Consider the following 114,439-nt stretch of genomic DNA (forward strand, 5'->3'; position numbering starts at 1 on the left):
GCTCATGAGGTCGTCCTCGACCGAGGCGTAGTCCCCGGTGCGGATCTTCACGGTGATGCCGGCCTCGGCCAGCTGCGCCTGGATCACCTGGGCGAGGTCGGCGAACTCGGGCCGGTCGGAGTAGGCGATGAGCTCGAAGCCGAGGGAGGCGGGGTCGATTCCGGCGGCGGCCATGGCGGCCTTGGCCGCCGCGGCGTCTCCCTGCACCGGCTTCAGTTCGGCCGGTGTCCAGGGCTCGTCGGGGGTGAACGGTCCGGCCGCCGGGGTGGCGGTGCCCTCGTAGACCCCCTTGACGATGGCGTCGAGTCCGATGGCCTTCTGGATCGCGCGGCGGGCCTCGACATTGTCGAAGGGGGCTTTGCGGGTGTTGAGGTAGAGGCCGGTGGTGCGGGGCAGTGAAGTCTGCTGAAGGGTGATCTTGTTGTCGCCCTTCAGGGTCGTGAGGGTGGTGACGGGGAGGTTGGCGGCCACCGAGACCTCACCGGTACGCAGCTGTGTGGCGCGGGTGGAGCCGCTCTCGGCGTAGCGGATTTCGGCGCTGCCGAGGGCGACGTCCCCGCCCCAGTAGTCGGCGTTGGCGGTCAGTGCCAGCGACTGTCCCGTTCCGGTGCTGGTGATCTTGAACGGCCCGGTGCAGGTGCCGACCGGGTTGGTGGTGGTGCCGGAGAACGCCTCGGGGGCGAGGATCCCGGTGTTGGGCACGCTGACCCGTAGCGGCAGGAAGTGGTCCTCTTCCGGTGTTTCGATCCGTACGGTCCGGTCGTCGACGGCGGTGACCGCGGAGATGACGCTGGGAGAGAAGCTGCGCGGCGGTGCCGTGGCCTTCAGCAGCCGGTTGAGATCGTCGGCGACGACCTTGGCGGTGAGCGCGGTGCCGTTCTGGAACTTGGTCTCACGGATGGTGAACGTCCAGGACGTGGGCGCCGCCTGCTTCCATTCCGTCGCCAGAGCGGGCTGGGCCTGGTTGTCCTTGTCCACGGCCACCAGGGTCTCCAGGCAGCCGGCGCGGGTGAGGGTGAAGGCGTCGTCGGTCTCCAGGGCGTACCCGGAGTCGGGCGCCCACAGGTCGGCGATCACCAGTTTGGAGGTGCCGCTCGTGGTGGCGTCGGGGCTTCCCGAGTCGAACGAACAGCCGGCGAGCAGGACGAGGCCTGTCGACAATCCGGCGAGGGCATTGAAGGTGCGGGCCATGCTGGTGTTCCTCCGGAACGTCGTTGGGGGGAGAGCAAGGGGAAATAGGCACCACGACATGACCCGGTGAGGGCTGTTCGTCCCGGTCGGGCTGGCAGAGCCGATGGGTGTTCGTCGGTGAGTGGACTCAGCTGATGGAGGTCAACCGGGCCGCGATGACCTTGGGTGCGGTCATCGCCACGACGGCGCTGGTGACGCCTTCCCGGCCGATGCCGCTGCGGTGGAAACCGCCGAACGGCATGGCGTCGATGCGGAAGTCGGACGTGTCGTTGATCATTACCGCGCCGGCTCGTAGCAGGCGGGCCGTGCGCAGGGCCGCGGTGGTGTCGCGGGTGAAGACCCCGGCCTGCAGACCGGTGGCCGCGCGGTTGGCCTGGTTCACGGCGTCGTCGAGATCGGCCACGGGCAGCACGCTGACCACGGGGCCGAAGATTTCGTCGGTGATGATGGGATCGTCGGGGGCGAGGTCGGTGAGGATGGTCGGCTGGTAGGTGGCTTCCTGGCGGACCGCTCCCGCGCGTACGACCGCGCCGCGGGCGACGGCCTCCTCGACCCGGCGCTCCACACGCCGCGCGGCCGCCGTGTCGATCAGCGGCCCGACGTCGGTGCTCTCGTCGTGCTTGCTGCCGACGCTCAGGTGAGCGGTCATCTGGGTCAGGTGGCTGAGCAGTTCGTCGTAGTGCTCGGCGACCACGTAGACCCGCTGCACCGACAGGCAGTTCTGCCCCGCGCACCCGAACGCCCCTTCGGCTATGGCTTGCGCGGCTGCCGCCAGGTCCACGCCATGGTCGACGATGACCGGGTTGGATCCGCCCAGCTCCATCAGCAGGGTCCGGGCGCCGGCCAGCCGGGCCACCTCGTCGGCGGTGCGGACCCCGCCGGTGAAGGAGACGACGTCGATGCCGGGGTGCGACACCAGCTCCCGCCCGGCGGCCGGGCCGCCCGGCAGCACGGCGATCCGGTCGCCGGGAACGCCGGCCTCAAGGAGCAACTCGGCGAGGGCGAGCGCGGACAGCGGCGTCGCCTCGTGCGGCTTGACCGCGATGACGTTGCCGGCCAGCAGCGCCGGGCCGACCTTGTGCGCCACGAGGTTCAGCGGGTCGTTGAACGGGGTGATGGCGGCGACGACCCCGAGCGGTTCCCTGCTGCTCCACCCGAGCCGGTCCGCGCCACGGGAGGTGTCCTCGAACGGCACGCTGGTGCCCTGCAGGGCGTGTCCCGCACCGGCGGAAAGCTGCAAGGTCTCCGCTGCCCTGGCCACCTCCCGGCGGGCATCTCTGATGGTCTTGCATCCCTCGGAGCTCACGATGGCGGTGAACCGCCCGGCGTGCTGCCTCAGTAGTTCGGCTGCGCGGTGCAGGGCCTCCCGGCGTTGCCACAGCGGCCAGCCGTTACGGTCGGCGGTGCCGGCCCGAAAGGTGTCCACCAGCGCGTCGACGGCCTCGCGTACCTCCGCGGCGGTGCTGTCGGCGACCTCGCCGAGGAACTCGCCGGTTTCGGGGTCGGTGATGGCGGTGTGCCGTTCCGTTTCCTGCCAGCGTCCGCCGGCGTACGCCTTGCCGGGCGGGCTCCAGCAAGTGGCCGCCGTGGCGGCGCGTCCGGTCATGAGGCTCATACGGGGAGCTCCTCAACTGTCAGCCGGCTCCGGGTCTCCGCCGAGCGGTGACAGCGGACCTGGTGGCCGTCTCCGATGTCGACGAGGTCGGGTGGCTCGGTGCGGCAATGGTCGGTGGCCAGCGGACAGCGGGTGTTGAAGCGGCAGCCGGAAGGCGGGGAGACGGGGCTGGGTGGTTCGCCCTTCAGCTGGTCCGCCGCACCGGCGTCGACGCGGTGTCCACGACCGGAATGCAGCAGTGCCAGGGTGTAGGGGTGCAGGGCGCCGGTGAAGATGCCTTCGTGCGTGGCTGTCTCCACGACCTGCCCGAGATACAGAACCGCCACCCGGTCGGCGAGGAACTTGACCACCTTCAGGTCGTGGGAGATGAACAGCATGCTCAGCCCTCGCGAGCGACGCAGATCGACCAGCAGGTTCAGGATGGTCGCCTGCACCGAGGCGTCCAGGGCCGACACGGGCTCGTCGCAGACGAGCAGCTTGGGTTCCAGCAGGAGAGCTCTGGCGATGACCACCCGCTGCAGCTGCCCACCGGAGCAGTCGCCCGGCCGGCGCTCCAGGAAACCGTCGTCGAGGCCCACCTCCGCCAGCGCTGTGGCGACTCGCCGCAGGCGCTCCGGCGGCGTACCGATGCGGTGTTGTTGCAAGGGAGCGAGCAGCGATTCCCGCAGCGTCATGCGCGGGTCCAGCGCGGAGTGCGGGTCCTGGAAGACCAGCTGCGCCGACCGGCGCAGCTGCCGCAGTTGGGCGCCGCGCAGCTTGCCGACCCTCAGCCGATCGACGTCGATCCGTCCGCAGTCGGCTGGTACGAGGCCGAGCAGGAGCCGAGCCAGAGTGCTCTTGCCCGAGCCGGACTCACCGACCAGCCCCAGCACCTCCCCCTCCCGGATGCGCAGGGACACGTCGTCGACGGAGTGCACGTGCGGCCGACGGCCGAAACCGGTCCGCGACAACGGATAGTGCTTGCTGACATGGTCGATGACGGCGATGTCGGAGTTCTGGGCGAGGTCGTTCATGCCGGAACCTGTCGTCGGGTGTCGATGGTGACCCAGCAGCGTGAGTTGCGATGGGTGCCGCAGCAGGTGAGGTCGGGTTCCTCGCTGTCACAGTGGGAGCCCAGTTTCGCGTCGCCGTCCGCGACGGCGCAGCGTGGGCGGAATCGGCAGCCGTTACTGGCGGCGCGGGCCGAGGTGGCGTTGCCGGGGATGACGTGCAGATGTCCGGTGTCGTCGGTCTGCAGAGTGGAGCAGCGCAACAAGGCCTGGGTATAAGGGTGCTCGGCGGCGGTGATGACCTCGTCGGCCGGTCCGTCCTCGACGATGCGGCCCGCGTACATGACGGCGATGCGGTCGGCGATGGAGGCGACGGTGGTGACGTCGTGGGAGATGAACAGGACCGACATTCCGGTCTCGGCCTGCAGGGTGGCGATAAGACGAAGAATCTGCGCTTGGACGGTGACGTCCAGGGCGGTGGTGGGTTCGTCGGCGATGAGGACATCCGGCTGGGTGGCCAGCGCCATGGCGATCATGACGCGCTGGGCCATGCCGCCGGACATCTGGTGCGGATGGTCACCGGCGCGGCGTTCGGGATCGGGGATCCCGACGTCGGCGAGCAACTCCACGACCCGGCGGCGGGCGGCCTGCCGGCTCATGCCGAGATGCCTGCGCAGTGGCTCGGCGACCTGGCTGCCGATCGTCGCGGTCGGGTCGAGCATGCGCTTGGGCTGCTGGTAGAGCATGGAGATGCGCTGGCCGCGGATGCCGTCCAACGCCCGTGATGAGGCGGCGAGCAGGTCCAGATCGCCCAGCCGCAGCGCCTCGGCGTGCATGTGCAACCCGGTCGGCAGCATGCGCAGCATCGAGTGGGCGGCCATGCTCTTGCCCGACCCTGATTCACCGACCAGGGCCAGCACCTCGCCGGGGTCCAGGGTCAGGCTGACACGGTCGAGGATGGGCGGGGCTTGTCCAGGCCGACCAGCGTGAACGGTCAGGTCACGGACCTCCAGGCGTGCGCTCATGGCTGCTCCCGGGGTTGCGGTGGGGCTTTGTGGTCGTCTCCGTGGCGGTAGCCGTCGGCGTGTTCGTGAAAGATCTGTTCATGCGCCAACGGATCCTGGTGGTGATGCGGTTGCGGTCGAAGGTGGTGCTTGTGCGGCTTGCCCGATGTCGCCGCCTGGAGTTCGCCGACCTCGGCGAAGTGCCGGTCCAGAAGTGCCAGGGCGGCGGACTTGTCACCGCTGGCGATGACGTGCAGCAGTTGCTCGTGCTCGGCCGGCAACTCGGAACGATCGCTGTAGCTGTCGACGATCAACCGGAAGCACAGCTGCATCTCGTTGGAGATGAGTCCGTACAGCCGATCCAGCCGGGTGCTGCCGGCACCGCTGACCAGCCGGCGGTGAAAGGCGAGGTCCAGGGCGGCCAGTGCGCTCCTGTCCGCGCCGCCGGCGGCGTCCTTCATCCGCGCGACGATCACTTCGAGGTCGGCGACCAGGCCCGCGGAGACCCCTCGGGCGGTGACCCGGCGCAGCGCCTCCCGCTCGATCGCTTGGCGGGCGACGAAGATGTCCTCCAGGTCCTCCCTGGTCAAGGTGGGGACGAAGACCCCGTGACGGGGGTAGCTGACCAGCAGACCTTCCTGCACCAGACGCTGCATCGCCTCGCGCAACGGGCCGCGGGAGACCTCGAAGGAGGCCGCGAGTTCGACTTCGTTCATCTGGGTTCCGGGCGGGAACTCCCCGCTGAGAATGCGGTTACGCAGCAGCCCGGTGACCACCTCCGTCAGCGTGCGCTTCGAGGTCTTGGCCGCCGGGGCCGGGGTCTGAGCGCTCATGGGTGTGCTTCTCCGGGTTTGTGTGCCGTTTCCGCCACTCACAGTCCGCAGGCGCAGGAGGGCGTGAGCGTTTCCAGTCTGATCGCCGCGCGGGTGCAGCGGAGCTCCGCACGTCATGAGGACCCGCCTGTCCTGGCCCGGCGCGTCTCCAGGCCGCGGCCGGCGAGTGTGACGCTGAGGGCGGCCAGGAAGATCGCGGCACCGGGTGCCAGGACCAGCAGCGGCAGGCGGTCGAGGTACGGGGTGGCCTCGGACAGCATCGAACCCCAGTCGGAGGACGGCGGCTGGACGCCGAGTCCCAGGAAGGACAGGGCGCCGACGGTGATGAGCTTGTGGCCGAAGCGCAGTGCCGTGTGGGCCAGCAACGGGGGCATGGCGTTGGGAAGCAGGTGGCGGCGGATGATGAACCACCCCGAGCACCCCAGGGCCTGAGCCGCTTCGATGAAGTCGCGGCCGTTGAGTTCCAGGGCGACACCACGGGCCAGCCGGCAGAACGGGGTCCACCCGCCGATGGTCAGGGCGAGCAGCAGCGTCAGGTTGCCGGTGCCAAGGACCGCGACGAGGAAGAGCGCGACCACCATCTCGGGAAAGGCCAGCAGGATGTCGGTGACGCGCATGACGAGGGTGTCGAGCAGGCCACCCCGCCGTGCGGCGAGGAACCCCACGAGAGTGCCGGTGACGGCGCAGATCACCAGCGTGACCGAGGCGACGGCAAGAGAGAACCGGCCTCCGTCCAGCAGCCTGCTGAGCACGTCACGGCCCAGGTGGTCGGTGCCCAGCAGGTGGGCGGCGGAGATGCCTTCCAGACGGGCGGCGAGGTTCTGCTGAGCCGGCGGATAGGGCGACAACCACGGTGCCAGCAGCAGAAGCAGGGCGATCACACCGAACATGATGGACCCGGCCAGCAACGCCGGTGGCCAGCTTCCGCGCCCCCGGCGGGCCGGGGCGGTGGTGGTTCCGGCCAGTGACGGCGGATGCTCAGCGCCGGAATTGTCGCGACGGGTGTTGTCGCCGAAGACGTTAAGCACGGACACGGCTCGCCCTCGCAGTCGGGTTGATGACGGTGTAAAGCACATCGGTGAGGGTGGTGATGATCACGGCCAGGCCGACGACCGCCACGACCCCACCCTGGATGAGCGGGACGTCGTTGTTGATGACCGCGTCGTACATCTGCCGCCCCACCCCGGGCACAGCGAAGATCACCTCGACGACGACGGACCCGCCGAGCAGGCCGGCCAGCCAGACCGCGAACAGGGTCAGGACCGGCAGGACGGAATTGCGCAGCCCGTGACGCAGCATGGTCTGGGCGAAGCTCAGCCCGCGACCGCGGGCGGCGGTGATGTAGGGCGCCTCGATTACCTCGACCATCGACGAGCGGGCGACCTGGGTGAAGTAGCTCATCGGCCGCAGCGCCAGGGTCAGGCAGGGAAGCACCAGCGACGACGGCCCCTGCCAGCCGGAGGAGGGCAGCACGCCGAGTTGAAGGGCGAACACCAGCACCAGGACCGGGGCAAGCCAGTACTCCGGGACGGCCACGAATGCCTGCGTGATGCCGGTGATCGCCCCGTCGAGCTTGGTCCCACGCCGTATCGCGCAGAGGGCTCCCAGCGGAACCGCGACCAACAGGGCGAGCAGGAGCGCGAGAACGGCGATCGAGGCGGTGACCGACAACGCCCGCATCAGCTGAGGAAGAACCTCCGTGCCGTTGGTGAACGACCGGCCGAGATCACCCTGCAGTGCCGAACCCAGCCAGGACAGGTACTGCTGGAGCAGCGGCCGGTCCAGCCCGTACTCGAGCCGGAGGCGGGCCAGCGTCGCAGGGTCCTGGACCAGGTCGCCCACCCGGGCGCGCAGGATCCGCGCGGCCGGATCCCCGGAGGTGACGTAGGGGATGAGGAACACCAGGAAAGAGGCGACCAGCAGGGTCGTCACGAGGACGGCGAACCGCCTCAGCATGTACAACACTCGGGATACCTCCGGGTCGTCACACGTTCTCGGATCGATCAGCGCACGGCGTCGAGTGCGCGGTAGAACGCCCCGGCGGCCGGCAGGAACCACGGCGGCCCGAAGTGACCGGGAACCGGCGGGAACGCCAGACCCTGCCACGGGTTGGCCGTGGAGTCGCCGCCGATGACCTCAGCCATGACCTTGCCCATGTGGGTGGCCATCTGGACCCCGTGGCCGCTGTAGCCGACGGAGTAGTGCATCCCGTCGCGTACGCCGGCGTGCACCATATGATCCATCGTCATGTCGACCAGCCCGCCCCAGCAGTAGTCCAGCCGGACGTCCCGCAGTTGCGGGAACACCTCGGTGATGGCCTTGCGCAGGATCTCCCCGCTTTTGAGGTCCGACTGCGCGTCCGACAGGGCGAACCGGGCGCGCCCGCCGAACAGCAGCCGGTTGTCCGGCGTGGGACGGAAGTAGTACAGCAGGTTCTTGGTGTCCGACGCCATCCGCCGGTGCGGCATGAGCTGGGCGACGAGGTCGTCCGGCAAGGGTTCGGTGACGACGATGAAACTGCCCACCGGCACGATGCGGCGGCGCAGCCACGGGGTCAGTTTCCCCGTGTAGCCGCTGGTGGCGATGAGCACGTCGGAGGCGGTCAGGGCGCCACGCGTGGTCTGCACCTGGTGCCCCCGTCCGCCGCGGCGGACGCCGGTTACCGCGGCGTTCTCCGCTATCAGGGCCCCGTGACCGACCGCGGCACGGGCCAGCCCCATGACCAGCTTCCCGACGTGGGCGCCCGCCCCGTTCGGGTCGACCTGCGCACCGTAGTAGCGGTCGCTACCCAGCTCGTCCCGCATGCGGCCGCGGGGGACCAACTGAACCGTGCGGCCGACGAGTTTCTCGATCACCCGCGCCGAACGCTCCAGAGCGGCGTAGTGCGCCGGTTTGGCGGCCAGGGTGAGCTTGCCGGAGCGCTCGAAGTGGCAGTCGATCTGCTCCTCGGTGACGATCTTCTCGACGGTGTCGATCGCGTTGTCGTAGGCGGTGAACATCATGGCCGCACGCTCGGGGCCGTAGCGCTTGACCGCGGCGGGGAGGGAGATGGCCAGGCCGGTCGTGGCCATGCCGCCGTTGCGACCGGAGGCCCCCCAGCCCACGGTGTGGGACTCCAGCACGGCGACACTGGCACCGCTGCGAGCGAGATGCAGCGCGGCGGACAGCCCGGTCAACCCGGCACCGATGACCGCGACATCGACGTTCTCCGGGAGCTCGGTGCGGCGGAAGTCGCCGGCCGGTTCGGCGGTGTCGAGCCAGTAGCTGGTCAGCTTCACGACTTCCTCCTCTTCATCGGCATCCTCCTCGCGGCCTTCACAGACCCAGCACGGCGGGGACGCCGGACAGGTCGGCGGTTTCGGCGTACTGGTAGAAGGGCGTGGAGGGGTCGTAGCCGCGATTGACGTAGATCTTGTGCGGGATCCGCAGCTCGTGGGCGGGGATCAGGTCGTACCAGATGTGCGAGGAGACGTGGACGATCTCGTCGCGTTCGCAGCCCAGCTGGTCGAGCATGTACTCGAAGGCCTGGTAGCGCGGTTTGTACGCCCTGGCCTGCTCGGCGGTGAACACCTTGTGAAAGGGGGCGCCGAGCTGCTCGACGTTGTGCCGCAACAGCTCGTCGACAGCGTTGGAGAAGATCACCAGAGGGTAGGCGTCGGCGAGCTTGGCCAGGCTCGCGGGAACGTCCGCGTGGGGACCCCAGGTCGGTACGCAGGCCACGATGGCCTCGCCGTCGGAGGGGCGGTAGCCGATGCCCCAGCGTTCGCAGGTGCGCTTGAAGGAGTCCTTGAGCACGTCGGGGTAGAGCTTGAACTCGCCGAGCACCTCGTCCATCCGGTACGCGCGGTAGTCCTTGAGGAAGACCGGCATGTCCTCCTCGGAGATCCGGTCGGCGACCAGCGGCTTGACGGTGAGGTTGAGGTCGAAGCTGGTCAGCGTCCCGTAGCAATCGAAAGTGATGTATTTGGGGCGCACACTGGTCAGGTCCACGAGCAGTTCCTCCGGTGGTGGTATGTCCGGTGGGGGCAGGAGCGTCGGTGGTCGGTCCGGTGAGGGCCGGAGCCCGTCGGTGCGACTGGGCAGGCGGCGAAGCGGCGAGATATCACGCCCGGTGCGAGCCGTCCGAGGCGGGCAGCCAGCGTGGTGTCTGGAACGCTAAGGACCCGATTCTCTGTTGTCAACAATTTCGAGTTGCCCACTTGTAACGAGTACGTTTCCCGGACTTTCTTTGATCTTCATAAGCCGGTTGAACGACTATTTCCAGGTCGTGGCGCTGACTTTCGCTGCCGGAGTTTCCCTTCAGGTCACCGGAAGATTGTTGACAACAGTTGACCGCCGCTGGCGGTTGTGCACAAGATGTGGTGACGCGGCAGGCGCCACTCGGCAGCCGGCCGACTCTCTCCCGGCCCCGCGACTCCCCCCTCCGCCGGCACGAACGGACTCCCGATGCGAGCTTCCACGACCCCAGACGATCACGGACACGGCCATGGCCACGGTCACGGCCACCCCCACGACGACGCGCCCGCCACCGTGAACGACCACGGGCACGACCACTCCGATCACGCCCACGATGACCACGCGCCCGGTCACCACGCGACCGGTCACCACGCGGCCGGTCACCACGCGGCCGAGGCGTCGGCCACCACCGGTCACGGGCACGGGCACGGTCACGGGCACGGCCATGGGCACGGCCACGACGAGGGCCACGACCACGGGAACGGCCTGTGGGCGCGGATCAAGCACACGGTGGTCCCCCACGCCCACGACGCCAACGAAGCGATCCAGACCGCCGAGGAGTCGGCCAACCACGGGATCCGCACGGCCTGGATCGGGCTGGCCGGGATGATGGCCACCGCGATCGGGCAGATGGTCATCGTCGCGATGTCCGGGTCGATCGCCCTGCTGGCCGACACCATCCACAACCTGGGACACGCGGCGACCACGATCCCGCTGATCATCGCCTTCCGGCTGGGCCGGCGCGCGGCGACGAAGAAGTACTCCTACGGTTACCGGCGCGCCGAGGACCTGGTCGGGTTGTTCATCTCCCTGGTCATCGTCGCCTCGATCGGGCTGATCATCTGGGAGTCGATCGACGCGCTGCTCAACCCGCACCCGCCGACCAACCTGTGGTGGGTCTTCGCCGCCGGGGTCGTCGGCTTCCTCGGAAACGAGGTGGTGGCCGTGTACCGCATCCGGGCCGGCCGTCGCATCGGATCCGCGGCGCTGATCGCCGAGGGCCAGCACGCCCGCGCCGATGGCTACACCTCGATCGCCGTCGTCGCCGGCGTGATCGGCGTGTGGCTCGGGTTCGACCGCGCCGACGCCATCGTCGGCCTGCTCATCGCCCTGGCGATCACCGGCATCCTGATCAACTCCCTGGTCATCATCGTCCGCCGTCTCATGGACGGTGTGGAGCCGGCGACGATCGACCGGATGCGCACGACCATCGCCGGCGTCGTCGGCGTTGAGACCGTCGGCGGCGTGCGCGCCCGCTGGTCCGGTCACCGCATGGAGGGAGACGCCGAGATCGGCGTCGACGCCCGGCTGAGCATCATCGAGGCCCACCGCGTGGCCGAGGACGTGCAGCACTCCCTGATGCACGCGGTCGGCAACCTCGACCGGGTCACCGTCCACGTCCACCCCGCCTTCGACGGCGTGGTGCCCGACGACCTCCACGAGCTGTCCGACCACCACGCCTCGAAGGAGGCCCGGGAGGCGTACCGGGCCAAGCTCGCCGCGCAGGGCGCGCGGTGACACCCGTGAACGGCTCGACGGGATGGTCGATCCACCCGCTGAGTGAGCGCACCCTGCCCGGCGCGCAGTCGGTGATGCGACGCAGCATCGCCGAGGACTTCGGCGACGCCTACGACCCGCTGATCCACGCCGACGTCGACGACCCGCTGACCCACTACGCCCCCGGAGCCGGCCCCTTCCTCCTGGTGGTGACCGACGACAGCACGGATGAGGTCCTGGCCACGGGCGGGATCCGCAGCGGACGGCTGAAGCCCGGCCTCACCCCGCAACACGTCGTCGACCGGTACGAGGACGGCCGGCACGGCCAGCTCGTACGCGTCTACGTCCGCAAGGAAGCCCGCCGCCGCGGCATCGCCAGAGCCCTGGTCCACGCGGTTCTCGACCGCGCGGACCGGGAGGGACACTACGAGGCCATCGCTCTGCACACCTACCAGCACTCCCCGGGCGCCGTCGCCTTCTGGGAGTCCTTCGGCGCCCTGCTCATCCACGACGACTCGAACGGAGCCACCGGCGCGGTCTTCTACGACCTGCCGCGCTCCTCGCAGTGACTGCCGCGCAGTCCCCATGCCATCCCCACCACACTGGCGAGACAGGAGAACACCATGTCCAAGCGTCGTGACGTCTTCATCTTCGTTGCCGAGCCCACCAAGGTCGACCAGGCCCGCACCAGCCTCATCGACTGGCTGCGCGGCCTGGAGGGCCATCCCGGATACCTCGGGGGTTCGGTTCTGCGCGAGTGCGCGGGGGAGCTCATCTCGAACACGCTGGTGATGACGCTGGAGTTCGAGAGCACCGAGGCCGCCCGAGCCCTGTGGCCGAAGATCGAGAACACGATCAACCCGCTCTACCCCGATGACAAGTCCGACAAGTCGATGGACCAGGGTGCCGCGTTCTTCACCGGCGCGGACGACGCCGTGGCGCCGGAGGACCTGAAGTTCACCCGCGGCAACGGCCTGGTGGCCCGGATGCTGCACATCCACGCCGAGGTCGTCGAGGACGTCGTGGCCGCCGCCTGACCCACGCCGTTCCCGCCACCACCGGCAGCACTCCCCCCGACGTGATGAGGAGCCTTTCTTGACCAGCACCAGCCTGTGGCATCCGCAGACCGCGATGTCCACCATCGAGGAAACCCGCACCGTCATCGCGTCGGGGCAGGGAGCCTGGGTACGTACCGAGGACGGCCAGGACCTGCTCGACCTGCCGGCCGGCCTGTGGCACGCCAACATCGGACACGGCCGAGCCCGCATCGCCGACGCCGTGCGTCAGCAGCTGACCGACCTGGAGACCTACCACCTGTTCCAGGGCATGGCCAACCGCCCCGCCATCCGGCTCGCCGAGCGCCTCGCCGCGCTGAGTCCCATCCCCGACGCGAAGGTCTTCCTCACCAGCGGCGGCTCCGACTCCGTCGACACCGCCTGCAAGCTCGCGCGCCGGCACTGGCAGGTGGCCGGGCGGCCCGGCAAGCGCATCATCGTCTCTCGCGAACACGCCTACCACGGCCTGCACGGGTTCGGTACCAGCATCACGGGCATCCAGAGCAACCGCGACGGGTACGGCAGCGACTCGCTGATCCCCGAGACCGCCCGCGTGCCATGGAACGACCTGGCCGCCACCGAGGCGGAGCTCCTCCGGCTCGGACCCGACAACATCGCCGCCGTCATCGCCGAACCGATCATCGGCACCGGAGGAGTGCTGCTGCCCGCGCCCGGCTACCTCACCGGGCTGGCCGAGCTGTGCCGCCGCCTGGACATCCTGCTCATCGCCGACGAGGTCATCACCGGCTTCGGACGGGTCGGGCAGTGGTTCGCCTGTCAGCGCTTCGGCATCGAGCCGGACCTCCTCACCATGGCCAAGGGCATCACCTCCGGCTACCTGCCGCTGGGCGGCGTGCTGGTGGCCCGGCGCGTCTGGGAGCCCTTCTTCGCCGAAACCTCCGACGCCCCGACCTTCCGCCACGGCCTGACGTACTCGGGCCACGCCGCGGCCTGCGTCGCCGCCGAGGCGAACCTGAGCATCCTTGAGGAGGAAGGTCTGCTGGAGCGCGTCCTGGACCTCGAACCCGTCCTGGCCCAGGCCCTCGCCCCGCTGGTCGACCACGGAGCCGTCGTCGACGTCCGGGCCGGGGTCGGCCTGCTCGCGGCCGTCCAGCTCGCCCCCGACGTCGACGCCCGCCCCGTGCTGCGCGCCGCGCGGGAGCAGGGCGTACTGACCCGGCTGCTGGCCGACAACTCCCTGCACGTCAGTCCCCCGTTCGTCATCACCGCCGAGGAGATCTCCCGTGCCGCTGACGTCCTCAAGTCCGCTCTCGACCGTGCCCGTGCCCTCGAATCCGCCTGAGCCCACGCCGGCGTCGGCGGACCTCGCCCGGCACCGCGAACTCACGGAGACCGCGGCCGCGTCGCTGCCCAGTGGCTTCCTGAGCACCGAGTGGACGGCGCCGCGCTCCGGGCGGACCTTCGCCGTCGCCGATCCCGCGCTCGGCCGGCCGGTCGCCTCCGTCGCCGACTGCGAACCGGCTGACGGCCTGCTCGCGCTCACCGCGGCGAGCGAGGCGTTCCCCGCCTGGGCGGCCACCCCAACCCGGCGGCGGGCCGACATTCTGCACCGGCTCTACCAGGCGATGCTCGCCGACGAGGACCGCCTGGCGGCCCTCATCACCCTGGAGGTCGGCAAGACCCTCGCCGAGTCCCGCGGCGAGGTCCGCTACGCCGCCGAGTACATCCGCTGGTACGCCGAGGAGGCGGTCCGCAGCTCCGGCCGGAGCACCCCGACCCCCGACGGCGGCTGGCACATCGTCACCGTCCCGCGCCCGGTCGGCCCCTGCCTGCTCATCACTCCGTGGAACGTGCCGCTGGCGATGGCCACCCGCAAGGTCGCGCCCGCCCTGGCCGCCGGCTGCACGGTCGTGCTGAAACCGGCGGAGCTCACCCCGCTGACCTCGCTGGCCTTCGCGCGACTCGCCCAGGACGCGGGGGTTCCGGCAGGGGTCCTCACCGTGGTCACCACCACGGATCCAGGGGCGGTCTGCGGCGCCCTCATCGCCGACCCACGACTGCGGAAGGTGTCCTTCACCGGGTCCACCCCCGTCGGGAAGCTGCTGCTGCGGCAGGCCGGCGCGCACGTGCTGCGTACGTCGATGGAACTCGGCGGCAACGCCCCGTTCCTGGTCTTCGACGACGCCGACCTCGACCTCGCGGTCCGTGAGGCGGTCATCGCCAAGATGCGCCTGGGGGGTCAGTCGTGCGTGGCGGCCAACCGGTTCCTCGTCCAGGAACCGGTGGCCGACGAGTTCGCGGCCCGTCTTACCGAGGCCCTCACCGCGATCAGGGTCGGGCTGGGCACCTCGGACGTCGACCTCGGTCCGCTCATCGATGACCGTGCGGTGGCCAAGGCCGACCGGCTGGTCGACGACGCCGTCTCGAAGGGGGCGACTGTTCTGGGGCGTTCCGGCGTACCCGACGGACCCGGCAGCTGGTTCGCCCCGGTGGTGCTCGACCATCTCAGCGCCGGCGCTCTCCTGCAGCAGGAGGAGGTCTTCGCCCCGGTCGCGGGCATCCGCCGGTTCCGGACGGAGGACGAGGGGGTGGCGCTGGCCAACGACACCCCGTTCGGGCTCGCGGCATACCTGGTGGCCCGCGACAGCGACCGGATCGCGCGAGTCGCGGGCCGGTTGGACAGCGGCATGGTCGGCATCAACCGGGGGCTGCTGTCCCACGTGGCCGCGCCGTTCGGCGGGATCAAGGAGTCCGGGCTCGGCCGGGAGGGCGGCGCCGAAGGGCTCACCGAGTACCAGAACCTCAAGTACCTCGCCGCCCCGGCGCTGGCCTCATGAGGACGGTCGGAACCGCTCGAAGGAAGGCCGCGGTCATCGGAGCCGGAGCGGTGGGGAGCATGGCCGCCTGGCAACTGGCCGAGCGCGGCCTGGACGTGCATGCCTTCGATCGCTGGGGCGTCCCGCACCACCGCGGGGCCTCCGGCGGGCAGAGCCGCCGGTTCGCGGTCATCAGCATGGGAGATCCGGACCTGCCGCCGCTGGTTCTCCGGGCCGAGCGGCTGTGGCGTCGGCTGGAGGAAGCGACCGGACGACATCTGCTTGAGCAGACCGGAGGACTGATCCTCGGTCCCGCGGACCGTACCTCCGTCCGGCAGGCCGTGGCCAGCTGCGAGAAGTGGGGGCTGGCGCACCGCGTTTTCGACGCAGAGGATCTGCGGCAGCGCTTCCCCCAGCACGCCGTCGACGACGAGGACATCGCCGTTCATGACTCCGCGACCGGCTTTCTCCGTCCTGAGCCGGCCATCCTCGCCGCGATCGAACAGGCCACGACGCTAGGGGCGACGGTGCACCATGACACCGAGATCCTCGACATCGACGTACGGCCCGACACGGTCGAGCTGACCTACCGTGGTACGGGAGGAAGCGCTCGCAGCGAGACGTTCGACGTGGTGGTCCTGGCCCCCGGCGCCTGGGCGGCCACGCTGCTGCCGGATGGGCTGCGGGAGGCAATCGGGGTGGCCGGGCTGACCGCCCGCCGGCTGGCGCAGACCTGGTTCGTACCGGACGACCCGTCGCTGTACAGCGCGGAACGCTTTCCGGTCTTCGAACGGGCCGGCCTGCCGGACGGCGCCTCCGTCTACGGCTTTCCCAGCCTGGACGGCGCCACGGTCAAGATCGGCGTGAAGACCCGCCCGCACCCGGAGGTGGCCGACCCGGCGCGACCGGATCCCCACCTCACCGCCGAGCACATGGCGGAGGTCCGCGAGGTCGTCGAGCGCTGGCTGCCCCGGCTCAACCCGCGTCCTGTGCAGACCTCGGTGCACGTGGAGTCGTACACGGGGGACGGCCGGCCCGTCGTCGGGCTGCTCCCGGGCGCCGCGCACGTCGCGGTCGCCGTCGGATTCTCCGGCGGCGGATTCAAGTACGCGCCGGCGGTCGGCGAGGCTCTGGGCGATCTCCTCGCTGACGGTGTCACCGAGGCCAATATCCGGCAATTCGCACCTGGCCGCTCCGCGACGGTGTGAGCGGATCGCCACCGCGCTGGGCCCTCAGTGAGGGGTACGGCCGGACCGCACCCCTCACGCGCGGCCGCCGCCCCTCACACGAGGCCACGCCCCTCACGCGCGGGCGCGCGCCTCATGCGCGGTCAGCCGCGATGCGCGGTCAGCCGCAGCCGTACCCCGACGGCGTCTGGGTGTTCCCGTTGGGCCGGCTCGCCTGGAAGCCGAACGTGGTGCTGCCGCCGGGCGCCAGGGTGCCGTTGTGCGACAGGTTCCTGGCCGTCACGGTCTGCCCGCTGACCGTGAGGGTCGCGTTCCAGGAACCCGTGACGGTGTGGCCGGCGGGCAGCGTGAAGGTGACCGTCCAGCCGTTCTTGGCGGCGGTGCCGGTGTTGGTCACGGTCACGGGCTGCACGACGTAGCCGTTGCTCCAGGCGTTCTGTACGGTTCCGACGGCCGAGCAGCCGCCGCCCCCGCCGCCGGTCGAGGTGGTCACGCTGACCGTGTTCGACACCGGTGACTGGTTGTTCGCGCCGTCCCGGGCCCGTACCTGGTAGCGGTAGGTGGTGGCGGCGCTCAGGCCGCTGTCGGCGTACGAGGTGGTGGTGCTCGTGCCGACCTGGGCGAAGGCGCCGGCGCCTGTCGCGCGCAGGATGTCGTACCCGGCCAGCCCGCTGCCACCTGAGTCGGTGGAGGCGGTCCACGACAGGTTCGTGCCGCTCGACGTGGTGCCCGAGGCCGTCAGGCCGGACGGCGTGGTCGGCGGCGTCGTGTCGGTGCCGCCTCCCGAGGTGGTGTACGAGAACGCGTTGACGGCCAGCCCCGTCCCGCCGACCCAGGGCTCGAACCCGGCCTGCACGCTGGTGAGGTACCACGACCGCTGGGCGTACCCGCGGCTGATCGCGTCGGCGAGGAAGGTGTCGATGGCGAAGTCCAGCGAGGACGTGGCCGAGGTGCGGACGTAGGAGATCACGTTCCAGCCGGTGTTGCCGAACCAGACCTGCCAGGTGCCGCCCGCCAGGCTCACCGTGCCGACGGGCGAGCCGACCGGCTGGATGGAGCCCTGCTTGTTGAGCCAGACCATGATCTCGGCGCCGGTGTTCTGCCCGTCGGTGCGCGGGGTCGGATCGAACCAGATGTCATAGGCCGCGTCCCAGACGCCCGCGCTCGGGTAGCTCATCCTGACGCTGGTGCGCAGGTTGCCGAAGCCGCTCGCGTCGGCCCGCATGGGCAGGCCGCTGCCGGTCGTACAGAGGGCGTAGTGGCAGCCCGCGAAGACCGACGGGTAGGAGGCGGGTGCGCCGTTGGTCGGCTTGTTGTGCGCCGCCTGGGTGATCGTGAAGCCGGCGGCGGCCTGGTCGACGTCGATGCACTGCGCCGTGTCGGCTCCCCAGATGTTGTTCTGGACGATGTACTTGTTGCCCTGGATGCTGGTGGAATCTATCTTCCCGCAGATCACCGGGGCGGCCTGGGCCGGAACGGCGAACAGTCCCGCGGCGAGGATCGAGCCGATCGCCGCGATGATCAGGTTGATGTGCACGCGCCTCATGGCATGTTGCTCCCGCTTCTCTGACAAGGAGGTTTGGGAGCGCTCCCACAACGCAGCATCACGGCCGACGTGGTCCCCGGCAAGCGTGCGTCCGTGCCACCACCCGCAGTGAGGCGAGCGACCAGGCAAACCCTGACCGGGACGGGGTGAAAGTTTCACGCCGCGTTGTCGGCCGGGTCAGCGCGTGGTTCAATCCGTCTAGCTGCCGGGCGGGCAGGTCGTGGGCGGGATCTCTGTCGCACGAACAAGGGAATCCCCATGAGATTCATCCGGTCGGTGGCCTTCGCCGCCGCGCTGGTGGCGACATTGCTCGCCTCCGCCCTGGTGGCTCCCCAGGCGCAGGCGCATGGCGTCACGATGTTCCCCGGTGCCCGTACCTACCTGTGCTGGAAGGACGGTCTGCGGGACAACGGGCAGATCATCCCCTACAACCCGGCCTGCGCTGCGGCCGTCGCGCAGAGCGGCGCCACGCCGCTGTACAACTGGTTCGCCGTGCTGCGCTCCGACGCCGGCGGCCGTACCAGCGGCTACATCCCCGACGGGCAGCTCTGCAGCGGCGGAACCGGCGGCCCGTACGACTTCACCGCCTACAACGCCGTCCGCTCCGACTGGCCGCAGACCCACCTGACCTCGGGCGCGAGCATCCAGATGTGGCACAGCAACTGGGCCCAGCACCCCGGCACGTTCGTCTACTACGTCACCAAGAACGGCTGGAACCCGAACGCCCCGCTCAAGTGGTCCGACCTGGAGTCATTCGGCAGCGTCACCAACCCGCCGGCCACCGGTGGGCCCGGCGCGCTCAACTACTACTACTGGAACGTCCAGCTCCCGTCCGGCAAGAGCGGGCGGCACATGATCTACGTCGACTGGATCCGCTCCGACAGCGCCGAGAACTTCTTCAGCTGCTCCGACGTCGTCTTCGACGGCGGCCACGGCGAAGTCACCGGCGTCGGACCCAACGGCGGCAGCACGCCCGACCCCACTGTCACACCGACTCCCCCAGCACCCGGCGCCTGCTCCGCCACCTGGCACGCGACCGACAACCCCGGCTGGCCCGGACACTTCCAGGCCGACGTGACGGTCAAGAACAACGGCACCACCGCGCTCAACGGCTGGACGGTCAAGTGGACCTTCAGCGGCGGGCAGGGCCTCGACGGATCGCCATGGAACGGCGTGCTGAGCGCACAGCCGCCCAACGTCTCGGTCAAGAACGCCACCTACAACGGGCAGCTCGCGCCGAACGCGACCACCTCGTTCGGATTCAACGCCACGGGCACCGCCCCCAGCCCCGCACCCACGCTGACCTGCACCAGCCCGTAGGTCATGCGCATTCCGGAAGAGGTGAGGACCAGAAGGGCCGCGGCGATCGCCGTCGTGGCCCTGATCCCCGTCGCCGGTGCGGCGCTGTTCGCGGGCCTGCACCAGGCGGGGCGATCGGACCTGCGCGATCAGCTCGCCGCCCAGGTCACGGACATCCTTGAGAGATCCACGCCGGCCGAGCACCACGACCACGGGCACGAGTTCGGCGAGCAGGCCGGCCGGGTCGTGTGCGCGGTGGACCCGTTCGGCTTCGACCCGCCGACCGCGACCACGATGGCCCAGGTGAAGTGGGTCTATGCCCGCCACATGTGCGCCATCACCGGTCCGGGCGCCGGATGGGCCGTCTCGGTGCGCGCCTCGGGCCCGATCGCCGTCCGGCTCGGCGATCCACCTCTGGTACGGGTGCCCACGCCGGGCGCCGGTTACCCCGAGCGGGTCCGGCAGCTGATACCCCAGCGCTATCAGGAGGAGGCGTTCGGCGAGTTCGCCGACGAGGACGCGATCGAGGCGGCCCGCCAGAGGTTCGCCCTGGTGACGGCCCGATGACCTGGTGGCGCCCGATGAGTGGCGCTCGGCCGAGTGGCGCTCGAAGCGAGCGGCGCTCAACCCGAGGGGCGCCGCCTGGCATGCGGACGCGGCCGGCAGGAGGTCTCGCGGCCGGCCGCGTCCACGCCATCCGGGCGGGATGGTGTCATGGAACGGTTGCACCAGTGACGGTTGTCGGCACCACCTCCTCATCGACCGGCCGACTAGACCGGTCAAGCTCATCGACCGGCCGGATCGACCGATCCGGCCGGGTTCGCGGCGTTGACCGGCCGGTGTGGGCGCGGCTCGCCACACCGGCCGGTCCGGGGTTCAGTTCGCGCAGGTGTAGCCGGACGGCACGGTGGTCTGGCCGTTCGGCCGGCTGGCCTGGAAGCCGAAGGCGGTGCTCGCGTTCGGCCCGAGCGCGCCGTTGTAGCTCAGATTCTTGGCCGTCACGGTCTGCCCGCTCACCGTCACCGCGGCGTTCCAGGAGCCGGTGAGCACGTGCCCGGCGGGCAGCGTGAACGTCACCGTCCAGCTGGACTTGGCCGTGCCACTGGTGTTGGTCACGGTCACGGGCTGCACGACGTACCCGCTGCTCCACTGGGTCTGTACGGTCGCGACGGCCGTGCAGCCCCCGCCGCCACCACCGCTGAGGGTGGTGAAGGTGACCTGGCCCGACTGCCCCGAGACGTTGCCCGCCGCGTCCCTGGCCTTCACGTAGACCTGGTAGGCGGTCGCGGGGGTCAGCCCGCTCAGCGTGATCGAGTTGGTCGCCGCCTGGCCGAGCAGCGTGCTCGGCGCCCGGTAGACGTCATACCCGGTCACGCGCACGTTGTCGGTGGAGGCGGTCCAGCTCAGCGTGGCCCCCGTCGAGGTGACGCCGGAGGCGACCGGGGTGCCGGGCACGCTGGGCGGGGTTGGGTCGGGGGTGCCGCCGCCGTATACCGACGCCTCACGCGAGGTGGCGGCGATGCCGTTGGCGCCGTTGAAGAGCCGCTGACCCCATGAGGTGAGCTGGTTGACGTCGAAGTTGGTGACCTGGTCGAGGTACTCGACGCCGCCGCCGTTGCCGCTCCACGACCAGCCCAGGTAGCCGAGGCCCCGGCTCACGGACTGGGCCATGATCGTGTCCTCGTCCGGGTCGCCGTCGGAGTGGTTGAAGCCGAACTCGCCGATCACCAGCGGCAGCCCGGCGGTCCTGAACGCGTCCAGGTAGGTGGTGATCTCCGCGGCCGTGTCGTACACGCCGTACATGTGCACCGAGAAGATTGTGTTCTTGGCGGGGTCGGCGTCGAAGACGGTCCGCGCGGTGTTGCGCATGACGTTCTGCCAGTCCTGGCCCCAGTTGGGCGCGTCCACCATGAGCGCGTGCTCGAAGCCGTTGGCGCGCAGCTTCTTGACCGCGTTCGCGGTGGCGGTGGTCCAGTCAGGGGTGACGGCGTTGTTGCCGACCGGCTCGTTGCCGATGTTGACGATGACGTAGTTCTCCTGGCCGACCAGGGCGCTCTTGACGCTGATCCAGTAGTCGGCCGCCTGGTCGAGGGTGTAGGCGCCGCTCTGCTCGCCGTACCCGGTGGTGTCGTGATTCTCCAGGACGCAGATCAGCCGGTTGGCCTTGCAGCGGGAGACGACGTCGGCCACGTCGGAGACGCTGTTGGCGGTCCAGCGCCCACCGCTGAGCACCACCCGGACGGTGTTCGCGCCCAGCGACTTGATGTCGGCGAACGCCTTGGTCTGGGTGGGATACCAGGTGTGCGCGTGGCTGGTGCCGCGCATGACGAACTCCTGGCCGTTCGCTTCGAGGATCTTCGTACCGCTGACATGGATGCCGGTGGCGGCGTGCGCGGGCGACGTTCGGGAAAAAGCTGAGAGGAAGAGCAGCGGGAGCAACAGCGCGGCGAGCGCCGCGAGTCGGGTTCTCATGGGCGGCCTTTCGATGGAGACCCGCCCCGCCGACGTGGCAGGACGCGGCGGGGCGGGGCGATCATGCGGGACGGATCAGGGGAAGAGCCGTCCGTACTCGGCCAGGGCGACGGCTACGTCCACCTGCGCCCAGAACCGGTGATAGTTGAAGACCGGCGCCGGGCCCGTGCCCTTGAGGAAGGCGTCGACCCTCGCGTAGTCGGGGTCGTTCTTGTAGAAGGACCTGATCGACAGGAACGTCGAGCTGGAGTTGATCGGGTCGCCGTTCGGCATGGTGCCGCTCCAGCCCGGCGGGACGTACACCGGGTCGCCGACGCGCTTGTAGTCCGTCTTGGTCTCCGGCACCGACACGCCCTTGGCGTCGCGGTACTTCCAGACGCCGTCGAGCAGCGCCTTGACCGTGGTCCTGGCCGCCGTGTGGTTGGCCTTGGCGGCGTAGTACATCAGGGCCTTGGCGTAGGCGCCGGTGACGCCGACGTCCTGTGTGTAGTCCACGATCGACACGTGCAGGCCGGGGTTGGCGGCGGGCATGCCGCTCGTGGAGCTGAAGTCGCTCGCGGGCTGGCCGGTCCAGTGCAGCGTGGACGGGATCTGGTAGCTGCCGTCCGCGTTGACCGTGGTGTTGGCCAGCGCCCAGGTGACCCACTTGTCGAGCAGCGTCTTGGCGCTGGCGTTGCCGGTGGCGTAGTAGTACTCGGCCACCCGCTCCATCGTCCACGCCTGGAAGCCGAACCACTGGTTGGACGGCGGGTCGTGGTAGACGGGCTGCCAGTCATAGGTCATGCCGAAGAACTTGGGCAGACCGGCCGGCGGCGTCCCGTAGTGGCCTTCCCAGCTGTTGGTCGCGCCACCGGCGATCGCGCCTTCGGCCGACTGCAGCCAGGTGTAGAACTGCAGTTGCCGGGTCAGGCTGGTGCTCCAGTCGGTGGCGCCGGTCGAGCTCTTGGGCTTGAGCTCGGCGACGTTCGCCAGGGCCCAGGCGGCCAGCGGGTTCTGGTAGCCGGAGTGGTTGTGGCTGGAGCCGATCCGCCAGGCCCAGCCGGCGTTGGCGTCGGTCGCGCCGCCCCAGGCGTAATACCAGGACAGCAGGTAGTTGGAGGCGTCCTTGCCGGTGCCCGCCGCGCAGGACGGGCTGGTGCAGCCGGGCTTCTTGAAGTACTTGTCGTACATCGCGTACCGCAGGTAGTCGCCCATCTTCGCGGCCTTGGCGACCGACCCCGAGATCTGCGACTCCTTGCCCTGTGCCTTGGCCCAGGTCTGCGCCCAGTACGCCGCCTGCACGGCTCGCGCGTCGGCGTCGGGGGCGTTGGTGTACTTCCACTGCTTGGCGTACGAACTGTCCTTGACGAACAGGTCGAGATAGCCATTGGGCCCGCCGTGCTTGAACTGGTCGCAGGACGGCTGCGGGATCGTCTCGAAGACCGACTCCTCGGGGCCGCGCTGGTAGGTGTTGATGTAGGCGGGCTTGGTGGTGCCGTCGCCGCAGCGACCGAAGCCGTAGGTGTTGTCGACGTCCAGCAGCCAGTGCATGCCGTAGATGTCGCTGGTGCCGTACGCGCTCTTCAGCTCGTTGGCGATCGGGTCGCTGCCCACGCTCACGCTGGTGTCCAGCGGTGACGGGTAGTTGTTGATCGAGGTGGACTCGGGGATGTACGTGGCCGGCTTCGACGGGGTGTAGAAGGAGTTGGTCGGCTGGTCGGCCGTGGCCGGGATGATGTACTTCTCCATCGTCGCCCAGGCGGTGTTGAACTTGGCCCAGTCACCGGTGATCTGCCCGTAGACCGCCTCCAGCCACAGGTAGTAGCTGAACGCCTCCGACGTGGTCTCGTGCCCCTGGTCGGGCGCCTCGACCATGAAGGTCTCCAGCGAGTGGTAGGGCACGCCCTCGGGCGAGAAGTAGCCGTTGGCGGGGTCGTGCAGCTCGTTGTAGAGCTCGGTGAACCGCCTGACGTACTCGTTGTCGCCACCCGGCAGGTCGTCGTCGGCCTCGGTGGCGGTGACCGCGATCGGGCTGTAGCCGCTGGCGCTCACCGTGAAGGTCGCCGAGCCGGCGGTCGTGTCGGTGTCGTCGGCGGCGGCCAGGGTGACGTTCTGCGCGGTGTTCCAGTTGGCGGTGGTGAAGGTCAGGCTGCCGCCCGAGCTGACCGTGAGGTCGGTGTCACCGCTGGTCCGCGCGGTGGCGACGGTCACATTGCCGGTGGGTGCCCGCGACAGCCGGACGCCGAACGCCGCGGTGCCCTTCTCCGGCACGGCCAGGCTCGTCGGGCTCACCACGAGCGCCGGCGTGTTGTCGGCCGTCACGGTGATCCCGACGGGCGAGGAGGTGGTGGTGGCGCCGAGGTTGTCGGTGGCCCTGGCGGTGATCGAGTAGCTGCCCGCGGGCACGTTCGGCCAGCTGTAGGCGTACGGGGCGACGGTGTCGCTGTTCAGCAGCGTGGTGCCCTGGTAGAAGTCGACCTTGGCGATCGTGCCGTCGGAGTCCGCCGCGGTCGCGGCGATCGGCACCGTGGCGGGCGCCGCGAACGTCTGCCCGGCGCTCGGCGAGGTCAGCGCCACGGTCGGCGGCTTGTTGACGCCGGCGCCCCCGCAGGTGACGCCGTTGACGGTGAAGGCGGTGGGCTTCGGATTGCTGCCGGTGAAGGTGCCGTTGAAGCCGATGTTGGTGGAGGCGCCGGTGGCCAGGTTGCCGTTCCAGTCGAGACTCTTGGCGGTGACGGCCTGGTTGTTCTGCGCCCAGGTGGCGCTCCAGCCCTGGCTGAGCTTCTGCGTGGTCGTGGGGAAGCTGAAGCCGAGCGTCCAGCCGTTGATCGGGTCGCCGGTGTTCTTGATGGTGACGCTGGCGGTGAAGCCACCGCTCCAGTCATTGGTGGTGTACGTCACCTCGCAGGCGACGGCCGCGCTGGCGGGCGTGGCCGTCAGCGCGGTGGTCGCCCCGGCTATGAGGACAAGCGCAAAAGCCGGGGCGAGCCGCCTTCTCAGGCGCGCGAGCATTGTGTACGACACGAGGTCTCCATGGGAGTAGTGGGTGGGAGCGCTCCCAAAATGGATTGTGGGTGGCCATATGGAGATGTCAACGGAATGCCGTCCCGGTAACCCGCATATTTCCTCTCACCTGGCTGCGTGGCATGAAAGTTTCATGGACGTTCCGCGACATTCGGCGAGCATGCCGGGTCGGCGGCGCAGCCGCTCTTCACCGCACCCTGTACACACCCGTGAGCACGGCTCAGTATGGGAGCGCTCCCACACGTCAGCTCTAGCTCCTGGAGATGATTGCTCGTGAAACTCCACCGCGGCCTGCGCAGATGGGCCGTGACCGCGACCGCCGCCTGCCTGGCGACCTTAGGGCTCGTCGCCGGCCAGACCACGGCCGCACAGGCCGCGGTCGCCTGTGACGTCTCCTACACCCCCAACACGTGGACGACGAGTCCAGGGCAGGGCGGCTTCACCGCGAACATCACACTCAAGAACCTCGGTGACCCCCTCACCGCATGGACGCTGGCCTTCGACTTCCCCACAGCCGGACAGAAGTACGTCCCTAGCGGCTGGGGCGCCAACTGGAGCCAGACCGCGACTCGCGTCACCGGGCAGAACCTGTCGTACAACGGCAACCTGGCCACCGGCGCCTCGACCAACATCGGCTTCAACGGCACGTGGAGCGGCAGCAACCCGAACCCCGCCTCCTTCTCCGTCAACAACGTGACCTGTGGCGGCGGCAATCCGACGACGCCCTCGGTCGTCACCTCCGCGAGCTCGGTGTCCGTCAACGAGGGCGGCACGGCGACCTTCACCGCCAAGCTGTCGGCCGCGCCCACCGCCAACGTGACCGTCGCCACCACCCGGACCAGCGGCGACACGGACCTGACCGTGAGCTCCGGCGGCTCGCTCACCTTCACCCCGAGCAACTGGAACACCGCCCAGACCGTGACCCTCGCGGCGGCCCAGGACTCCGACACCACCAACGGCGCGGCGGCCTTCAGCGTCGGCGGAACCGGCGTCACCGCCGCCACCGTCAACGCCACCGAGGTCGACGACGACACCACGCAGACGCAGTCGCTGGTCGTGACCCCGACCGCGGTGACCGTGCCCGAAGGCGGCAGTGCCACCTACACGGTCAAGCCGGCCATCCAGCCGTCGGCGAACCTGACCGTCACCTCCACGGCCGGCAGCGGCGACGCCGACCTCACCGTGACATCGGGCGGCTCGCTCACCTTCACCTCCGCCAACTGGAACACCGCCCAGACCGTGACCGTGGGCGCGGCCCAGGACTCCGACACCACCAACGGCACGCGTACCTTCACCGTCGCCTCCAGCGGTCTGACCAGCCGGACGGTCACCGCCACCGAGGCCGATGACGACGGCACACCGCCCGCCGGGCACGTCGACAACCCGTACGCGGGCGCCACCGGCTACGTCAACCCCAACTGGAAGGCCAAGGCCGCGGCCGAGCCGGGCGGTGCCGCGGTGGCCAACACCTCCACCGCCGTGTGGCTGGACCGCATCGCCGCCATCGCCGGCACCTCGTCGGTCATGGGCCTGCGGGCGCACCTGGACGCGGCCGTCACGCAGGACGCCGCCAACGGCTCCGCGCCGCTGACCGTCCAGTTCGTCATCTACGACCTGCCCAACCGCGACTGCTCGGCGTTGGCCTCCAACGGCGAACTGCTCATCGCGGAGAACGGGCTCAACCGCTACAAGACCGAGTACATCGACCCGATCGCCGCCATCATGAGCGACTCGAAGTACGCGAACCTGCGCATCGTCACGATCATCGAGCCCGACTCGCTGCCCAACCTGATCACCAACCTGAACTTCCCCAAGTGCGCCGAGGCCAACTCCACCGGCGCCTACGTCCAGGGCGTCCAGTACGCGCTGAACAAGCTGCACGTGATGTCGAACGTCTACACCTACATCGACGCCGCCCACCACGCGTGGCTCGGCTGGGACTCGAACTTCAACCCGTCGGTCAACCTCTTCTACTCCACCGCCGCCGGTGCCGCCGCCGGAGTGGACAGCGTGGACGGATTCATCGTCAACACCGCGAACACCTCCGCGACCAAGGAGCTGTACTTCACCATCAACTCCACGGTGAACGGCACCTCGGTCCGGCAGTCCAAGTGGGTCGACTGGAATTGGTACGTGGACGAGACGTCCTTCGCCCAGGCCCTGCGTACCGCGCTGATCGGCAAGGGCTTCAAGTCGGGGCTCGGCATGCTGATCGACACCTCGCGCAACGGCTGGGGCGGCAGCGCCCGGCCGAGCGGCCCGAGCACCTCGACGGACCTCAACACCTTCGTCGACCAGTCACGCATCGACCGGCGCATCCACGCCGGCAACTGGTGCAACCAGAGCGGCGCAGGCCTTGGCGCGCGGCCGACCGCCAACCCCGAGTCCGGGCTGGACGCCTACGTGTGGGTCAAGCCGCCCGGCGAGTCGGACGGCGCCAGCACGGATATCCCGAACGACGAGGGCAAGAAGTTCGACCGGATGTGCGACCCCACCTACACCGGTAACGACCTCAACGGCCACAACCTGACGGGCGCGCTGCCCAACGCGCCACTGTCCGGCCAGTGGTTCTCCGCCCAGTTCCGCCAACTGCTCCAGAACGCCTACCCGCCCGTCTCCTGACGAGCACCTGCCCGAACGCCAACCTGTCCGTCTCCTGACGAGCACCTGCCCGAACGCCAACCTGTCCGTCTCTTGACGGCCGCTCGTCCGCCGGTCCCCTGACGAACGCCTGCCCGTCCGTCGCCCGGCGGCCATGACGAAGGCCCAGGCCGATTCTTCGGCCTGGGCCTTCGCTCAACCTCCCGCTCAACCGCCCGCTCACTGTGCGGCTGTCGCCTTGGTGCGCTTTCGCCCGCGTCACCGTCAGGGGGGCGGAACGTCCTCGTCCTGCTCGTTCGTGTAGTCGCCGCTGTCGAGCGGCATGCGATCCGGCTCACGCCGCTCCGCCTCGAACCGCTCACCGCGGTTCTGGCCGACCGCCTCCGGCCGCTTCTTCCCGCGGAGGCTGCGCAGGTAGTCGACGGGGCTCGTCGCCGTCTGGTCCCCTTCGAGCGGCACGTTCTCCTCGGCGACCTCGACCTCCACGTACTTGTAGATGTGTACGTGGGGCGTCTCCTCGCCCTCGTCGCGCGTCTCGTGACCACCGAACCCCGTGCCGGGCTCGGCCGTGCGCTGCGACGGCACGCCCGTGGGCCGGATGCCGTAGTGCCGGTAGAGCCTGGCCTCTTCCTCCAGCGAGAGGCGGCCGTCGACGTCGATGTTGGGCGCGTCCTTGATGGTGTCCTTGTCGAAGGGAACGCGGATCTCCTCTCCCGACCGGCGGGCGTTCATCAACGGGACGAATGTCTGCCTCATCCCGAAAAGCCCCGTGCGCACGGTCACCCACTCGGGCTCGCCCGTGCTGTCGTTGAGATAGACCTGCCCCACCTTTCCGATCTCCTCGCCGTCCGCACCGATGACGCGGCTGCCGAGCAGGCTGCGGATCTCTGTTTGCATGGCCACGGCGATCCCCCCGAGTCTCGTCCGTCTGCCCGGCGGGCGCACCGACCGGGCTCAAAGTGAACGAATACCCCCAAAACTCGCAAAACCACACCTTCTACGCGAGGTTTGGGTCCACCTTGGGTACTGCTTTGGACGGATAAATAGCTAAACAGCGGGCGAATTACTGTTCGGAGAAAGGGCGGCATTCAGTCGTCAGTAAGGCGATATCCCGCCACGAAACGACTATCGTGCAGGCATGGCGAGCTATCCCCCTATGCAGCCGGGTCTGGTCGCTGCCATGCATGGCCAGTGGACCGCCCCATGTCCTGGCTGACCTACGCCTGCCAGCACCTGCCCGGCGCGACGGTGATCGCCGTCGGCGGCGAGCTGGACGCCACGAACGAGGGCAGGCTCGACGCCTTCATCCGGGAGTGCCGCCAGCGGCCCGGCGACCACCTCGTGTTCGACCTCGCGGAGGTGCACTTCATGGACAGCGCGGGGCTCCGGCTGCTGCTCAGCACCTATACCTTCTCCCGGCAGCACGGTGGCAGCGTCCGTCTGGCGGCGCTGCAACCCATGCCGGCCCGGATCGTCGAGGTGACCCGGATAGGCGAGCACCTGCCGGTCCACAGCACGCTCCAGGACGCTCTCACCGCGGCCCTCACGGGCAACGGCGGCTCCGGGGCGGCCTGAAGCCTGCCCCGGCGGCCGGATGGGTCAGCTCTTCTTGGGCTTGGCCGCCTCCTCGTCCTTGACCAGGTTCCCGCAGGTGTAGCCCGGCTCCCGCTCGGGATCGAGGCGGATGTCCCCCAGGTTCGTCGACTCGGCCGGCCGCCGGAAGGTGGTCATGTAGTCGCAGTCGTAGAAGACGTACGTGCCGTCGCTCTCGCCGAGCAGCATGAGGTCGCGCCCGTCGTACAGCGGCTTGTCGTCACCGTCCTTCACCACCACCCACTGGTCCTGGAACCCCACCATGTTCAGCAGGTCATTGGCCTGCCCGGTGTTACGCACGTCCCCCGCGCCCATGACCAGCCCGACGAGCAGGACCATGCCCAGCCCGATGCCGGTGAGAGCGCCCACGAGCACCTTCATCCCGGCCCGCCCGACCGGCTTGCGGCGTAGCAGCCGGAACGGCACCACGAACGCCAGGATCCCGAGCACCAGGGCGCCCAGCACGTGCAACGGCGAGATCTCCAGGGTGAACAGATAGGAGGTGCTGAGATAGGTCACCCCGCACCAGGCGGCGGCGATGACCGCCGCGATCCATGGCCGCCGCCTGACGGCCTGGACGAGCCGGTTGACCGCGCCGCGCGTCACCTTGTCGAGCAGCCACCCCACCGCCACCAAGGCCCCGATAACGGGCAGCAGGATGAGCAGGAGCATGATCAGCGTGCCCATGAGCCGCCCGAGCAGGACGGACTGGTCGATCCCCGCCTGTTCGGGATTGATGTCGAAGACCCAGTACATCTGCTGAATGCCCAGGTACAGCATCGCGTACAACCCGACGCCCACCGGGACCACCACGGAGCCGATGAGCTCCAGCATCCCCACGACACTGCCGGACGCCTCCTCCTCCGGCGGGAGAGGAGGGATATCAGTTTGCTCCTGAGAGAGCTGTTGCGTAGTCACAGAGGATGACCATGCAGTGACATGGTTGAATTTTGGTTGATATCGGATAAACAGTTACGCCCGAAAACCGTGGTGCTGCTTCTTCCCGTTCCCGGCCGCCACCCTGATCCGCCTGATCGGCGCGCGCTGCAGCGCGACGTGGGCCAGGCGCGGCAGCCACATCGTGAGCCGGACCGTGGTGCCCTTGGGGCCGGTGTGGAAGCTGGCGCCGTCGCACAGGGTGCGGATGAGGTAGATGCCCCGGCCGGTGGGCGCGATGTCGGGCGGCCGCCGGTGCTCGTCGACGTACTCGTCGGGGATGCCCGAGCCCTCGTCGATGGTCTCCGAGCGGAGCATCCGGTCGCCCGTCCACAGCGTGAAGTGCCCGCGCCCGCCGCCGTGCTCCACGGCGTTGATGATGCTCTCGTGCACGGCGAGGATGTAGTCCTCCAGCCGCGCGCCGCTCAGCCCACAGCCCGCCGCCCGCTCCGCCACGGACTGGCGTAGCCCGGTCACTTCATCGAGGGTGAAGGACTGGGCCAGCAGGGTGCGCATGACAGGCTCCTCATCTCCGCCGGGCGTATGACCACGTCGAATGACAACCCTTCGCCCTGCCCGCCACTGCGCGCGTTACACCGTCAACAGGCATTCGTCCAGGAAACAACCCCGGTTACCCCGTGGCGAGCATCAGCGGCGATCTTGGTTTCCGGGGTCGGCAAATCCACCCGATGAGTGGGCGGATCGGGCACCTCCCGTCGTTCCGAGAGCCAGCAAAAAGGCACTTTACACTCTCCGTATTGGATGAGTAACTATTGGTGGCGGACGCTTTACAGAAGGAGCCCTGCAGCATGGCGGTCGGCGGATGGCAAGACCCCGTGGGACCTCGCATCGACAAGCGCCTCAATGTATTCCTGGACGACTGGCGCGCGCCTGTGTCCGATCCGGACGTGGCGGCGGCGTACGAGCTGCTGACGAGCTTCATCCTCAGCGGCGGCAAGCGGATCCGCCCGCAGCTGTGCTACTGGGGGTGGCGGGGAGCCGGCGGCGACGACTGCGACGAGATCATCAGTGCGGCGGCGGCGCTTGAGCTCTGCCACGCCGGGCTGCTCATCCACGACGACATCATGGACGGCAGCGACATGCGGCGGGGCCGCTCGACGATCCACCGCAGCCTGGCCGACCTGCACGAGGGGCCGGGCGCCGAGGCGTTCGGCCAGGCGGGCGGGATCCTGCTCGGCGCGCTCAGCCTGGCCTGGTCGGACGCGCTGTTGTCGTCGTGCGGTGTGGAGCCGGCCCGGCTGCACGGCGCCCACCACGTGTTCGACGCCATGCGTACCGAGGTCATCAGCGGCCAATATCTCGACGTCCTCGGCCAGCTGCGAGCGGGGGCCACGGTGTCTGCGGCGCTGACGGTGATCCGCTACAAGACCGCCAAGTACACCGTCGAGCGCCCCCTGCAGATCGGCGGCGCCCTGGCCGGCGCGGATCCCGCCCTGCTCGACTCCTACTCGCGCTTCGGCGTGCCGATCGGCGAGGCGTTCCAGCTGCGCGACGACGTGCTCGGCACGTTCGGCTCCTCGGCCGACACCGGCAAGTCGGCACTCGACGACATGCGCGAGGGCAAGAACACCGTCCTGATCGCGCACGCCCTAAGACGGGCGACGCCCGCGCAGCTGTCCCACCTGCGCAGTTGGCACGGCAACCAGGAGCTGACGGAGGAGCGGGCGGCGGAGCTGCGCGGGATCCTGCTCGACACCGGCGCGCTGGCCGAGGTCGAGGGCATGATCGACCAGCGGGTGCGCGAGGCCGCCAAGGCGCTGGAGGCGGCGCCCATCACTTCCGAGGCACGCGACGCGCTGACCGTGCTGGCCGGCCAGCTCGCGCACCGGGACCGGTAGGAGCGAACATCATGGGACGAGTACTTCTGGCGGCTCCGCGCGGCTATTGCGCGGGTGTGGAACGTGCCATCGACACCGTCGAGGAGACCCTCAGACGCTACGGACCGCCCGTCTACGTGCGCAAACAGATCGTGCACAACACCTACGTGGTCGACGACCTCAGCGGCCGGGGCGCGATCTTCGTCGACGACCTCGACGAGGTCCCTGAGGGCGCCCTGGTCGTCTTCTCGGCCCACGGCGTCTCGCCCGCGATCAAGCACGAGGCGGCCGGTCGAGGTCTGCGCACGATCGACGCGACCTGCCCGCTTGTCACCAAGGTGCACAGAGAGGCCGTACGCCTGGCCGAGTCGGGCTACGAGATCGTGCTCATCGGCCACGCGGAGCACGAGGAGGTGGAGGGCACCGTCGGCGAGGCGCCCGACCGCATCCACGTGGTCGATCCGGCCCGGCCCGACGAGCTGACGGGCGCCGGCTCGGCCAGGATGAGCTGGCTGTCGCAGACCACGCTGGCGGTCGAGGAGACCATGGACGCCGTCGCCCGGCTGCGCGAGCGCTTCCCCCAGCTCATCGACCCGCCGAGCGACGACATCTGCTACGCCAGCCAGAACCGCCAGGAGGCGATCACCAGGATCGCCGCCCAGTGCGACCTGGTCATCGTCGTCGGCTCCGCCAACTCCTCCAACTCGCGGCGCCTCGTCGAGGTGGCCGTGAACGCCGGCGCGCGGGCGGCCCACCTGGTCGACCGGGCCGGCGACGCCGACGAGCGCTGGCTCGACGGCGTACGGACCGTCGGCGTGACCTCGGGCGCCTCGGTCCCAGAAGAGCTGGTCAGCCAATTGCTGGCCTGGCTCGCCGCCCGCGGCTACGCCGACGTGGAGCCGGTGACGCTGACCGAGGAGACCCTCAAGTTCTCCCTTCCACCCGAACTCCGAGCCACTCAAAACCCCGGCTAGCAAACCCTCTAAAGATTGGTGGTGCACGATGACCGAAACGACCGAGTCGACCGAGGCCAACGGCCAGCAGCTCAGCCTCAGCACCGATGCCGCCAAGAACCTGGCGACGACCACGAAGACCGCCCCGCAGATGCAGGAGATCACCTCCCGCTGGCTGCTCAAGCTGTTGCCGTGGGTGCAGACCTCCGGTGGCGTCTTCCGGGTCAACCGCCGGCTGACCTACACCCTGGGCGACGGTCGCATCACGTTCACCACCAGTGGCGCGGACGTGCGCGTCATCCCGGCGGAGCTCACCGAGCTGCATCAGCTGCGCGGCTTCAGCGATGGCGAGGTCCTGCAGTCGCTCGCCGACGGGTTCAGCCAGCGCGAGTACGAGTCGGGCGAGGAGATCGTCCGTGAGGGCACTCCCCTCGACCAGCTGGTCCTGATCGCCCATGGCCGGGTGGCCAAGACCGGCCGTGGCGCGTACGACGACGAGCAGAACCTCGGGGTACTGGCCGACGGCGACCATTTCGGCGAGGAGTTGCTGGGCGACCCGGGCCAGTGGGCGTTCTCGGCGACGGCCAAGACCGCCTGTACCGTGCTCACGCTCTCGCGGCAGAACCTGCAGGCGGTCCTCGACCGGTCCCCCGCGCTCCGCGCCCACCTGCGTAGCACTCGGGACGCCGAAGGACGGTCCCAGAACGCCTACGGCGAGGCGGCGATCGAGCTGGCCGCCGGCCACAACGGCGAGCCTGTGCTGCCTGGCACGTTCGTCGACTACGAACTCAGCCCGCGGGAGTACGAACTGAGCGTCGCCCAGACCGTCCTACGGGTGCACAGCAGGGTCTCCGACCTGTACAACCAGCCGATGAACCAGCTCGACCAGCAGCTCCGGCTGACCGTCGAGGCACTACGCGAACGCCAGGAACACGAGCTGATCAACAGCCGCGAGTTCGGGCTGCTGCACAACGCCGATTTCAGCCAGCGCATCCGCACCCGCGGCGGCGCTCCCACGCCCGACGATCTCGACGACCTGCTGTCCACGGTCTGGAAGGAGCCCGCCTTCTTCCTCGCGCACCCGCAGGCCATCGCGGCCATCGGCAGGGAGTGCAGCAAGCGCGGCATTTACCCGCAGGCCAGTGAGGTCAATGGGCACCGCATCCCGGCCTGGCGCGGGGTGCCGATCTTCCCGTGCAACAAGATCCCGATCACCGGCGCCCGGACGACCTCCATCCTGCTCATGCGCACCGGGCACGAGAACCAGGGCGTTGTCGGCCTGCACCAGACCGGCATCCCCGACGAATACCAGCCCAGCTTGTCGGTGCGTTTCATGAACATCAATGAGAAAGCCGTCATCTCCTACCTGGTCACTGCCTACTTCTCCGCTGCCGTACTCGTTCCCGACGCACTCGGCATTCTCGAAGACGTCGCACTCGGCAGCTGAGCGCGGATCGGTTCACCCGGCCCAATGATTGGCGGTGTTTCGGTTGACGGAATTGGATCAGCGGGACTCAAGGCAGAGCCTGGGCACGGAGGCGGCACGCCGGCTCGCCACCACGACCAAGACTGCCCCGCAGATGCGGGAGATCTCTTCACGCTGGCTGCTGCGGGCGCTTCCGTGGGTACAAACCGCAGCCGGCACCTACCGGGTGAACCGCCGGCTCACCTATCAGGTCGGCGGCGGCCGGGTCAGCTTCGCCCGCGCGGGCGCTGTGACGCGGGTGATCCCGCCCAGCCTGACCGAGCTGCCGCTGCTGCACGGGTTCGACGGCGACCCGCTGCTCGACACCCTGGCCGGGGAGTTCGAGCAGCGGGAATACGCGCGGGGCGAGACGATCGTGCAGGAGGGCCGCCCGGCCGACGCCCTCCTGCTCCTCGCGCACGGCAAAGCCGACAAGCTGCAGACCGGCCCGTACGGCACCAGCGTCCTGCGGGAGACGCTCGCGGACGGCGATCACACGGGCCACGACCTCCCCGAGCGGGAGGATCGGTGGGCGTACACACTCAGGGCCGCCACCACCTGCACGGTGCTGGTCCTGCCCTGGGCGGTGTTCCGCGCGCTGACGGCGGTCTCGCCGACGTTGCGGGCGCAGATCGAGGCGCATCGGGACCGGCGGGCCCGGCCGCAGAACAAGCACGGCGAGGCGGCGATCGAGCTGGCCGCCGGACACACCGGCGAGCCCGTACTGCCCGGCACGTTCGTCGACTACGAACTCAGCCCCCGCGAGTACGAACTGAGCCTCGCCCAGACCGTCCTACGGGTGCACAGCAGGGTCTCCGACCTGTACAACCAGCCGATGAACCAGCTCGACCAGCAACTCCGGCTGAGCATCGAGGCACTACGCGAACGCCAGGAGTACGAGCTGGTCACCAACCGGGACTTCGGGCTGCTGCACAACGTCGATGCCCGGCAGCGGATCTCCACGTATGGCGGCCCGCCTACGCCCGACGATCTCGACGAACTGCTCAGCCGCAGGAAGAAGACCCGTTATTACCTGGCCCATCCCCGCGCCATCGCCGCCTTCGGCCGGCAGTGCAACACGCGCGGGGTCTACCCCGACACCGTCCAGCTCGACGGCAGCAGGCTGACGGCCTGGCGCGGGGTGCCGATCCTGCCCTGCGACAAGATCCCGATCAGCCCGGAGGGCACCACCTCGATCTTCGCGTTCAGGACCGGCGAGGAGGACTCGGGCGTCGTCGGCCTGCACCAGACCGGCATTCCGGATGAGTACCAGCCGGGGCTCAGCGTCCGCCTGGCCGGCATCGACGGGAAGGGGATCATGTCGTACCTGGTCAGTGCCTATTACTCGGCCGCGGTCCTGCTGCCCGACGCGCTGGGCATGCTCGAGAACGTCGAGGTGATGGGCTGATGACGCGTTCCGTGGATGGGGAGGCGGCCCAGCCATTCGAGCTGCCGGACTTCTATCTTCCGTATCCGGCCCGCCTCAACCCGCACGTCGAGGAGGCGCGGGCGCAGTCCAGGCAGTGGGCGCGCGGCATGGGCATGCTGGAGGGCTCGGGCATCTGGGACCAGGCCGACCTCGACGCCCACGACTACGCCCTGCTGTGCGGCTACACCCATCCCGACTGCGACGGCGCCGAGCTCTCGCTGATCACCGACTGGTACGTCTGGGTCTTCTTCTTCGACGACCACTTCCTGGAGGCCTTCAAGCGCGGCCACGACCGTGAGGGCGGCAAGCGCTACCTGGACCGGCTGCCCGCCTTCATGCCGATGGACCTGTCGTGCGCGACGCCGGAGCCGACCAACCCGGTCGAGGCGGGGCTGGCCGACCTGTGGGCCCGTACGGTCCCCGCCAGATCGCTCGCCTGGCGGGAGCGCTTCGCCGAGAGCACCCGCAACCTCCTGAACGAGTCGCTCTGGGAGCTGTCCAACATCAACGCGGGCCGGGTGCCCAATCCGATCGAGTACATCGAGATGCGGCGCAAGGTCGGCGGAGCGCCATGGTCGGCCGGGCTGGTCGAACACGCCGTGGGTGCCGAGGCCCCGGCGCGCGTCGCCGGCTCCCGGCCGATGCGGGTGCTGCGCGACGCCTTCGCCGACGCGGTGCACCTGCGTAACGACCTGTTCTCCTACCAGCGGGAGACCCAGGACGAGGGCGAGCTGAGCAACGGCGTCCTCGTGCTGGAGAAGTTCCTCGGCTGCACCACGCAGGAGGCCGCCGACGCGGTCAACGACCTGCTCACCTCGCGGCTGCAGCAGTTCGAGCACACCGTGTTCACCGAGCTGGGCCCGCTCTTCGTCGAGCAGGGCCTGGACCCGCTCTCCTGCGCGGGCGTGCTGGCCTACGTCAAGGGGCTGCAGGACTGGCAGTCGGGCGGCCACGAATGGCACATGGCCTCCAGCCGCTACATGAACGAGCGCGCGACCCGCAGACCGCTGGGCACGACCTCGATCGTCGACCTGCTCGGCGCGAAGCGGATCCGCAGCTTCACCCACGTCCCGCACACGCCCGTCGGCCCGTCGCGGATCCCCGACCTCTACATGCCGTTCGAGGTCAACGGCTCGCCCCACCTGGAGGCCGCCCGCCTGAACCTGGTCGCCTGGGCACGCGCGATGGGGATACTCGAAGCGCAGCCGGGCGTCACCGGCTCGGCCGTCTGGGACGAGCAGAAGCTCGTCGACTACGACCTGGCGCTGTGCGCCTCCGGGCTCCATCCCGACGGGACCCTGGAGGAGCTGGACCTGGCCTCGGCCTGGCTCGCGTGGGGGACGTACGGTGACGACTACTTCCCCGTCGTCTTCGGCCGATCCCGCAACCTGGCCGCCGCCCGCGCCACCGTCGACCGGTTCGGCGCCTTCATGCCGCTCGACGGCTCGGCTCCCCCGGCTCCGATTACCGCTCTGGAGCGGGGCCTGTCCGATCTCTGGATCCGTACGGCGGGGCCGATGAGCACGAACGCGCGGCGCAGGTTCCGCGCGGCCATCGAGGACATGTGCGCGTCCTGGCTCTGGGAGCTGGACAACCAGCTGCTGAACCGGGTGCCCGACCCCGTCGATTACATCGAGATGCGGCGGCTGACCTTCGGCTCCGACCTGACCATGACCTTGTGCCGCCTGGCCCGCGAGAAGGAGATCCCGGAGCAGGTCCATCGGGCCGGGCCGATGATCTCGCTGATGAACGCGGCCTCCGACTACGCAACCCTGCTCAACGATGTCTTCTCGTACCAGAAGGAGATCGAGTTCGAGGGTGAGCTGCACAACGGCGTGCTGGTCGTCCAGAACTTCTTCGACTGTGACTACCCGGTGGCGCTCGGCATCGTCTCCGATCTGATGACGTCCCGGATGAAGGAGTTCGAGCATGTCTTCGCGTACGAGTTCCCGGTCATGTACGACGACCTCCGGCTGGACGGGGAGGCCCGCGCGACCGTCGACGGCTACGTGGCGGAGCTGCGCGACTGGATGGCGGGCATCCTCAGGTGGCATCGCGACTGCCATCGCTATGACGAGGCGTCGCTACGGCGCCACCACCGGCCGCCCGAGTGGCGGCTGGGCGGGCCGACGGGTCTGGGCACCTCGGCGGCGATGATCGTCTGACGCGGGCTTGGGCCGTGTGGGCGGCGTGTTTCGTGTGTGCCGTGCGGGTGTCAGTACCATCCCAGCAGGTTCAGGAGATGTCGCTGGAACGGCGTGAGATTACGCAGGCGTATCCAGCGCTCGGCGGGGTCGAGCATCGGCATGGCCAGCACACGCAGACCCGACAGATCGATGAATGTGAGCTCGCCGATGTCGACGATGATGTGCGTCTCGCCCTCGCGAGCGGCGGCGAGGGTCCGGGCGAGGGCGCAGCTGTTGGTGATGTCGATCTCGCCACGCAGCGCCAGCGCCGGAACCTCGCACCTGGCCCGCTGGGAGATGCGTAGCTGGTCGTCCTCGTACAGCAGGCGCTCCGACGTTTCGGCCGCCTCGCCGTTCACGGTCATCGCACCCCCCCCAATCAGACCTCACGCATGGGGGTTGTCGTCGACACGAACCCGGTCTCACATTACACGAAGTATGTTTCACCACCTGATATGCACGAAAATATGGTCGTATTACAGCGAAGTCATGAACTATCCGGCAGCCGGATCTTCCGCCGCCCGAGACTCGCACCAGCGACCGCGCGACCCGCTGGATCCTCGGGTGGAAGGTCGCGCAGTCGGTCGCGGCCGATCTAGAAGCGCCCGGCGACACAATCACCACGGCGTTGGACCGCCCACCGGGTAAATTGATCAGCCTGTTCGGGCAGCCGAAGAATTGCCGAGAGAATGGCATTTATCAACGCGCTGAACAAATAACCCGCCGACTAATTTCCACCCACCTGCGACTAGCCCTGAAGCGAGCCCCCTATTCAAATTCTTTAGCACTTGATCACCATTCGCACCAAATGTCCGACCAGTCACGATTTATCGACATATCACCGCGTGGACAAACTTCAGCTTATAGCCATATGTAGGCCCCTCCTGGCTAAAGGGCGTTTTATTCCTAAAGGGGATGAGGAACGCTCCTGGAGTGAACGTGAAACGGGCCCTTCTGCTGACGCTCCTGGCATGCGGCTCACTCGCGACGCCGGACTCCGGCACCGCGACGGCCGGCGTCCGGCAGACGTGCGAAAAGGGCGCCGGGCGTTGCCCGCAGGCGGCAGGGACCGACCGCGCGGCAACTGGCGGCGCAGCGACCGGACGCGCGGCAACTGGCGGCGTGGCAGCCGTCGGTGCGGCAGCTGGGGGCGTCGCCGTGCGGGCCGCGCTGGGGATGCTCGGCGTCCCCTATTCGTGGGGCGGCGGCGGGCCCCAGGGCCCCGGCTACGGCATCGGACACGGCAAGAAGACCAAGGGCTTCGACTGCTCGGGCCTCACGGAGTACGCCTGGGCGAGTGCGGGCGTGTCGATCGGCACGACGACGCACGAGCAGTGGCGGTCAGGGGCCAGGGTGCCCAAGGAGCAGGTCGCGCCAGGGGACCTCGTCTTCTACGACAGCAAACCGCGACGCCAGGGACCAGAGCACGTGGGGCTGGCCGTGGACGGCACGCGGATCGTCGACGCTCCGTTCACCGGGGAGGTCGTCCGCCTCGACCCGCTGAACAAGCCGCATTTCATGGGGGTGATCCGTCCCGGAACCGTCCGTCCCGAGACCGCCCGTCCCGACAGCGCACTTCCCAGCAGCGCGCGCTCCACCAGCGGGCCTTACAAGGGCGCACGTTCCGCTAGGCGCGGGCATTCCGGCGGCAGGCGCGGGCACTCCGCCGGGCGCAGGCACTCCGCTAGGGGCGGGCATTCCAGCAACCGGCGGAAGGGGAGTACCTCGCGGCCCGGGTCGTGATCGCGATCGTGACCCGGGCCGCTCGGCGTTCCGTCTCGGTGCGCATCCGAGCGGATTCCGTGGCCTCGCGAGTATCCACGGAGATGGCTCAGGCGGATCGCGCAAGCGTCGATCCGGTGGAAGGTGCGGCCGGCAGCCCTACGGCATGTGCCCGTGGAGCCCTACGGCATGCCGGGCGGCATGTGCCCATTGAGCCGGGCGGCATGTGCCCGTGGAGCCGGGAGCGGACCTTCCCGCCTATGCGGCGATGGTGTCAGCGGTTGTTGTTCAGCAGGTGAAGGTTGACGTCCTGCAGGTTCGCGGTCGTCGGAATGTTGGTGTACTTGGCCGCGTCGCTCACCCCGGTGAGGTTGTCCAGGGTGCTGAGCTGGCTCAGCAAGGACGGGGCGCCGATGTAGGGGTTCGGGCCGACGTCGGCCGAAGCCGCAGAGACGCAGAAGCCGAGAGCGGCGCCCGCGATGGCTGCACCAGCGAGAATGCGACGGATCATGTTTGTTTCCTCCGTTTGATGGGCGCGGAAATTCCCGGCGCCTTAGTCGTTTTGTGCAGGGCTGTGAAGGTGCCGCCAATAACAATCGCGGCAGCCGATCGATGTCGCAACCCAAAAACGCCTGCTCGCGGTCAAGGAGGCGCCTCGTTTTCTTGGCATTCGACTTTCCGAGCCCACCGGCCGGCTAACTGCATATGCGCTTGCGTCGTACACGGCTAAACGAGTTTCATTTATCCGCGCATCGAGAATGATTGGCTTATCGCGCGGGCCGGTTTAGCAAGGATCACCCCGGGCTTGGCACCACTACACCGAACGATGTAGCGCGAGCGCCGCCCGTTGGGGGACGTCCGGGACGAATCCACCGATCAGGATGGGCCGGAGTCCGCGAATCCGGAGGTCGAACCGTGGTCGGGATAGCAAATCGGGCCATACGGCCGCGCGTACGCAAGGGCGTGCTCGTCGTTCACGTCATCGCCTCGGTCGCGCTGCTCGGCGAGGTGTGGGGGCTCGTCGTGCTGAACACCGTGGCCACGGTGACGGACGATCTCGGGCTCGCCCACGCGGCCTACCGGCTGATGCCGAGCCTGGTGTTCGCGGGCGGCATCCCGCTCAGCCTCACCGCGCTGACCACCGGCATCACACTTGGCCTGACCAGTCACTGGGGACTGGTCCGCCACTACTGGGTGCTGGCCAAGCTGGTGCTTCTGGTGTCGGTCATCTGCCTGGGGATGTTCCTGTTCGACCCCGAGGGGATGGCCGCCGCGACCGAGGGCGCGACGCGGCCTGTCGAGGGCCGTCAGTGGGGGCAGGTCGCGGTACTGGGCGGCCAGCTGGTCATGCTGCTAACCGTTACCACGCTGTCTGTGCTCAAGCCGCGGGGACGAATGCGATAAGGCCGCGCCCACAGCGGCAGGACAGGTCCGATAAGTCCGCGCCAAAGCTGCGGTAGCGGGTGCATACGTCCGTGCCAAAGCCGCGGTGGCAGGTGCGATAGGAAATGGCCATGAATGATGATCTGCCGGAACTCGTGCGGGCGGCCCATGAGCGGGTGCTGGCCGGGCTGGGCGCCTTCGACCTGATCTTCGCCGACGCGGGTGCGGGCAAGCAGGTGGGGCTCGAACGGACGATCGCCGCGCTCAACCCCCGTGGCGTGCTGCTGGTGGACGACATGGTGCCCTACCCCGGGGTGACCTGGGAGGAGGAGTTCGTCCGCAGGCAGGAGGGTGTGCGGCAGACTCTGCTGAACCACGATCGGCTGGTCGCGGTCGAGCTGGCGCACGGCTCCGGCGTCATCCTTGCGACGGCCCGCTGAACCATCCCAGAACGGCGGTTCGCTCAGTCGCTCCAGGGAGGAACTCGCGAGCCTTGCGGGCGAACGGCTCGAGGTCGCCGCCCAGGTCCTACAGGTCGGCGCCGGGCAGGACGAACGTGGGAGGATTAGCCCATGGCAGAGATCGTCGGAGGGGGACGTCCGGTCAACGACGCCGAGCGTCGGGTGATCTCATTCCTGCGCGACCACGCACCCGCCGACTGGCTGTTGCTGCACAACGTCGAGCTCCCGCGCGGCGACGACGTCTTCGAGGTGGACCTGCTCGTGCTGACCGGCCACTCGCTGGTCGTCGTCGATGTCAAGGGCACCCGTGGCCGGATCGAGGTGTCGGGCACGCGCTGGTTCCCGCCGCGCCGGGAGGCGTTCGGCTCTCCCGTGACGAAGCTGCGGGGCATCGCGAAGGCGCTGAAGGGGCTGCTGGTCTCCAAGGACACGCGGCTGGAGCGCGTCTACGTCGACAGCCTCGTGGTCCTCACCTCGCCCGACGCCGAGCTCGTCGACCCGGCCGGGCGCGACGCGGTCAACGTCACCACCCTCGACGGGCTGCTGGCCACGCTGAGCGACGTCTCGCGGGTCAGGCGCGGGTGCAGTCACCGCATCAAGCCGTACCTGACCGGGATTCTCGACTCGCTCAACCAGACCGTACGCCGCAGCACCGCGCCGCCCAGGTTCGGCAACTGGGAGGTCGAGGAGCAGCTCGGCGGCGACGCGAAGGTGACCGAATACCGGGCCTTCAACGCGACACTCCCGGGCAGCGAGACCGTGCTGCTCCGGGTCTACCAGGCCGACCCGCTGGCCGACCAGGCGTCGCGGGCGGCCGAGCGGCAACGGATCGCCAACGCCTATCAGACGCTGGCCCGCATCCCGCCGCACCCGTGCGTGGTGCGCTCGCGGGATTTCTTCGCCATCGACGACGAGAGCCGGTTCGTGCTGGTGCTCGACGACGTGCACGGCGAGGCGCTGCACCTGCGCCTGGGCACCGGCGTACGACTCGGCGTGATCCAGGACATGCTGCGCGGCCTGGCCCACGCGCACGCCCACGGCGTCATCCACCGGGCGCTGACCCCGGCCTGCGTGCTGGTGACCGACGGGCACGCGGTGCTGACAGGGTTCGACTACGCCAAGCCGGGGGCGCGCAACTACACGGTCGCCCATGAGCTGGGCAACGTGCTCGACGCCCACTACGTGGCCCCGGAGTGCCACGAGCGGCCCGAGATGATGACGGCCGCCTCCGACGTCTACGCGGCCGGAGTGATCGCCTACCAGCTGCTCACCGGCGAGCTGCCGACCAGCGCCGACACCCAGGGTCCCGACGTTCCCGACGTGGTGCGCCGGATGCTGGACCACTCTCCCGCCAAGCGCCCGAGCGCGGCCGAGTCTCTTGAGGCGCTGGCTGGAATGCCCCAGCGATCCCGTCTCAAACGATTTGTCCGTCGCATAGTGTCTGGATCATGACGAGTGAGCTTCATCCTGTGACCGAGGACGATCTGCCCTTTCTCAACCGGCTGTACAACGATCCGGAGAGCACGGGCCTCCATCAGTGGTACGGCTGGCAGGATCCCCACCGCCTCCGCAGGCGTTGGGAGGACAATGGGATGCTCAGTGGCGACGGCGGCACGCTGCTGATCGCCGAGGGCGACGACCGCGTGGGCTTGGTGTCCTGGAGCAAGCAGATGACCTCCAGCATCTCCTACTGCTGGGATATGGGGCTCATCGTGGCGCCCGAGTTTCGCGGCATGGGTCACGGCACCCGGGCGCAGCGACTCCTGGTGCGCTACCTGTTCGACCATTCGACGGTCAACCGGGTCCAGGCGTCGACCGAGGTGAGCAACCTGGCCGAGCAGCGCGCCCTGGAGAAGGTCGGATTCACCAGGGAGGGCATCCTGCGCGGATGCGCCTTCCGCGCAGGCGAGTGGCACGACGGTGTGCTGTACAGCGTGATCCGCGCGGACCTCGACCCGCGGGGCTAGGCGGGCAGGCTGCGGCGCAGCACGGTGGCGTGGTTGAGATAGTCGAGTGCCAGCCCGGTGCGCCCGGCCGAGTGGTGCACCTCGCCCAGCATCTGCGTGCTCGACGCCTCCCCGCTCCGGTCTCCGAGTGCCTGGAAGATCTCCAGTGACCGCTCAAGCCCCGCGGAGGCCGGTGCCCACTCCCCACGGGCCGCCTGCAGCCCGGCGAGGCTCTGGAGGGCGTACGCGCCGCAGTGCCGGTCTCCGAGCGACTCGAAGATGTCGAGCGCGTGCCGGTGGAAGGACATGGCCTTGTGCAGGTTGCCCATCTGCAGGCAGACGCAGCCCTCGCGGTGGGCGTCGCCGAGCTCCTGAGCCAGCCGCATGGCCTGGCCCAGGGACTCCGACGCCAGGGCCAGGTCGCCCGACTTGAGGCAGACCCGGCCGATAGCCTGCCTGGCGAACGCCTCGCCGTGCGGGTCGTCCGCCGCCAGGAACATGGCCAGGGCGCGCTTGAAATGCCCGAGCGACTGGGCGTGCCGGCCCCTGAACTGGCTCACCGCGCCGAGCCCGCAGATCGAGGTCGCCTCCGCCCGCAGGTCGCCGATGTCGTGGAAGAGCCGCCGGGATCGGGTGAAGTCCTCGACGGCCTCCTCGTACCGGTCCTGGTACAGGGAGACCTGGGCCAGGCCGCGCAGCATGGCGGCCTCTCCGTAGGTGTCGCCGGACGCGCGGGCGGCACCGAGGGCGACGGTGTGGGTACGCTCCCACGTGTCGAGATGGCAGTGCAGGTCCAAGTAGGGGACCATCGCGGCGGCCAGCCCCCAGGCCGACTCGGCCAGCCCGGCCTCCGCGGCGACGCTCACGGCCCCGACCAGCGTCTCGTGCTCGGCCTCGAACCACCCCAGCGGGTCGGAGGTCAGGCGGTCGAGCGTCTGCTCGGGCAGCCGCCAGCGCGGCGCCCTGGCGGCGGTGAGGCTGAAGACGGTGGTGGGCAGCCGGGCCATGGCGTGCTCGGTGGTCGCGGTCCAGGCGGCGAGCACCCTGGTCAGGCCGGTACGGTCGGAGCCGCGTTCGAGCGCGTGGCGGCGGATCAGATCGGGCACCCGGTAGCGCGGCTGGCCCACCGGGTCGGTGCCGACCAGTTCCAGCAGGTTGACGTCCACCAGCAGGTCGGTGACGTCGTCGGCGCGGTGCCTGTCGAGTGCGGCGTCGATCACCCAGCCGGGCTGGGCCACGGCGCCCAGGAGGCCGAGCGTGCCCAGCGTACGGGCGGCATCGTCAGGTAGGTGGCGGAAACTGCGGTCGAGGCAGACCCGCACCTCTTTCAGCTCGCTCAGCCGGTCGTCGTCCAGCCGCTGCCTGAGCACCGAGAGTGACCAGCCCGGTCGGCCCGCCAGGCGCGATCCGGCGCTGCGCACGGCCACCGGCAGGCGCCCGCACGCCTCCACGATCGCCAGGGCCGCCTCATGCTCGCGGGACACCCTATCCATGCCGATGATCCTGCCGAGTAGCGTCAGCGCGTCGTGCGCGGACAGCTCTCCGAGGTCGACCTGGATCGAGCCGGGTAACTCCGTGATCCGGCGCCGACTGGTCACGATGACGGCGCAGTCGTTCCCGGGCAGCAGCGGCCGTACCTGGGCGGCGTCGAGCGCGTCGTCGAGCAGTACGAGCATCGGCCGCTTGGACAGCAGCGACCGGAACAGCGCCGAACGCTCGTGGATCGTCGGCGGCGTCTCCACGCCGAGCGCTCGAAGCGCCTCAGCCAGCAGGTCGGCCGGCTCCCTGCCGTCGAGTTCGAGGTAGAGCTGCCCGCCGGGGTAGGCGTCGCGCAGGCCGTGGGCGGCGTGTACGGCCAGCGCCGACTTCCCGGCCCCCGGCGAACCGGAGACGACCGCGATGGAGAAGGGCCTGGCCAGGAGGGCCAGCTCGTCGGCCCGGCCGGTGAAGTCGGGCAGATCCGGCGGCAGCTGCCGGGGCGCGACCGGCGGGGCCTCGTCGGCCAGGATCGACTCGTGGGCGCGCCGCAGGTCCGCGCCCGGCTCCACGCCGAGCTCGTCCACCAGCTGGGCGCGGATCGTGGCGTAGGCCCGCAGCGCCTCGGCCTTGCGGCCGGCCCGGTTCAGTGCCAGGACGAGACGGCTCCACAGGTCTTCCCGGTAGGGGTGCTCCACCAGCAGTCCGCGCAGCTGGGTGATCGCCCCGGCGTGGTCGCCCCTCTCGATCCGCTGGCCGATCAGCTCTTCGGCGGCGCGCAGCCGTACCTCGTTGAGCGGTTCGAGGCGGCGGTCCCAGAGCGGGCTGCCCGGCAGGTCGGCCAGCGGCGCCCCGCGCCAGAGCGCGAGCGCGTCGGCGAACCGCGCCTGCGCGACCAGCTCCTCGAACGCCAGCAGGTCAAGGGCGCCGTCCGGTACGTCGATGGCGTAGCCGGAGCCGTCGCCGCGCAGGTACTCGGCACCGAGGTCCGTCCGTAAGGAGCTGACATACGTGCGTAAGTTCGCCTGTGCGGAGCGTGGCGGGCGATCGGGCCAGAGCACCTCGACCAGCTGGTCGGCGCCGACGATACGGCCGCTGTCCAGCAACAACGTGGCTAGCAGGATCCTCGGCTTCTTGCCGGAGATCCGTACGGACCGTCCCGACGATCGGACTTCCAACGGCCCAAGAACATGAAAGGTGACCGACATGGTGCATCAGCTCCTCTTTAGAGGCCTGACCACCTTTTGTATCGGTTCTGGACGATTCTTGTGCGGCGAATGCCGACCCTAGTCCCACAGATCCCATTCGAAAGGATCACAACTCCGGCAACTTCGCCTCCTACGCGGGCCCGGTGACCGCCGCGGCGGCCGGCGAGTGCGTCAAGTGGGGCGGCAAAGCCGGCGTCAGCGCATAGAACAGTCCCTCCGAGCATTGCGGGTCCTGATCATGATGAAGAAGCTCCTGTTGGCCGGTGTGCTCATCGTGGGCGCCCAGCAGGCGGCCCTGGTAGGCACCGCCCAGGCGACCTCCGCGCAGGCGACCGCCGTCACCCTCTCGGCCGCCTTCGACAAGGCCGCCGCCACCTACGAGGTGCCGCGTGACCTGCTGGTCGCGCTCGGCTACGCCGAGACGCACCTCGACGGCCACGACGGCGAGCCCAGCGCCAGCGGCGGCTACGGCGTGATGCACCTGGTCAGCAACCCCACCACGAAGGCGCTGGAGGACGCGGCCAAGATCACGTCCCAGACCGCGGCGAAGCTCAAGACCGACGACGCGGCCAACGTGCTCGGTGGCGCCGCCGTACTGCGCGCCAAGGCCGACAAGCTCGGCCTGACCGCGGCCGAGCGCAAGGACCCCGCCAAGTGGTACGAGGCGGTCGCCGCGTACGGCGGCGCGGCCAACGCGAGCACCGCCCGGATCTACGCCGACGCCGTCTACGAGGTGCTGGCCAACGGCGTCAACACCGCCGGCGTGAAGGCCACCGCGAAGGTCGTGGAGCCGGACCGCGGCAAGTACGACAACGCGGACCCGCGCACGCTCGCGGCCACCACCGACTATCCAGGGGCTCTCTGGGCCGCCGCCAGTTCGTCGAACTACGCCGTGTCCAACCGGCCGACCGACGAGAAGATCGACCGGATCATCATCCACGTGACCCAGGGCTCGTACGCGGGCACGATCTCGTGGTTCCAGAACTCCGCCGCCAAGGTGTCGGCCCACTACGTGGTGCGCTCCTCCGACGGGCAGATCACGCAGATGGTGCGTGAGAAGAACCGCGCCTTCCACGCCGGTGTCAGCTCCTACAACCACCGCTCGGTCGGCATCGAGCACGAGGGCTTCATCAACGACGCCTCGTGGTTCACCGACCAGATGTATCGCTCGTCGGCCGCGCTGACCAGGAACATCGCCGACCGGTACGGCATTCCGAAGGACCGCAGCCACATCATCGGCCACGTCGAGGTGCCCGGCTCGGACCACACCGACCCCGGTTCGCACTGGGACTGGAACAAGTACATGAGCTACGTCGGCGGCGGCTCCGGCGGCGGCACCAACCCGTACACGGCGGAGAAGGTCTGCGGCACCGGCTACAAGGTGATCGACTCGCAGGCCCTCGGCACCTCGGGCACGGTCTACCTGCTCTACAACAGCACCAACGCCAACAACTGCGTCGCCACGCTGAAGAAGACCTCGCTCGGCAAGGCCAGCGCGACCAGCGCGTTCCTTCAGGTGACCGGCAAGGCGAAGGTCAGCGACTCGGGCAGCTTCACCTACTACGCGGGTCCCGTCAGGGCGGCCGCGGAGGACAAGTGCGTGAAGTGGGGCGGCTCGGTCGGCACGGCGACCTACGAAAGCCCTTCCGAGCACTGCGGCTGATCCCCCTCGGCTGAAGTGCGACGGCCCTGACATCCCCTCCGGTGTCAGGGCCGTTTTATTTGGTTTCGAGCACGTCAAGGATGTCGACGACGTACAGCAAGGAACGGCCCGCCTCGGCGGGGAAGGCAACACGGGCGCCCACGCGCTGACCGGCCAGACCCGCCACCCAGCCGGGCGGCGCCGCCTCCGGCCCGAGCGTGAAGGCGCTGGGGCCGCCGCGCAGGTACGACGAGTCCACGACTCGGCGGCCCGGCCACTCCACCGCGACGTACTGGACGATGACCATCGCGCCCGCCCGCACCGGAGGGCCGGAGCCCCCGATGAGGACGCGGGGCGCGCGGTCGTCCGGCACGTCCGGCACGGCCCGCCCGACGAGGCGGGCGTCCGGTGGGTAACCGCCCAGGATGTCGAAGACCAGCACCAGCGTCTCGGCCGGGCGCGTCCCGCCGAGCGGCGGCCCGGGGCCGTAGGAGAGGGCCGCGGGGCCGACGAGCATGACCCGGCTGCCCGCCGGCCGGCCGATGAGCGCCTCGCGCCAGGAGTCCGGCACGTGCCGCCCGTCGAAGACGACCCTGGCGGGCTGATGGTCGTCGTACGTGTTCGCGTACGGCAGGTTGCCCGACCACCGGCGGACCTCGACGTCCGCCAGCACCACGTCGCCCGGCATGGTCGGCCGCCCGCTGCCCGCCGAAAGCACCGTCACCCGCGGCAGGGGGTCCGGCACGCCGTCCGGGATCGTGATGACCGGCCTGACGCCGAAGGCCCCCGTCACGACCGGCAGCGGGCCCTGCCCGATCGGCCCGCAGGCGGCGAGGAGCACGAACACGAGCACGCCGAGCCAGAGCAAGCGCACCGATTCCCCCCATATCCTGATCCGCCTGACTACTTACCTGGACCGGCACGAGGAATGCGTCCGACCGGGCCATCTCCCGGCAAAGGCGCGGGAGACTGGAGCGATGAGCAAGCCGAATCTGGCCCGCAGGGTCGCGGACGCCGCCGAGATCGCGCTGGCCAGCCGCAAATACGTGACGTTCATCGACGTCGTGACGGGCCTGCGCTGGGTGCACTCGCGGCACGTCGACACCTGGCGGCAGGGCCGCGCGGCCACGCTGGCCGAGCTGGCGCCCGTTGACGACGACCGGCTGCTCACGGCCGCCGCGCTGCTGAAGGACTGGGCGACCGCCAAGGGGCTGCGGCCGGTGGAGACTCCCTATGTCTCCGGCAGCCGCGACCGCCGCGAGCTGCGCTTCATCGCCGACCACGGGCAGGAGGCGTTCCGCGTCCACTGGCTCTCCCCCGACCTCAGCGAGGCTCGGGTGCGGCAGCTCACCGAGCGGCAGAGCAAGGCGCCCGACCTGGTGGTGGTGGCCCCGCTCAACGCCTGGACGTGCGGGACCTGCGGCGACACGGGCCCTTATCTGATCATGGAAGAGGACGAGCCCCACTGCCTGACCTGCGCGGACATGGACCATCTGGTCTTCCTGCCGTCGGGCAACGCGGCCCTCAGCCGCCGCGCGAAGCAGGAGAGCGGCCTGACGGCGGTGGTCGTCCAGTACAACCGGCGGCGCAAGGTCTACCAGCGCCAGGGGCTGCTGGTCGAGGAGCAGGCGAGGGCGGCGGCGGAGGAGCGGTGCCTGGCCGACGAGGAGGTGCGGCTGCGCCGCCGCGAGCGCGACCGGGAACGCCGGGCGGACCAGGACGTCGAATACCAGGCGCGGATGGCGGCCGAGATCGCCCGGCTCTTCCCCGGCTGCCCGCCCGCGCGGGCCCAGGAGGTGGCCGCCCACGCCGGTCAGCGCGGCAGCGGCCGGGTCGGGCGCACGGCGGCGGCCAAGGTGCTCGACGAGAACGCGATCACGCTCGCCCTGGTGGCCTCGATCCGCCACCTCGACACCGACTACGACCAGTTGCTCATGTCGGGCGTGCCGCGCATGGAGGCCCGCGAGCTGATCAGGGACCGGATCGACGCCAAGCTGGCCGAGTTCCGGCGCGCTGGGTAGCGTCCGTAGGCATGGACGACTGGCAACCTGATCACCCGCGCCTGGCTCACTTGGCGAAGGCGGCCAGGGCGATGGCGAGGGCGCGCTGGTTCTGGCCGGAGCTCTTGGCGTCGGTGGAGTTGACCGAGTAGACGAGCGTGCGGCTCAGGTCGCGGGTGGCGCCGATGCCGGCCGCGCTGCCCCACCTGGCGCCGGTCTTGCCGTACGCCACGAGGCCGCCGGGCAGCTCCATCCTGGCCAGGCCCGAGGTGTAGACCGCGTCGCCCTTGCCGCCGTACGCCTTCACCGGCGGCACCGTGAACATCGGCTCCAGCTGCGCGGCGGGCACGACCTTGCCGCCGAACAGCGCCTTGACGAACTTCTCCAGGTCCGCGGTGGTGGAGATGAGATCGCCCGAGGCCCAGGTCGAGGTGACGCTGGTGGTGGTCATGTTCACCACGTAGCCCGCGCCGTACTTGATCGCGTCGGGGAAGCCCTGGGGAACGGTCTGGTAGCCCTGGTTGTGCCTGCCTCGGATGCGGACCGAGGTGCCCGGCAGGTAGCTGTCGGTCATGCCGACGGGGCGCAGGATCCTGGTCGTCACCTCGTGCTCGTAGGAGCGCCCGGTGATCTTCTCGATGAGCAGGCCGGCGACGAAGGTGTTGGTGTTCAGGTAGTGCTGCTGACTGCCGGGCGTGAACTCGATCGGGTTCTCCACCGCCTTGGCGACGTACTCCTCGGGCGTCCACTTCTCGAACCGGGTGGCGTAGATGTCGGCGAAGTCATCGCTCACCTTGGGCGCGGGCAGCCCGCTGGTGTGGTTGAGCAGCTGGCCGACCTTGACCGCCGGGTAGTCGGCGGGCAGCAGACCGGGCAGGTACTCCTGGACCGTGCCGTCGAGCGACAGCTTGCCCTCGGCGACGAGCTGGAGCACTACCGACACGGTGAAGGTCTTGGTGACGCTGCCCGCCCGGAACCGGGCCCCGGCCTTGGCGGGCTGCTTCGTCCGCAGGTCCGTCACGCCGGACACGCCCCGCCACGAGCCCGCCGAGCCGCTCACCCGCACGTCCGCCGCAGTGGCGTCGGCGGCGGGCAGGCCCTCGATGCTCTTTTGCAGCGCCGCCGCGTTGATGGGCGGCACCCCCACCTCAGCCGCGGCCTGTGTACCCATGAAGGCCCCGGCTGTGAGGGCGGCCGAGAGGACGAGAGCGGCGGCGTGGGTGCGTTTCATGGGATATCTCCAGGTGAGAGGCGGTATTTCGACTGCCTCAATCCTGTCGATCACGCCCTCCGGCCGGATCGCCGACGCAGGCGATCTTCTGCCTCACTCCCGAGAGGGAGGCACTCGGCCGCTCAGGTGACTCGCTCAGGTGACCGCCAGCCGCTGGGCGTACTTCTCCTCCCGCCAGAGCTCCTTGCCCAGCACCTCGGCCAGGACGGCGGCGGCGTCGTACACGTCCACGAACCGGGTGTACAGCGGCGCGAAGCCGAAGCGGAGGATGTCCGGCGCGCGGAAGTCGCCGTGCACGCCCCGGTCGATGAGCGCGCGCATCACCGGGTAGCCGTCGGGGTGGTAGAGGCTGACCTGGCTGCCCCGCTCGGCGGCCGCGCGCGGCGAGGCCAGCTCCAGGGCGTCGCCCACCAGGTCGATGAAGAGCGAGGTCAGCGCGACGCTCTTGGCCCGGACCTGGCGCATCGGCACCCGCTCCCACACGTCGAGCGCCGCCTCCAGCGCCGCGAACGACAGCACGTGCGGGGTGCCGACCGCGAACCTCCTGATCCCCTCGGCCGGCCGGAAGTCCCGCTCGAACGCGAACGGCTCCGCGTGGCCGTGCCAGCCGGACAGGACGTTCTCGGCGGCGGCCTGGTGGCGCGGGTTCACGTAGAGGAAGGCGGGCGCGCCCGGACCGGCGTTGAGGTACTTGTACGTGCAGCCCACCGCGAAGTCGGCCATCGAGACGTCCACCTCCATGGCGCCGACGCTGTGGCACACGTCCCACACCATCAGCGCCCCCGCCGCGTGCACCCGCTCGGTCACCGCGGCCACGTCGTGGCGGGCGCCGGTGCGGTAGTCGACCTCGGACAGCAGCACCACGGCCGCGTCGTCGAACCGTCCCTCGGCGAAGTCGCGGACCTCGTAGCCGCCCAGCGTCCTGGCCAGCCCTTGGACCATGTAGTGGTCGGTGGGGAAGTTCCGTACGTCGGAGACGATCACCCGCCGGTCGGGCCGGAGCCGCGTCGCGGCCGCGACCGCCTGGTAGATGGCGATCGAGGTGGTGTTGCCCACCACGACCTGGCCGGGGCCCGCGCCGATGAGCGGGGCCAGCCGGTCGCCCGTGGTGAGCGGCTGGGCGTACCATCCCGCGTGGTTCCATCCGCCGACGAGGTGCCCGCCCCACTCGTCCTCGACGGCCTGCCGGACCCGTTCGGAGGTACGGCGGGGCAGCGCGCCGAGCGAGTTGCCCACCAGGTAGACGACGCCCTCGGGCAGCACGAACTCGTCCCTGAAGTCCCGCAGCGGATCCTCGGCGTCCAGGGCGAGGCAGCGGTCGCGATCCAGCACGCGATTACTTCCTTTCTGGGGGAATCGTGGCGATTACCCGGTTGATGCCATTTTCATACTTACGCACGTACCAGTTCTGCACCGGATTGTGCGTCGTGGGGTCGAGCCGGAACGTGCCACGCGGGCTCGCCAGGTCGCCCACCCGGCCGAGCGCCGTGGACAGGTCGCCGCCCAGCGCGGCCGCCCGGTCGATGAGCTGCATGGCGTCCCAGCTCTGCAGCGCCACGGCCGATGGGTTCCGGCCCGTCTTGGCTTTCCAGGTGGCCACGAACGCGGCGTTCTCGGGGGTGGTGAGCGCCGGTGAGTAGAGTCCGACGCTGGTCATCCCCTCGGCGTCGGCCCCGATGGCTTCGAGCACGTCCTCGTCGGCGAGGTTCTGGCAGGCCAACAGGTCGATCTTGGTGTCGTAGCCGAGCTGCTTGAAAGCCTTGGCGAACGTGACCGCCTCGCCGCCCGCGTAGAAGGCGTACAGGAGCTTGGCGTCCGGCGGGATGCGCTTGAAGTAGGGCGTCAGGTCCTCACTCTTGCCGTACTGGGTGAGGATGCGCTTGAGCGGCTTGACCCCGTAGCCCTCGGTGAAACCGTCGAGCGTCTCGGTGCCCCCCGAGTAGTCGGAGGCCATCAGCACGACCCCCGCCTTGCCGTACCGCTCGGCGGCGTACCTGCCCGCCGCGTAGCCGTGCGCGTGGTTGGTGAACGACACCCGGAAGACGCCGGGCCCGCCCAGCTCGTCGGCGCCGGCGTTCGCGATCACCACCGGCGTGCCGGCCGCCTCCTTGACCACCGACACCGCGACCGGCGAGGCGAGCAGACCGGTGATCACGCTCACCCGATCGCGCGCGATGAGCGACCTGGCCTGCTGCTGCCCCTGCTCCGGGTTGCCCGCGTCGTCGGCGACGACCAGCGCGGCCGGTCTGCCGCCCAGCTTGCCACCGTGCTGCTCCAGGTAGAGGCGCATGGCCGCCTCCATGTCGTCGCCGAGCACGGCGTAGACCCCGGTCTGCGAGATGATCGCGCCGACCTTGAGCGTGGGATCCGGCTCCGACTCCAGCGTGGGCGAGACACCGCAGCCCGCCGCCATCAGCACCACCAGTCCGAGGAGTGGCCCGCGCACCGGCGCTCCCCTCAGGCCCCGGGCCGGGAAGGACTCGGCAGCGCCCCCGGCTTCAAGACGCCGCGCGGCTTCATGAGGAGAACACCGCGCGGACCGACCCCAGGCCGTCGACGTGCGCCTCGAAGTCGTCGCCCGGCCCGACCGGCACGATGGGCCCGAGCGAGCCGGTCAGCACCACGTCTCCGGCCCGCAGCGCGTGGTCGGTACGGCCGAGCCGACCGGCCAGCCATACGGCTGCGTTGAGCGGATGGCCCAGGCAGGCGGCGCCCGAGCCGGTCGAGACCTCCTGGCCGCCGCGCGTCATCGTCATCGCGGCCCCGCGCAGATCCAGGCCCATCAGGGAGACCGGCGTGTTGCCCAGCACGTACGCGCCCGCGGAGGCGTTGTCGGCGATCGTGTCGGCCAGCGTGATGTCCCAGTCGGCGATGCGGGAGTCCGCGATCTCGATGGCCACCAGCGCGAACTCCACCGCCCTGATCACCTCAGCCGCTGTGAAAGGCCCGCCGACCAGGTCACGGCCGAACACCAGCGCGACCTCCGCCTCGGCCCGCGGCTGCAGGAACCGCTCCACCGGGATGGGAAGCCCATCGAGGTAGGCCATGTCCGCGAAGAGCATGCCGAAGTCTGGCTCGTCGATGCCGAACTGCTTCTGCATCAGCGGGTTGGTGACACCCACCTTCCTGCCGACCACCCGCCGCCCCGCCTCCAGCGCCCGCCGCGTGTTGATCTCCTGTACGGCGTAGCCCTCGGCCGCGGTGCTGACCATGTCCCTGACGGAAGCGCACGGCTTGCCCGAGCGCACGGCCTCGGCCAACCGGTCGGCCGCGTGGGCACGGGCGTCTACCGCCGCTGACCATTCGTCCTGCATCAGGCTGCTCCTTGGATAGGCCGTGGAATGTCTTTAGCATCGTCTCCTCCGGCGGCTCCAGGCGCCATGCCGTACATAGCCGATCTGTGCCGCACCGGCCCGTCTTGCTGCACAACCACCCGAGGATCGCCATCCTTGACTCCATGCAGAAGCGCACAGAACGCATCACGGCCCACGACGGCTCCTTCGACGTCCACGTCTGGCTGCCCGACAGCGGCAGCGGGCCCGGCATCCTGCTCATCCAGGAGATCTACGGCGTCGGGCCGTACATCGCGAAGGTGGCGGAGGAGCTGGCCGGCCTCGGCTACGTGGTGGCCGCGCCCGACCTGTTCTGGCGGCTCCAGCCCAACTGGATCGGCGAGCACACCCCCGAGGGCACGGCCGCCTCGATCGAGCTGGCCGGGCGCTTCGACGTCCCGCAGGCCGTGGCCGACTGCGCGCTCACCCTCACCCGGCTGCGCGAGCTGCCCGAGGTGAGCGGCGGCTGCGGGGCGCTCGGGTTCTGCCTGGGCGGCTCGCTCGCGTTCATGCTGGCCACCCAGACCGAGCTCGACGCCGTACTGTCCTTCTACGGCTCGGCCGTGCCCGAGGCGGCCGGGTTGATGGAGCGCATCGGCTCGCCTCTGCTGCTGGTGTTCGGCGGCAGCGATCCGTACATCCCGCGCGACCAGGTGGCCACGGTCGAGCAGGCCGCGGCGGGCCGGGCCAATGTGCTCATGCACGTCGAGGAGGAGGCGGGGCACGCCTTCCACAACAGCGAATCGCCGATGTTCCACCAGCCGGAGCCCGCCGCACGGGCCTGGCAGGTCGCGCTCGCCTTCCTCGCCGACCACCTACCCGCGCGCCCGTAAGAGCCTCCCGGCGCGCCCGTAAGGGCCTCCCCGCGCGGCCGTCGGCACCTATCCGGAAGGACAGCTTCCTGTACCACCGGACGGCCGCCATCATGGTCCGATGGCTCGGACGTGGGATTTGTGGGGAACCGTCATTATTGCTGGTACCTTTGCGCTGCCATTGGCCGTACTGGCAATCTTGCTCCTCGCCCGTCACCGCGCCCGAGCGGGCCACCCGGCGCCCATGCGCACCGCCCTGGCTGACATCGGAATCGCCGTCGGAACGGCCCCCTGGGTGTGGATGATCCTCACCCCGGCAAGCGGTCAGAGCGGAGTCAGTCTCGTGCCGTTCATGGACCTCGCCGACGTGCTCAGTGCCCCTTGGGCGACCGTGTTGGTGCAGGTGGGAGGCAACCTGCTGGTTTTCGCGGCGCTCGGCGCGCTGCTGCCCGTACGCACCGCGCGAATGGCGTCGACGGCCCGCGTCGCCGCCATCGCGGCCGTCGCGTCGATCACCGTGGAGGCCCTCCAGTACGGCCTGCGGCTGGGCCGCCTCTCCTCCATCGACGACGTGATCGTCAACACTGCGGGAGCCGTGCTCGCCGCGCTGATTACTCGCCGCTGGTGGGCGAGCCGGGTAGTGGCCGGGACCGTTCCAAGATAACGGTCCGCTGAAACCCCACCGACTTCACCACACGGGCATGATTCGCTCAAAAGAAGCTCGCGACCATCCCCCTTATCTGTGCGATCGTGGACAAGACGGGGCAAGTTCTCTGGAGACGCCATACGGGTTGGTGACAGAGGGTGGTCGAACGTGTCTGAAGTCCCGGTATCCCACGAACCCCCGATCTATCGACGCATCGCCGACGGTCTCCGCTCCCGGATCCTGTCCGGCGAACTGCGCGACGGGGATCGGCTACCGGGCGAGAACACGCTCATGGCCGAATACGGGATCGCCCGCGCCACCGCCAGGCAGGCGCTCGCCGTACTGATCAACGAGGGGCTGGCGGTACCGAAGCGAGGCTCGGGGGTCTACGTGCGACTGTTCAAACCGATACGCCGGCATGGGTCACGCCGGCTCTCCCGTGAGCAATGGGGTCAGGGCCGCACCATCTGGGACGCCGACACCCGCGGCCGGCCCTTCACCGTGGACGAGGTGGAGGTGGCGCGCGAGCGGGCGCGCGAGGAGGTCGCGGGCGTCCTAGAAAGCGGCGAGGTGTGGGTACGGCGGCGCCGCTACTCGGTCGACGCCCGGCCCGTGCAGCTGGCCACCTCGTACTTCCCCGCCGGTCTGGTCGAGGGCAGCGCCATCACCGCCCCCGACACGGGACCGGGCGGCGTGTACGCGCGGCTGCGCGATCTCGGCCTGCCACCCGCCCACTTCACCGAGGAAGTGCGCGCCAGGATGCCGGGACCGCGCGAGACCGGGCTGCTCGACCTGCCCGGCGGCACTCCGGTGATCGTGATCACCCGGACCGCCTACAGCGCGAACGGCCAGCCCGTCGAGCTCAACGAGATGGTGCTGGACTCGGCGGCGTACGTACTTCAGTACGACTTCGACGCCTAGGTCAAGCAGAAATGTCAAGCGATAGGTTGACCTGTCCCTTGCGATCATTGTCTTCTCTAGAGATGTGACGCAGTCTTCAAGGAGATGGAACCTGCGCGGGTCCCGGAGGGATGATCAGATGTCCTTTGATCGGCATCTAGCCGACATCGCCCGGGAGTTCGCGCTGTGGACCATCTGGCGGAGCGACGCCGGCCGTTGGTGGGCCACGCGACATCACCCGCTCAGCGCCGCGCAGCGCGAGGCCGGGTGTGCGATGACCATCGACGCCGACGACCCGGAGAGCCTGCGCGAGCAACTCCGGGACCAGGAGAGCAGGGCCGACGAGCACGTGCCGCGAGCCGGTCCCGCGCCTCCATGACCGCGTCGCGACGGACCGCTCCAGCGGTGCGCCGCGGACGCTCGCGAGCAGCCCGGTGCCGGGTCCAGCGACTCGGCGGCCCCGGCACCGGGCCCCCATAGGGGCCACGATCGCGGAAGCCTCCGACCCGATCGGGGGCGGGGGCTTCCGCCCGTGGGACGTGAAAAGGGCCCCACCACATCTCGGGTTCATGTGGTCGTCGCAACACCTCGATCTGAGGAGTTGCGACGACCATGTCGTTGTCGGAGGGGGCATCGCGTGAGTGCGATGAGTTGTTGAGGCTGGTCGATGCCGGGGTTTCGGTGTGGTCGGGTACTCCGCTCCCCGAAGGGGGATCCCCTCGGTCAGCGGCGGACGTCCGAGAGGCGGCCGATGATGTCGACGTCCGTGTCGTCCGAGACGGGCCGCTCGACCTCCGCCGTCCGCTCGGCCGGGTTGTCCTCGACGATGACCCGCACCTCATCCTGCGGCGTCGGAACGTGCTCCGGCTCGTGGACCTCCTGGAACTCCTGGACCTGGGCAACCTGGTCGACCTGCTGGGTCTCCTGGTCCTCCTGCGGAGCGGCCTCCAGAGCGGCGGGCTCGGGCGCGGTGGGCGGCTCGAGGACGAGCGGACCCGCCTTGTCCTCGGTCTGCATGAGGTCGCCGAGCACGGAGCTGATCTCGGTCAGCCTCCGTACGACCTCCGTGTGCGTGTTGCTCAGGTATTCGACGCGACGCCCCGCGTGCTCGTCGAGCGACTCGGCCCGCTGCTGGGCCGCCGCCAGCGTCGACTCGGCCTCGGCGTGAGCGTTAGCGAGCGTCCGCTCGGCCTCCGCGCTCGCGGACCCGACGAGCTGCTCGGCCTCCTGCTTGGCGGAGGTGAGCACGCTGTCGGCCTCGGCCCGCGCCTCGCGCAGGGTGTCCTCGGCTTCTGTGCGGGCGCTGGTCAGCTTCTCCTCGGCGTCGGCACCCGCCTGGGCCAGCATGCGCTCGGCGGCCGCCGTCGCCTCGCCCACGCGCCGCTCCGCCTCCGACTGGGCGGAGGTGAGCATGTTGTCCGACGTCTCACGTGCCGAAGAGACCAGCCGGTCGGCCTCCGACTTGGCGGCGTCACGCACGCTGACGGCCTCGGCCTCCGCGTCCTCCTTCTTGGCGGCGGCCTCCTCCTCTCCCAGCCGGAGGATCTGCGCCAGCCTGGGGCTGAGGTCCTCGTAGCTCTGCGGCGCCTCCACCATGCGCCGCCTGGCCTCCGCCAGCTCGACACGGCCCTGTTCGGCCTGGTCGATCGCCCGCGCCAGCCGCTCTTCCAGATCTCGGACTTGGTTACGGGTACGGATCATGTAGTCGTGCACCTGACGGCGGTTGTAGCCGCGCATCACGACTTCGAAGGTGTCCTCTTGCATCAGATCGGGAATGCTCTCGTGCTGGTTTGTCATGGGGGTTACCTAAGGGTTTGCGTGAGGCGGGGGAAACCGGCAACTTGTAAGGGTCTGGCGTCGAGACGTCAGGAATCGACTTTCCTGCCATCTGCCCACGTCCGCAACCGGAACACCAGACCTGGGGCGGGAATTACGATGTGACGGGTGTACATCGCAGCATTGGACAACGGAGCAGTCCCGGACATTCATCCCGAGGCGTACATCGCGCCAGGCGCCGTCGTGGTGGGCAGGGTTCGGGTGGGCCGGGCGTCCAGCATCTGGTACGGCTCCGTTCTCCGGGGTGACGACGAGCGGATAGAGATCGGCGAGGAGTGCAACGTACAGGATCTGTGTTGCCTCCATTCTGACCCAGGCGAGCCGGCGGTCCTGGAGCACCGGGTCAGTCTCGGCCATAAGGCCATGGTGCACGGCGCCCATGTCGAAGCCGGTGCGCTGATCGGCATCGGCGCCATCGTGCTCGGCGGCGCCCGCGTCGGCGCGGGCACCCTGGTCGCGGCCGGCGCCCTGATCGGTCCGGGCAAGAAGATCCCGGCCGGGGTGCTGGTCGCCGGGGTGCCGGGGAAGATCGTGCGCGAGCTCACCGACGACGACCGGGCGAGCTTCGCCCGCACGCCGGACAACTACCAGGCCAAGGCGCTCAGGCACCGGACGGCGTCAGCACTTTGATCAGGACGTCGTCCGGCACCGAGGCGGTGTTGAGCGCGTCCGCGTAGTCGGGCAGCTCAGGCCGGAGGAACCGGACGAAGTCGACGGTCATCTTGACGTCGGGCGTGCCCTTGACCTGCTGGGCGTTGCCCTTGGCGGGGTCCTTCTTGAGGGTGTTGTAGCTGTTCCAGTCGGTGTAGGCGGTCATGCCCCACTGCAGCACCTCGGGCAGCTCCGCCGGCCACCGCTGGCCGACCTTCCAGGCGCCGCCGTCCTCCTTGTACAGGGCCACCGCGGCGGTCCCGACCCTGGCCAGGACGAGCTCCACCCAGCCGGTCTTGACCTTGACCTCCTTCGGCGCGGAACTGCCGTTCCTGGTGTACGTCATCTCCAGTTGGCCGCTCGTGTCGGCCGTGCCGGTGGTCAACGACAGCCAGTTCGCGCTCCCGGACGAATTGGGCACCCTGGCCATCAGGCCGCCGAGCGAGAACTTCTGCGTGGGCGTGGCGCCCTTTTTGCCCTCGACCTTGAGCCGCGCGTGCATGACGATGTCCCCGGCGAGCTCCTGGTAGACGAACGGGCCCCGGAAGCCGTCGAACCAGGCGGAAACCTTGGGCTCCAAGTACAGCGAGCCCTTGGTGGTCGTACTGACATCGAGTTTGGCGATCCGATCGAGGTCCTTTTCGGTGTCGCTCAGCTTGCTCCACACCGACAGATTCTTGGCGGTGTCGAACTCGTCCGACGCCGAGCCCACCTCTCCGCCGGGCTTGGGGGGTAAGGCCTCCTTCAGGGTCAGGACGCCGGGGCCGGTGGGGGACGGCTGCACCGAGGTGGCCGTACCGCACCCGGCGAGCACACCCACGACCGACAGAACCCCTACTAGCGTTGCCCTCATAGCGGACATTCTGCCGGGTAAAGCCCGTTGTTGATTCAGATCGGACCAGTACGATGGCCGCCGTGCGGTCCTGGAATGCGTTCACCGCCGTCGAGGCGACGGTCCGCGCGATGGTCGCCGACCCGCGCTGGCCGGGGCTCCCCGTGCCCGATCGCGCCCAGGTGATAGCGGCCAGGGCCCTGGTGACGCCCGAAGGGGACCGGTGGCTGTTCGGGGCGCACGCGCGCTGGTACCTGCACGACCCCGCCGACGGCCGCTGGCACCTGTCGCCGCCGCCCAGAGACGCTCGTACGCGCGACGCCCGGCACCCCGCCGCGGTGCTGCCCGTCCGGGTGATCCCCCGAGGGCCGGACTTCGCCGCCGAGCCGGGCTCCACGCAGGCGTTCGTCGGTCCCGACGTGCCCGCCGGGCTCACCGATCAGATCCGGCGGCTGCTGCGAGCCGAGGAACGCCGGTCGGAGCGCGACTATCCGTTGAGCGCCTTCGACGCGATCTTCGCCAGAGACGTGCCGAGCACGGTCGCCGCGATCTGGGGCACGATCATGTGGTGCGCGTACGCGCCCGCCTTCGACGGCAACGAGCGGCTCATCACGGCCTTCGGCGAATACCTACGGCGGCCGCTGCCCGGTGACGAATGGGTGCGCTGGCTGCCCGCGCCGCCGCTGCTCGACCTCGTCACGCTCGTCTCCGAGCGGCTGCGCGCCGGCCACTCCCGCGCCGCGCTCCGGCTGGCCGCCACGATGGCCGACACGGCCCAGATCCTGCTGTCCGACCCTCGCTTCAGGCCGCGCGCGCTGGCGCTGCTCACCATGGTGGAGCCCACGCTCCGGCAGCCGCACCTCGACGACCGCGCGGCCCTGCGCGACGACCACGCGGTACGGCAGGCGTGGCTCGACCGGCTGCCGGAGCGGCTGGGCCGGGCGGCGCTGGTGGAGACCGACCCCGAGACGCACTTCCGCCACACCGTCTACGACCTGCTGGAGGCGCTGGACTTCACCACCGAGCCGTCCCGGGCGGCGGCGGCCTTCCTGGCGGACCTCTCCGACTCGCGGGGGCTGCTTCCCGGGTTCCTGGACCATCGGTTGCGGCGGGCGTACGAGGAGCTCGCCCGGGCGGGGCTGACGAGCACCTCGGCGGCGGAGACCACCCAGCCCGAGGGCTTCCCCACGCGGGCGCCGTTGCCCTATCCGTGGCGCGCCGGGCCGCCGGAGACGGGCGCCTACGCGGCTGTACCGATGACGGGCGCGCACGCCGTACCTGAGACAGGGGCGCACGCCCTGCCAAGTACGGGCGCCCATGCCATGCCCGAGACGGGAGCCCACGCCCTGCCAGGAACGGGCGCGCACGCCATGCCCGAGACAGGGGCCCATGCGCTCCCTGGAACGGGCACACACGGCGCGCAGGGGGCGCATGGCTTCGGTGTGCCGCGGGCGTCTGAGGCGGAGCGGCCCGTGCGGGAGGGGCCGCGGGCGTCAGGGTCCGGTGTCGAGCCGCCCGATCGGGCGGCCGCGGCGGCCGTGCTGGGGGCCGCGTACGCCGTCGGGCTGGCGTGGGGCCGGGTCACGGGGGCGCGGGTGCCGGAGCGCGGGTTCGCGGGAGCGGCGGCGCTCGTCCATCGCTTGATCCCCGAACGCGATGACTTGCCCTTCTAAACCACTAATACCGATATTTCACCCTAACCCCGCCTATATCGTTCTAAGACTTGAGGCAACGCTCCATTAGCTGAATTGTGATCTCGGATTGGGGAAATGATCCCCGTGGGGCCCAGGTGGCGTTGAAAGGAATGACTCCGATGGGCCATGTCGCCGGAAGGGCCCCCGCCGTAACCTCGTAGAGGGTGTGGGCTGCGGAAGGAAGGACGACGCGGTGGGGCACGACGACCTGGACTCTCGGGTCCACGACCGTGTCGCGTTGGACGAGATTGCGCTCTACGCCGAGGTGCTCACCGCCGTCGCTATCAGCGAGCGGCGGCTGACCTTGGACGAGCTCGACGACGCGCTCGGATTGCGGACTTCGGCGAGCCGCTGAAGACCATCACTAATGACCTAGTCCCGGATCCCGTGGGGTCCGGGACGGTCGTTTTTGGGGATGGTTCACCACGGCACAACATGACTAGTCAGTTGAGCCCGCCGTCTCCTACGAACGGACGAGACGCGCGATCGCCGCTGACGCCTCTTTGACTTTCGCCTCCGCCTCGGGCCCGCCGGTGTTGATGGCGTCGGCCACGCAGTGCGAGATGTGCTCCTCAAGCAGCCCGAGAGCCACCGCCTGCAACGCCCGCGTGGCCGCGGACACCTGGGTCAGCACATCGATGCAGTAGGCATCATCGTCGACCATGCGCTGCAGGCCCCTGATCTGCCCCTCGATGCGCCTGAGCCGCGTCAGATATGCCTGCTTGTCTCCGCTGTACCCATGCATGCTCCTAAGGTACCCGGAAGCGGAATCGCTCAGCGGAGGTCGCTGATCAGTTTCTCCCACTGTTCGCCCACTCCAGTCGCCTCGTGCCGGATGGCCGTCTCCAGCGCGCCCGCCGCGAGCGAGCGGCGCCGGCGCTCGTCGTCGATCAGCGCGAGCAGCGCGGCCGCGAACATCTCCAGACCGCCGTCGGCCGACGGCACCAGCACCCCGTTGTAGCCGGTGGCCACGAACTCGTTCGGCCCCCTGGCGCCGTCGAAGGCCACCACCGGCACCCCGCAGCCCATGGCCTCCAGCACGGTCATGCCGAGATCGGCGGTGCTCGAGGTGTTGGCCACGATCGACGCCTTGGCGAACTCGCCCGCCAGGTCCGGAGTGACGCCCATGAAGTAGACGTGGTTGTGCAGGTCGAGCTCGCGGACGAGAGCGCGCAGCCGCCGCTCCTCGGGGCCACCGCCGTACAGTCGCAGCTGCCAGTCCGGCCGCTTGTCGGCGATGGTGGCGAACGCCCGGATCAGCCTGTCGTACGCCTTGACGGGCTCCCAGCTGCCGCCCGCCGCGACGATGCGGTTGTCCATCCGCGAGCGCGGCCACGGGCCGTCGGGCAGGGCGTCCGGCACGGCGTGTACGGGCGTCCCCTCGCCCAGCAGGCTGCCCCACTCCTCCTGCGCGCTCTCCGTGGCCGTGACGACGGCGTCGAGACGCGGATAGAAGCGTTTGACGGGCCCGGGTATCGCCGGGTTCGTCCACTCCCTGGCGAGCTTCAGCGTCTCCCGTGGCGCGTGCCTGGCCGCCTGGACGCTCAACCCCGGCCTGGTGGTGATGAGGACATCGGTCTTGAGGCCGCGCAGCACCCGCCAGAGCGCCACCTCGGTGCGTACCTGCCCCCTCGGCAGCAGGTGCCTGACGCCGGGCCGGACGTCGACCACGGGGCGCAGAGCCACCTTCGGGCTGACGGGGAAGAACGGCTTGTCCTTGTGCCGCCTGAGGCTGATCACCTCGACGTCGTGCTGGCGGTCGGCAAGGGCGGTGGCGAGGTTGAGGGTGGAGCGCACCTCGCCGCGCATGGAGTACGCGGACGAGACGACGATGCTGACCTTCACCGGCCCACCTCGATCCGCAGCTCGTCCTCGGCGGTGTAGGCGGGTCGGACGGCCACCCCGTCCACTCTGGCGGACGGGTAGTGCAGCCGGCGACGCTTGCCGTCGATGTCGTCGAGCCGCGCGCCCAGAGCCATGGGCGTCGACACCCCTTCGACCTCCAGCGACGGCTCCCAGACGCCCGAGGACTCCGGATCGGCCTCGACGACGTCAACCAGGGAGAAGGCGGCGTGGAAGCGCACCCCCTGCACGGTGGCCACCGTGCGGATGGTCGTACCGGTGGGCTGCTCGCGCTGGAGTGCCAGCCTGGCCTCGTGGCGCGAGTCGTCGTCTTCCAGGCCGGTGTAGGCGAGCAGGCCCATCACCTCGAACCGGCCCTCCCTGAACCAGATCGAGCGCACCTCCGCCGCGGGCTCGGCGTCGGCGATCTTCAGCGCCAGGAACCCGTTACGGGTGCGATAGGAGCGATAGGCGAGAGTCCGCTTGCACAGGGCATAGGCGTCGAGGTGGTCGAGCGAGAAGCCCGGGTCGATGCTGCGCAGCCGCGAACGTTTGCCGTCGCGGCGCAGGTAGGCGTCCCAGCGGCCGGGACTGAGCATCAGCGGCGCCAGCGACACCGCCAGGCTGGCCTCCCGCGTCCTGGCCCCCGGTGTACCGAGCAACACGTCCCGTTCGACCCCCGTCGCACGGTGCCTGAGCACGAGCTCTGTGCCTTCCCTCAGCGGCTCCTCGATCGCGAGTCGCAGGGAGAGCACGTCGGCGAGCGTGACTTCCGCGTCTGTGACGACGACGCGCATCACGAGCCCCCTCCCCGTCGAATGAAGCCATGCGACGTTGAGGTTACCGTGATTTTCCCGTTATGTGGATGGCAGTTTTCCGCCACTTGGGCCCCCTGACGTGCGGAACTCCTCTACAAGCGCTGTAGAGGAGTCCGACATTCCCCCGTCAGGAGCCGCTTTTAACCGATTTGATCAGGAGCTGGGCCACATCCACGACCTCGAGGGACTCCTTCGCCTCGCCGGTGTTCTTCTTCTCGTTGATGGCGTCGCCGAGCATCACCATGCAGAACGGGCAGGCGGTGGAGACGGTGTCAGGATTCGTGGTCAGCGCCTCGTCGACCCGCTCGGTGTTGATGCGCTTGCCGATGCGCTCTTCCATCCACATCCGGGCACCGCCGGCGCCGCAGCAGAAACCGCGGTCCTTGTGCCGGTGCATCTCCTGGGTCTGAACACCGGGCACCTTCGACATGATGTCGCGGGGCTGGGAGTAGACCTTGTTGTGACGACCGAGGAAGCACGGGTCGTGGTAGGTGATCTTCTCCTCGATCGGCGTGATCGGGGTGAGCAGCCCCTCGTCGACCAGCTTGGCCAGCAGTTGCGTGTGGTGTACGACCTCGTAGGTGCCGCCGAGCTGCGGATATTCGTTGGCCAAGGTGTTGAAGCAGTGGGGGCAGGTGGCGACGATCTTCTTGACGCCCGCCTCGTTGAGCGTCTCGATGTTCTGCTGGGCGAGCATGTTGAACAGGTATTCCATGCCCAGGCGGCGGGCCGGGTCGCCGGTGCACGCCTCCATCGGGCCGAGCACGGCGAACTTCACGCCCGCGATGTGCAGCAGCTCCGCGACGGCCTTGGTGGTCTTCTTGGCCCGGTCTTCCAGCGCGCCCGCGCAGCCGACCCAGAACAGGTATTCGGCGTCCTCGGGCATCTTGTCCTCGACCAGCTCGACCTCGAAGTCGAGCTCGGAGATCCAGTCGGCCCGCTTCATCTCGGACATGCCCCAGGGGTTGCCCTTGTTCTCCAGGTTCTTGACCATCACCCCCGCCTCCGACGGGAACGACGACTCCACCATCACCTGGTAGCGGCGCATGTCGAGAATGTGGTCGATGTGCTCGATGTCGACCGGGCACTGCTCGACGCAGGCGCCGCAGTTCGTACAGGACCACAGGACGTCCGGGTGAATCACGCCCTCCTCGCCGACCAGCGGCTTGTTCAGCAGCGCCAGTACGTCGGTGTCGGCGTGCTCGGTGGAGGCGGCCATCAGGTAGGGGGCCACCTTGAAGGCGTGGTCGCGCTGGTCGAGGATGAGCATCTTCGGAGACAGCGGCTTGTCGGTGTTCCACGCGGGGCACTGCGACTGGCAGCGGCCGCACTCGGTGCAGCTGTAGAAGTCGAGGAAGCCCTTCCAGGTGGTGTCGCCGATCTTGCCCCGGCCGAGCCGCTCCGGGTCCAGGTCCTCATCCTCGAAGTCCACGGGCTTGCCGTCGACGCGCAACTCGGGCGCGCCGCCCAGGCCGTCGGGGCGGCGGGAGAACAGCACGTTCAGCGGCGCCGTGAAGATGTGCAGGTGCTTGCTGTGCACCACGATGACCAGGAACACCAGCATGAAGCCGATGTGCAGCAGCAGCGCGATCTCCTCCAGCAGCGAGCTGGCCGGCAGGATCTTGCCCAGGGCCAGCGACGCGAAGGCGCCCGAGGAGTAGGGGAAGTTGCCGTTGGCCGCCGCCGCGCCACGGGCCAGGAACAGCGTCCAGATGATGTTGAAGATCATGAACAGGACGAGCCAGGCGCCCCCGAGGTGGGAGCCGGAGAAGCGGGATTCGCGGCCGAGCGTCTTGGGGGAGTTCTTGATCCGGATGGCGGCGAAGGTGATCAGGCCGAGCAGGCAGGCCACCGCGATGAAGTCCTGCAGGAAGCCGAGCACCGCCCAGGTGCCGATGAGCGGGATGTGGAAGTCGGGCTCACCGGTGATCGCGCCCTGGATGATGGCGCCGTACGCCTCGATGTAGACGGTCAGCAGGATGAAGAACGCCCACATCACGAAGAAGTGCGCGACGCCGGACGGTGTCCACTTGAGCAGCTTCTTCTGCCCGAACACCTCCACCAGCTGAGCCTTCAGCTCATCGGCGGCGTGCGTCTTCGCGTACTCGATCCGTTCGGGCGCGGGCGGGCCCACCGTGGCGAGTTTGTACAGGAACAACGTCCTGCGGCCCGCCACGGCGACCGCCAGGACGGTCATGACGAGCCCGATGATGGCCACCCAGAGCACGGGACCTCCCACTGACGATGTTGGCTGCCAGCGTACGGTTACGTCACCGGCCAGGCACTTCCGGAATCCTACTGACTAGTAACCTTATGACCGGTGGCGCGCCCAGAACAATGCTCTACCCCGTCAAGTAGCGCTGTATCGTCGGGGCCAGCAGTTCGACCAGTTCCTCGGGGTCGGCGCTCGCCAGCGGCTCCAGCTTGAGCACGTAACGACCCATGACGACGCCGAAGATCTGCCCGAAGGCGGCCTCGATCCGCAGGGGCGGCACCTCAAGCCGGTCGGCGACCCGGAAGAGCAGGGCGTTGGTGATGAATTCCCGGAACATCATCTCGGCCCGCTGGTTCGTCATGGCCGATCGGATCAGCGCGATCATCGGCTCACGCGTCTCAGGCTGAGCCGTCACCGTCAGGAGCAGCCGGACGAGCCGCTCCCCGATCTCCTCGCGCGGCCCGTCGAGCAGCACCGGCACGACCTGTTCGGGACTGACCGGCAGCCGCATCGCCGCCGCGAACATGCCTTCCTTGGTGTCGAAGTAGTGGTGCACCAGGGCGGGATCGACCTTGGCCTCCCTGGCGATGCCGCGCACGGTCGCCTTGTCGAACCCCTTCTCGGCGAACACGCGCCGAGCCGCGGCGAGAATCTCCCCTCGCGTATCCGCAGACCCCGGCCGCCTACCCGGTCGACGCTTCGCTGTGTTCATTGCCTCGCTCCGCTCGGCGGGCTCGGTCGTCACCGGCCGACCACCAGATAAACGCGCATCGGCACGTGCATGACGCCCTCTGGGAAGACCTTGCGCAGCTCCGTCCGCTGGCGTGCGACGAGCTCGTCGGCGGCCTCCGGGGACAGTGCCGCCATGTAGGAATGCGAGCGGAGATCCAGCAGGAAGTCCTCGATGCCGATCAGCCTGGTCCAGGCGATCCAGCGCTCCTCGACCACGTCCAGGGCGGCGGCGATGGGCGGCACGGACCACTCCTCCAGCGCCTGGCCCCAGTAGGTCGGGCACGCCTCCGCCAGCCGTACCTCATAGGCGGCCAGCCAGTCGGCCTGGGCGGCATGGGCGAAGTTCCAGCAGCCCACGATGGCCCCCTCGGGCCGCAGCACCCGCCTGGCCTCGGCGATCGAGATCACCGGGTCGAGCCAGTGCCAGGACTGGGCGTAGGTCACCAGATCGGCCACCCCGTCCGTCAGCGGCAGCGCGTTGCCATCGGCCAGCACCGCGACCGTGCCGCCGTCCTCGACCTTCGAGTGCAGGCGGGCCAGCATCTCCGCGCCCGCGTCCACCGCGATCACCCGTGAGCCCCGGGCCCGCAGCGCGCGCGTCAGGATGCCGGTGCCGGCGCCCACGTCGACCGCCATCGCACCGGCGAACTCGACGCCGGACACCTCCGACAGCGCGTGGTACATCTCGTCCGGGTATGTCGGCCGGGCCGCGTCGTAGGCGTCGGCGACGCTGTCGAACACCTTGCCCAGTTTCCTCATCGGTCCGACGCTCATCGGGCGGCTGCCAGGTAGAGGCGGGCGAAGGCGAGAGCCTCGGCCAGATCGTCGATCCGCTCCGTACGGCTCGCGGCCTTGCGGGTGTTGATCTCCAGCACGACCAGACCGCCGTAGCCGGACTTGGCCAGCCGTTCCAGCATGGGCGCGCACGGCTGGTTGCCCCTGCCGGGTACGAGGTGCTCGTCCTTGTTCGTCACACCGAGGCCGTCGGCCAGGTGCAGATGCGCGAGACGGTCGCCGAGCTTGGTGGCCATCTCCATGGCGTCGGTGCCCGAGACGGCCGTGTGCGACAGGTCGAGCGTGACGTGCGGGAAGTCGTAGTCGGTCGGGTTCCAGTCGGGCGAGTAGGGGACCACGTCGTTGCCCCTGGCCTTGAGCGGGAACATGTTCTCCACCGCGAACGTGACCCCGGTCTCCTCACGCATGCGGGCCAGCCCGGCCTCGAAGTCGCGCGCGTATTCGCGCTGCCAGCGAAACGGTGGATGCACCACGACCGTCGAGGCGCCCAGCCGCTCGGCCGCCTTCTGGGCCTTGACCAGCTTGGCCCAGGGATCGCGGCCCCAGACGCGCTGCGTGACGAGCAGACAGGGGGCGTGGATGGCCAGCACGGGGAGTTCGTAATGCTCCGAGAGCCGCTCGATCACGTCGATGTCCTGGCTCACGGGATCGGCGCCGACCATGATCTCGACCCCGTCGTAACCCAGGCGCGCGGCCAGCTCGAACGCGTCGGGGGTGCGTTCTGGATATACCGAAGCGGTGGACAATGCGATCTTCGCACTGGGCACTCGGATGACGTCAGCCACGTTGCCAGCCTAAGCCGGTGACGCCGATCTGGCGCGCGAGCCCTACGGTTGGACCATGCCACGGATCGCCAAAGGCGCCATCCCCAGCCCCAACATCTGGAACTCTCCCCAGGTCTACGAGCTGGAGAATCGCGCCGTCGACCCTGACGGCGCCGCCAACGCGGCGATGCGCGCCCTGCGCTCCTGGGACGGCGCCACGGTGCTCGACATCGGCTGCGGCACCGGCTACCACCTACCGGTTTTCGCGGCCGAGGCGGCGAAGGTGATCGGCGTCGAGCCCCACGGCGACCTGGTCGCGCTCGCCCGCCGCCGCTGCGCCACGCTCCCCTCCGTCGAGATCCACGCCGCCACCGCGCAGGCCCTGCCGCTGCCCGAGGCGTCCGTGGACGTCGCGGTGGCGCGGTGGGCCTACTTCTTCGGCCCCGGCTGCGAGCCCGGCTTACGGGAGCTCTCCAGGGTCGTACGGCGGGGCGGCACGGCCTTCGTCATCGACCTGGACGCCACCCGTGGGGCCTTCGGCAGGTGGTTCCAGCACACGGTGCCCACCTACTCCGCCAGAGCGGTGGAGTCCTTCTGGGACCGCCACGGGTGGCAGCGGCAGCCACTCGACCTACGGATGGCCTTCTCCCGCCGCGCCGACCTGGAGGCGGTGTTGCGCATCGAGTTCACCCCCGAGGTGGCCGCCCAGGCGATCGCGGAGACACCCGGCCTCGAACTGCCCTACCCGAACGTGCTGCGCTGGCACTCGTACTGATCAGTGCGGCGCCCACGAACCTCCGACCTCAGCCGCCACCCCCGGAGGGGGTATCCCTCCTAAAGGGCACCAACCACCACGGACCGCCACAGGGACCGAGACGGTCGTGTGACGAACCCACCTGGGGGCCGCCGCACCAAGACCGCTTGACATTGACGTCAGTGTCAACGTTTACCGTGGAGGCATGCGCATCGGAGAACTGGCCGAACGGACCGGGGTGAGCACCCGATCACTCCGCTACTACGAGGAGCACGGTCTGCTCACGGCCAGACGCGGTTCCAACGGCTACCGCGACTACGCGGAGGAGGACATCAAGCTGGTGTCCGAGATCCGGGCGCTGCTGTCCGTGGGATTCACGCTGGAGGACACGCGGCCCTTCGTCGACTGCCTGCGCTCCGGCCACAGCACGGGCGGCTCCTGCAGCGAGTCGGTCGCCGTCTACCAGCGCAAGCTGGCCCAGATCGACGACGAGATCCGCGTCCTGCTCGCCCGCCGCGCCGAGGTCGCCGCCCAGCTGGGCGCGGCGTGCCCTGGTTGCGTTCTTAGAGGAGAGAAATGATCGAGCTGACCACCGCGAACTTCGAGGAGAAGGTGCTCAAGAGCGACCAGCCGGTGCTCGTCGACTTCTGGGCCGAATGGTGCGGACCATGCCGCATGGTCGCCCCCGTACTCGCGGAGATCGAGGCCGAGCACGGTCTGACCATCGGCAAGCTCAACAGCGACGAGAACCCTGAGATCTCGGCCCGCTACGGCGTCATGGGACTGCCCACGATGCTGCTGTTCGAGAACGGGCAGCCGGTCAAGCAGGTCGTCGGTGCCAAGCCGAAGCGCATGATCGAAGCCGAACTGGGCCTGGCCTGACCGCCCGCACCTGGTGAAGATTGTCGGCGCGGCCCGCTAGCCTGCTCCGCATGGTCAAGTCTGCGCAGAAGCCCGGATACCGCTGCGCCGAGTGCGGGTGGCGCACCACGAAGTGGGTGGGCCGGTGCGGCGAGTGCCAGGCGTGGGGCACGGTCGATGAAGAGGGCGCGCGCGCCGGGGTGCACGTCGTCCAGGCCGGCGCGACGACCGCGCCGGCGATACCGATCGGCCAGGTCAAGGCCGAGATGGCGGCCGCGCGCACGACCGGGGTGAGCGAGCTCGACCGGGTGCTCGGCGGCGGGCTGGTGCCCGGGGCGGTGGTGCTGCTGGCCGGCGAGCCCGGCATCGGCAAGTCGACGCTGCTGCTCGAGGCGGCCGCCCGGATCGCCGAGCGCGACACCGTGCTGTACGTCACGGGCGAGGAATCGGCGGCCCAGGTCCGCTTGCGGGCCGACCGCATCGGCGCCATCCGCGACCACCTCTACCTCGCGGCGGAGACCGAGCTGTCGGCGCTGGTCGCGCACGTCGACAAGGTCCAGCCCAAGCTGCTGGTCGTCGACTCGGTGCAGACGGTCGGCTCCGCGCAGGCCACCGGCGTGCCGGGCGGGGTGACGCAGGTGCGAGAGGTGGCCGCCAATCTCGTACGGCTGGCCAAGGAGCGCAACATGGCCACCGTGCTCGTCGGCCACGTCACCAAGGAAGGCTCGATCGCCGGTCCGCGCACCCTTGAGCACCTGGTCGACGTCGTGCTCAACTTCGAGGGCGACCGCCACTCCCGGCTGCGGATGGTCCGCGCGATCAAGAACCGGTTCGGCCCCACCGAGGAGGTCGGCTGCTTCGACCTGCACGAGCGCGGCATCGAGGGCATCACCGACCCGAGCGGGCTGTTCGTCTCGCGGCGCAGCCAGCCGGTGCCGGGCACCTGCGTGACCGTCACGGTCGAGGGCACCCGGCCGCTGCCGGCCGAGGTGCAGGCCCTGGTCGCCCGCACCGAGGCGCAGCAGCCCAGACGCAGCTCCTCGGGGCTCGACACCTATCGGGTGCAGATGATCCTGGCCGTGCTCGAACGCCGGCTCAACGCCAAGCTGGGGGGCTGCGACGTGTTCACCGCGACCGTCGGCGGCATCAAGCTGGCCGACCCGGCCATCGACCTGTCGGTGATGCTGGCGGTGGCCAGCGCGGCCGGCGACAAGCCGCTGCCGGCCGGGCTGGTGGCCATGGGCGAGGTGGGGCTGTCCGGCGAGTTGCGCCCGGTGAAGGACGTCCGGCGACGGCTGAGCGAGGCCGCGAGGCTGGGGTTCAAGCGCGGGCTGGTGCCCGCCGGCTCCCTCGACCAAGGCACCAGCCGGCGCGGTGGGCAGCGGGATGGGCAGCGGTCACTGGTGCCCGTCGGACCGGTGGCGTTCGCGGCGGGCTTCGAGGTGGTCGAGGTGGAGAACGTCTGGGACGCACTCACGCACGTCACATAGCGCGGCTAAGCTTGGCTTGACTATTTCGACACGGGGGTCAGGTGCCAAACGACAGGAGTCTCGACGACCGCCGTCGCGAAGCCCTGGCCTCCGTGGCCCCGGGCACACCACTGCGCGACGGCTTGGAGCGGATCCTGCGCGGTCAGACCGGCGGCCTGATCGTGCTCGGCTACAACAAAGTGGTCGAAGAGGTGTCCAGCGGCGGATTCGAGCTCGACGTCGAGTTCTCCGCCACGCGGCTGCGCGAGCTGGCCAAGATGGACGGCGCGATCGTCGTGGGCAACGGCCAGCGGATCGTCCGCGCCGCCGTGCACCTGGTGCCCGACCCCGGCATCCCGACCGACGAGTCGGGCACCCGCCACCGCACCGCGCAACGGGTCGCCCGCCAGACCGGCCTGCCGATCATCGCGATCAGCAAGTCGATGCGGATCATCGCCCTCTACCTCGACGGCATCCGCTACGTGCTGGAGGAGTCGGCGGCCATCCTGTCCAAGGCCAACCAGGCCCTCGCCACGCTCGAACGCTACAAGCACCGCCTCGACGAGGTCTCCGGCACGCTGTCGGCCCTGGAGATCGAAGACCTGGTGACGGTCCGTGACGTGGCCGCCGTTGCCCAGCGCCTGGAAATGGTCAGGCGCATCTCCGACGAGATCAAGGGCTACGTGGTCGAGCTCGGCACCGACGGCCGGCTCCTGTCACTGCAGCTCGACGAGCTGGTGGCGGGCGTCGACTCGGAGCGCGAGCTGGTCGTCCGCGACTACCTCCCGGCCCCCGCCGGCCGCCGGCACCGGCGCCTCGCGGAGGCCATGCACGACCTCGATCAGCTCTCGGGCGAGGAGCTGCTCGACCTCTCGACGGTCGCCCACGTGCTGGGACACAGCGGCGACGAGACGCTCGACAGCCCGGTCAGCCCGCGCGGGTTCCGCCTCCTGGCCAAGGTGCCCCGCCTGCCCGCCACCGTGGTCGATCGGCTGGTCAACCACTTCGGCGGGCTGCAGAAGCTGCTGGCGGCCAGCATCGACGACCTCCAGGCGGTGGGCGGCGTCGGCGAGTCCCGGGCACGCAGCGTCCGCGAGGGGCTCTCCCGCCTCGCGGAATCCTCCATCCTGGAGCGCTACGTCTGACACGCCCGCAGCGCAACGTCCGTACGTCTGACGCGCCTGGAGCGGTCTCCGTGCGGCCGTACTCGGTGGGACGCTCCTCAGCGGAGGTGGAAGACGCCCATCTGGCTTTTGAGCTTGCCCATGCGCACCACGGCCACGTAGGTCCCCGGCAGGGCGGCCGGCGGGTCCGTACGGCAGTCGCTGCTGGAGCGGCGCCGGTTCCAGTCGAGCGAGCGCACCCACGGAACCCCGCGCTGCAACTGCTTGATCTCGGTCGCCTCACCACTCACACAGTCGGAGGTCGACCAGATCCGGTCCTCCCCGGAGGTGATGCGCACCTCCATGGAGCGCGGACCCACATCGGCCAAGCACATGACGGGGCCGGTGTTGACCAGGCTGATGAGGAAGTTGGGCTGGGCGCCCGCCGCGTAGACGTCCTGCTTGCCCTGCATGCTGAGCACCAGGTCGGCCTCGGTGCAGGGCTCGCCCGGCCGTTTGGGCCGGGTCATGGGCGTGAGCGTGACCTTGCTGGGGCTGGGTGTGGGCGACGCCGACACCGTGGGGGTGGCCGTGCCCATGGTGAGGGTGCGCAGGCCGTCGAGCAGTGGATCCGTCGACGGCGACGCGCTCGTGGAGGTCTGCGCGCTGGAGGAACGCTGCGGCCCACTCCCCCCGCTGGAACACGCCCAAGCGACAACCGCCACCACGACGAGAACCGCTACCAGCACGCTCATGCGCCGTCGCCAGTAGACGTCTCCGCTGCCGTCACCCATCGTATCCGGATCCATACTCACAGCATGGTAATCCATTGGCCACGGAGGGTGACGACACGCCGCTGGTCGCCATCTCGGCATAGCCTAGGGCGCGTGGTTGAGCCGAACCTCCTACACGTCCCCGTTCTGGAGTGGTACGAGGACAACGCCCGAGACCTCCCGTGGCGTACCCCCGACGCGACACCCTGGGGTGTGCTCGTCAGCGAGATCATGCTGCAGCAGACCCCGGTCGTCCGCGTCCTGCCCATCTGGCACGAGTGGATGGACCGCTGGCCCACCCCGAAGGCCCTGGCGGCCGAGCTCCCCGGTGAGGCCGTACGCCACTGGGGCAGGCTCGGCTACCCGCGCCGGGCGTTGCGGCTGCACGCGTGCGCGAAGGCGATCACCGAGGAGCACGACGGCGAGGTGCCGTCAGACCACGCGACCCTGTTGGCACTGCCCGGCATCGGCGAGTACACGGCCGCCGCGGTCGCCAGCTTCGCGTACGGCGGGCGGCACGCGGTTCTCGACACCAACGTCCGGCGCGTGTTCGCGAGGGCGGTACGGGCCGAGGAGTACCCGCCGACGGCCACCTCCGCCGCCGAACGCCGCCTGGCCGAGACCCTCCTGCCCGAGCTCGGCGCCGCCCGCTGGGGCGTGGCCGTCATGGAGCTCGGCGCCCTGGTCTGTACGGCTCGCACGCCGCGCTGCGCCGACTGCCCGATCGCTCAGCTGTGCGCGTGGCGCCTGGCCGGCAAACCACCGCACACCGGGCCGGCCCGCAAGGGCCAGACGTACGCGGGGACGGACCGGCAGTGCCGGGGCCGCCTGCTGGCCGTACTGCGAGCCGCCCACGGCCCGGTGCCCAAGGCGGCGCTCGACGTGGTGTGGGACGACCCGGTGCAACGGGAGCGCGCCCTGGACGGCCTGATCACGGACGGCCTCGCCGAACACCTCGACGACGGCACCTACCGCCTGCCCCACTCCTGACCGGTCTATCCGGCCCCGCCGCCTGGGGAGATCGGACCCGACTACGAGACGGTGGCGCGCCTCTGGCAACGGTTAGCGCCGCGTGCGGTTCACAGGTCACATACCGGACGCGGCGAGGCTACGCGGCGAGTTGCAGGCCCAGGCCGGTCAGGCTGGTGCGGGCCCAGTCGAGCTGCTCGGCCAGCAGGGACACCAGCGCCCCCGGCCCCTTGGCGCGGCCCGGCACCGCCAGGTTGTGCGTCTCGACCTCGATGTGGGCGCTCCCGCTCACGGCCCCCGACAGCATCGCCGCCATCGTGTCGTACAGCACCGCGCCCGTGCTGGGGATATCCCCTGTGTGGTTGTGCACGTGCCCCAGCTTGACCACCGGCGCGCCCGCGGCGGCCAGCCCCCGCAGTGCCGCGCCGGGCTCCTCGTCGCCGCAGGCCAGGTGGCAGGCGTCGAGACAGACGCCCAGGTGCTCGGAGTCGATCCCGCACACCCGCTCCAGCGCCTGCTCCGTCGTCTCCAGCACGCAGCCGGGCCAGGGCTCGAAGCCGACGCGGATGGTCTTGCCGGTGACGCTGTAGATGCCGCGCAGCTCCCTGGCCAGCCGTTCGAGCCGCCGGGTGGCGATGGCGTGCAGGTCGGCGGGCCAGTCGTGGCGCCAGCCGATCGGGATGGTGGAGATGCTGCCGAAGCGTACGTCGTCGGGCAGCAGGAACGCGAGGATCTTGGCCAGCGCCATCGTGTAGCGGTAGCGCTCCGGCTTGGCCCAGTCGGGGCCGGGCACCTCCAGGTTGCGCCCGCCGGTGCCGTTGAGGCTCACCACCTCCAGGCCGCGCTCCTCCAGCGACCTGCGCAGCCGTACGAGCTCGATGCGGTCGGCCGTCAGGTGGTCGGCCACGCCGGGCGAGAGCCACAGCCCGACGCCCATGCGCTCGACCCCGAGCCGCTTGCGCACCGGCACCGCGTAGCGGGTCAGGTGGGCGATCAGGTTTTCCAGGTCCTCCGCCGGGTGTACGCCTGCGTTGTAGGCGAGGTGCACCAGCGTTCCGTCTTGGTGACGCAGACGCATTTAATCCTCCACGGCTTGCATGGTCGTTCCTGTCGCCCGCCTTGGGGATCATGCGGACCTGTCGAGCATGCCTGCTGCCGGGGGGCGCACGCGTCCGCCCTGAGTTGATTCCCTAGTACTCCCCAGGGAGCAGCCCTCACCCTGAAAACGCCGCCTTGGGGACGACTTGGGCGAGACTTGGCATTGCTCTACGCAGTGTAGTACTACTCCCGGTGGCGGTGTACCCAGGTTTCCAAAAATTCGGCAACGACGCAGAAAACGACGTAACCCCCGTGTGATCCCTCACACGGGGGTTACTGGGTCGAACTTGGGCGCCGTCAGTTCTTGATCGGCGCCGCGATCGCCGCGGCCGAGTCGGGGACCTGGCTGGACGACGCGTCCTCACCGGTGAAGATGAACTTCGCGTTGTCGCCTTCGCCCTCGATCGTGACCTTGACGATCTGCCCCGGACGGAGCTCGCCGTACAGGATCTTCTCCGACAGCGAGTCCTCGAGCTCGCGCTGGATGGTCCGGCGCAGCGGCCGGGCACCCATGACCGGGTCGTAACCACGGTCGGCCAGCAGCTGCTTGGCCTCGGGCGAGACGTCGAGCCCCATGTCGCGGTCCTTCATCCGGGCGTCGACCTGAGCGAGCATCAGGTCCACGATCAGGATGATCTCCGCCGGCGTCAGCTGGTGGAAGACCACGATGTCGTCGACACGGTTGAGGAACTCGGGCCGGAAGTGCTGCTTGAGCTCCTCCTGGACCTTGGCCTTCATCCGCTCGTAGTTGGAGTCGGCGTCGTTGGACTTGGCGAACCCGACCCCGATGCCCTTGGAGATGTCGCGGGTGCCGAGGTTGGTCGTCATGATGATGACCGTGTTCTTGAAGTCGACCACCCGGCCCTGGGCGTCGGTCAGGCGACCGTCTTCCAGGATCTGCAGCAGCGAGTTGAAGATGTCGGGGTGGGCCTTCTCGATCTCGTCGAACAGGACCACGGAGAACGGCTTGCGCCGCACCTTCTCGGTGAGCTGGCCGCCCTCCTCGTAGCCGACGTAGCCGGGAGGCGAGCCGAACAGCCGGGAGACGGTGTGCTTCTCCATGAACTCCGACATGTCCAGGCTGATCAGCGCGTCTTCGTCACCGAAGAGGAACTCCGCCAGCGCCTTGGACAGCTCGGTCTTACCGACACCGGACGGGCCGGCGAAGATGAACGAGCCACCGGGACGGCGCGGGTCCTTCAGCCCGGCGCGGGTGCGCCGGATCGACCTGGACAGGCCCTTGATGGCGTCGTCCTGACCGATGATCCGCTTGTGCAGCTCGTCCTCCATGCGGAGCAGGCGCTGCGACTCCTCCTCGGTCAGCTTGAAGACCGGGATGCCGGTGGCCGTGGCCAGGACCTCGGCGATGAGCTCCTCGGTGACCTCGGCCACGACGTCCATGTCGCCGGCCTTCCACTCCTTCTCGCGCCGCTCGCGCTTGAGCTGGAGCTGCTTCTCCTGATCACGGAGCGCGGCCGCCTTCTCGAAGTCCTGCGCGTCGATCGCGGACTCCTTGTCCCTGCGGACGTTGGCGATCTTCTCGTCGTACTCGCGCAGGTCCGGCGGAGCGGTCATCCGGCGGATGCGCATCCGCGAACCGGCCTCGTCGATGAGGTCGATCGCCTTGTCGGGCAGGTAGCGGTCGCTGATGTAGCGATCGGCCAGCTGCGCGGCGGCCACCAGCGCGCCATCGGTGATGGACACCCGGTGGTGCGCCTCGTAGCGGTCGCGCAGACCCTTGAGGATCTCGATCGTGTGGCTGAGCGAGGGCTCGGCCACCTGGATCGGCTGGAAGCGCCGCTCCAGAGCGGCGTCCTTCTCCAGGTATTTGCGGTATTCGTCGAGGGTCGTGGCACCGATGGTCTGCAGCTCGCCACGCGCCAGCATCGGCTTGAGGATGCTGGCGGCGTCGATCGCGCCCTCGGCCGCGCCCGCGCCGACGAGCGTGTGCAGCTCGTCGATGAACAGGATGATGTCGCCGCGCGTGCGGATCTCCTTGAGCACCTTCTTCAGGCGCTCTTCGAAGTCGCCGCGGTAGCGCGAGCCCGCCACCAGAGCGCCGAGGTCAAGGGTGTAGAGCTGCTTGTCCTTCAGCGTCTCGGGCACCTCGCCCCTGACGATCTTCTGTGACAGGCCCTCGACGACGGCGGTCTTGCCGACGCCGGGCTCGCCGATCAGAACCGGGTTGTTCTTGGTCCTCCGGGAGAGGACCTGCATGACCCGCTCGATCTCCTTCTCACGGCCGATGACCGGATCCAGCTTGCCCTCACGGGCGGCCTGGGTCAGGTTGCGGCCGAACTGGTCGAGCACCAGGGAGGTCGACGGGGCCGACTCCTGCGGGCCGCCCGCGGCGGCCGGCTCCTTGCCCTGGTAACCGTGGAGCAACTGGATGACCTGCTGCCTGACACGGTTGAGATCGGCTCCAAGCTTGACCAGCACCTGGGCGGCCACACCCTCACCCTCACGGATGAGCCCGAGCAGGATGTGCTCGGTGCCGATGTAGTTGTGACCCAGCTGCAAAGCCTCACGGAGCGACAGCTCAAGAACCTTCTTGGCCCGCGGGGTGAACGGAATGTGCCCCGACGGAGCCGACTGGCCCTGGCCGATGATCTCCTCGACCTGCTGACGCACTCCTTCAAGGCTGATGCCCAGGCTCTCCAGAGCCTTGGCGGCTACGCCCTCACCTTCATGGATCAAACCAAGAAGAATGTGCTCAGTGCCGATGTAGTTGTGGTTGAGCATCCTGGCCTCTTCTTGGGCCAAGACGACAACCCGCCTTGCTCGGTCGGTGAACCTCTCGAACATCTCGTCGCTCCTCACAGAGCGGTCAGTCAGGCCGGTAAATCCGGTCCCGTCATCCCGCATGCTAGCCCTGGCTCGGCGAACCGTGCCCACTGCCACTGACACGCTCTATAGCAGAGACGTTCCCCGGGAGCAGGGCGTTCACCCTCTATCCAACTACCGATCGGGGGTTACGTGTTCCCGATACGCCGCAAGCGAACGATGTTTAGGTGGCTTCCGTGAAGCGCCTGGAATTGGTCGCCACGGCGCCGGCAGATCAACATGGATCGGCTTGCGGGCACTGCCGGGGAGAGGGCCCGCCCGCGCATCGCCGATGCCTCATCCGCGAGCCATACGCAAACATCCTATGTAAGGAAGCGCGCCCGCCGCCAATCGATCGTGGTCCGGCACCCGCGGGTCGCGGAATCTCGATCCTGCCACGGCACCCGACAGGCCGTGAAATCCCGATCCCGGCACGGCACGCGCGCGCCGCGAAATCGCCGGTCCGGTCAGCGAGGTTACCGATCCGGGCCGTGGCCGTTACCGATCCAGACCGTCGCCGCACCGGGTTGCCCACACCGGGGCTGGAACGCACCATGCCAGAAAACCGCCCGGAATCGACCGAGCGGGCAGCCCAAAATGATCACATATGGGCGATTAGAAGATCGCCGTCACGAACCGTCCACCATTTGAGAAGCGGCTATAAATGATCATGCGCTTATGGCGTTCGCCGGGGTTCTTAGGCGAGCGGCATAAGCGCATGGTCAGGAGATGGCTCTCTAGTGAGCTTGTTCGTACTTCTCCACCACGGTAGAGGCGATTCGGCCACGCTCGCTCACCGGCAGACCGTGAGCCTTGGCCCACTGCCGGATCTCCGAGCTCTTCTCGCGGCTCATCGCACGCTGCCCGCCGCGACCGCGCCGACGCGTGGTCACGGCACCGGACCGACGAGCGTGCTGTACGAAAGGCGTGAGCGCGTCCCTCAGCTTCTTGGCGTTAAGGTCGCTCAGGTCAATCTCATAGGAGGAGCCGTCAATAGCGAAGCTGACCGTCTCATTGGCCTCGCCCCCATCGAGGTCATCGATGAGAATCTCCTGGATCTGCTTGGCCATCTACGCAATCCTTTCGCGGAGCATTGTTTCATTCGCCAGGGCAAACATATACCCGGAAAGGCGCGGAGACAATTCAGCGCTACAGAGATTCTGCTGAGCGGCGGCTCAGTTGTGGTTCTCGGCCTGATCCTGGGGGTTTGGACGGCGTCCGGCGGCCTCGGATCGGACCAACTTCACTACGCCAAAGATGAAGGCGGCGCCCACCACCACCGGCGGGATCAGCGCTGACAATACGTCGGTAAGGGCCTGCATTCGTCCTCGCCTCCACAGCGGACGGGGGTTTCGATGGGCGCTTTATCCACAAGCGGCCTGGGCATGAGCGCCCCTCATGCCTCACGAGGTGGACAACCGCCCGCACCTGACCATAGTGGTACATGGATGCCGTCCATGTGCCATGTGCGCCAACATCCGGCAACCCGGACGCCCCATAGCCTAATGCCAGTCTCTCCAGGCTCCTTACCGGATCAAGCGAAAATTTTGCGGAAAGACTTCTGTCCAGGCCCACAAGGCTCAGCGGAGATCTTTGATCACCCGCGTTCCGGCGAGCCGGTCGTGCGGCCCACGCTGCAGCGGCTTGTCGATCAAGATGAGGATCCCGACGCCGAAGACGAAGATTCCGGCCAGCACATTGAGCACCGGAATGCCCATGACCATCGCCGCTCCCGGATAGACCAGGGCCCGTTTCAGCAGAGCACCGCGCCGAAGGCCGCTCGGTTCGAGGCGAATCTTCATGATCGCCTTGCCGAACGTACGGCCGCTCATGGAATGCGCGGCCCAGTCATAGACCGTATATCCCAGCCCACCGAGCAGCCAGGCGAACACGCCGGGCAACCGGCCGTCGAACGTCTCCAGCAACCCGACAGTTCGGAAGCCGCCCCACAGCGCGACGAACAGAATGTAATAGAAGACACCGAAGACGAGGGCTTCAATGAGCCGGGCGGCCAGGCGTTCCCACCATTCCGCGGGGACGGCGTCACTCCACGGCGGCAACCCGGTCATAACCCACCTCGCCCCTTCGGCGAACCGACCGCTACCCATTTTGCTGCCGCCCGCACATACAAAACAGAGGCTGACCGGTGGCCAGCCTCTGTTTCGCGTCCGCGAAGACTACTTGATCTTCACTACCACCGTGTTGCTGAACTTGTCGGCGAACGTCTGCTGCAGCGGCTTGTCCCAGAGCTGGGAGGCACCGTTCAGCGCGACGGCGATCCCGCCGAGCAGCGCCCCGACCCACGGGATGATGCCGAGGATGTATCCACCCCAGGTGCCACCGGCCCGCTTGAGTGCCACGTCGTTAGGCAGGCCGCCCGGAGGCAGCATGGTGCCCGTCGGCACGATCTTGATCCCCATGACCATCTTGCCGACCGTCTGGCCGCTCATCTTGGTCATGAAGAACTCGTAGGCGACGTACACCGCCGTCATCACGACGGCGATGATGGCGTTGTAGGCGGGGTAGCCCAGGAAGCCGGTCGTCGTGCCGGTCGCGGAGTTGTAGCCGACGAGCAGGATGGCCCCGAAAACGAGACCGATCACCCAGTTCGCGATGCCGAAGATGACACCGTCGATGATCCTCGCCACGAGCCGCTGCCACCACTCGGCGAGCGGGGCCGGGGCGCCGGGCGGTTGCACCCCATGTGGCTGCGGCTGCCCGTAGCCGGGCTGCTGGCCGTACTGGGGCTGCTGACCGTAGCCAGGCTGACCGTACTGCTGCTGCTGGCCGTAGTCCGGCTGGCCGTACTGCTGCTGACCGTAGCCGGGTTGCGACGGCTGCTGCTGCCCGTAACCGGGCTGCTGGCCGTAACCGGGTTGCTGCCCATAGCCGGGCTGCTGGCCCGACGGGGGCTGCTGGCCGTACTGCTGCTGGCCGTAGCCGGGTTGCGACGGCTGCTGCTGACCGTAGCCCGGCTGGGACGGCTGCTGCTGCCCGTAACCGGGCTGCTGGCCGTAACCAGGCTGGGATTGCGGTTGCTGACCGTAACCGGGTTGCGATTGCGGCTGCTGACCGTAGTTGGGCTGGCCGTACTCGGGTTGCTGACCCGAAGCCTGCTGCTGACCGTATCCGGGTTGCTGACCGTATCCGGGCTGCTGGCCGTATCCGGGCTGCTGGCCGTATTCCGGTTGCTGGCCGTAGCCGGGCTGCTGCCCGTACTGCGGCTGTTGTCCGTACTGCGGTTGCTGCGGCTGCTGGCCGTAGCCTGGCTGCTGCTGACCGTACTGCGGCTGTTGGCCGTAGCCCGGCTGCTGTTGCCCGTAGTTGGGTTGCTGGCCGTAGGCGTCGTCCGCCCGGTAGCCAACGACCGTCGCATCCGGGTCGGGCTCGCCATAGGGACGGCCCGCGTTGTGATGTCCGTATTCAGATCCGCCAGGCGCAGAGTTCTCGCCGGATTCGTCCTGTGGATACGGCGGCTGTCCGGTGCTCACCGTGTCACCTCGCTTCGAGTGCGCATGTGGCACGTGTCAGGACACATGCCTGTGCTGCCCAACGTATCGACATAGGTATCAACAATCACCTTTCCCATTAGTCAAGGTCCGCGTCACCCGATGTCAGGTGGAGAAGCATGCGGGTGTTCCCCAGGGTGTTGGGCTTGACGTGTTCGAGGTCGAGGAACTCGGCGACACCCTCGTCGTACGAGGCCAGCAGCTCCGCATAGACCTCGGGTGAGACCGGGGTGCCCTGTACGGGGCGGAATCCATGCCTCGCGAAAAAATCCACCTCAAAAGTCAGACAGAAAACCCGGCGCAGGCCGAGTTCCCGGGCCGTATTGATCAAGGAAGAGACGATCCGGTGCCCGATTCCGAAGCCTCGGAACTCCGGATCAACGGCCACCGTGCGAATCTCCGCGAGATCCTCCCAAAGCACATGCAGCGCGCCACAGCCGACCACTTGGCCGCCGCGCTCGGCGATCCAGAACTCCTGCACGTCCTCGTACAGAGTGACAGTGGCCTTCTCCAGAAGCCGGGGCCCGGCGCCCGCGTAGGTGTCGACCAGGAGACGGATCGTCCTGACATCCGGCGTGCGGGCACGCCGGACGACGACTTCCGTGTCCGGGACTGTCACTTCGGCGACCTGCTCCATGGGTCTCCAGCGTACAGATCCGATTACGGCCTCCCCCTAACTCTGACGTCTCTCCCATCTCATGACATCTCGTGGTTGATCGAGCACGATGCGGGATCCCGTTGGCCGATAGGCTTCCATGTCTTGACGAACTTGGTGCAAAAAGGACATAAAGTTTGTTCAGCACCGGCAGGCACGAGACCACCTCGTGACCCTTCGGTTGCGAAACCTCTACAGACTTGGCAGTTCTGGTTGAGCACGAACCCGGAGTGCACTAGTGTCCAGCGACGATGTCACCCACGCGAGCCAGCGTGGAGACGCGCCCAATCCCCGTAAGGGGAGCCGGGGACCCGCCGGTGGCGACCTCATCCCGACGCCACCACCCATGGGGTGAATCCGAGCGAGTCGTTCGGTAGGGCTGCTCCGGCCCGAACCCGTCAGCTAACCCGGTAGGCGCCGATGAGAGGAGCTGGTTGGTGAAGCAGACCCGCGATCGCGAGGGGAAGCCGGCGGGCGCTCACGCTCGCCCTCCGGAGTTCCGGAAGATCCCCACCCGATTGGGTGTCATCGCGGCGACCATCGCCACCCTCCTCTTCGCCGTACCCGTCGGCTCCGCCGTCGCCGATCCCAAGCCCTCGCTGAAGGACCTGTCCAAGCAGGCCGAGGAGCTCCACACGCAGATCGAGACGCTCAGCGAGGAGTTCAACGGCCAGCGGGAGAAGCTCAAGACCGCCAAGAAGTCGGCTGAGGCGGCCAAGAAGACGCTGTCCACCAGTGAGGCCGATCTGGCCGCCAAGCGCGCCAAGGCCGCGCTGCTGGCCCAGAACGCCTACATCAACGGCGGCTTCGGCCAGGCGCTGGCATTCGGCACCTCCGACGACCCCGAGAGCTTCCTCGACCGGGCGGCCACCACCTACGCGCTGGAGCAGCAGCAGGGCTTCGAGGTCAACCAGGTGACCACGGCCAGGCAGGCCGCCGAGCAGGCCAGGGCCAGCGCCAAGACGCGCATCGACGAGGTCGAGAAGATCGTCGAGGGCCTCGGCACCAAGCGCGACAAGATCACCAAGCTCGTGACCAAGGTCGAGAGCAGCCTCTTCAAGCGGGCGATCGGCGAGGCGGGCCGTCCCGGCACCCGGGCCACGCGGGTCGACCTGCCGGTCATCGGCGCCGGCAAGGCGGCCACGGCCGCCAGGTGGGCGCTCACGCAGCAGCTCAAGCCGTACGTCTGGGGCGCCGAGGGGCCGACCTCGTACGACTGCTCCGGCCTGGTGATGGCGGCCTACCAGCGGGTGGGGATCTCACTGCCGCACTACACGGGCGACCAGTGGACGGCCGGACGGCACATCTCCAAGGAGGAGCTGCGCGTCGGCGACCTGGTCTTCTTCTATGGCGACCTGCACCACGTCGGCATCTACATCGGCGGCGGCATGATGGTCCACGCGCCGCAGACCGGCGACGTCGTACGCATCGCGTCCATCGCCCGCCGTCCGTTCGCGGGCGCCGTACGCATCGCCGACTGACCTCCGGACACCACGACAAGCACTCTGACAGCCGGGGCCCGGGCGGCTGGGCCGGTCGAGCGGTCAGATGAGCTGGCGGCGGGCGGCCCAGGCCACGGCCTCGATCGCGGTGGCGACGCCGATGCGGTCGCAGATACCCCGAAGTCTCCGGCGTACCGTGCGCCCGCTGATATCCAGTCGCCTGCCAACCCGATCAACCGTGACCCCCTTGGCAAGCTCCGCCAGCAACGCCAGATCCGCGTGGCTAAGCTCGACGCTCTCAGTGAGCACATACATCGGGAGCCCTCCCCCCAACAGCAGAACTCGAGACGTCCATGTCCGAGCAGAGCTGCAGCTCGTCTCGCAGACGGTAAACGCATTCTGGAAAGGTCGTCAAGCCAGCGAATACCGCCCTCTGACCATCGCCATTGACATGATCCGTTGTATGTGAAGTACTCGCCATATGTCGGCACACTTCGGGGCCCGATGAGGGATCACAGCCGCCCTTACAACGGCTCCAGCTCCCCTCCCCATGAGCTCCGCGGACGTGCTGGGCACCGAATCCGTGGAACGCGAACGCTATTCGCATTCTATATGCGAAATATCGGAAATGTTGCTGCTTGGGGCACTCTTTTGTACCCCCGCGCGGTCGGGTCGGCAGCGCCCGCCAAAGACCATGAACGGTTCATGCGCCAGAGGGAGAGGCCACTCGGCGCAGGCGGCCGGGAGATGTCCGCTCCCCGCGTTAAGGGGCTGGCGAACGTCGCCGCCCGCGTTCTCCTACTCGCCGCAGGAGATCGGGCCGCTGTCAACCCGACAGCGGCCGCTACGGCCCGGCGTGGGAGCCGGGCCGACACCCTTCGGTGACAGGCGGGTCAGTGGGTCGGCTTGACCAGCGGGAACAAGATCGTTTCACGGATGCTCTTGCCGGTGAAGGCCATGATCATCCGGTCGATCCCGGCCCCCATGCCACCCGTGGGCGGCATGGCGTACTCCAGCGCCTGCAAGAAGTCCTCGTCGAGCTGCATGGCCTCCGGGTCGCCCCCGGCGGCCAGCAGCGACTGCTCCACCAGGCGCCGGCGCTGCTCGACCGGGTCGACGAGCTCGGAGTAGGCGGTGCCCAGCTCGGTGCCGAACCCGATGAGGTCCCACTTCTCGGTCAGCAGCGGGTTGTCGCGGTGCTGGCGGGTCAGCGGGGAGGTCTCCAGCGGGTAGTCCATGACGAACGTCGGCTGGATGAGCGTGTGCTCGACGAGGGCCTCGAAGATCTCCTGGACGAGCTTGCCCTGGCCCCACTTCGGGTCCCAGTGGATCTCGCGCCCGTCGGCGAGCTTCCGGACCTGCTCCAGCGGGGTCTCGGTGGTGATCTCCTCGCCGAGCGCCTCGGACACCGCCCCGTACAGCGTGATGCGCGGCCACTCGGGGATGCCCAGGTCCACCTCGACGCCGTCGTGGACGACCACAGAGGTGCCCAGGGCGGCCACGACGGCCTTCTGGTACATCCGCTGGGTCAGGTCGGCCATGTCGTTGTAGTCGAGGTAGGTGCCGTACGCCTCGATCATGGTGAACTCGGGGTTGTGCGTGGAGTCCGCGCCCTCGTTGCGGAAGTTGCGGTTGATCTCGAAGACCTTCTCGATGCCGCCGACCACGAGCCGCTTCAGGTAGAGCTCGATCGCGATGCGAAGGTAGAGCTCCATGTTGTACGCGTTGATGTGGGTCTTGAACGGCCGGGCCGCCGCGCCACCGTGGATCGGCTGCAGCATGGGCGTCTCGACCTCGAGGTAGCCCTCCTCGTGCCAGAAATCGCGCACCGCGCGCACCGTGGCGCTGCGGACGCGGGCCATCTCCCGGGCCTCGTCGTTGACGATGAGGTCGACGTAGCGCTGGCGTACGCGAGCCTCGGGGTCGGTGAGGCCGACGTGCTTCTCCGGCAGCGGGCGCAGGCACTTGGCGGTGATCTGCCAGCGGTCGGCCAGGATCGACAGCTCGCCGCGGCGGGAGGTGATCACCTCGCCCTCCACGCCCACGTGGTCGCCCAGGTCGACGTCGCGCTTCCAGGCCGCCAGCGACTCCTCGCCGACCTTGTCGAGCGAGATCATCACCTGCAGGTCGCCGCTGCCGTCGCGGAGTGTGGCGAAGCAGAGTTTGCCGCCCACGCGGTTGAGCATGACGCGGCCCGCGACGCCGACCTTGTCACCGGTCGCGGTGTCCGGGTCGAGGGCCTGGTATTTCTCCCTGACCTCCGCGTTGGTCGCCGTGCGGGGAAAGGTCACCGGGTAAGGATCGACGCCCTCACTGCGAAGGCGGTCGAGCTTCTCCCTCCGGATGCGCATCTGCTCGGGAAGTTCGTCGCTCACAGCATCAAAGAGTAGGGGATATGGCGAACTGCAAGGGCTCGTCACCTCTCTGCAGGGTGGCTGCAAGAGCTCTCCCGTACCAATGACACATCGAGCTCAGGGGGGAACCGGCAAGGCGCCGGCCCAGGGGGAGCTCAAGGAGAGATCATGATGAAGAAGCTCGCGACCGGCCTCGCCGCCGTCGCCGCCACGAGCGCGCTGGCCTTAGCGCTGCCCTCGGCCGCCAGCGCCAGCACCGCGGACTCCGACTCCTGGGGCCCGGTTTACTCGCAGCACTACCAGGCCAAGGCCTCCGGCTGGGTCAGCGTGGATTGGGACGACGACGACCACGAGTCGAACACGATCACCGTCAAGGGCAAGCTCTGGGACCTGGACAACCGCAGCTACGACGAGGGCGGCAAGTGCGCGTACGTGAAGTTCCAGGCCAGCGACTTCGACGACAACTGGTCGACGGTCTACACCAAGAAGTACTGCGGCTACCCGGCCTTCAAGCGCTTCTCCTTCGACAGCGACGACGTCTCCAGCCTCCGCGTGAAGGTCTGCCAGATCGACCTGCACGGCTCCTACCCGCGCAACTGCGGCAGCTGGGGCTACCTGTACACCGGCGAGTCCGAGTAACCGGCCAGGTCGAGACAGTCCACGAACGCAAGCGGCCCCCTCACCCGAGCGGGGGGCCGCTTGTTCATGTGGTGTTCCGGTTGTAGATCAGCCGCAGGCCGATCAGCGTCAGCCACGGCTCGTGCACGTCGATCGAACGCGACTCGCCCACCACCAGCGCCGCGTGCCCGCCGGTGGCCACCACGGTCACCTCGTCGGGGTCGTCGGCCAGTTCGGCCGTCATCCGCTCGACGATGCCGTCGACCTGGCCCGCGAAGCCGTAGATGATGCCGGCCTGGAGCGCCTCGACGGTGTTCTTGGCGATGACCGAGCGCGGCCTGACCAGCTCCACCTTGTGCAGCTGGGCACCCGCCGCCGCCAGGGCGTCGACGGAGATCTCGATGCCGGGCGCGGTGACCGCGCCGATGTACTCGCCCTTGGCCGACACCGCGTCGAACGAGGTCGCGGTGCCGAAGTCGACGATGACGCAGGGGCCGCCGTACTGGTCGATGGCCGCCAGCGCGTTGACGATGCGGTCGCTGCCGACCTCCTTGGGGTTGTCCATGCGGACGGGCACGCCGGTACGTATGCCCGGCTCCACGATCACCGCGGTCACGTCGCCGTAGTAGCGGCGGCACATCTCGCGCATCTCGTTGAGCACGCTCGGCACGGTCGAGCAGATCGCTATGCCGCTGACATCGGCTCCCTTGAGCAATGGAGACTGGGCGAGCAGCCCCTGGAGCACGACCGCGATCTCGTCGGCTGTGCGGCGGGCGTCCGTGGCCAACCGCCAGTGCTCGATGACTTCCTCGCCCTCGAACAGGCCGAGCACCGTGTGCGTGTTGCCGACGTCGATCGTTAGCAGCATCGATTACCCCCGTAGATCCAGTGCGATGTCGAGGGCCGGCGCCGAGTGCGTGAGCGCTCCCACCGCAAGGTAGTCAACGCCAGTTTCGGCCACAGCACGGGCCGATTCCAAGGTCAACCCTCCACTAGCCTCAAGCTTCGCCCGATTTCTCACGATGTGGACGGCTTGGGCGGTCTCCTCGACCGTGAAGTTGTCGAGAAGGATCTCTTCGGCGCCTTCTTCGAGCACCGGGCCGAGCTGGTCGATGCGGTCCACCTCCACCTCGATCGGCAGCTCCGGATAGCGCTCTCTCACCGCGCGGAACGCCTCGGCCACGCCACCGGCGGCCACCACGTGATTGTCCTTGATCAGCGCCGCGTCCGACAGGGACATCCGGTGGTTGACGCCGCCGCCGCGGCGCACCGCGTACTTCTCCAGCGCCCGCAGTCCGGGCAGCGTCTTGCGGCTGTCACGCACCCTCGCCCGGGTGCCGCTGACCGCCTCGACCCACCTGCCGGTCAGTGTCGCGATGCCGGACAGGTGCGTGAGCAGGTTGAGCGCGGTGCGCTCCGCCGTCAGCAGGCCCCTGACCGGGCCCTCCACGGTCATCAGTACGTCGCCCGCCCGGACGCGCTCGCCGTCCTTGGCCCGCCGCTCCGTACGGGCCGCGCCCAGCCGGACGAACACCGCCTCGGCCACGGCCAGCCCGGCGACGATGCCGTCCTTACGAGCCACCACGTCCGCGACCGCGCGCTGCTCCGCCGGAATGGTGGCCAGGCTCGTCACGTCGCCCGCCTCCTGCAGGTCCTCGGCGAGCGCCCGGTCGATCAGCGCGTCGATCTCCGCCGGATCCAGCCCGGCGGCGGCGAGCTCCTGCGCCAGTCGCGGCGGCGTGGTGTCGCCGTGCGGCGTGTACGTCATCTGGGGCCCCTCCTCGGTCAGGGTCACGTCCAGGTGACCCAGCCAGTCATTGTCGTCTCGGTCGGGGAAGTCCTCGCGCCAGTGCGAGCCGCGGGTCTCCAGCCGGGCACGGGCCGCACCGACCAGCACGGTGGCGACGGTCAGCAGGTTCGTGGCCTCCCACGACTCGGTGCACGGCTGGACCTGGACCGGGGTCCAGCGGGCGTCGCGGAGCGCCCGCGCGGTCTCCGCGAGCGACTCGCGGCCGCGCAGCACGCTCGCTCCCCCGCTCATGCGGGCCTGGACCTTGGTACGGATCCTCGGGTCGGCCAGGCCCGTGGCCGACTGGCTCGCGACCACCTCGCCCGGCACCTGACCCCGCTGCTCTTCGGCCCCGTGCGTCGCGTGGATGTCGGCGGCGATGCGCTCGGCGAAGACCAGGCCCTCCAGCAGCGAGTTGGACGCGAGCCTGTTCGCGCCGTGCACGCCTGTGCAGGCGACCTCGCCGCACGCGTACAGGCCCTCGATGGAGGTACGGCCGTGCAGATCGGTCCTGACCCCGCCGCTGGCGTAGTGGGCGGCCGGGGCGACGGGGATGGGCTCGGTGGCCGGGTCGATGCCGTGCTCGCGGCAGACCGCGTAGATCGTGGGGAAGCGGGTCTTCCACCGGTCGGCGCCGAAGTGGCGGCCGTCGAGGAAGACGTGGCTCTGCCCGCTCTCGCGCATCGTCCGCATGATGGCCTTGGCGACGACGTCGCGCGGCGCCAGGTCGGCCAGCTCGTGCACGCCGTTCATGAACGCGCGGCCCTCGTGGTCGATCAGGAAGGCGCCCTCGCCCCTGACCGCCTCGGAGATCAGCGGCTGCTGCCCGGTCGACTCCTCGCCGAGCCACAGCACCGTGGGATGGAACTGGACGAACTCGATGTCACGCACCACGGCCCCCGCCCTGAGCGCGAGCGCGACGCCGTCGCCGGTGGAGACGACGGGGTTCGTGGTGGACGCGTACACCTGCCCCATGCCGCCGGTGGCCAGCACGACCGCCCGCGCGTGCACCGCGCCCACGCCGTCGCGGGCGCCCTCGCCCATGACGTGCAGCGTCACGCCCCTGGCCCGGCCGCGCGCGTCCGTCAGGAGGTCGAGGACCAGCGCGTGCTCGATGACCTCCACCGCGCCCGCCCTGACCGCCTCGGCCAGCGCCCGCTGCACCTCGGCTCCGGTGGCGTCGCCGCCCGCGTGCACGATCCTGTCGCGCCGGTGACCGCCTTCCCGGGTGAGCTGGAGCTCGCCGTCGGGGGTCCGGTCGAACCGGGCGCCGCGCTCCATCAGCCGCCGCAGCGCGCCCGGTCCCTCGGTCACCAGCGTCCGTACGGCCCGCACGTCGCACAGGCCCACTCCGGCGATCAGCGTGTCGCTCAGATGCTCGTCGGGACTGTCGCGCGGGTCGAGCACGGCCGCGATCCCGCCCTGGGCCCATCGGGTCGACCCGGACGAGAGCACGTCCTTGGTGACGACGAGGACCTTGGCCGCGGGATCCAGCTCGGCATAGCGCAGGGCCACGGTCAGCCCCGCGATGCCGGAGCCCACGACGACCACGTCCGCCTCGGCGATCCAGCCGGGATCGGGGGCCGTCAGTCGGAGGGGAATCGCCGGTGCACTCATGGAGTCTCCTCATTGAGGCGATTTCGTCAACATGACGATAACCCACGGGCGAAGGTGGTGCCTCCGGGGGGTGGCTCAGTCCTCCAGGTATGCGTAGAGCTGTGGCGATGCCTCTGTCAGGCCGGATCGAGCGACAGGACGGCGTTGTCGATCAGCCGGGTGGTGCCGACTTTGGCGGCCACCGCCAGCACCGCCTCGCCCCGGTATGACTCGCTCACCTCGGCGAACGTGGCCGGATCGACGAGCACCAGGTAGTCGAGCGCGAGCCGGGGAGCCGCGCCCTCGAGCACGGCCAGCGCCGCCGCGCGAATCCTGGCCGGGACGGACTCCGCCGCCCCCTCCGGAAGGGCCACGGCCTCCGCCGCGCCCGCTCGTAGGGCCCTGGAGAGCGTCAGGGCGACCTGCCGCTCGTCGGCGGACAGGTAGCGGTTGCGGCTCGACAGCGCCAGACCGTCGGGCTCGCGGACGGTCGGCGCGCCGACGATGTCGATCGGCAGGTCGAGGTCGGCGACCATCCTGCGGATCATGGCGAGTTGCTGGGCGTCCTTCTGCCCGAAGACCGCCACGTCGGGCTGGACGAGGTTGAACAGCTTGAGCACCACCGTGAGCACACCGTCGAAGTGGCCGGGCCGGACGGCGCCCTCGACGATCGTGCCCATCTCGCCCGACTGGACGCTGACCTGGCGGCCGGCGGGGTACATGTCGTCGGCCGACGGGGCGAAGACGACGTCCACGCCTTCGGCCCGGCACGCCTCCAGGTCCGCGTCGAACGTCCGCGGATAGCGGGAAAAATCCTCGTTTGGCGAAAATTGCAGAGGATTGACGAAGATGCTGACCACGACGTGGTCGGCGCGTACGCGGGCCTCGCGGATCAGGGAGCGGTGACCCTCGTGCAGCGCACCCATGGTGGGCACCAGCGCGACGCTCCCCTCGCCGCGCGCTTTGACCAGGTCGGTGCGGTTCTTGGCGACGATCAGGTCCATATGTTGCCTCCGAGCGCGTCGAGCAGGCGCTCGGCCTCTTCGGGCTTCAGCAGCCCCGCGGCGAGCGCGCGGTCCGCCGTGAGCCTAGCGAGGGCGATGTAGGCGTCGGCCGCCTCGGGTGCCGCCAGGATCAGGGCGTCGACATGCTTGCGTACGGTGCCCGCGTCGCCCCGCACCACGGGACCGGTCAGTCCGGCGATGCCGAGCCGCAGCACGTTGTCGAGCGCCGCGCCGAGCAGCGGGCCGAGCATGATGCCCGGATGCTCCACGCCGATGCCCCGCAGGAGCTCCTGCGACTCGGCGATGAGCGTGACCATGTGGTTGGCCGCCCCGGCCAGGGCCGCGTGGTAGAGGGCACGGTCGGAGTCGGCGATCCAGACCGGCTCGCCGCCCATCTCGATCACGAGGGCCTCGGCGATGGGCCTGAGCGTGTCGGGCGCCGTCACGCCGAACGAGATGCCGGTGATGCGGTTGAGGTCGTCGTCCCGCCCGGTGAACGTCATCACCGGATGGAGCGCGAGCGGCAGCGCGCCCGCCCTGGCGGCCGGCTCCAGCACCGACAGCCCGTACGCGCCGCTGGTGTGCACGAGCAGCTTGCCCTGCAGGTCCGCGCCGGTCGACGCCAGACCGTTGACCAGATCGGGCAGCGCGTCGTCGGGCACGGTGAGCAGGATCAGCCCAGCCGTCTTGACGACCTCCTCGGGCCGGGTCGGCCGTACGCCGAGTCGCTCCGCCGCCCAGCGGTGCGAGGCGTCGGAGACCCCGCTTGCGGCGACCACATGGTGCCCGGCCTGCGCCAGTGCGGCACCGAGCACCGAACCCACCTTGCCCGCGCCCAGCACGCCCACGGCCAGCCGCGCCGGCCGATCCCCTGCGTCCATGACGTCCACCCCTGTCGACCCTGATGGCACTGCCGCCCAGAGTAACGGCCGTTCGCGACTACGTACGTGACCAGGCCTTTGCCGCATGTTGAGTTACCCACAAAAGGGACAAGGGCATACAAAACGTGCACCCCCTGTCGGAAGAGATGAGAGAGGGGTTCATCTCGTGGTGGCGGGCGCCGAGTTGACGACCCGACGCCCGCGTTGATCTACGGGGGGCTTACTTCGTGAGATAGTCCAGGGCATGTGGCTCACCTGGCGCGCCGCGATGCAGCACGCGCTGTACGGCGAGGACGGTTTCTACCTCCGCGAGCGCCCTTCGGGCCACTTCCGTACGTCGGTCAGCGCCTCGGCCGCCTTCGCCGACGCGGTTCTGGCCCTGCTCACCCAGGTCGACGCCGACCTCGGCGCCCCCGACACCATCGACCTGGTCGACATCGGCGCCGGTGAGGGCGCCCTGGTGGCCCGCGTGCTCGACGCCGCCGAGCCCGGACTGCGCGCCAGGCTCAACATCACCGCCGTCGACCTCTCGCCCAGACCCGACGACCTGCCCAAGAGCATCGACTGGCGCCCCCGGATCCCCTCCGTCATCACCGGGCTGGCGATCGCCAACGAGTGGCTGGACAACGTCCCGCTCGACGTGGCCGAGCAGACGGCCGACGGGCCGCGACTGGTTCTGGTCGACACCGAGACGGGCGAGGAACGGCTTGGCGACCCGGTGCCCGACTCCGACCGCGCCTGGCTCGACCGGTGGTGGCCGTCGCTGGGCCGCATCGGCTCGCGCGGGGAGATCGGGTGCCCGCGCGACGCCGCGTGGGCGGCCGTGGTGACCCGTCTCAGGAGGGGTCGCGCGGTGGCCATCGATTATGCACACCCTGTGGATAACCGTCCGTGCCATGGCACACTTACCGGCTACCGAGATGGTGCGGTCGTCGCGCCCATCCCCGACGGCACCTGCGACATCACCGCTCACGTGGCGCTCGACGCGTGCGCGGAGGCCGGTCGGCGGGCCGGTGCGATATCCACAGGCTTGTCCACACAGCGCGATGCGCTAAGGGCTCTGGGGGTCACCGGCACGCGTCCGCCCATCGACCTCGCGCACACCGATCCGACGGCTTATCTCCGGGCCCTGGCCCGCGCTTCGGAGGAGGGCGAGCTGATCGACCCGAGGGGTCTTGGCGGCTTCGGCTGGCTCGTCCAGGACCGCCGATGACCCGTCGGCACTCGGCGGGCGGTCGTGGTGGCCGCGCTAGCCCGTCGTCAGGTCGAGGGACTTCAGGCCGCGGATGACGTAGCCCGGCTTCCATTCCGGCTCGCTGACGAGTTCCAGCTTCGGCGCCCGCTCCAGCAGGGCGCCGAACGACTCGATCAGCTCGATGCGGGCCAGCGGCGCTCCCAGGCAGAAGTGGATCCCCGCCCCGAAGGAGATGTGCGGGTTGTCCGGCCGTCCCACGTCGAGCCGGTCAGGGTCGTCGAACACCGTCTCGTCGCGGTTGGCCGAGCCGAACAGCAGCGCGACCTCGGTCCCGCGCGGGATCTCGACTCCGTGCACCTCGATGTCCTCCAGCACCCACCGCTCGAACATCTGTAGCGGCGTGTCCCAGCGCATCAGCTCCTCGACGGCCGTGGGCAGCAGACTCCGGTCCTCGCGCAGGCGTACCAGCTCGGCGGGGTTCCTGAACAGGGACCACCAGCCGTTGCCCGTCACGTTCACGGTCGCCTCGTGACCGGCGTTGAGCAGCAGCACGCAGGTGCCGATCAGCTCGTCCTCGGTGAGCTCCTCGATCGCCGCGAGCGCGCTGATCAGGTCGTCGCCCGGCCGGACGGCCCGCTCGCGGGCCAGGTCCGCGAGGTAGGCGGCGAACTCCGCCGCCGCCTTGGCGGCCACGTGCTGCGACTCCACGCTCGGGTTCAGCTCGTACATCCGGCAGATGTCGGCCGACCAGGGGCGCAACAGGTGCCGGTCCGCCTCCGGCACGCCGAGCATCTCCGCGATGACGGTTACCGGCAGCGGCTCGGCCACCTCGGCGATCAGGTCGCCGCCGCCCTTCTCGACGAACGCCCCGACCAGCCCTTCGGCGATGGCCCTGACCCTAGGGCGCAGCGACTCGACCATGCGCGGGGTGAACGCCTTGGAGACCAGCCGGCGCAGCCTGGTGTGCACCGGCGGCTCGACGTCGAGCATGCCGGCCCTGGTCACCCGCCAGAACGGCTCCTGGAACGCCGGCTCCTCCGGCCTGCCGAACTCCTCGTGCGTGGCCACGTGGAGGTAGGAGCGGCCCAGACGACGGTCTCTGAGCAGCGCGTTCACGTCCGCGTGCCGGGAGATCAGCCACTGCCCCGTCGGCTCGAAGTAGCTGACGGGGGCGTCACGCCTCAGCTCCGCGTACGCGCCGTAGGGATAGGCAACAAAATCCGGATTCCAGGGATCGAATCGCACTTTTTCATCTTATGAGGAGGCTTGCTTGGCGTGCCTGCTCCGCATCCGGATGTTGAGCAGCTCCACGATCACCGAGAACGCCATCGCGAAGTAGATGTAGCCCTTGGGGATGTGCTGGCCGAGCCCTTCGGCGATGAGCACCACCCCGATCAGCACCAGGAACGCCAGAGCCAGCATCTTGATGCTCGGATGCTTGTCCACGAACCTGCTGATCGGCCCGGACGCGAACAGCATGACCAGCACCGCCACGATCACCGCGGCGATCATCACGCCGAGCTCGTCCACCATGCCCACGGCGGTGATCACCGAGTCGAGCGAGAACACCACGTCCAGCACCATGATCTGCACGATCACCGAGGTGAACGACGTGACGGCCCGCGTCTTGCCGTCCTCCTCCTTCAGCTCCATGCTGTGCCCGATCTCGGTGACGCTCTTGGCCAGCAGGAACAGGCCGCCCAGCAGCAGGATCAGGTCGCGCCCGGATATCTCGTAACCGAAGACCGCGAACAGCGGCTCGGTCAGCCGCACCACCCACGACAGCGCCAGCAGCAGGAGCAGCCGGCTGATCAGCGCCGCGCCCAGGCCCATGACCCGGGCTCTGTCGCGCTGCTCCGGCGGCAGCTTCCCGGCCAGGATGGAGATGAAGATGATGTTGTCGATACCAAGGACGATCTCAAGTGCGACCAGGGTGAAAAACCCGATCCAGATCTGAGGGTCGGCCACCCAGTCCAGCATTAGGTACTCCTCACAGCAGGGGTTTCAGTTACCAACGAGGCAGGGGCCGCATAAGTTCGCGGTTGCGATTCATGGCCGGGTGTCGGTTATAGTGCGGATGTAGGTCATGAGTGCCAGCGCACAGCCCCGGCTTGCTGGCCGGCAACCCTCGCGTCCGCGGCGGGGTGCCCCGGGTGAAGACCTGGTCCGCCACGAGGTGTGGTGGGCAAGCGCGGGCTCGCTGGGTGTTCCGGGGGTCCGATGACCCCAGGAGGTTCGCCGTGTCCACGTTGACGATCTTCAGCTCCCTGCCCGCTCAGGCCACCGACGCGCCGGCTGCCGAGCGCGCCCGTCCGATCCCCGCCGTACTGGGCGCCGATCTGGAAGTGCCGGTCAAGGGCGGCAGGCTGGTGACGTACGCCAACCTCGACTACGCGGCGAGCGCCCCCTGTCTGGAGCCGGTCAGTGCCGCCGTCACCGCCGCGCTCCCGGCCTACTCCAGCGTGCACCGCGGCGCGGGCTACGCCTCCCAGCTCACCACCGCCCGCTACGAGCAGGCCCGCCACACGGTCAGGGCCTTCGTCGGCGCCCGCCCCGACGACGCCGTGATCTTCACCCGCAACACCACCGACGCGACGAACCTGCTGGCCCGCTGCCTGCCCGAGGGCACGACCGCGGTCGTCTTCGACACCGAGCACCACGCCTCGCTGCTGCCCTGGAAGCGGTCCGTACGCCTGGCGCCGCCCGCCTTCCCCGGCGAGGCCGTCCGCGCCGCCGACGAGGCCCTGGCCGGGATCGACGGCCCCAAGCTGCTCGTGGTCACCGCCGCCTCGAACGTCACCGGCGAGCTCTGGCCGATCGCCGCCCTGGCGCACATCGCGCACCGCCACGGAGCCCGGATCCTGGTGGACGCCGCCCAGCTGGTGCCGCACCGGCGGCTCAACCTGACCGCGCTCGACATCGACTACGTCGCCTTCTCCGGGCACAAGCTCTACGCGCCCTTCGGGGCCGGGGTGCTGGTCGGCCGCCGTGACTGGCTCTCCTCCGGCGAGCCGTACCTCAAGGGCGGCGGCGCCGTACGGTCCGTCGACGAGGACATCGAGTGGCACGAGGACGCCGAACCTCGTCACGAGGCGGGCACCCCGAACGTCCTGGGCGCCATCGCCGTGGCCGCCGCCTGCGACGCGCTCAGCGCGACCGGCTGGACCGCTCTGGTGCGCGAGGAGGAGCGACTCATCGCCCGGCTCCGGTCCGGACTGGCCGCGATCGAGGGCGTGCGCGAGCTGTCGCTCTGGGGGCCGGACCAGCCGCGCGTGGGCATCGTCTCGTTCGTCGTGGACGGGCACTCGGCGCGCGAGGTGGCAGAGGTGCTGTCGGGCGAGTACGGGATCGGCGTACGTGACGGCAAGTTCTGCGCGCACCCGTTCGTCCGGCACCTGCTCGGCACCTCGGACGGCGGCTGCGAGGACGACACGGCGTCCGCGGTCCGCGCCTCGATCGGCATCGGCACCACGGAGGAGCACGTGGACCGCCTCGTAGACGCCCTCCGCGACCTCGCCGCCCGCTGAGGTCACGGACGCGGCACGACAGCCGCCGCTCGCTGACGTCGCGCGATGGCGAACCTTCACGCGGCGGGCTGAGGTCAGGCGCTCGGCGAACGTCCGCGCGATGGCTCGTCGACGTTGCGCATGTCACCGTCCCTGGCGGTCGGTGGCACCGGCCTGGGGGCGGTGTCCGCCTCCGATGGGGCCTCCGGCCTGATGGAGGTGGCCGGCGCGTGGCCGGCGAGATCCTGCTCGGCCGCGCGGCGCTCGGCGCGCCGCCGGTAGCTGTTGTGCAGGATGCCGTCGATGCCGAGCCGGCCCCCGCCCACCGCCACGAGCAGCAGGCAGGCCACGGCCAGCGCGCCGGCGAGCTCCCAGCCGCCGTTCTGGATCAGGACGCCGTGGGCGCCGTGGACGAAGATGATCGCGCCCAGCATGTCGACCACCAGCCCGAGGGCCGCCAGCCGGACCAGCAGGCCGATGATGAGCAGGACCCCGCCGACGGTCTCGACGAGGATGGCGAACCCGGCCGAGAGCTGCGGCAGCGGAATCCCCATCTGGTTGAAGGCGGCGGCCGTGACCGGCACCCCGATCTGCATCTTCTGCCACCCGTGGGTCACGAAGATCACGCCGATCGCCACCCGCGAGATCAGAGCGGCAAGATCGAAAAGAATTCTTTGCACGGTTTTCTCCCCCCGTTCCCGATGTTCCTCCCCTGTCCAGTGGGCGGAATGCACCGATATAGGGTTCCTTGACCTCTTCCTGTGCTGGATCACCACGACTGCCGGTGGCAGCATTGCCATATGACGGAACGCGTGGTCGGGATCGGCGTCGGGGCGAAAGAGCTGGCCACCGAGGACATGATCCTCAACATCGGCCCGCAGCACCCGTCGACGCACGGAGTGCTCAGGCTGCGGCTCACCCTCGACGGTGAGCGCATCGCCACGGCCGAGCCGATCATCGGCTATATGCACCGGGGCGCGGAGAAGCTGTTCGAGGTCCGCGACTACCGGCAGATCATCATGCTGGCCAACAGGCACGACTGGCTGGCCGGGTTCGCCAACGAGCTGGGCGTGGTGCTGGCCGCCGAGCGCATGCTGGGCATGGAGGTGCCGGTACGGGCCGTGTGGGCACGCACGCTGCTGGCCGAGCTCAACCGGGTGCTGAGCCACCTGATGTTCCTCGGCTCGTACCCGCTGGAGCTGGGCGCGATCACGCCCATCTTCTACGCCTTCAACGAGCGCGAGCGCATCCAGGCCGTGATGGAGGAGATCTCCGGCGGCCGGATGCACTACATGTTCAACCGGGTCGGCGGGCTGAAGGAGGACCTGCCGTACGGCTGGCTGGACCGGGTGTCGGAGACCGTCGCCGAGACCCGGCGCCGGGTGCCCGACATCGAGAATCTCATCCTCAACAACGAGATCTTCCTGGCCCGTACCAAGGGCGTCGGCGTCCTGACCCGCGAGCAGATCCTGCAGTACGGCGTGAGCGGCCCCATCGCCCGCGCCTCCGGCGTCGACCTCGACCTGCGGCGCGACCAGCCGTACCTGGCCTATCCCGAGCTGCCGGTGAAGGTGGTCACGCGCGGCGCGGGCGACTGCCACGCCCGCTTCGAGATCCTGCTCGACCAGCTCAAGGTCTCTCTGGACCTGGCCGACGCGTGCGTCGACCGGCTGCGCTCGCTGCCGCCGGGCCCCATCAACCAGCGACTGCCCAAGGTGCTCAAAGTGCCGGAGGGCCACACGTACGCCTGGACCGAGAACCCGCTCGGCATCAACGGCTACTACCTCGTGTCCAAGGGGGACAAGACTCCATGGCGGCTCAAGCTGCGCTCCGCGTCTTACAGCAACATCCAGGTGCTCCGGGAGATGCTGCCCGGCCATCTGGTGGCCGACATGGTGGCGATCCTCGGCTCGATGTTCTTCGTCGTGGGTGACATCGACAAGTGACCGACGTCGCGACTCCGCAGCGGGACAAATACGTCGACTGGCTGCGCGCTCTCAGTCTGATCGTGGTGGTGGTGTGGCACTGGGCGTTCACCATCCTGCAGTGGAAGCCCAACGGCCCCGAACCGACCAGCCCGCTCGGCTTCACCTCGGGGCTGTGGATACTCACCTGGCTGCTTCAGGTGCTGCCGCTCTTCTTCTACGTCGGCGGCCACGTCCACCTGCTGTCGTGGAGCCGCGCCCAGGCCCGCGGCATCGGCATCGGCCGGTTCGTCTGGCGGCGCATCCGCGCGCTGGCCGCCCCCGCGCTCGTGCTGTCGGGCGTGTGGATCACCATCGGCGCGGTCGTGACCTGGGTGTTCCACGTCGAGTGGATGTGGCGGGTGGTACTGCTCGTGCTCAGCCCGCTCTGGTTCCTCGGCGTCTACCTGGTGCTGATCGCGCTGCTGCCCGTGGCGTTGTGGCTGCACCGCCACTACGACGTGCTGGCGCTCATCTGGCTGGGCGGCGCCGCCCTGGTGATCGACGTGGTCCGCTTCCGGTACGGCGTCGAGTGGGTCGGCTGGCTGAACATGATCATCGTCTGGGGGCTGGCCCACCAGGCCGGCTTCTTCTACGACCGGATCGTCATCCTGCCCAGGCGCTATGACGTGGGGGTCCTGTGGACCGGGCTGTTCGCCCTGTTCGGCCTGGTCTACTCGGGCATCTACCCGGGCTCGATGGTCGGGGTGCCGGGTGACAAGTGGTCGAACATGGCGCCGCCCACCTTCGTCATCGTGGCGCTGCTGCTCTTCCAGATCGGCCTGGTGGAGGTGTTGCGGCCGTCGATGGAGCGCGTCCTGGAGAAGCCCGGGTGGCGCCGGGTCAACGGCACCATCAACCGCTACGCCCTGCCGCTGTTCCTCTTCCACACCACGGGCATGGCGATCGCGCTGGGCCTGCTGTGGTGGTTCTTCGGCACGCTCGGCGGCGAGGTGCCACCGGACCTCAGATGGTGGCTCGAACGCCCGCTCGCCATCCTGGGCCCGCTGATCTGCACCCTCCCGGTCATCTACCTCTTCGGCCGCAAACGAGCCCCTGCCGAACAAGTGCCTGACAAAAGTTGACCATGGCCGCTAGCTTGGGCCCATGACGGCTGACATCGGGTTCCTGGCTACTGCGGAGGATGAGCGCATCATCCGGGCCGCCATGCGGGAGGGCGAGCGACCGAGTGACGTGATCCGGCGCGCGCTCCGCCTGCTCGAACGGGAGGTCTGGCTCACGCGGGCCCGCGCCGACGCCGCACGTCTGGCCGACGAGGACCTGTCCGAGGAAGCGGCCACCTGGTGATTCGCGGCGGCATCTACCTGGGCCGCTGATCCTCCGGGTCCTTCGGGATGCGGCAGGCGTGTTCCAGGAAGAGGGCGGCGGCGATCAGCACCACGAACGCCAGCAGTGAGCCCACCGCGATGAAGAACTCGAACCTCGGCGTCTCCCTGGTGAACAGCTGAACCGTGTGCAAGACGAACCCACCGAAGACGCCCGCGAACACCGCGCCCACATAAGCCGACGCCTTGCCCAAGGCCGCCAGCCGGGCCACCGCCAGCGGCTCGACCGGCTTGGTGTCAGGCTTGCGGTCGATCCGGGCCTTCGTCACCCACCCGCTGTAGGCCTCTCCGAGGGCCAGCAGCAGGACGGTGGGGATGGCGGTCCACGGCACGATGGGCAGGTCGGCGTAGAACTCCCTGACCACCATCCAGGCGATCAGCGCCACGACGACGATGATGCCGACCAGCAGGCCGGGGCGAGTGGGCCTCAATCCGGACTCTGGAGCTTGAGGTCAGCACGCAGCCGTACGCCGCTCTGGTCGAGATCTGTGAGCAGGTCGGCGACCTGCCCCTGGCCGGGCAGCACGCCGGCGGGGTCCACATCCGCCCACGGGACGAGGACGAAGGCCCGCTCGTGCGCGAGCGGGTGCGGCAGCGTCAGGTCGGGGTCGTCGGAGACCGTGTCGCCCACGACGATCAGGTCGATGTCGAGCGTGCGCGGACCCCAGCGTTCGTTGCGCTCCCGCCCGAAGGCGTTCTCGACGCCCTGCGCCCGCTCCAGCAGCGCCTGCGGTTGGAGCGAGGTCTCGGCGATGACGATCGCGTTGAGGTAGGGGCGCTGCCCGGCGGGACCGCCGACCGGGTCGGTCTCATAGACGGGCGAGCTAGCGACGAACTCCAGCCCCGGTGCGTCGAAAAGGGTGTCGATGGCGTCCTGCAAGGTCTGGAAGCGCCGTCCGAGATTGCTACCGAGAGACAGTACGACGTTCACGTGCTACTCCTCTCGCTCACCTACTGCTCACCACGTTCTGCTCACCTACTGCTCACCAAAGTTCATTCGCGACTCCGTTGGATGGTGACGACCACGTCGTCGAACGGCAGCGGGATCGGTGCCGCGGGCTTGTGCACACTCACCTCGACCGACTCCACCAGGCCGGCGGCCAGGCACACGTCGGCGAGGCGCTGCGCGAGCGTCTCGATCAGTTCGACCGGCTCGCCTTCCACCACGGCGACCAGCGCCTGGGCGAGCTCGCCGTAGTGGACCGTCTTGCCGAGGTCGTCGGAGGCGGCGGCGGGGGCGGTGTCGAGGAACAGCGTCGCGTCGACCACGAACTCCTGCCCGAGCTCGCGCTCGGCCGCCAGCACGCCGTGCCGGCCCCGGGCCCGCAGGCCCTTCAGCGCGATGCGATCAGACCTCAAGCTCGCCTTCCTCCTCGTCGTCGTCACCCTGGAGCACCGGCGAACCGTGATGCATCCACAGCCGCCAGCCCTGCGCCGTGCGCACGTAGACGTTACTGGCCACCACCTTGCCGGCGGCGAAGCTGGACTCGCCCTCCTCGCCGGCGGTGAGGATGTTCTCGACGCAGGTGAGCACGGCCACGTCACCCAGCACGGTGGTGTTGACATCGGTCAGCACGAACTGGATGTAGGTGGTGTTGGCCATGATGAGCGCCCAGGAGCGCAGCACCTCGGACCGCCCCGAGAGCAGGGTCCAGCCTGGATGTACGCAGCTGACCTGCTCATCGGCGGAGTCCTCGGCCCAGATCTCGGTCATCTTGTCGAGGTTGGCGTCCTCGATCGCGAGATAGAAGTCCTGGTTGACCGTCTCGATCGCGGCGGTGTCGACACTCATGTGTTGGCTCCGGGTCTCTTCCATGCGGCGGCCACGCGCACGGCATCGGCATTGGGACCTACTTCGTGCACTCGTACGCACCAGGCACCGGCGTGCGCGGCCAGCGCCGTCACGGCCACCGTGGCGTCGTCACTGCCGCTGAACGGGCGCGGCGTGCCGTCGGCGTCGGCGAGCAGCCGCCCCAGGAACCGCTTGCGCGAGGCCCCGATCAGCAGCGGATAGCCGAGCTCGGCCAGCTCCCCCATCCCGGCGAGCAGCTCCCAGTTGTGCGCGGGGTTCTTCGCGAAGCCCAGCCCGGGGTCGAGCACGATCTGCTCCTCGGACACGCCCTCGGCCAGCACCAGGTCGACCCGCTTGGCGAGCTCCTCGCGCACCTCGGTCACGACGTCGTCGTAGACGGCCCGGCGGTCCATGTCATGGCTGTGGCCGCGCCAGTGCATCACCACGTAGTCGACGCCGGTGGCGGCCACCACGCGCGGCATCTCGGGATCGGCCAGGCCGCCGCTCACGTCGTTGACCAGCCTCGCCCCCGCCTCCACCGCCGCCTTGGCGACCTCGGCCCGCATGGTGTCGACGCTGACCGCCACTCCCTCGGCGCTGAGCGCGCTGATCACCGGCACGACGCGGGCCAGCTCCTCGTCGAGCGGCACTCTGGCGGCGCCGGGGCGGGTGGACTCGCCACCCACGTCGACGATGTCGGCCCCCTCACCGACCAGCTCCAGTCCGTGCCGGATAGCGGCCGCCTCGTCGAACCACAGGCCCCCGTCGGAGAACGAGTCCGGCGTGACGTTGACCACGCCCATGACGAGGCACCGCGCCTCTGCTCCGACAACCATGCCCCAAGCCTAGGCGGTCATGGTTGATGGGGTCTGTGGAGGGTGCCCACACGCAAATAACAATCCGATCAGTGCCATAGGCTCGCCGACTGGTGCTTATCAGGGCAGGGCCAACATCATCGGCTCGCTGACTCCTGCCTGTCGGTGCGGGGTCAGTGCCCTAGGCCGACCGGCCGGTGCTTATCGGTGCAGGATCAGCGCCATCGCCTCGGCGCGGGTCTTGTCGCTCGTACGGAAATCTCCGCGCACCGCCGAGGTCACCGTCTTCGCGCCCGGCTTGCGGACACCACGCATGGTCATGCAGAGGTGCTCACACTCCACCACCACGATCACCCCGCGCGGCTCCAGAACGCGCATCAGCGCGTCGGCGATCTGCGAGGTCATCCGCTCCTGCACCTGCGGGCGGCGGGCGAAGACGTCCACCAGGCGGGCCAGCTTGGACAGCCCGGTCACCTGACCGCGCTCGTTGGGGATGTAGCCCACGTGGGCCACCCCGTGGAAGGGCACCAGGTGGTGCTCGCAGGTGGAGTAGACCTCGATGTCCCTGACGAGCACCATCTCGTCGTGGTCGACGTCGAAGACCTTGTTGAGCACGCTCTCCGGCGTCTGTCCGAGGCCGGAGAACTGCTCGGCGTAGGCCCGGGCCACCCGCGAGGGCGTGTCGAGCAGGCCGTCACGGTCGGGATCCTCGCCGATGGCGTAGAGGATCTCGCGGACGGCCTTCTCGATCCGGCCCAGGTCTACGTCTTGCGAACTCACGCACTGTCTCCAGAGGGCAGCGCGTCCTGGTGACTGGCGGTGAGCGAGCCGTTGGCCGACTGCTCCTTCGGGGTCAGGATCGGCGGGCGGTCCGAGGGGAGCCGCTTGCCGTAGCCCGCGTAGGACGGGCGGTGCTCCTTGACCACGACCGAGGCGAAGACCTCCAGCACCTGGTCGCGGGAGAGCGTCTCCTTCTCCATGAGCTGCAGCACCAGGTTGTCGAGCACGTCGCGGTATTCGACCAGGATGTCCCACGCCTGGTCGTGCGCCGTCTCGATCATCCGGCGGACTTCCTCGTCGATCGTCGAAGCGATCTTCTCGGAGTAGTCGCGCTCGTGGCCCATCTCGCGGCCCAGGAAGACCTCGGCCTGGCCGGAGCCGAACTTACGGGCGCCGAGCTGCTCGCTCATGCCGTATTCGGTCACCATGCGGCGGGCGACCGCCGTGGCCTTCTCGATGTCGTTGGAGGCGCCGGTGGTGGGCTCGTGGAAGACGAGCTCCTCCGCCGCGCGACCGCCGATCAGCATCGCGAGCTGGTCCATCATCTCGGACCTGGTGGCCAGGAACTTGTCCTCCATCGGCAGCGTCATGGTGTAACCCAGGGCGCGGCCACGGGACAGGATCGTGATCTTGTGGACCGGGTCAGAGTTGGGCAGCGCGTGCGCCACCAGCGCGTGACCGCCCTCGTGGTAGGCGATCATCTTCTTTTCCTTGTCGGACATGACCCGCGACTTGCGCTCGGGTCCTGCCATGACGCGGTCGATCGACTCCTCGAGGATGTCCATCGAGATCAGCTTCTTGTCGGCGCGCGCGGTGAGCAGCGCCGCCTCGTTGATCACGTTGGCCAGGTCGGCACCGGTGAAGCCGGGCGTGCGACGGGCGATGACGTCGAGGTCTACCGCCGGCTCGAACGGCTTGCCGCGACCGTGGACCCTGAGGATGCCCTTGCGGCCCTCCAGGTCGGGGCGGTCGACGGTGACCTGGCGGTCGAATCGGCCCGGACGCAGCAGCGCCGGGTCGAGGATGTCGGGCCGGTTGGTCGCGGCGATGAGGATCACGCCGCCCTTGACGTCGAAGCCGTCCATCTCGACGAGCAGCTGGTTGAGCGTCTGCTCGCGCTCGTCGTGACCGCCGCCCAGGCCCGCGCCGCGGTGCCGGCCGACGGCGTCGATCTCGTCGATGAAGATGATCGCCGGCGCGTTGGCCTTGGCCTGCTCGAACAGGTCGCGGACTCGCGAGGCGCCGACGCCGACGAACATCTCGACGAAGTCGGAGCCGGAGATCGAGTAGAACGGCACGCCGGCCTCACCCGCGACCGCGCGGGCGAGCAGCGTCTTGCCGGTGCCGGGCGGGCCGTACAGCAGCACGCCCTTGGGGATCTTCGCCCCGATCGCCTGGAACTTGGCCGGGGCCTGCAGGAACTCCTTGATCTCCTGGAGCTCCTCGATGGCCTCATCGGCGCCCGCGACGTCGGAGAAGGTGGTCTTGGGGGTGTCCTTGGTGATCAGCTTCGCCTTGGACTTGCCGAAGCTCATGACCCGCGAGCCGCCGCCCTGCATCTGGTTCATGATGAACAGGAAGATGAGGACGATGAAGACGATCGGCAGGAAGCTCACCAGGATGCTGACCAGGAAGTTCTCCTGAGGCACCTCGGTGGTGAAGCTCTTGGTCGTGCCCGCCTGAACCTGCGCCTGCAGCTCTTCGGTCAGCTTCGGCCCGTAGCCGGCGACCCAGTCAGACTGGATCATGTTGGTCGCCGTGTCACCCGGCTTGACCGAGATCGGCTTGATCAGCGTCAGCTCGATGCGCTGATCCTTGTCAACAATCTTGGCGTTGCTTACATTGCCGGTGCGAATCTGCTGGAGGACTGTGGACGTGTCGGCCTGCTTGAAGTTGCCGCCGCCGCTCCAGAGCTGGGTGACGAGCAGGAGCAGCACGACGATGCCCAGGATCCACAGCAGTGGCCCACGTGTAAATCGCTTGAGATCCATCCGATGCGGAACCCCTTGCGGGCCCGTCCCTTCCTGACCATGGCCTGGAACCCCGGGAATTCCCGGGGCCGCGGCATCCGACGCCGCGACTTCTGACTACCCGAAGGGGACGCTTGGTCACCCTCCCGGAGTCAGAAGGTACACCGGGGAAGCGCGCGGAGGGACCGCCCGCTACACCGGTCTTGCCCTACCAACGTACGTCAGGTGGCGCGGTGTTCCCGGCGGCTACTTGTAAACATGGGGAGCCAAGGTGCCGATGAAGGGGAGATTGCGGTAACGCTCCGCGTAGTCGAGGCCGTAGCCGATGACGAACTCGTTGGGGATGTCGAAGCCGACGTACTTGACGTCGATCGGCACCTTGACCGCGTCGGGCTTGCGCAGTGCGGCGCAGATCTCCAGCGAGGCCGGGTTGCGCGACTTGAGGTTTTCCAGCAGCCAGTGGAGGGTCAGCCCCGAGTCGATGATGTCCTCGACGATCAGCACGTGGCGGCCCATGATGTCGGTGTCGAGGTCCTTCAGCACCCGCACGACACCGGACGACTTGGTGCCCGCGCCGTAGGACGACACGGCCATCCAGTCCATCTGGACGGGCACGTGCAACGCCCTGGCCAGGTCGGCCATCACCATGACCGCGCCCTTCAACACGCCCACGAGCAGGAGCTCCGCGCCCGCGTAGTCGGCGTCGATCCGCCCGGCAAGCTCTTTCACCTTGGCCTGGAGCTCGTCCTGGGGAATCAGGACTTTCTCGAGGTCCTTGCCCATATCGGCAGCGTCCACCTGTGGTTCCTTACGGGATGGGACTGATGGCGAGTATCAGGGTGTCATACCGCCGCACAGCGGCCAGACCCCCGGGTAGATCCACGGCCTTCTGCCCGCGCCACGCCGTGATGAGCCGGTCGACGGCGCGCACGTGGGTCGCGGAGAGGGCTCCGGACGGCGTTCCCGCCGCGATGGCCGCCCGCCGGAGGACCCGCCGCCTGACGGCGTCTGGGAGGCGTTCCAGCTCGGGTACGGACAGCGTCACCGAACCGGTGATATCGCTTAGAGCGCAATTCTGATAGGCCGTGTCGGCCCATTCGTCAAGGGCGTCGGCGTCGTCCCGGGCAAGATCGGCGGTCCTGGCGAGCGCGTCGGCCACGCCGGGCCCCAGCTCCGACTCCAGCAGCGGGAGCACCCTGGTCCGTACCCGTACGCGGGTGTAGCGGGGATCCTCGTTGTGCGGATCGTCCCAAGGGCTGAGGCCGAGCGCCGCGCAAGCGGCGACGGTGGTGGCACGGGAGAGGGACAGCAGCGGCCTGCGGTAGCGGCCGGTCACCGGGGCCATGCCGGACAGCGATCTGAGCCCGCTCCCCCTGGCCAGGCCGAGCAGCACCGTCTCAGCCTGGTCGTCCCTGGTGTGGCCGAGCAGCACGGTCGCGGCCTGCAGCCGGTCGGCCGCCTCGGCGAGCGCGGCGTAGCGGGCGTCTCTGGCCGCCGCCTCCGGGCCGCCGGATGTGCCGACGTCGACGGTGAGGATCTCCGCCTGGTCGAGGCCCAGGGCCGGAGCCAGCGCGGCCACCGTCTCGGCGCGGGCGGCGGAACCCTCCTGGAGCTGGTGGTCCACCGTCAGCAGCCCGGCCTTCAGGCCCGCGCGCGGCGCGACGAAGCCGAGCGCGGCGGCGAGTGCGAGGGAGTCGGCTCCCCCGCTGCACGCCGCCAGCACGAGCGCGCCGTCACCGACGTCGGCCAGCGCCTCACGGACGGCCCTTCGGACGTCCGCGACGGCCGGGTGCGGGCCCATGACGAGTCAGGCGGGCAGGGCGTTGCTGCCGATGACGCGGCGTACCCAGGCGCTGGGGTCGGTGATCTCGGGTGTCGTCGGCAGGGTCTCGGGCGAGGTCCAGACGCGGTTGAAGCCGTCCATGCCGACCTGGTCCACCACCGCGCGGACGAAGGCCGAGCCCTCGGCGTACTGCTTCATCTTGACCTCGATGCCCAGCAGCCGCCGGACCGTGCGGTCGAGGCGCGAGCCGCCCTCGCGGCGGTGGGCGAACTTGGCGCGGATGTCGGCCACCGACGGCACCACCGAGGGGCCGACGGCGTCCATGACGTAGTCGCCGTGCCCTTCGACCAGCGTCATCACGGCCGTGAGCCGGTCGAGGATCTCCTTCTGGCCGGGCGACTGGATGGCGTCGATGAGGTTGCCCTCGCCGCCGCGCACCACGTCGGCCACCGTGTCGGCGGCGGTGCGCAGCCGCTCCAGCAGCGTGCCCAGATCGAGGTCGGAGGCCAGCAGGAACTCGGTCATCTGCGAACGGATGTATTCGCGCAGCCACGGCACCCCGGTGAACTGCACGCGGTGGGTCTCCTCATGCAGGCACACCCAGAGGCGGAAGTCATGCGGGTCGACGTTCATCTCGCGCTCGGCGTGCACGATGTTGGGCGCGACGAGGGTCAGACGCCCCGCCGGCTCGTGGCCCGTCGGGTCCGGCGGCAGGAACAGCTCATATTGGCCGAGCACCCGCGAGGCGAGGAAGGCGAGCACCGCGCCCACCTCGACGCCAGTGATGCGGGAGCCCACGGCCGTGACGATCGCCGGCGGCGGGTTGGCTCCGGCGGCGACCCGCTCCGTGAGCGGTTCGAGCACCACGCGGAAGCCCTCGACGTTGGCCTTGATCCAGCCGGGACGGTCGACGATGGTCGCCGCCTGTGGCGCGGTCTCAGTGTGAATCTTGGTGAACTCGCGTACGTGCCCCTCGGCCTCACGCGACAGCGCTCGGAGCTCGGTGACGGCCTGCCTGGCCTCCTCCCGGCTCACCTGAGGACCGGGGCGCACCAGGCGCGTGCCGGTCGTGACGGCCAGATCCCAGTCGATCACCTGCATACCGTCCACCGTACGTGGTTCTTGTCTGGCCCGCGAAGAAGCGCCGGTGTCTGGAGTGAGGAGGGAGGGAGCGAAGCGACTGACCGACGATCGGAAGACACCGGCTCCCAGCGACTGAGCCGCGATCCGCAGGATCGCCATCAACACAGCGAAGAAGCGCCGGTGTCTGGAGTGAGGAGGGAGCGAAGCGACTGACCGACGATCGGAAGACACCGGCTCCCAGCGACTGAGCCGCGATCCGCAGGATCGCCATAACACCGAAGACCCGCAATCAACACAGCGTTAGGAACGCGCGACGATGGCGGCGAGTCGGTCCAGCACCGGCTCGGCGGTGCTCGGGACGCGGTCGGCCAGGAAGGCGAAAGTGACCAGGCGCCCTTCCTTGGTGGTGGCCATGCCAGCGAGGGTGTTGACGTTGTTGAGGGTGCCGGTCTTGGCACGTACGAGGCCGACCTGGCCCTTGCTGTCGCCGCCGGTGAAGCGTCTGCCGTTGCCCAGGGTGCCGGAGAACCCGGCGATCGGCATGCCGGAGGCGATCGGATGCAGGTCGGGGTGGGACGCGGCGGAGGCGACCGCGATGACCCGGGCCATCGCGTCGGCGCTGATGCGGTTGCGCGCGGACAGGCCGCTGCCGTCGAAGACCTGTACGCCCTTGGCCGCGCCGAGCCGTTGCAGCACCCCGACCACGGCCTTGGCCACGCCTTCGAAGGACGCCGGCTGCCCTTCCTTGATGGCGACGTGCCTGGCCAGCGCCTCGGCCAGGTCGTTGTCGCTGAGCGTCAGCGTGTGCTCGACCAGCGCGTAGAGCGGCGCCGAGTCGACCCGGCCGAGCTCGGCGGCCCCGGCGGGCGCCTTGCCCGGTCGTACGGACTTGGCGACGCCCACGCCGTACTTGGTCAGGAGCCGGGCGAACGCGGCGGCGGCGTACTGCGGCGGGTTGGACACGCGCGGCTGCCTCGCGGAGGGGTCGCGCCGCCCCTCGTCGATGGCCAGCGCGTAGACCGGCGCCACCTCGCCGTCGGGCACGTAGCCCGGCTTCCACCCGGGCGCCAGCGTGGAACCGGTGAACAGGGAGGCGTCGTAGGAGAGCGTGACCTTGGTGACGCCCTTGGCCTTGAGCGCGGCGGCGGTGCGTGAGGCGAGCGTGGCGAGCGACGCCTGCTTGGGATAGGTCAGGGACTTGGCCGACGGCCCGGCGAGCGTCGGATCCCCGCCGCCCACCAGCACGATCGAGTTGGCCGACTGGCCCTGCGTCACCCGGGTGGACAGACGGGTGTCGGGGCCGAGCGCGGCCAGCGCGGCCGTGCAGGTGACCAACTTTGTGGTGGAGGCGGGAGTGATGCCGATGTCGGGGTTGGCGGCGAATACCTGCTCGCCGGTGGCGGCGTCGAGGACCACCGCGCCCACCCGAGCGCCCAGCGCTTCGTCACCCAGGGCGCGGGTGAGCTGCTGGGTCAAAGTACGCTTAGTAGTGAGAGGTCCGTCTCCGGCCCTCACCTGGAGTTGGGCCAGCACCGGCCCCGCGGTGACCACGGAGACGGGGGGAGACCCTTGAGGAGACGGTGTCGGCTCGGTCGGTGACGATCCCCTCGTCAGCGCGCCCAGGCTGAAGTCATTGGTCATCGCATAGAGGCCGATGACGATGGTCAGCACCTGGAGCATGGCGAGAGTGGTCAGCATCACCCACCGCTCGTGCCGCGCCACGTCGCCTGACCTCTCTCCTGGTGTTCGCCTACGAGACATTAACGCCCACTCGGCGTGAGCGGAGGAACCGCGGTGGAGTTCGACGTTGTCGTTGAGATTCCCAAGGGACAACGGAACAAGTATGAAGTGGACCACGAAACCGGTCGCATCAGGCTTGACCGGCTGCTGTTCACCTCTACGCAGTACCCCGCCGACTACGGCTTCATCGAGCACACCCTCGGCGAGGACGGCGACCCGCTCGACGCGCTGGTGCTGCTCCAGGAGCCGACCTTCCCGGGCTGTTACATCAGCTGCCGCGCGGTGGGGATGTTCCGGATGACGGACGAGAAGGGCGGCGACGACAAGGTCCTGTGCGTCCCGGCCACCGACCCGCGGATGGAGCACATTCGCGACATTCATCACGTGCCGGAGTTCGACCGGCTGGAGATCCAGCACTTCTTCGAGGTCTACAAGGACCTGGAGCCCGGCAAGTCCGTCGAGGGCGCCAACTGGGTGGGCCGGATGGAGGCCGAGGTCGAGATCAAGCGCTCCTTCCAGCGCGCCAAAGACGAAGGCCATAGCTGAGTAGGTCACTGAGGCCGGGTGGCACCCACCAGGTCTCCTCGCCACATGGAGGCGACCCGCACCACGTCGCCGGTCTGTGGCGCGTGCACCATCAGCCCGTTGCCCACGTACATGCCGACGTGGTGGATCGTGCTCGGGTCGCTGGTGACGTAGCCGAAGAACAGCAGGTCGCCGCGGCGCAACTGGTCGAGCGGCACGTGCGGACCCGAGGTCCACTGCGTGCCGGTCCAGTGGTCCATGCCGACGCCTGCCTGCTCCCAGGCTCGCATGGTCAGGCCCGAGCAGTCGAAGCTGTCCGGGCCGTCGGCCGCCCACACGTACGGCTTGCCGAGCTGGGTCAGCGCCCAGTTGGCCGCGACGTCGCCCATGAGCGAACCGGACGCGAGCAGCCCGTGGCTGAGGCGCGCCTGCGCCAGCGCCGCCTCCCGCTGCCTGGCCAGCAGGTTCGCGTGGGTGCGCGCGGCGTCGACCCGCCGCTGCCACGCGACGCGCTCGGCCTCCAGCCCTCTGGTCTCACGCTTCTGCGCGGCGACGGCCGCCTCCGCGGCGACCTTCGCCTGCCTGGCGCGCTCGGACACGGCCTCGTGCTCGCTGTACGCGTCGGCCGCCGCGCTCCGCAGGATGGCGGAGACCTCCTGGGCGTCGCGCATCCGGTCGAGCACCGCGCCCTGCTCGCCGCTGAGCTGCTCCAGGACGCTCGCCCGGTGCAGGAAGCCGTCGGTGTCGCCAATGTCGGTCATCATGCCGAGCATCGGCGTGATCATGTCGAGCCCGCTGTAGCCCTGCGCCGCCAGCAGCGCGACGGGCGCGCGGGCCTTCTCCACCTCGGCGTCGGCCAGCGCCAGCCGGGCCTGCGCCTGGTCGCGGGCCCGCCTGGCGCGTTCGAGGTGGACGAGCTCCCCGTTGTACGCCTCCACCAGCCGCTCCGCCCCGGCCGCCAGGTCGTCGAGCCGTGACTGAGCCTCGGCGAGCCGCGCGCTCGCGGTGCCCAGTTGCCGCGTACGATCCCGTACGGCGTGGCGGGCCTGCATCACCTTCCGACGGGACGGCCCGGGAGCCGCGTCGGCCGGCGGGCACAGGGTGACGACCAGGCAGACTGCCATGAGTCCGGCTCTGATGGCGTGCATAGTGCACACAGTTCCCGCCTGTCACTCTGTGTAATCCTGGTCACTTTCGTAACATCGTCAACGCAGGCGGAACAGGCGCTCTATCCACGGCCGCACACCCACCGGGATCGGGCTCGTACCCCGGGGATAGGTGAAGACCGGCGTCTGCGTCCCGTAGGCGGCGTGCAGCTCGGCCGCCCGGCACCAGTCGGCGCCCGCCCGAGCCGCGGCCCAGGCGGCCGCGATGGCCGGGCGGGACTCCGGATGGCGGTCGAAGGTCTGGTAAAGGGTCATCGTGGCGGCGGCGGCCACCGACCCGTCGCCAGGGTAGGCGGTGCCCGCCAGGTAGGGGGCGGCGACCCGGCCGCCGTGGCAGGTGCCGAGCGCCCAGGTCCAGTTGGCGAGTACGAGGCCGAGCACGGGCTCCGGCACCGCGGCGGCGGCCGCGTACAGGCGCTCCTGGCGCTGACCGGTCAGGCGGCGCGAGGACCAGAGCCAGCCGAGCTCGGCGGGCGGGCCGCCGGGCGGCTCGCTCCCGGAGAGCCAGGACAGGACGGCGAGGCCGCGGGCGGTGCGCAGGCGGCACAGTTCGAGGACGTCCCGGAGCATGCGGGGGCCCTGATCGAGCCAGGTGGGCCAGGCGACGTGATGGCTCCTGGCCATCAGCTCGGCCCGCTCCTCGCTGACCGGCAGAGGACAGACCCGGCAGCCCAGTTGAGGGTCCTCGCGCAGTTGGTACGCCTCCATGCAGAGGCCTCAGCCGGCCGGGACGGTGGCGGGCGGCGTCGCGGTCGGCGTCTGTGCCGGCGTCTGGCCGGGTGTCTGGGCCGGCGTCTGGGCCGGTGTGACGATCGGCGGGGCGACCGGTGTCTGGGTCGGTGTCGCGGCGGGCGTCGGGAGGTCGTTGGGGCGGGGTGTGCGGGAATGCTTGTGCGGATGTCTGCCGGGCTGCTTGTCCGGCTCCCTGCCCGGGTGCGCGCCCGGCTCCCCGGGCTCGGCGGACTGGTGGTCGGGGGTGGGGGTGACCTGGTCGGGCTGGGGCTCGGGCGTCTCGGGGGCCCTGGACGGGGCGGAGCTCGCCGGGTCGCCGATGGTGGGCACGGTGCCCGTCGACGGCGTCGCCGTCGGGGGCAGGGCGCCCAGCGGGACGGTCGCCGTGCTGTCCAGGATGGGCTCGACGCTGATCCGCGGGTCCTGGGGCTCGGGCTGCCAGGGCAGCCTGATGCCGGGCGGCTCGCCCGGCGCGGGGAAGGCGGCGGACGCGATGCCCGGCACTCCACCCTCGATCCGGCCGAACTGCTGGAAGATCATCATTATCGCCACCACGGTCGCGGCCGCCGCCATCGCGCCAGCCAGCGCCTGAGGCCACCTCCGAGCGTTCTTGCGCGGGGCAACGGGAAACCCGGCGGCGTCGAGCGCCCCCGAGCGCCGGGCCACGTAGCGGCGGTAGGGCTGGAGCTCGGGGTCGGCGAAACAGCTCATCACCCTGACCGCGAGCGACTCCGGCAGCGGGATCCGGGGCAGCAGCTCGAAGACCTTGGCCGCCGACACCTGGCGCGTGCGGTGGGGAGAGCAGGTCAGACAGCCCGCGAGGTGCCCGACCAGCCGCGCGCGCGTCTCGGGCGTCAGCCTGCCCGAGAAGCCCGTGAGGATGCCGGCCCGTGCCGCGCAGTCGTAGGGGCTCTTCCTGGCCAGGAGCTCCGCCGTGATCGCGTCACGCAGTCGTTCGCGCGCCTCCTCCTGGGCCGCCTCGACGTGGCGCGCCGCGACCCCCAGCACCGCGGCGAGCTCCGGGGTGGGCAGCTCGTGCCTGGCCGACAGCTCCAGCACCTCACGGTCGTCGTGGGACAGGCTCTGGATCGCGTTCCAGGCCACGACGCGCAGGTCGGCGTCGGCCGGATTGTCCGGGGGCGGAGCCTGCGCCAGGGCCTCGTCGGCGTTCGGCGGCTCGGCCATCCGCCGTCGCAGGCATTCGGCGCGGGCCAGGGCGTACAGCCATGGGCGCAGGCGGCCGGGATCGGCCAGGGAGCCGGCGTGGGCCTCCGCCGCGATCATCGTGTCGCGGAGCGCCACCTGGGCGCCGTCGGAGCTGAGGAGAAGGGACCAGCAGTATCTGTGGATGCCCTCGGCGTAGGCGTCGTAGAGCGCGGCGAGGGCAGCCGGGTCACGGGCGCGGAGTGACTCGACCAGGACGTGGTCATTCATATGACTGAAGGTAATGGATTAGTAACTAGTAGTTCCACTCCTTCTGTGGGAATGAAGCCCTTGCTGACGACACTCCGCGGAAGAAAGCCGGTGCGCTTGGCTGGTCCGCAGCAAATGGCGCCGCCCTGCCCGATTTATCGGCTTATTTGATTGATATTTGATGAGCAATTCACTGCTGGTGCTCGGTCATGGCCTGACTGCCGCGGTCTATCGCGAACGGCTCGGTGGTCGGCTTGATCGTGTGCAGCGGCACCGCGCCGCCCAGCG

107 protein-coding genes and 2 riboswitches (2 of these 109 running past the window's edge) are annotated in these 114,439 nt (G+C 69.3%); of the genes, 44 read left to right on the forward strand and 63 right to left on the reverse strand.

Translation table 11 applies throughout. From position 1 onward, the window contains the following. The 9 genes from AB0L53_RS27620 to AB0L53_RS27660 form a co-directional block, all read right to left on the reverse strand. Positions 1-1,191, reverse strand: the 5' portion of a protein-coding gene (locus AB0L53_RS27620; RefSeq protein WP_363999465.1) for an ABC transporter substrate-binding protein. It extends 339 nt beyond the left edge of the window; 1,191 of the gene's 1,530 nt are visible here — the first part of the coding sequence; its start codon is at positions 1,189-1,191; its stop codon lies off the left edge, out of view. 127 nt (positions 1,192-1,318) lie between these two features. Continuing rightward, positions 1,319-2,806: an aldehyde dehydrogenase family protein gene (locus AB0L53_RS27625; RefSeq protein ID WP_363999468.1), complete on the reverse strand. Its 1,488-nt coding sequence runs from the start codon at positions 2,804-2,806 to the stop codon at positions 1,319-1,321. Next, positions 2,803-3,819, reverse strand: coding sequence for an ABC transporter ATP-binding protein (locus tag AB0L53_RS27630; protein ID WP_363999471.1), 1,017 nt, complete (start codon positions 3,817-3,819; stop codon positions 2,803-2,805). The genes AB0L53_RS27625 and AB0L53_RS27630 overlap by 4 nt, the downstream gene beginning before the upstream one ends. Next, positions 3,816-4,820: an ABC transporter ATP-binding protein gene (locus tag AB0L53_RS27635; RefSeq protein WP_363999474.1), complete on the reverse strand. Its 1,005-nt coding sequence runs from the start codon at positions 4,818-4,820 to the stop codon at positions 3,816-3,818. Before AB0L53_RS27635 ends, AB0L53_RS27630 begins: the two co-directional genes overlap by 4 nt. Next, the gene (locus tag AB0L53_RS27640) at positions 4,817-5,632 is read right to left on the reverse strand and encodes a GntR family transcriptional regulator (RefSeq protein ID WP_358533378.1); all 816 of its coding nucleotides are present in this window, start codon (positions 5,630-5,632) and stop codon (positions 4,817-4,819) included. The genes AB0L53_RS27635 and AB0L53_RS27640 overlap by 4 nt, the downstream gene beginning before the upstream one ends. A gap of 113 nt (positions 5,633-5,745) precedes the next feature. Then, positions 5,746-6,666: an ABC transporter permease gene (locus AB0L53_RS27645; RefSeq protein ID WP_363999478.1), complete on the reverse strand. Its 921-nt coding sequence runs from the start codon at positions 6,664-6,666 to the stop codon at positions 5,746-5,748. Beyond that, on the reverse strand, positions 6,653-7,588 hold the full coding sequence (locus tag AB0L53_RS27650; RefSeq protein ID WP_363999832.1) for an ABC transporter permease: 936 nt from the start codon (positions 7,586-7,588) through the stop codon (positions 6,653-6,655). Before AB0L53_RS27650 ends, AB0L53_RS27645 begins: the two co-directional genes overlap by 14 nt. A gap of 47 nt (positions 7,589-7,635) precedes the next feature. Next, on the reverse strand, positions 7,636-8,910 hold the full coding sequence (locus AB0L53_RS27655) for an FAD-binding oxidoreductase (RefSeq protein ID WP_363999481.1): 1,275 nt from the start codon (positions 8,908-8,910) through the stop codon (positions 7,636-7,638). Positions 8,911-8,947: 37 nt separating this feature from the next. Beyond that, entirely contained in the window at positions 8,948-9,622 is a 675-nt protein-coding gene (locus AB0L53_RS27660; protein ID WP_363999484.1) for a haloacid dehalogenase type II, read from the reverse strand. Between the two features lie 456 nt (positions 9,623-10,078). On the opposite strand from AB0L53_RS27660, the gene AB0L53_RS27665 reads away from it, so the two are divergent. The 6 genes from AB0L53_RS27665 to solA are packed head-to-tail and all read left to right on the forward strand — an operon-like array spanning position 10,079 to position 16,405. Then, the gene (locus AB0L53_RS27665) at positions 10,079-11,386 is read left to right on the forward strand and encodes a cation diffusion facilitator family transporter (protein WP_363999487.1); all 1,308 of its coding nucleotides are present in this window, start codon (positions 10,079-10,081) and stop codon (positions 11,384-11,386) included. Positions 11,387-11,391: 5 nt separating this feature from the next. Next, positions 11,392-11,934, forward strand: coding sequence for a GNAT family N-acetyltransferase (locus AB0L53_RS27670; protein WP_363999490.1), 543 nt, complete (start codon positions 11,392-11,394; stop codon positions 11,932-11,934). Between the two features lie 54 nt (positions 11,935-11,988). Further along, positions 11,989-12,402, forward strand: a complete 414-nt coding sequence (locus tag AB0L53_RS27675; RefSeq protein ID WP_358533395.1) for a hypothetical protein — start codon at positions 11,989-11,991, stop codon at positions 12,400-12,402. A 58-nt stretch (positions 12,403-12,460) separates the two neighbouring features. Continuing rightward, positions 12,461-13,723 (forward strand): aspartate aminotransferase family protein, encoded by a 1,263-nt coding sequence (locus tag AB0L53_RS27680; RefSeq protein WP_363999494.1) that lies wholly within the window; start codon positions 12,461-12,463, stop codon positions 13,721-13,723. Further along, positions 13,698-15,218 carry an NAD-dependent succinate-semialdehyde dehydrogenase gene (locus tag AB0L53_RS27685; protein ID WP_363999497.1) on the forward strand — a complete coding sequence of 507 codons (1,521 nt, stop codon included), beginning with the start codon at positions 13,698-13,700 and terminating at the stop codon, positions 15,216-15,218. The genes AB0L53_RS27680 and AB0L53_RS27685 overlap by 26 nt, the downstream gene beginning before the upstream one ends. Next, positions 15,215-16,405 (forward strand): N-methyl-L-tryptophan oxidase, encoded by a 1,191-nt coding sequence (solA, locus tag AB0L53_RS27690; RefSeq protein ID WP_363999500.1) that lies wholly within the window; start codon positions 15,215-15,217, stop codon positions 16,403-16,405. The genes AB0L53_RS27685 and solA overlap by 4 nt, the downstream gene beginning before the upstream one ends. A gap of 139 nt (positions 16,406-16,544) precedes the next feature. Here solA and AB0L53_RS27695 read toward each other — a convergent pair whose 3' ends face one another. Continuing rightward, positions 16,545-17,930, reverse strand: coding sequence for a cellulose binding domain-containing protein (locus tag AB0L53_RS27695; protein ID WP_363999504.1), 1,386 nt, complete (start codon positions 17,928-17,930; stop codon positions 16,545-16,547). Positions 17,931-18,188: 258 nt separating this feature from the next. Here AB0L53_RS27695 and AB0L53_RS27700 point away from each other — a divergent pair, with 258 nt between their 5' ends. Then, complete coding sequence (locus AB0L53_RS27700) at positions 18,189-19,250, forward strand: lytic polysaccharide monooxygenase (protein ID WP_363999507.1); 1,062 nt, start codon at positions 18,189-18,191, stop codon at positions 19,248-19,250. A gap of 21 nt (positions 19,251-19,271) precedes the next feature. After that, positions 19,272-19,796 (forward strand): hypothetical protein, encoded by a 525-nt coding sequence (locus AB0L53_RS27705; protein WP_363999510.1) that lies wholly within the window; start codon positions 19,272-19,274, stop codon positions 19,794-19,796. Between the two features lie 309 nt (positions 19,797-20,105). Here the strand turns inward: AB0L53_RS27705 and AB0L53_RS27710 are convergent, their stop codons facing one another. Next, positions 20,106-21,701, reverse strand: coding sequence for a cellulase family glycosylhydrolase (locus AB0L53_RS27710; protein WP_363999513.1), 1,596 nt, complete (start codon positions 21,699-21,701; stop codon positions 20,106-20,108). Positions 21,702-21,776: 75 nt separating this feature from the next. Beyond that, positions 21,777-24,704 (reverse strand): glycoside hydrolase family 48 protein, encoded by a 2,928-nt coding sequence (locus AB0L53_RS27715; RefSeq protein WP_363999516.1) that lies wholly within the window; start codon positions 24,702-24,704, stop codon positions 21,777-21,779. Positions 24,705-24,977: 273 nt separating this feature from the next. Between AB0L53_RS27715 and AB0L53_RS27720 the strand changes: the two genes are divergently transcribed. Beyond that, complete coding sequence (locus tag AB0L53_RS27720) at positions 24,978-27,326, forward strand: glycoside hydrolase family 6 protein (protein ID WP_363999519.1); 2,349 nt, start codon at positions 24,978-24,980, stop codon at positions 27,324-27,326. 243 nt (positions 27,327-27,569) lie between these two features. On the opposite strand, the gene AB0L53_RS27725 is transcribed toward AB0L53_RS27720, so the two are convergent. Further along, a complete protein-coding gene (locus tag AB0L53_RS27725) occupies positions 27,570-28,202 on the reverse strand; it encodes a PRC-barrel domain-containing protein (RefSeq protein ID WP_363999835.1) in 633 nt (210 codons plus the stop codon). A gap of 306 nt (positions 28,203-28,508) precedes the next feature. Here AB0L53_RS27725 and AB0L53_RS27730 point away from each other — a divergent pair, with 306 nt between their 5' ends. Further along, complete coding sequence (locus AB0L53_RS27730) at positions 28,509-28,880, forward strand: STAS domain-containing protein (RefSeq protein ID WP_363999522.1); 372 nt, start codon at positions 28,509-28,511, stop codon at positions 28,878-28,880. Between the two features lie 24 nt (positions 28,881-28,904). On the opposite strand, the gene AB0L53_RS27735 is transcribed toward AB0L53_RS27730, so the two are convergent. Continuing rightward, entirely contained in the window at positions 28,905-29,732 is an 828-nt protein-coding gene (locus AB0L53_RS27735) for a hypothetical protein (protein ID WP_363999525.1), read from the reverse strand. Positions 29,733-29,870: 138 nt separating this feature from the next. Then, entirely contained in the window at positions 29,871-30,350 is a 480-nt protein-coding gene (locus AB0L53_RS27740) for an ATP-binding protein (protein WP_363999528.1), read from the reverse strand. Between the two features lie 293 nt (positions 30,351-30,643). On the opposite strand from AB0L53_RS27740, the gene AB0L53_RS27745 reads away from it, so the two are divergent. The 5 genes from AB0L53_RS27745 to AB0L53_RS27765 are packed head-to-tail and all read left to right on the forward strand — an operon-like array spanning position 30,644 to position 37,684. Continuing rightward, positions 30,644-31,693, forward strand: a complete 1,050-nt coding sequence (locus AB0L53_RS27745) for a polyprenyl synthetase family protein (protein WP_363999531.1) — start codon at positions 30,644-30,646, stop codon at positions 31,691-31,693. Between the two features lie 11 nt (positions 31,694-31,704). After that, a complete protein-coding gene (locus AB0L53_RS27750; RefSeq protein ID WP_363999534.1) occupies positions 31,705-32,646 on the forward strand; it encodes a 4-hydroxy-3-methylbut-2-enyl diphosphate reductase in 942 nt (313 codons plus the stop codon). A gap of 28 nt (positions 32,647-32,674) precedes the next feature. Continuing rightward, entirely contained in the window at positions 32,675-34,072 is a 1,398-nt protein-coding gene (locus AB0L53_RS27755) for a family 2B encapsulin nanocompartment shell protein (RefSeq protein ID WP_363999536.1), read from the forward strand. Between the two features lie 43 nt (positions 34,073-34,115). After that, a complete protein-coding gene (locus AB0L53_RS27760) occupies positions 34,116-35,498 on the forward strand; it encodes a family 2B encapsulin nanocompartment shell protein (RefSeq protein ID WP_363999539.1) in 1,383 nt (460 codons plus the stop codon). Further along, positions 35,498-37,684, forward strand: coding sequence for a germacradienol/geosmin synthase (locus AB0L53_RS27765; protein ID WP_363999542.1), 2,187 nt, complete (start codon positions 35,498-35,500; stop codon positions 37,682-37,684). The genes AB0L53_RS27760 and AB0L53_RS27765 overlap by 1 nt, the downstream gene beginning before the upstream one ends. Positions 37,685-37,734: 50 nt before the next feature. On the opposite strand, the gene AB0L53_RS27770 is transcribed toward AB0L53_RS27765, so the two are convergent. Then, positions 37,735-38,070, reverse strand: a complete 336-nt coding sequence (locus tag AB0L53_RS27770; RefSeq protein ID WP_363999545.1) for an STAS domain-containing protein — start codon at positions 38,068-38,070, stop codon at positions 37,735-37,737. A 574-nt stretch (positions 38,071-38,644) separates the two neighbouring features. Between AB0L53_RS27770 and AB0L53_RS27775 the strand changes: the two genes are divergently transcribed. After that, entirely contained in the window at positions 38,645-39,448 is an 804-nt protein-coding gene (locus AB0L53_RS27775) for a C40 family peptidase (RefSeq protein WP_363999548.1), read from the forward strand. Positions 39,449-39,701: 253 nt separating this feature from the next. Here the strand turns inward: AB0L53_RS27775 and AB0L53_RS27780 are convergent, their stop codons facing one another. Continuing rightward, complete coding sequence (locus AB0L53_RS27780) at positions 39,702-39,938, reverse strand: hypothetical protein (RefSeq protein WP_357938886.1); 237 nt, start codon at positions 39,936-39,938, stop codon at positions 39,702-39,704. A 404-nt stretch (positions 39,939-40,342) separates the two neighbouring features. Here AB0L53_RS27780 and AB0L53_RS27785 point away from each other — a divergent pair, with 404 nt between their 5' ends. From AB0L53_RS27785 to AB0L53_RS27800, 4 genes are all read left to right on the forward strand, one after another. Beyond that, positions 40,343-40,831 (forward strand): hypothetical protein, encoded by a 489-nt coding sequence (locus tag AB0L53_RS27785; RefSeq protein ID WP_363999551.1) that lies wholly within the window; start codon positions 40,343-40,345, stop codon positions 40,829-40,831. 110 nt (positions 40,832-40,941) lie between these two features. Further along, a complete protein-coding gene (locus AB0L53_RS27790) occupies positions 40,942-41,250 on the forward strand; it encodes a hypothetical protein (RefSeq protein ID WP_363999554.1) in 309 nt (102 codons plus the stop codon). A 132-nt stretch (positions 41,251-41,382) separates the two neighbouring features. Beyond that, positions 41,383-42,723, forward strand: a complete 1,341-nt coding sequence (locus AB0L53_RS27795) for an NERD domain-containing protein kinase family protein (protein ID WP_363999557.1) — start codon at positions 41,383-41,385, stop codon at positions 42,721-42,723. Next, positions 42,720-43,238 carry a GNAT family protein gene (locus AB0L53_RS27800; RefSeq protein ID WP_363999560.1) on the forward strand — a complete coding sequence of 173 codons (519 nt, stop codon included), beginning with the start codon at positions 42,720-42,722 and terminating at the stop codon, positions 43,236-43,238. Before AB0L53_RS27795 ends, AB0L53_RS27800 begins: the two co-directional genes overlap by 4 nt. Here AB0L53_RS27800 and AB0L53_RS27805 read toward each other — a convergent pair. Continuing rightward, positions 43,235-45,871, reverse strand: coding sequence for a BTAD domain-containing putative transcriptional regulator (locus tag AB0L53_RS27805; protein ID WP_363999563.1), 2,637 nt, complete (start codon positions 45,869-45,871; stop codon positions 43,235-43,237). The two genes, AB0L53_RS27800 and AB0L53_RS27805, sit on opposite strands and share 4 nt — an antisense overlap. Positions 45,872-46,139: 268 nt before the next feature. On the opposite strand from AB0L53_RS27805, the gene AB0L53_RS27810 reads away from it, so the two are divergent. Next, positions 46,140-47,564, forward strand: coding sequence for an N-acetylmuramoyl-L-alanine amidase (locus tag AB0L53_RS27810; protein WP_363999565.1), 1,425 nt, complete (start codon positions 46,140-46,142; stop codon positions 47,562-47,564). A gap of 55 nt (positions 47,565-47,619) precedes the next feature. Here the strand turns inward: AB0L53_RS27810 and AB0L53_RS27815 are convergent, their stop codons facing one another. Next, positions 47,620-48,417 carry an FKBP-type peptidyl-prolyl cis-trans isomerase gene (locus AB0L53_RS27815; RefSeq protein WP_363999568.1) on the reverse strand — a complete coding sequence of 266 codons (798 nt, stop codon included), beginning with the start codon at positions 48,415-48,417 and terminating at the stop codon, positions 47,620-47,622. Positions 48,418-48,520: 103 nt separating this feature from the next. Between AB0L53_RS27815 and AB0L53_RS27820 the strand changes: the two genes are divergently transcribed. After that, entirely contained in the window at positions 48,521-49,564 is a 1,044-nt protein-coding gene (locus AB0L53_RS27820; protein WP_363999571.1) for a DUF2293 domain-containing protein, read from the forward strand. 46 nt (positions 49,565-49,610) lie between these two features. On the opposite strand, the gene AB0L53_RS27825 is transcribed toward AB0L53_RS27820, so the two are convergent. The 4 genes from AB0L53_RS27825 to AB0L53_RS27840 all read right to left on the reverse strand — a co-directional run bounded on the left by AB0L53_RS27825 (position 49,611) and on the right by AB0L53_RS27840 (position 54,088). Next, positions 49,611-50,774 carry a serine hydrolase domain-containing protein gene (locus AB0L53_RS27825; RefSeq protein ID WP_363999574.1) on the reverse strand — a complete coding sequence of 388 codons (1,164 nt, stop codon included), beginning with the start codon at positions 50,772-50,774 and terminating at the stop codon, positions 49,611-49,613. Between the two features lie 135 nt (positions 50,775-50,909). Next, positions 50,910-52,106 carry a kynureninase gene (gene kynU / locus AB0L53_RS27830; RefSeq protein WP_363999577.1) on the reverse strand — a complete coding sequence of 399 codons (1,197 nt, stop codon included), beginning with the start codon at positions 52,104-52,106 and terminating at the stop codon, positions 50,910-50,912. A 4-nt stretch (positions 52,107-52,110) separates the two neighbouring features. Then, positions 52,111-53,220: an ABC transporter substrate-binding protein gene (locus AB0L53_RS27835; RefSeq protein WP_363999580.1), complete on the reverse strand. Its 1,110-nt coding sequence runs from the start codon at positions 53,218-53,220 to the stop codon at positions 52,111-52,113. A 70-nt stretch (positions 53,221-53,290) separates the two neighbouring features. Next, positions 53,291-54,088 (reverse strand): fumarylacetoacetate hydrolase family protein, encoded by a 798-nt coding sequence (locus AB0L53_RS27840; RefSeq protein WP_363999583.1) that lies wholly within the window; start codon positions 54,086-54,088, stop codon positions 53,291-53,293. A 143-nt stretch (positions 54,089-54,231) separates the two neighbouring features. On the opposite strand from AB0L53_RS27840, the gene AB0L53_RS27845 reads away from it, so the two are divergent. From AB0L53_RS27845 to AB0L53_RS27860, 4 genes are all read left to right on the forward strand, one after another. Then, positions 54,232-54,939 (forward strand): dienelactone hydrolase family protein, encoded by a 708-nt coding sequence (locus tag AB0L53_RS27845; RefSeq protein ID WP_363999586.1) that lies wholly within the window; start codon positions 54,232-54,234, stop codon positions 54,937-54,939. 223 nt (positions 54,940-55,162) lie between these two features. Beyond that, positions 55,163-55,582, forward strand: a complete 420-nt coding sequence (locus AB0L53_RS27850) for a VanZ family protein (RefSeq protein WP_363999589.1) — start codon at positions 55,163-55,165, stop codon at positions 55,580-55,582. A gap of 150 nt (positions 55,583-55,732) precedes the next feature. After that, positions 55,733-56,485 carry a GntR family transcriptional regulator gene (locus tag AB0L53_RS27855; RefSeq protein WP_363999592.1) on the forward strand — a complete coding sequence of 251 codons (753 nt, stop codon included), beginning with the start codon at positions 55,733-55,735 and terminating at the stop codon, positions 56,483-56,485. 118 nt (positions 56,486-56,603) lie between these two features. Next, positions 56,604-56,843: a hypothetical protein gene (locus AB0L53_RS27860; protein WP_363999595.1), complete on the forward strand. Its 240-nt coding sequence runs from the start codon at positions 56,604-56,606 to the stop codon at positions 56,841-56,843. A 344-nt stretch (positions 56,844-57,187) separates the two neighbouring features. On the opposite strand, the gene AB0L53_RS27865 is transcribed toward AB0L53_RS27860, so the two are convergent. Further along, a complete protein-coding gene (locus AB0L53_RS27865) occupies positions 57,188-58,261 on the reverse strand; it encodes a hypothetical protein (protein WP_363999598.1) in 1,074 nt (357 codons plus the stop codon). Between the two features lie 147 nt (positions 58,262-58,408). Here AB0L53_RS27865 and AB0L53_RS27870 point away from each other — a divergent pair, with 147 nt between their 5' ends. Then, positions 58,409-58,930 carry a gamma carbonic anhydrase family protein gene (locus AB0L53_RS27870; protein ID WP_357938848.1) on the forward strand — a complete coding sequence of 174 codons (522 nt, stop codon included), beginning with the start codon at positions 58,409-58,411 and terminating at the stop codon, positions 58,928-58,930. Here AB0L53_RS27870 and AB0L53_RS27875 read toward each other — a convergent pair. Then, entirely contained in the window at positions 58,902-59,804 is a 903-nt protein-coding gene (locus tag AB0L53_RS27875) for a hypothetical protein (protein ID WP_363999602.1), read from the reverse strand. The two genes, AB0L53_RS27870 and AB0L53_RS27875, sit on opposite strands and share 29 nt — an antisense overlap. A gap of 62 nt (positions 59,805-59,866) precedes the next feature. Here AB0L53_RS27875 and AB0L53_RS27880 point away from each other — a divergent pair, with 62 nt between their 5' ends. Further along, positions 59,867-61,456 carry a hypothetical protein gene (locus AB0L53_RS27880; RefSeq protein ID WP_363999605.1) on the forward strand — a complete coding sequence of 530 codons (1,590 nt, stop codon included), beginning with the start codon at positions 59,867-59,869 and terminating at the stop codon, positions 61,454-61,456. 187 nt (positions 61,457-61,643) lie between these two features. Then, positions 61,644-61,832, forward strand: coding sequence for a hypothetical protein (locus AB0L53_RS27885; RefSeq protein ID WP_363999844.1), 189 nt, complete (start codon positions 61,644-61,646; stop codon positions 61,830-61,832). Between the two features lie 108 nt (positions 61,833-61,940). On the opposite strand, the gene AB0L53_RS27890 is transcribed toward AB0L53_RS27885, so the two are convergent. The 7 genes from AB0L53_RS27890 to AB0L53_RS27920 form a co-directional block, all read right to left on the reverse strand. Next, positions 61,941-62,222, reverse strand: a complete 282-nt coding sequence (locus tag AB0L53_RS27890) for a metal-sensitive transcriptional regulator (protein WP_080044376.1) — start codon at positions 62,220-62,222, stop codon at positions 61,941-61,943. A gap of 29 nt (positions 62,223-62,251) precedes the next feature. Beyond that, complete coding sequence (locus tag AB0L53_RS27895; RefSeq protein WP_358533504.1) at positions 62,252-63,322, reverse strand: glycosyltransferase; 1,071 nt, start codon at positions 63,320-63,322, stop codon at positions 62,252-62,254. Next, on the reverse strand, positions 63,319-64,116 hold the full coding sequence (locus AB0L53_RS27900) for a hypothetical protein (protein ID WP_363999609.1): 798 nt from the start codon (positions 64,114-64,116) through the stop codon (positions 63,319-63,321). Before AB0L53_RS27900 ends, AB0L53_RS27895 begins: the two co-directional genes overlap by 4 nt. Before the next feature lie 148 nt (positions 64,117-64,264). After that, positions 64,265-66,364 (reverse strand): (Fe-S)-binding protein, encoded by a 2,100-nt coding sequence (locus tag AB0L53_RS27905; RefSeq protein ID WP_363999612.1) that lies wholly within the window; start codon positions 66,362-66,364, stop codon positions 64,265-64,267. Positions 66,365-66,479: 115 nt separating this feature from the next. Next, on the reverse strand, positions 66,480-67,064 hold the full coding sequence (locus AB0L53_RS27910; RefSeq protein ID WP_363999615.1) for a TetR family transcriptional regulator: 585 nt from the start codon (positions 67,062-67,064) through the stop codon (positions 66,480-66,482). A gap of 29 nt (positions 67,065-67,093) precedes the next feature. Next, entirely contained in the window at positions 67,094-67,843 is a 750-nt protein-coding gene (locus AB0L53_RS27915) for a class I SAM-dependent methyltransferase (RefSeq protein ID WP_363999618.1), read from the reverse strand. An 11-nt stretch (positions 67,844-67,854) separates the two neighbouring features. After that, a complete protein-coding gene (locus AB0L53_RS27920; protein ID WP_357938832.1) occupies positions 67,855-68,664 on the reverse strand; it encodes a sugar phosphate isomerase/epimerase in 810 nt (269 codons plus the stop codon). A 55-nt stretch (positions 68,665-68,719) separates the two neighbouring features. Between AB0L53_RS27920 and AB0L53_RS27925 the strand changes: the two genes are divergently transcribed. From AB0L53_RS27925 to disA, 5 genes are all read left to right on the forward strand, one after another. Then, positions 68,720-69,418 carry a class I SAM-dependent methyltransferase gene (locus AB0L53_RS27925; RefSeq protein WP_363999621.1) on the forward strand — a complete coding sequence of 233 codons (699 nt, stop codon included), beginning with the start codon at positions 68,720-68,722 and terminating at the stop codon, positions 69,416-69,418. A gap of 184 nt (positions 69,419-69,602) precedes the next feature. Then, the gene (locus AB0L53_RS27930) at positions 69,603-69,977 is read left to right on the forward strand and encodes a MerR family transcriptional regulator (RefSeq protein ID WP_357938828.1); all 375 of its coding nucleotides are present in this window, start codon (positions 69,603-69,605) and stop codon (positions 69,975-69,977) included. Beyond that, entirely contained in the window at positions 69,974-70,279 is a 306-nt protein-coding gene (trxA, locus tag AB0L53_RS27935; protein WP_358431185.1) for a thioredoxin, read from the forward strand. Before AB0L53_RS27930 ends, trxA begins: the two co-directional genes overlap by 4 nt. Before the next feature lie 50 nt (positions 70,280-70,329). Next, positions 70,330-71,748: a DNA repair protein RadA gene (gene radA, locus AB0L53_RS27940; RefSeq protein ID WP_358176182.1), complete on the forward strand. Its 1,419-nt coding sequence runs from the start codon at positions 70,330-70,332 to the stop codon at positions 71,746-71,748. A gap of 41 nt (positions 71,749-71,789) precedes the next feature. Continuing rightward, positions 71,790-72,872, forward strand: coding sequence for a DNA integrity scanning diadenylate cyclase DisA (gene disA, locus AB0L53_RS27945; RefSeq protein WP_357938822.1), 1,083 nt, complete (start codon positions 71,790-71,792; stop codon positions 72,870-72,872). Positions 72,873-72,949: 77 nt separating this feature from the next. Here the strand turns inward: disA and AB0L53_RS27950 are convergent, their stop codons facing one another. Beyond that, positions 72,950-73,639: a hypothetical protein gene (locus AB0L53_RS27950; RefSeq protein WP_363999627.1), complete on the reverse strand. Its 690-nt coding sequence runs from the start codon at positions 73,637-73,639 to the stop codon at positions 72,950-72,952. A 78-nt stretch (positions 73,640-73,717) separates the two neighbouring features. Here AB0L53_RS27950 and AB0L53_RS27955 point away from each other — a divergent pair, with 78 nt between their 5' ends. Continuing rightward, positions 73,718-74,593, forward strand: a complete 876-nt coding sequence (locus tag AB0L53_RS27955) for an A/G-specific adenine glycosylase (RefSeq protein ID WP_363999630.1) — start codon at positions 73,718-73,720, stop codon at positions 74,591-74,593. A 118-nt stretch (positions 74,594-74,711) separates the two neighbouring features. On the opposite strand, the gene AB0L53_RS27960 is transcribed toward AB0L53_RS27955, so the two are convergent. From AB0L53_RS27960 to AB0L53_RS27980, 5 genes are all read right to left on the reverse strand, one after another. Then, positions 74,712-75,650 carry a TIM barrel protein gene (locus AB0L53_RS27960; protein ID WP_363999633.1) on the reverse strand — a complete coding sequence of 313 codons (939 nt, stop codon included), beginning with the start codon at positions 75,648-75,650 and terminating at the stop codon, positions 74,712-74,714. 317 nt (positions 75,651-75,967) lie between these two features. Next, entirely contained in the window at positions 75,968-78,475 is a 2,508-nt protein-coding gene (locus AB0L53_RS27965) for an ATP-dependent Clp protease ATP-binding subunit (protein WP_358533530.1), read from the reverse strand. A 755-nt stretch (positions 78,476-79,230) separates the two neighbouring features. Then, the gene (locus AB0L53_RS27970) at positions 79,231-79,563 is read right to left on the reverse strand and encodes an Lsr2 family protein (RefSeq protein ID WP_357653944.1); all 333 of its coding nucleotides are present in this window, start codon (positions 79,561-79,563) and stop codon (positions 79,231-79,233) included. 510 nt (positions 79,564-80,073) lie between these two features. Then, entirely contained in the window at positions 80,074-80,562 is a 489-nt protein-coding gene (locus tag AB0L53_RS27975) for an RDD family protein (protein WP_358533533.1), read from the reverse strand. A gap of 108 nt (positions 80,563-80,670) precedes the next feature. Next, a complete protein-coding gene (locus tag AB0L53_RS27980) occupies positions 80,671-81,192 on the reverse strand; it encodes an RDD family protein (RefSeq protein ID WP_363999638.1) in 522 nt (173 codons plus the stop codon). Between the two features lie 3 nt (positions 81,193-81,195). Between AB0L53_RS27980 and AB0L53_RS27985 the strand changes: the two genes are divergently transcribed. Further along, on the forward strand, positions 81,196-82,059 hold the full coding sequence (locus AB0L53_RS27985; protein WP_363999641.1) for a hypothetical protein: 864 nt from the start codon (positions 81,196-81,198) through the stop codon (positions 82,057-82,059). Between the two features lie 22 nt (positions 82,060-82,081). Here the strand turns inward: AB0L53_RS27985 and AB0L53_RS27990 are convergent, their stop codons facing one another. Further along, positions 82,082-82,639 (reverse strand): amino-acid N-acetyltransferase, encoded by a 558-nt coding sequence (locus AB0L53_RS27990; RefSeq protein WP_363999644.1) that lies wholly within the window; start codon positions 82,637-82,639, stop codon positions 82,082-82,084. Between the two features lie 289 nt (positions 82,640-82,928). Beyond that, positions 82,929-83,089, forward strand: a riboswitch (cyclic di-AMP (ydaO/yuaA leader). Between the two features lie 5 nt (positions 83,090-83,094). Between AB0L53_RS27990 and AB0L53_RS27995 the strand changes: the two genes are divergently transcribed. Further along, entirely contained in the window at positions 83,095-84,138 is a 1,044-nt protein-coding gene (locus AB0L53_RS27995) for a C40 family peptidase (RefSeq protein WP_363999647.1), read from the forward strand. A 63-nt stretch (positions 84,139-84,201) separates the two neighbouring features. On the opposite strand, the gene AB0L53_RS28000 is transcribed toward AB0L53_RS27995, so the two are convergent. Next, complete coding sequence (locus AB0L53_RS28000; RefSeq protein WP_357653940.1) at positions 84,202-84,414, reverse strand: LuxR C-terminal-related transcriptional regulator; 213 nt, start codon at positions 84,412-84,414, stop codon at positions 84,202-84,204. A 578-nt stretch (positions 84,415-84,992) separates the two neighbouring features. Then, a complete protein-coding gene (gene lysX / locus AB0L53_RS28005) occupies positions 84,993-86,474 on the reverse strand; it encodes a bifunctional lysylphosphatidylglycerol synthetase/lysine--tRNA ligase LysX (protein WP_357938808.1) in 1,482 nt (493 codons plus the stop codon). Positions 86,475-86,621: 147 nt separating this feature from the next. Here lysX and AB0L53_RS28010 point away from each other — a divergent pair, with 147 nt between their 5' ends. Next, positions 86,622-87,092, forward strand: a complete 471-nt coding sequence (locus AB0L53_RS28010; RefSeq protein ID WP_363999652.1) for a hypothetical protein — start codon at positions 86,622-86,624, stop codon at positions 87,090-87,092. 64 nt (positions 87,093-87,156) lie between these two features. On the opposite strand, the gene AB0L53_RS28015 is transcribed toward AB0L53_RS28010, so the two are convergent. The 4 genes from AB0L53_RS28015 to AB0L53_RS28030 all read right to left on the reverse strand — a co-directional run bounded on the left by AB0L53_RS28015 (position 87,157) and on the right by AB0L53_RS28030 (position 92,341). Continuing rightward, positions 87,157-87,939, reverse strand: coding sequence for a type III pantothenate kinase (locus AB0L53_RS28015; RefSeq protein ID WP_357938804.1), 783 nt, complete (start codon positions 87,937-87,939; stop codon positions 87,157-87,159). A 3-nt stretch (positions 87,940-87,942) separates the two neighbouring features. Beyond that, a complete protein-coding gene (locus AB0L53_RS28020) occupies positions 87,943-90,477 on the reverse strand; it encodes an L-aspartate oxidase (protein WP_363999656.1) in 2,535 nt (844 codons plus the stop codon). Positions 90,478-90,593: 116 nt separating this feature from the next. Next, positions 90,594-91,460 carry a pantoate--beta-alanine ligase gene (panC, locus tag AB0L53_RS28025; RefSeq protein ID WP_363999659.1) on the reverse strand — a complete coding sequence of 289 codons (867 nt, stop codon included), beginning with the start codon at positions 91,458-91,460 and terminating at the stop codon, positions 90,594-90,596. Next, positions 91,451-92,341: a DUF2520 domain-containing protein gene (locus tag AB0L53_RS28030; RefSeq protein ID WP_357938799.1), complete on the reverse strand. Its 891-nt coding sequence runs from the start codon at positions 92,339-92,341 to the stop codon at positions 91,451-91,453. Before AB0L53_RS28030 ends, panC begins: the two co-directional genes overlap by 10 nt. 244 nt (positions 92,342-92,585) lie before the next feature. On the opposite strand from AB0L53_RS28030, the gene AB0L53_RS28035 reads away from it, so the two are divergent. Next, positions 92,586-93,554, forward strand: a complete 969-nt coding sequence (locus AB0L53_RS28035; RefSeq protein ID WP_363999663.1) for an SAM-dependent methyltransferase — start codon at positions 92,586-92,588, stop codon at positions 93,552-93,554. 36 nt (positions 93,555-93,590) lie between these two features. Here AB0L53_RS28035 and AB0L53_RS28040 read toward each other — a convergent pair whose 3' ends face one another. Together AB0L53_RS28040 and AB0L53_RS28045 are read right to left on the reverse strand one after the other, a co-directional pair. Beyond that, on the reverse strand, positions 93,591-94,781 hold the full coding sequence (locus AB0L53_RS28040) for a cytochrome P450 (RefSeq protein WP_363999666.1): 1,191 nt from the start codon (positions 94,779-94,781) through the stop codon (positions 93,591-93,593). A gap of 9 nt (positions 94,782-94,790) precedes the next feature. Continuing rightward, the gene (locus AB0L53_RS28045) at positions 94,791-95,516 is read right to left on the reverse strand and encodes a TerC family protein (protein WP_363999669.1); all 726 of its coding nucleotides are present in this window, start codon (positions 95,514-95,516) and stop codon (positions 94,791-94,793) included. 102 nt (positions 95,517-95,618) lie between these two features. Continuing rightward, positions 95,619-95,734: riboswitch (SAM riboswitch) on the forward strand. A 69-nt stretch (positions 95,735-95,803) separates the two neighbouring features. Here AB0L53_RS28045 and AB0L53_RS28050 point away from each other — a divergent pair. After that, positions 95,804-97,063 (forward strand): aminotransferase class V-fold PLP-dependent enzyme, encoded by a 1,260-nt coding sequence (locus AB0L53_RS28050; RefSeq protein ID WP_363999838.1) that lies wholly within the window; start codon positions 95,804-95,806, stop codon positions 97,061-97,063. A gap of 74 nt (positions 97,064-97,137) precedes the next feature. On the opposite strand, the gene AB0L53_RS28055 is transcribed toward AB0L53_RS28050, so the two are convergent. Further along, positions 97,138-97,722 (reverse strand): DoxX family protein, encoded by a 585-nt coding sequence (locus tag AB0L53_RS28055; RefSeq protein ID WP_363999672.1) that lies wholly within the window; start codon positions 97,720-97,722, stop codon positions 97,138-97,140. Between the two features lie 120 nt (positions 97,723-97,842). Here AB0L53_RS28055 and AB0L53_RS28060 point away from each other — a divergent pair, with 120 nt between their 5' ends. The 3 genes from AB0L53_RS28060 to AB0L53_RS28070 are packed head-to-tail and all read left to right on the forward strand — an operon-like array spanning position 97,843 to position 100,314. Beyond that, the gene (locus AB0L53_RS28060; protein WP_358431142.1) at positions 97,843-98,988 is read left to right on the forward strand and encodes an NADH-quinone oxidoreductase subunit D; all 1,146 of its coding nucleotides are present in this window, start codon (positions 97,843-97,845) and stop codon (positions 98,986-98,988) included. Next, on the forward strand, positions 98,985-100,091 hold the full coding sequence (locus tag AB0L53_RS28065; RefSeq protein ID WP_363999676.1) for an acyltransferase: 1,107 nt from the start codon (positions 98,985-98,987) through the stop codon (positions 100,089-100,091). Before AB0L53_RS28060 ends, AB0L53_RS28065 begins: the two co-directional genes overlap by 4 nt. Positions 100,092-100,113: 22 nt before the next feature. After that, positions 100,114-100,314 carry a hypothetical protein gene (locus AB0L53_RS28070; RefSeq protein ID WP_363999679.1) on the forward strand — a complete coding sequence of 67 codons (201 nt, stop codon included), beginning with the start codon at positions 100,114-100,116 and terminating at the stop codon, positions 100,312-100,314. 13 nt (positions 100,315-100,327) lie between these two features. Here the strand turns inward: AB0L53_RS28070 and AB0L53_RS28075 are convergent, their stop codons facing one another. The 11 genes from AB0L53_RS28075 to dacB form a co-directional block, all read right to left on the reverse strand. Beyond that, complete coding sequence (locus tag AB0L53_RS28075) at positions 100,328-100,783, reverse strand: DUF3180 domain-containing protein (RefSeq protein WP_363999682.1); 456 nt, start codon at positions 100,781-100,783, stop codon at positions 100,328-100,330. Beyond that, the gene (folK, locus tag AB0L53_RS28080) at positions 100,780-101,283 is read right to left on the reverse strand and encodes a 2-amino-4-hydroxy-6-hydroxymethyldihydropteridine diphosphokinase (protein WP_358533576.1); all 504 of its coding nucleotides are present in this window, start codon (positions 101,281-101,283) and stop codon (positions 100,780-100,782) included. The genes AB0L53_RS28075 and folK overlap by 4 nt, the downstream gene beginning before the upstream one ends. 62 nt (positions 101,284-101,345) lie before the next feature. Continuing rightward, positions 101,346-101,711, reverse strand: coding sequence for a dihydroneopterin aldolase (gene folB, locus AB0L53_RS28085; protein WP_357653924.1), 366 nt, complete (start codon positions 101,709-101,711; stop codon positions 101,346-101,348). Beyond that, on the reverse strand, positions 101,701-102,144 hold the full coding sequence (locus tag AB0L53_RS28090; RefSeq protein WP_214641971.1) for a nuclear transport factor 2 family protein: 444 nt from the start codon (positions 102,142-102,144) through the stop codon (positions 101,701-101,703). Before AB0L53_RS28090 ends, folB begins: the two co-directional genes overlap by 11 nt. Next, a complete protein-coding gene (gene folP, locus AB0L53_RS28095; protein ID WP_363999841.1) occupies positions 102,141-102,947 on the reverse strand; it encodes a dihydropteroate synthase in 807 nt (268 codons plus the stop codon). Before folP ends, AB0L53_RS28090 begins: the two co-directional genes overlap by 4 nt. Positions 102,948-103,160: 213 nt before the next feature. After that, positions 103,161-103,739, reverse strand: coding sequence for a GTP cyclohydrolase I FolE (gene folE / locus AB0L53_RS28100; protein WP_358533581.1), 579 nt, complete (start codon positions 103,737-103,739; stop codon positions 103,161-103,163). After that, positions 103,736-105,730, reverse strand: a complete 1,995-nt coding sequence (gene ftsH / locus AB0L53_RS28105) for an ATP-dependent zinc metalloprotease FtsH (protein ID WP_363999687.1) — start codon at positions 105,728-105,730, stop codon at positions 103,736-103,738. The genes folE and ftsH overlap by 4 nt, the downstream gene beginning before the upstream one ends. 225 nt (positions 105,731-105,955) lie before the next feature. Continuing rightward, complete coding sequence (gene hpt, locus AB0L53_RS28110) at positions 105,956-106,507, reverse strand: hypoxanthine phosphoribosyltransferase (protein WP_363999690.1); 552 nt, start codon at positions 106,505-106,507, stop codon at positions 105,956-105,958. Positions 106,508-106,517: 10 nt separating this feature from the next. Continuing rightward, a complete protein-coding gene (gene tilS, locus AB0L53_RS28115) occupies positions 106,518-107,510 on the reverse strand; it encodes a tRNA lysidine(34) synthetase TilS (RefSeq protein WP_358533586.1) in 993 nt (330 codons plus the stop codon). A 6-nt stretch (positions 107,511-107,516) separates the two neighbouring features. Beyond that, entirely contained in the window at positions 107,517-108,593 is a 1,077-nt protein-coding gene (locus tag AB0L53_RS28120; protein WP_363999694.1) for a zinc-dependent metalloprotease, read from the reverse strand. 282 nt (positions 108,594-108,875) lie between these two features. After that, entirely contained in the window at positions 108,876-110,297 is a 1,422-nt protein-coding gene (gene dacB / locus AB0L53_RS28125; RefSeq protein ID WP_363999697.1) for a D-alanyl-D-alanine carboxypeptidase/D-alanyl-D-alanine-endopeptidase, read from the reverse strand. Between the two features lie 72 nt (positions 110,298-110,369). On the opposite strand from dacB, the gene AB0L53_RS28130 reads away from it, so the two are divergent. Further along, positions 110,370-110,861 carry an inorganic diphosphatase gene (locus tag AB0L53_RS28130; protein ID WP_225293326.1) on the forward strand — a complete coding sequence of 164 codons (492 nt, stop codon included), beginning with the start codon at positions 110,370-110,372 and terminating at the stop codon, positions 110,859-110,861. A gap of 5 nt (positions 110,862-110,866) precedes the next feature. Here the strand turns inward: AB0L53_RS28130 and AB0L53_RS28135 are convergent, their stop codons facing one another. The 4 genes from AB0L53_RS28135 to AB0L53_RS28150 form a co-directional block, all read right to left on the reverse strand. Next, positions 110,867-111,988, reverse strand: coding sequence for an NlpC/P60 family protein (locus tag AB0L53_RS28135; RefSeq protein WP_363999700.1), 1,122 nt, complete (start codon positions 111,986-111,988; stop codon positions 110,867-110,869). A 57-nt stretch (positions 111,989-112,045) separates the two neighbouring features. Next, a complete protein-coding gene (locus AB0L53_RS28140; protein ID WP_357938768.1) occupies positions 112,046-112,714 on the reverse strand; it encodes a hypothetical protein in 669 nt (222 codons plus the stop codon). A 9-nt stretch (positions 112,715-112,723) separates the two neighbouring features. Further along, positions 112,724-114,172 (reverse strand): sigma-70 family RNA polymerase sigma factor, encoded by a 1,449-nt coding sequence (locus AB0L53_RS28145; RefSeq protein ID WP_363999703.1) that lies wholly within the window; start codon positions 114,170-114,172, stop codon positions 112,724-112,726. A gap of 169 nt (positions 114,173-114,341) precedes the next feature. Beyond that, on the reverse strand, positions 114,342-114,439 hold the 3' portion of the coding sequence (locus AB0L53_RS28150; RefSeq protein WP_363999706.1) for a hypothetical protein. Its footprint extends 703 nt past the window's final position; the window shows 98 of its 801 coding nt (coding positions 704-801); the start codon falls outside the window, past its right edge — the gene reads right to left on this strand; the stop codon is at positions 114,342-114,344.

It is taken from the genome of Nonomuraea sp. NPDC052129, from assembly GCF_040680095.1.
Classification (GTDB): Bacteria; Actinomycetota; Actinomycetes; order Streptosporangiales; family Streptosporangiaceae; genus Nonomuraea.

Coding starts and splice junctions, on each gene's coding strand:
- AB0L53_RS27735 (WP_363999525.1), bottom strand. CDS start 29,732: ATGCTGGAGCTCATCGGCTCCGTGGTGGTCCCGGTGGGCGTCGGGTTG.
- AB0L53_RS27910 (WP_363999615.1), bottom strand. CDS start 67,064: ATGAACACAGCGAAGCGTCGACCGGGTAGGCGGCCGGGGTCTGCGGAT.
- AB0L53_RS27700 (WP_363999507.1), top strand. CDS start 18,189: ATGAGATTCATCCGGTCGGTGGCCTTCGCCGCCGCGCTGGTGGCGACA.
- AB0L53_RS27710 (WP_363999513.1), bottom strand. CDS start 21,701: ATGAGAACCCGACTCGCGGCGCTCGCCGCGCTGTTGCTCCCGCTGCTC.
- AB0L53_RS27695 (WP_363999504.1), bottom strand. CDS start 17,930: ATGAGGCGCGTGCACATCAACCTGATCATCGCGGCGATCGGCTCGATC.
- AB0L53_RS28020 (WP_363999656.1), bottom strand. CDS start 90,477: ATGAGTGCACCGGCGATTCCCCTCCGACTGACGGCCCCCGATCCCGGC.
- trxA (WP_358431185.1), top strand. CDS start 69,974: ATGATCGAGCTGACCACCGCGAACTTCGAGGAGAAGGTGCTCAAGAGC.
- AB0L53_RS27650 (WP_363999832.1), bottom strand. CDS start 7,588: ATGCTGAGGCGGTTCGCCGTCCTCGTGACGACCCTGCTGGTCGCCTCT.
- AB0L53_RS27780 (WP_357938886.1), bottom strand. CDS start 39,938: ATGATCCGTCGCATTCTCGCTGGTGCAGCCATCGCGGGCGCCGCTCTC.
- AB0L53_RS27970 (WP_357653944.1), bottom strand. CDS start 79,563: ATGGCCAAGCAGATCCAGGAGATTCTCATCGATGACCTCGATGGGGGC.
- solA (WP_363999500.1), top strand. CDS start 15,215: ATGAGGACGGTCGGAACCGCTCGAAGGAAGGCCGCGGTCATCGGAGCC.
- AB0L53_RS27865 (WP_363999598.1), bottom strand. CDS start 58,261: ATGACAAACCAGCACGAGAGCATTCCCGATCTGATGCAAGAGGACACC.
- AB0L53_RS27975 (WP_358533533.1), bottom strand. CDS start 80,562: ATGACCGGGTTGCCGCCGTGGAGTGACGCCGTCCCCGCGGAATGGTGG.
- AB0L53_RS28120 (WP_363999694.1), bottom strand. CDS start 108,593: ATGCAGGTGATCGACTGGGATCTGGCCGTCACGACCGGCACGCGCCTG.
- AB0L53_RS27640 (WP_358533378.1), bottom strand. CDS start 5,632: ATGAGCGCTCAGACCCCGGCCCCGGCGGCCAAGACCTCGAAGCGCACG.
- AB0L53_RS27850 (WP_363999589.1), top strand. CDS start 55,163: ATGCGCACCGCCCTGGCTGACATCGGAATCGCCGTCGGAACGGCCCCC.
- AB0L53_RS28070 (WP_363999679.1), top strand. CDS start 100,114: ATGACGGCTGACATCGGGTTCCTGGCTACTGCGGAGGATGAGCGCATC.
- AB0L53_RS28035 (WP_363999663.1), top strand. CDS start 92,586: ATGTGGCTCACCTGGCGCGCCGCGATGCAGCACGCGCTGTACGGCGAG.
- AB0L53_RS27755 (WP_363999536.1), top strand. CDS start 32,675: ATGACCGAAACGACCGAGTCGACCGAGGCCAACGGCCAGCAGCTCAGC.
- AB0L53_RS27800 (WP_363999560.1), top strand. CDS start 42,720: ATGACGAGTGAGCTTCATCCTGTGACCGAGGACGATCTGCCCTTTCTC.
- AB0L53_RS27750 (WP_363999534.1), top strand. CDS start 31,705: ATGGGACGAGTACTTCTGGCGGCTCCGCGCGGCTATTGCGCGGGTGTG.
- AB0L53_RS28140 (WP_357938768.1), bottom strand. CDS start 112,714: ATGGAGGCGTACCAACTGCGCGAGGACCCTCAACTGGGCTGCCGGGTC.
- AB0L53_RS27635 (WP_363999474.1), bottom strand. CDS start 4,820: ATGAGCGCACGCCTGGAGGTCCGTGACCTGACCGTTCACGCTGGTCGG.
- panC (WP_363999659.1), bottom strand. CDS start 91,460: ATGGACCTGATCGTCGCCAAGAACCGCACCGACCTGGTCAAAGCGCGC.
- AB0L53_RS27985 (WP_363999641.1), top strand. CDS start 81,196: ATGTGGCTGCGGCTGCCCGTAGCCGGGCTGCTGGCCGTACTGGGGCTG.
- AB0L53_RS27990 (WP_363999644.1), bottom strand. CDS start 82,639: ATGGAGCAGGTCGCCGAAGTGACAGTCCCGGACACGGAAGTCGTCGTC.
- AB0L53_RS27930 (WP_357938828.1), top strand. CDS start 69,603: ATGCGCATCGGAGAACTGGCCGAACGGACCGGGGTGAGCACCCGATCA.
- ftsH (WP_363999687.1), bottom strand. CDS start 105,730: ATGGATCTCAAGCGATTTACACGTGGGCCACTGCTGTGGATCCTGGGC.
- AB0L53_RS28030 (WP_357938799.1), bottom strand. CDS start 92,341: ATGGACGCAGGGGATCGGCCGGCGCGGCTGGCCGTGGGCGTGCTGGGC.
- AB0L53_RS27820 (WP_363999571.1), top strand. CDS start 48,521: ATGAGCAAGCCGAATCTGGCCCGCAGGGTCGCGGACGCCGCCGAGATC.
- AB0L53_RS27925 (WP_363999621.1), top strand. CDS start 68,720: ATGCCACGGATCGCCAAAGGCGCCATCCCCAGCCCCAACATCTGGAAC.
- AB0L53_RS27790 (WP_363999554.1), top strand. CDS start 40,942: ATGAATGATGATCTGCCGGAACTCGTGCGGGCGGCCCATGAGCGGGTG.
- radA (WP_358176182.1), top strand. CDS start 70,330: ATGGTCAAGTCTGCGCAGAAGCCCGGATACCGCTGCGCCGAGTGCGGG.
- AB0L53_RS27730 (WP_363999522.1), top strand. CDS start 28,509: ATGTCCTGGCTGACCTACGCCTGCCAGCACCTGCCCGGCGCGACGGTG.
- AB0L53_RS27965 (WP_358533530.1), bottom strand. CDS start 78,475: ATGTTCGAGAGGTTCACCGACCGAGCAAGGCGGGTTGTCGTCTTGGCC.
- AB0L53_RS28045 (WP_363999669.1), bottom strand. CDS start 95,516: ATGCTGGACTGGGTGGCCGACCCTCAGATCTGGATCGGGTTTTTCACC.
- AB0L53_RS27900 (WP_363999609.1), bottom strand. CDS start 64,116: ATGCGCGTCGTCGTCACAGACGCGGAAGTCACGCTCGCCGACGTGCTC.
- AB0L53_RS28090 (WP_214641971.1), bottom strand. CDS start 102,144: ATGAGTGTCGACACCGCCGCGATCGAGACGGTCAACCAGGACTTCTAT.
- AB0L53_RS27745 (WP_363999531.1), top strand. CDS start 30,644: ATGGCGGTCGGCGGATGGCAAGACCCCGTGGGACCTCGCATCGACAAG.
- AB0L53_RS28145 (WP_363999703.1), bottom strand. CDS start 114,172: ATGAATGACCACGTCCTGGTCGAGTCACTCCGCGCCCGTGACCCGGCT.
- AB0L53_RS27915 (WP_363999618.1), bottom strand. CDS start 67,843: ATGAGGAAACTGGGCAAGGTGTTCGACAGCGTCGCCGACGCCTACGAC.
- AB0L53_RS28000 (WP_357653940.1), bottom strand. CDS start 84,414: ATGTATGTGCTCACTGAGAGCGTCGAGCTTAGCCACGCGGATCTGGCG.
- AB0L53_RS27860 (WP_363999595.1), top strand. CDS start 56,604: ATGTCCTTTGATCGGCATCTAGCCGACATCGCCCGGGAGTTCGCGCTG.
- AB0L53_RS28010 (WP_363999652.1), top strand. CDS start 86,622: ATGATGAAGAAGCTCGCGACCGGCCTCGCCGCCGTCGCCGCCACGAGC.
- AB0L53_RS27630 (WP_363999471.1), bottom strand. CDS start 3,819: ATGAACGACCTCGCCCAGAACTCCGACATCGCCGTCATCGACCATGTC.
- AB0L53_RS27845 (WP_363999586.1), top strand. CDS start 54,232: ATGCAGAAGCGCACAGAACGCATCACGGCCCACGACGGCTCCTTCGAC.
- AB0L53_RS27890 (WP_080044376.1), bottom strand. CDS start 62,222: ATGCATGGGTACAGCGGAGACAAGCAGGCATATCTGACGCGGCTCAGG.
- AB0L53_RS27765 (WP_363999542.1), top strand. CDS start 35,498: ATGACGCGTTCCGTGGATGGGGAGGCGGCCCAGCCATTCGAGCTGCCG.
- tilS (WP_358533586.1), bottom strand. CDS start 107,510: ATGGGCCCGCACCCGGCCGTCGCGGACGTCCGAAGGGCCGTCCGTGAG.
- AB0L53_RS28135 (WP_363999700.1), bottom strand. CDS start 111,988: ATGCACGCCATCAGAGCCGGACTCATGGCAGTCTGCCTGGTCGTCACC.
- AB0L53_RS27725 (WP_363999835.1), bottom strand. CDS start 28,202: ATGCAAACAGAGATCCGCAGCCTGCTCGGCAGCCGCGTCATCGGTGCG.
- AB0L53_RS27960 (WP_363999633.1), bottom strand. CDS start 75,650: ATGCGTCTGCGTCACCAAGACGGAACGCTGGTGCACCTCGCCTACAAC.
- AB0L53_RS27810 (WP_363999565.1), top strand. CDS start 46,140: ATGATGAAGAAGCTCCTGTTGGCCGGTGTGCTCATCGTGGGCGCCCAG.
- AB0L53_RS27825 (WP_363999574.1), bottom strand. CDS start 50,774: ATGAAACGCACCCACGCCGCCGCTCTCGTCCTCTCGGCCGCCCTCACA.
- AB0L53_RS27875 (WP_363999602.1), bottom strand. CDS start 59,804: ATGAGGGCAACGCTAGTAGGGGTTCTGTCGGTCGTGGGTGTGCTCGCC.
- AB0L53_RS28060 (WP_358431142.1), top strand. CDS start 97,843: ATGACGGAACGCGTGGTCGGGATCGGCGTCGGGGCGAAAGAGCTGGCC.
- AB0L53_RS27675 (WP_358533395.1), top strand. CDS start 11,989: ATGTCCAAGCGTCGTGACGTCTTCATCTTCGTTGCCGAGCCCACCAAG.
- AB0L53_RS27795 (WP_363999557.1), top strand. CDS start 41,383: ATGGCAGAGATCGTCGGAGGGGGACGTCCGGTCAACGACGCCGAGCGT.
- AB0L53_RS27625 (WP_363999468.1), bottom strand. CDS start 2,806: ATGAGCCTCATGACCGGACGCGCCGCCACGGCGGCCACTTGCTGGAGC.
- AB0L53_RS27770 (WP_363999545.1), bottom strand. CDS start 38,070: ATGACCGTGAACGGCGAGGCGGCCGAAACGTCGGAGCGCCTGCTGTAC.
- AB0L53_RS28015 (WP_357938804.1), bottom strand. CDS start 87,939: ATGCTGCTAACGATCGACGTCGGCAACACGCACACGGTGCTCGGCCTG.
- AB0L53_RS27740 (WP_363999528.1), bottom strand. CDS start 30,350: ATGCGCACCCTGCTGGCCCAGTCCTTCACCCTCGATGAAGTGACCGGG.
- folP (WP_363999841.1), bottom strand. CDS start 102,947: ATGGGCGTGGTCAACGTCACGCCGGACTCGTTCTCCGACGGGGGCCTG.
- AB0L53_RS27665 (WP_363999487.1), top strand. CDS start 10,079: ATGCGAGCTTCCACGACCCCAGACGATCACGGACACGGCCATGGCCAC.
- AB0L53_RS27840 (WP_363999583.1), bottom strand. CDS start 54,088: ATGCAGGACGAATGGTCAGCGGCGGTAGACGCCCGTGCCCACGCGGCC.
- AB0L53_RS27950 (WP_363999627.1), bottom strand. CDS start 73,639: ATGGATCCGGATACGATGGGTGACGGCAGCGGAGACGTCTACTGGCGA.